At 58.4% G+C, this 115,343-nt stretch carries 93 protein-coding genes and 4 pseudogenes (1 of these 97 running past the window's edge); 60 read left to right on the top strand and 37 right to left on the bottom strand.

Annotation, left to right across the window (positions count from 1 at the left end; all coding sequences use genetic code 11):
* From BW33_RS04040 to BW33_RS04000, 9 genes are all read right to left on the bottom strand, one after another.
* Positions 1-616, bottom strand: partial view of a TolC family outer membrane protein gene (locus BW33_RS04040; RefSeq protein WP_047597221.1) — the beginning only. 749 nt of this gene lie to the left of the window's left edge; the window shows 616 of its 1,365 coding nt (coding positions 1-616); its start codon is at positions 614-616; its stop codon lies off the left edge, out of view.
* Positions 617-618: 2 nt separating this feature from the next.
* Positions 619-1,968, bottom strand: a complete 1,350-nt coding sequence (locus tag BW33_RS04035) for an HlyD family type I secretion periplasmic adaptor subunit (RefSeq protein WP_047597220.1) — start codon at positions 1,966-1,968, stop codon at positions 619-621.
* On the bottom strand, positions 1,965-3,740 hold the full coding sequence (locus BW33_RS04030; RefSeq protein ID WP_047597219.1) for a type I secretion system permease/ATPase: 1,776 nt from the start codon (positions 3,738-3,740) through the stop codon (positions 1,965-1,967). Before BW33_RS04030 ends, BW33_RS04035 begins: the two co-directional genes overlap by 4 nt.
* A gap of 205 nt (positions 3,741-3,945) precedes the next feature.
* The gene (locus BW33_RS04025) at positions 3,946-4,374 is read right to left on the bottom strand and encodes an AprI/Inh family metalloprotease inhibitor (protein ID WP_152546079.1); all 429 of its coding nucleotides are present in this window, start codon (positions 4,372-4,374) and stop codon (positions 3,946-3,948) included.
* A gap of 93 nt (positions 4,375-4,467) precedes the next feature.
* Entirely contained in the window at positions 4,468-5,931 is a 1,464-nt protein-coding gene (locus BW33_RS04020) for a serralysin family metalloprotease (protein WP_047597217.1), read from the bottom strand.
* A 456-nt stretch (positions 5,932-6,387) separates the two neighbouring features.
* A complete protein-coding gene (locus BW33_RS04015) occupies positions 6,388-7,473 on the bottom strand; it encodes a polyamine ABC transporter substrate-binding protein (protein WP_047597216.1) in 1,086 nt (361 codons plus the stop codon).
* Positions 7,474-7,528: 55 nt separating this feature from the next.
* Positions 7,529-7,873 carry a cupin domain-containing protein gene (locus BW33_RS04010; RefSeq protein ID WP_007963530.1) on the bottom strand — a complete coding sequence of 115 codons (345 nt, stop codon included), beginning with the start codon at positions 7,871-7,873 and terminating at the stop codon, positions 7,529-7,531.
* Positions 7,874-7,904: 31 nt separating this feature from the next.
* The gene (locus tag BW33_RS04005) at positions 7,905-9,311 is read right to left on the bottom strand and encodes an NAD(P)/FAD-dependent oxidoreductase (RefSeq protein WP_047597214.1); all 1,407 of its coding nucleotides are present in this window, start codon (positions 9,309-9,311) and stop codon (positions 7,905-7,907) included.
* 52 nt (positions 9,312-9,363) lie between these two features.
* The gene (locus BW33_RS04000) at positions 9,364-10,179 is read right to left on the bottom strand and encodes a helix-turn-helix domain-containing protein (RefSeq protein ID WP_047597213.1); all 816 of its coding nucleotides are present in this window, start codon (positions 10,177-10,179) and stop codon (positions 9,364-9,366) included.
* Positions 10,180-10,442: 263 nt separating this feature from the next.
* Between BW33_RS04000 and BW33_RS03995 the strand changes: the two genes are divergently transcribed.
* On the top strand, positions 10,443-10,715 hold the full coding sequence (locus tag BW33_RS03995) for a DUF1652 domain-containing protein (protein WP_047597212.1): 273 nt from the start codon (positions 10,443-10,445) through the stop codon (positions 10,713-10,715).
* Between the two features lie 57 nt (positions 10,716-10,772).
* Here the strand turns inward: BW33_RS03995 and BW33_RS03990 are convergent, their stop codons facing one another.
* Positions 10,773-13,247 (bottom strand): UvrD-helicase domain-containing protein, encoded by a 2,475-nt coding sequence (locus BW33_RS03990; protein WP_047597211.1) that lies wholly within the window; start codon positions 13,245-13,247, stop codon positions 10,773-10,775.
* 278 nt (positions 13,248-13,525) lie between these two features.
* Here BW33_RS03990 and BW33_RS03985 point away from each other — a divergent pair, with 278 nt between their 5' ends.
* Positions 13,526-14,221 carry a pirin family protein gene (locus tag BW33_RS03985; RefSeq protein WP_047597210.1) on the top strand — a complete coding sequence of 232 codons (696 nt, stop codon included), beginning with the start codon at positions 13,526-13,528 and terminating at the stop codon, positions 14,219-14,221.
* A 179-nt stretch (positions 14,222-14,400) separates the two neighbouring features.
* On the opposite strand, the gene pgm is transcribed toward BW33_RS03985, so the two are convergent.
* The 4 genes from pgm to BW33_RS03965 all read right to left on the bottom strand — a co-directional run bounded on the left by pgm (position 14,401) and on the right by BW33_RS03965 (position 20,635).
* A complete protein-coding gene (gene pgm, locus BW33_RS03980) occupies positions 14,401-16,047 on the bottom strand; it encodes a phosphoglucomutase (alpha-D-glucose-1,6-bisphosphate-dependent) (RefSeq protein ID WP_047597208.1) in 1,647 nt (548 codons plus the stop codon).
* A 96-nt stretch (positions 16,048-16,143) separates the two neighbouring features.
* Positions 16,144-17,544, bottom strand: a complete 1,401-nt coding sequence (locus BW33_RS03975) for an aminotransferase-like domain-containing protein (RefSeq protein WP_047597207.1) — start codon at positions 17,542-17,544, stop codon at positions 16,144-16,146.
* 48 nt (positions 17,545-17,592) lie between these two features.
* On the bottom strand, positions 17,593-19,065 hold the full coding sequence (locus tag BW33_RS03970; protein ID WP_047597205.1) for a hypothetical protein: 1,473 nt from the start codon (positions 19,063-19,065) through the stop codon (positions 17,593-17,595).
* Positions 19,066-19,612: 547 nt separating this feature from the next.
* The gene (locus BW33_RS03965; protein ID WP_047597204.1) at positions 19,613-20,635 is read right to left on the bottom strand and encodes a zinc-dependent alcohol dehydrogenase family protein; all 1,023 of its coding nucleotides are present in this window, start codon (positions 20,633-20,635) and stop codon (positions 19,613-19,615) included.
* A 269-nt stretch (positions 20,636-20,904) separates the two neighbouring features.
* Here BW33_RS03965 and BW33_RS03960 point away from each other — a divergent pair, with 269 nt between their 5' ends.
* Entirely contained in the window at positions 20,905-21,819 is a 915-nt protein-coding gene (locus BW33_RS03960) for a LysR family transcriptional regulator (protein ID WP_027612769.1), read from the top strand.
* Positions 21,820-22,016: 197 nt separating this feature from the next.
* Here BW33_RS03960 and BW33_RS03955 read toward each other — a convergent pair whose 3' ends face one another.
* On the bottom strand, positions 22,017-22,274 hold the full coding sequence (locus BW33_RS03955; protein ID WP_047597201.1) for a hypothetical protein: 258 nt from the start codon (positions 22,272-22,274) through the stop codon (positions 22,017-22,019).
* A 117-nt stretch (positions 22,275-22,391) separates the two neighbouring features.
* Between BW33_RS03955 and BW33_RS03950 the strand changes: the two genes are divergently transcribed.
* The 4 genes from BW33_RS03950 (at position 22,392) to BW33_RS03935 (ending at position 28,824) form a co-directional block, all read left to right on the top strand.
* Positions 22,392-23,264 (top strand): helix-turn-helix transcriptional regulator, encoded by an 873-nt coding sequence (locus BW33_RS03950; protein WP_027605750.1) that lies wholly within the window; start codon positions 22,392-22,394, stop codon positions 23,262-23,264.
* Positions 23,265-23,883: 619 nt separating this feature from the next.
* The gene (locus tag BW33_RS03945; RefSeq protein ID WP_047597200.1) at positions 23,884-25,560 is read left to right on the top strand and encodes a hypothetical protein; all 1,677 of its coding nucleotides are present in this window, start codon (positions 23,884-23,886) and stop codon (positions 25,558-25,560) included.
* Positions 25,557-27,047 carry a hypothetical protein gene (locus BW33_RS03940; protein ID WP_047597198.1) on the top strand — a complete coding sequence of 497 codons (1,491 nt, stop codon included), beginning with the start codon at positions 25,557-25,559 and terminating at the stop codon, positions 27,045-27,047. The genes BW33_RS03945 and BW33_RS03940 overlap by 4 nt, the downstream gene beginning before the upstream one ends.
* 235 nt (positions 27,048-27,282) lie before the next feature.
* Positions 27,283-28,824 carry a hypothetical protein gene (locus BW33_RS03935; protein ID WP_047597197.1) on the top strand — a complete coding sequence of 514 codons (1,542 nt, stop codon included), beginning with the start codon at positions 27,283-27,285 and terminating at the stop codon, positions 28,822-28,824.
* A 1,359-nt stretch (positions 28,825-30,183) separates the two neighbouring features.
* Here the strand turns inward: BW33_RS03935 and BW33_RS03930 are convergent.
* From BW33_RS03930 to BW33_RS03905, 6 genes and pseudogenes are all read right to left on the bottom strand, one after another.
* Entirely contained in the window at positions 30,184-30,615 is a 432-nt protein-coding gene (locus BW33_RS03930) for a hypothetical protein (protein WP_047597195.1), read from the bottom strand.
* Between the two features lie 382 nt (positions 30,616-30,997).
* Positions 30,998-31,599 (bottom strand): annotated as a pseudogene (locus BW33_RS03925) (RHS repeat-associated core domain-containing protein); the annotation flags it as partial.
* 1,182 nt (positions 31,600-32,781) lie between these two features.
* The gene (locus BW33_RS03920; protein ID WP_047597193.1) at positions 32,782-33,156 is read right to left on the bottom strand and encodes a hypothetical protein; all 375 of its coding nucleotides are present in this window, start codon (positions 33,154-33,156) and stop codon (positions 32,782-32,784) included.
* A 70-nt stretch (positions 33,157-33,226) separates the two neighbouring features.
* Positions 33,227-35,443 (bottom strand): TonB-dependent receptor, encoded by a 2,217-nt coding sequence (locus BW33_RS03915; RefSeq protein ID WP_047597192.1) that lies wholly within the window; start codon positions 35,441-35,443, stop codon positions 33,227-33,229.
* Between the two features lie 109 nt (positions 35,444-35,552).
* Positions 35,553-35,954 carry a ParB N-terminal domain-containing protein gene (locus BW33_RS03910; protein WP_047597191.1) on the bottom strand — a complete coding sequence of 134 codons (402 nt, stop codon included), beginning with the start codon at positions 35,952-35,954 and terminating at the stop codon, positions 35,553-35,555.
* 25 nt (positions 35,955-35,979) lie between these two features.
* Positions 35,980-36,870: an HpcH/HpaI aldolase/citrate lyase family protein gene (locus BW33_RS03905; protein WP_052032679.1), complete on the bottom strand. Its 891-nt coding sequence runs from the start codon at positions 36,868-36,870 to the stop codon at positions 35,980-35,982.
* Positions 36,871-37,484: 614 nt separating this feature from the next.
* Here BW33_RS03905 and BW33_RS03900 point away from each other — a divergent pair.
* The 13 genes and pseudogenes from BW33_RS03900 to BW33_RS30390 form a co-directional block, all read left to right on the top strand.
* Positions 37,485-38,879 (top strand): Y4yA family PLP-dependent enzyme, encoded by a 1,395-nt coding sequence (locus BW33_RS03900; protein WP_047597190.1) that lies wholly within the window; start codon positions 37,485-37,487, stop codon positions 38,877-38,879.
* Between the two features lie 14 nt (positions 38,880-38,893).
* A complete protein-coding gene (locus BW33_RS03895) occupies positions 38,894-39,937 on the top strand; it encodes a PLP-dependent cysteine synthase family protein (protein WP_047597189.1) in 1,044 nt (347 codons plus the stop codon).
* Between the two features lie 28 nt (positions 39,938-39,965).
* Positions 39,966-41,126, top strand: coding sequence for an NAD/NADP-dependent octopine/nopaline dehydrogenase family protein (locus BW33_RS03890; protein WP_047597188.1), 1,161 nt, complete (start codon positions 39,966-39,968; stop codon positions 41,124-41,126).
* Positions 41,127-41,162: 36 nt separating this feature from the next.
* On the top strand, positions 41,163-43,013 hold the full coding sequence (locus BW33_RS03885; RefSeq protein ID WP_047597187.1) for an IucA/IucC family protein: 1,851 nt from the start codon (positions 41,163-41,165) through the stop codon (positions 43,011-43,013).
* Between the two features lie 13 nt (positions 43,014-43,026).
* Positions 43,027-44,268: an MFS transporter gene (locus BW33_RS03880; RefSeq protein WP_047597186.1), complete on the top strand. Its 1,242-nt coding sequence runs from the start codon at positions 43,027-43,029 to the stop codon at positions 44,266-44,268.
* 13 nt (positions 44,269-44,281) lie between these two features.
* Complete coding sequence (locus BW33_RS03875; RefSeq protein ID WP_047597185.1) at positions 44,282-45,466, top strand: aminotransferase class V-fold PLP-dependent enzyme; 1,185 nt, start codon at positions 44,282-44,284, stop codon at positions 45,464-45,466.
* An 85-nt stretch (positions 45,467-45,551) separates the two neighbouring features.
* The gene (locus tag BW33_RS03870; RefSeq protein WP_047597183.1) at positions 45,552-46,067 is read left to right on the top strand and encodes a sigma-70 family RNA polymerase sigma factor; all 516 of its coding nucleotides are present in this window, start codon (positions 45,552-45,554) and stop codon (positions 46,065-46,067) included.
* The gene (locus tag BW33_RS03865) at positions 46,068-47,045 is read left to right on the top strand and encodes a FecR domain-containing protein (protein ID WP_047597182.1); all 978 of its coding nucleotides are present in this window, start codon (positions 46,068-46,070) and stop codon (positions 47,043-47,045) included.
* Positions 47,046-47,142: 97 nt separating this feature from the next.
* Positions 47,143-49,557 carry a TonB-dependent receptor gene (locus tag BW33_RS03860; protein WP_047597181.1) on the top strand — a complete coding sequence of 805 codons (2,415 nt, stop codon included), beginning with the start codon at positions 47,143-47,145 and terminating at the stop codon, positions 49,555-49,557.
* 62 nt (positions 49,558-49,619) lie between these two features.
* Positions 49,620-50,801: an ABC transporter substrate-binding protein gene (locus BW33_RS03855; protein ID WP_047597352.1), complete on the top strand. Its 1,182-nt coding sequence runs from the start codon at positions 49,620-49,622 to the stop codon at positions 50,799-50,801.
* Positions 50,798-51,859 (top strand): FecCD family ABC transporter permease, encoded by a 1,062-nt coding sequence (locus BW33_RS03850; RefSeq protein WP_047597180.1) that lies wholly within the window; start codon positions 50,798-50,800, stop codon positions 51,857-51,859. The genes BW33_RS03855 and BW33_RS03850 overlap by 4 nt, the downstream gene beginning before the upstream one ends.
* The gene (locus tag BW33_RS03845) at positions 51,853-52,608 is read left to right on the top strand and encodes an ABC transporter ATP-binding protein (protein ID WP_047597178.1); all 756 of its coding nucleotides are present in this window, start codon (positions 51,853-51,855) and stop codon (positions 52,606-52,608) included. The genes BW33_RS03850 and BW33_RS03845 overlap by 7 nt, the downstream gene beginning before the upstream one ends.
* Positions 52,569-52,793, top strand: a pseudogene (locus tag BW33_RS30390) (site-specific integrase); the annotation flags it as partial. The gene BW33_RS03845 and the pseudogene BW33_RS30390, both read left to right, overlap by 40 nt.
* A 257-nt stretch (positions 52,794-53,050) precedes the next feature.
* Here the strand turns inward: BW33_RS30390 and BW33_RS03840 are convergent.
* Entirely contained in the window at positions 53,051-54,229 is a 1,179-nt protein-coding gene (locus BW33_RS03840; RefSeq protein WP_047597176.1) for a sugar transporter, read from the bottom strand.
* 302 nt (positions 54,230-54,531) lie between these two features.
* On the opposite strand from BW33_RS03840, the gene BW33_RS03835 reads away from it, so the two are divergent.
* The 9 genes from BW33_RS03835 (at position 54,532) to BW33_RS03795 (ending at position 66,763) form a co-directional block, all read left to right on the top strand.
* Entirely contained in the window at positions 54,532-54,975 is a 444-nt protein-coding gene (locus BW33_RS03835) for a hypothetical protein (RefSeq protein WP_236645193.1), read from the top strand.
* 186 nt (positions 54,976-55,161) lie between these two features.
* Positions 55,162-55,509, top strand: a complete 348-nt coding sequence (locus BW33_RS03830) for a hypothetical protein (RefSeq protein ID WP_047597174.1) — start codon at positions 55,162-55,164, stop codon at positions 55,507-55,509.
* A 15-nt stretch (positions 55,510-55,524) separates the two neighbouring features.
* The gene (locus BW33_RS03825; RefSeq protein ID WP_047597173.1) at positions 55,525-55,977 is read left to right on the top strand and encodes a DUF805 domain-containing protein; all 453 of its coding nucleotides are present in this window, start codon (positions 55,525-55,527) and stop codon (positions 55,975-55,977) included.
* Between the two features lie 272 nt (positions 55,978-56,249).
* Positions 56,250-57,503, top strand: coding sequence for a multidrug efflux RND transporter periplasmic adaptor subunit MexE (gene mexE / locus BW33_RS03820; protein ID WP_047597172.1), 1,254 nt, complete (start codon positions 56,250-56,252; stop codon positions 57,501-57,503).
* A gap of 15 nt (positions 57,504-57,518) precedes the next feature.
* The gene (locus tag BW33_RS03815; RefSeq protein WP_047597171.1) at positions 57,519-60,707 is read left to right on the top strand and encodes an efflux RND transporter permease subunit; all 3,189 of its coding nucleotides are present in this window, start codon (positions 57,519-57,521) and stop codon (positions 60,705-60,707) included.
* Complete coding sequence (locus tag BW33_RS03810) at positions 60,707-62,128, top strand: efflux transporter outer membrane subunit (RefSeq protein WP_047597170.1); 1,422 nt, start codon at positions 60,707-60,709, stop codon at positions 62,126-62,128. Before BW33_RS03815 ends, BW33_RS03810 begins: the two co-directional genes overlap by 1 nt.
* 269 nt (positions 62,129-62,397) lie before the next feature.
* Positions 62,398-63,453: a tetratricopeptide repeat protein gene (locus tag BW33_RS03805; protein ID WP_047597167.1), complete on the top strand. Its 1,056-nt coding sequence runs from the start codon at positions 62,398-62,400 to the stop codon at positions 63,451-63,453.
* A 140-nt stretch (positions 63,454-63,593) separates the two neighbouring features.
* Positions 63,594-65,096: an ATPase domain-containing protein gene (locus BW33_RS03800; RefSeq protein WP_047597165.1), complete on the top strand. Its 1,503-nt coding sequence runs from the start codon at positions 63,594-63,596 to the stop codon at positions 65,094-65,096.
* A complete protein-coding gene (locus BW33_RS03795; protein ID WP_047597164.1) occupies positions 65,093-66,763 on the top strand; it encodes an ATP-binding protein in 1,671 nt (556 codons plus the stop codon). The genes BW33_RS03800 and BW33_RS03795 overlap by 4 nt, the downstream gene beginning before the upstream one ends.
* 115 nt (positions 66,764-66,878) lie before the next feature.
* Here the strand turns inward: BW33_RS03795 and BW33_RS03790 are convergent, their stop codons facing one another.
* From BW33_RS03790 to BW33_RS03770, 5 genes are read right to left on the bottom strand one after another with little or no spacing between them, the layout of a single operon-like run.
* Positions 66,879-67,256, bottom strand: coding sequence for a response regulator (locus BW33_RS03790; RefSeq protein ID WP_003225116.1), 378 nt, complete (start codon positions 67,254-67,256; stop codon positions 66,879-66,881).
* A 44-nt stretch (positions 67,257-67,300) separates the two neighbouring features.
* Positions 67,301-68,515, bottom strand: coding sequence for a hybrid sensor histidine kinase/response regulator (locus BW33_RS03785; RefSeq protein ID WP_047597161.1), 1,215 nt, complete (start codon positions 68,513-68,515; stop codon positions 67,301-67,303).
* The gene (locus BW33_RS03780) at positions 68,509-69,102 is read right to left on the bottom strand and encodes a chemotaxis protein CheB (protein WP_047597160.1); all 594 of its coding nucleotides are present in this window, start codon (positions 69,100-69,102) and stop codon (positions 68,509-68,511) included. The genes BW33_RS03785 and BW33_RS03780 overlap by 7 nt, the downstream gene beginning before the upstream one ends.
* A complete protein-coding gene (locus BW33_RS03775) occupies positions 69,099-69,932 on the bottom strand; it encodes a CheR family methyltransferase (protein WP_047597159.1) in 834 nt (277 codons plus the stop codon). Before BW33_RS03775 ends, BW33_RS03780 begins: the two co-directional genes overlap by 4 nt.
* Positions 69,932-73,432, bottom strand: a complete 3,501-nt coding sequence (locus tag BW33_RS03770; protein ID WP_047597157.1) for a response regulator — start codon at positions 73,430-73,432, stop codon at positions 69,932-69,934. Before BW33_RS03770 ends, BW33_RS03775 begins: the two co-directional genes overlap by 1 nt.
* 261 nt (positions 73,433-73,693) lie before the next feature.
* Between BW33_RS03770 and BW33_RS03765 the strand changes: the two genes are divergently transcribed.
* The 12 genes from BW33_RS03765 to BW33_RS03710 all read left to right on the top strand — a co-directional run bounded on the left by BW33_RS03765 (position 73,694) and on the right by BW33_RS03710 (position 86,884).
* A complete protein-coding gene (locus BW33_RS03765; protein ID WP_047597156.1) occupies positions 73,694-74,056 on the top strand; it encodes a response regulator in 363 nt (120 codons plus the stop codon).
* Positions 74,057-74,138: 82 nt separating this feature from the next.
* Positions 74,139-75,431, top strand: coding sequence for a glycosyltransferase (locus BW33_RS03760; RefSeq protein ID WP_047597154.1), 1,293 nt, complete (start codon positions 74,139-74,141; stop codon positions 75,429-75,431).
* Positions 75,432-75,576: 145 nt separating this feature from the next.
* Entirely contained in the window at positions 75,577-76,446 is an 870-nt protein-coding gene (locus tag BW33_RS03755) for a phospholipase (RefSeq protein ID WP_047597153.1), read from the top strand.
* Positions 76,447-76,514: 68 nt separating this feature from the next.
* Entirely contained in the window at positions 76,515-77,420 is a 906-nt protein-coding gene (locus tag BW33_RS03750) for an AraC family transcriptional regulator (protein WP_047597152.1), read from the top strand.
* 227 nt (positions 77,421-77,647) lie between these two features.
* The gene (locus tag BW33_RS03745; protein WP_047597151.1) at positions 77,648-78,958 is read left to right on the top strand and encodes an ABC transporter substrate-binding protein; all 1,311 of its coding nucleotides are present in this window, start codon (positions 77,648-77,650) and stop codon (positions 78,956-78,958) included.
* Positions 78,959-79,111: 153 nt separating this feature from the next.
* On the top strand, positions 79,112-80,038 hold the full coding sequence (locus BW33_RS03740; RefSeq protein ID WP_047597348.1) for a carbohydrate ABC transporter permease: 927 nt from the start codon (positions 79,112-79,114) through the stop codon (positions 80,036-80,038).
* A gap of 8 nt (positions 80,039-80,046) precedes the next feature.
* On the top strand, positions 80,047-80,877 hold the full coding sequence (locus tag BW33_RS03735; RefSeq protein ID WP_047597149.1) for a carbohydrate ABC transporter permease: 831 nt from the start codon (positions 80,047-80,049) through the stop codon (positions 80,875-80,877).
* Between the two features lie 165 nt (positions 80,878-81,042).
* Positions 81,043-82,146 carry an ABC transporter ATP-binding protein gene (locus BW33_RS03730; protein WP_047597148.1) on the top strand — a complete coding sequence of 368 codons (1,104 nt, stop codon included), beginning with the start codon at positions 81,043-81,045 and terminating at the stop codon, positions 82,144-82,146.
* A gap of 17 nt (positions 82,147-82,163) precedes the next feature.
* Positions 82,164-83,636: a mannitol dehydrogenase family protein gene (locus BW33_RS03725; protein WP_047597146.1), complete on the top strand. Its 1,473-nt coding sequence runs from the start codon at positions 82,164-82,166 to the stop codon at positions 83,634-83,636.
* A 135-nt stretch (positions 83,637-83,771) separates the two neighbouring features.
* The gene (xylB, locus tag BW33_RS03720; RefSeq protein ID WP_047597143.1) at positions 83,772-85,268 is read left to right on the top strand and encodes a xylulokinase; all 1,497 of its coding nucleotides are present in this window, start codon (positions 83,772-83,774) and stop codon (positions 85,266-85,268) included.
* 13 nt (positions 85,269-85,281) lie between these two features.
* Positions 85,282-86,220: a carbohydrate kinase family protein gene (locus BW33_RS03715; protein WP_047597141.1), complete on the top strand. Its 939-nt coding sequence runs from the start codon at positions 85,282-85,284 to the stop codon at positions 86,218-86,220.
* A gap of 43 nt (positions 86,221-86,263) precedes the next feature.
* The gene (locus BW33_RS03710; protein WP_047597140.1) at positions 86,264-86,884 is read left to right on the top strand and encodes a transglycosylase SLT domain-containing protein; all 621 of its coding nucleotides are present in this window, start codon (positions 86,264-86,266) and stop codon (positions 86,882-86,884) included.
* Between the two features lie 112 nt (positions 86,885-86,996).
* Here the strand turns inward: BW33_RS03710 and BW33_RS03705 are convergent, their stop codons facing one another.
* A complete protein-coding gene (locus tag BW33_RS03705) occupies positions 86,997-88,298 on the bottom strand; it encodes an OprD family porin (protein ID WP_047597139.1) in 1,302 nt (433 codons plus the stop codon).
* A gap of 375 nt (positions 88,299-88,673) precedes the next feature.
* Between BW33_RS03705 and BW33_RS03700 the strand changes: the two genes are divergently transcribed.
* The 12 genes and pseudogenes from BW33_RS03700 (at position 88,674) to BW33_RS30385 (ending at position 102,158) form a co-directional block, all read left to right on the top strand.
* The gene (locus BW33_RS03700; protein WP_047597138.1) at positions 88,674-90,746 is read left to right on the top strand and encodes a type VI secretion system Vgr family protein; all 2,073 of its coding nucleotides are present in this window, start codon (positions 88,674-88,676) and stop codon (positions 90,744-90,746) included.
* Positions 90,743-91,591, top strand: a complete 849-nt coding sequence (locus BW33_RS03695; protein WP_047597137.1) for a DUF4123 domain-containing protein — start codon at positions 90,743-90,745, stop codon at positions 91,589-91,591. Before BW33_RS03700 ends, BW33_RS03695 begins: the two co-directional genes overlap by 4 nt.
* A complete protein-coding gene (locus BW33_RS28250; RefSeq protein ID WP_081794171.1) occupies positions 91,588-92,433 on the top strand; it encodes a hypothetical protein in 846 nt (281 codons plus the stop codon). The genes BW33_RS03695 and BW33_RS28250 overlap by 4 nt, the downstream gene beginning before the upstream one ends.
* Positions 92,426-93,292, top strand: coding sequence for a hypothetical protein (locus BW33_RS28245; RefSeq protein ID WP_081794170.1), 867 nt, complete (start codon positions 92,426-92,428; stop codon positions 93,290-93,292). The genes BW33_RS28250 and BW33_RS28245 overlap by 8 nt, the downstream gene beginning before the upstream one ends.
* 8 nt (positions 93,293-93,300) lie before the next feature.
* Positions 93,301-95,526 (top strand): lipase family protein, encoded by a 2,226-nt coding sequence (locus BW33_RS03690; RefSeq protein ID WP_047597135.1) that lies wholly within the window; start codon positions 93,301-93,303, stop codon positions 95,524-95,526.
* A 96-nt stretch (positions 95,527-95,622) separates the two neighbouring features.
* Positions 95,623-97,362, top strand: a pseudogene (gene tssI, locus BW33_RS03685) (type VI secretion system tip protein TssI/VgrG); the annotation flags it as partial.
* The gene (locus tag BW33_RS03680) at positions 97,362-98,201 is read left to right on the top strand and encodes a DUF4123 domain-containing protein (RefSeq protein ID WP_052032678.1); all 840 of its coding nucleotides are present in this window, start codon (positions 97,362-97,364) and stop codon (positions 98,199-98,201) included. The pseudogene tssI and the gene BW33_RS03680, both read left to right, overlap by 1 nt.
* A 90-nt stretch (positions 98,202-98,291) precedes the next feature.
* Positions 98,292-98,783: a DUF3304 domain-containing protein gene (locus tag BW33_RS03675; protein WP_236645192.1), complete on the top strand. Its 492-nt coding sequence runs from the start codon at positions 98,292-98,294 to the stop codon at positions 98,781-98,783.
* Entirely contained in the window at positions 98,780-100,606 is a 1,827-nt protein-coding gene (locus BW33_RS03670) for a phospholipase effector Tle1 domain-containing protein (protein WP_047597133.1), read from the top strand. The genes BW33_RS03675 and BW33_RS03670 overlap by 4 nt, the downstream gene beginning before the upstream one ends.
* A 65-nt stretch (positions 100,607-100,671) precedes the next feature.
* Positions 100,672-101,145 (top strand): DUF3304 domain-containing protein, encoded by a 474-nt coding sequence (locus BW33_RS28240; RefSeq protein WP_236645191.1) that lies wholly within the window; start codon positions 100,672-100,674, stop codon positions 101,143-101,145.
* 210 nt (positions 101,146-101,355) lie between these two features.
* Complete coding sequence (locus BW33_RS28235; RefSeq protein WP_236645190.1) at positions 101,356-101,712, top strand: DUF3304 domain-containing protein; 357 nt, start codon at positions 101,356-101,358, stop codon at positions 101,710-101,712.
* Positions 101,709-102,158 (top strand): DUF3304 domain-containing protein, encoded by a 450-nt coding sequence (locus BW33_RS30385; protein WP_081794167.1) that lies wholly within the window; start codon positions 101,709-101,711, stop codon positions 102,156-102,158. Before BW33_RS28235 ends, BW33_RS30385 begins: the two co-directional genes overlap by 4 nt.
* A gap of 54 nt (positions 102,159-102,212) precedes the next feature.
* On the opposite strand, the gene BW33_RS03660 is transcribed toward BW33_RS30385, so the two are convergent.
* Positions 102,213-102,509 (bottom strand): hypothetical protein, encoded by a 297-nt coding sequence (locus BW33_RS03660; RefSeq protein ID WP_047597132.1) that lies wholly within the window; start codon positions 102,507-102,509, stop codon positions 102,213-102,215.
* Positions 102,510-102,999: 490 nt separating this feature from the next.
* On the opposite strand from BW33_RS03660, the gene BW33_RS03655 reads away from it, so the two are divergent.
* Entirely contained in the window at positions 103,000-103,269 is a 270-nt protein-coding gene (locus BW33_RS03655; RefSeq protein WP_047597130.1) for a DUF2790 domain-containing protein, read from the top strand.
* A 90-nt stretch (positions 103,270-103,359) separates the two neighbouring features.
* Positions 103,360-103,758 (top strand): hypothetical protein, encoded by a 399-nt coding sequence (locus BW33_RS03650; protein ID WP_047597128.1) that lies wholly within the window; start codon positions 103,360-103,362, stop codon positions 103,756-103,758.
* On the opposite strand, the gene BW33_RS03645 is transcribed toward BW33_RS03650, so the two are convergent.
* Positions 103,755-104,024: a DUF1652 domain-containing protein gene (locus tag BW33_RS03645; protein WP_047597127.1), complete on the bottom strand. Its 270-nt coding sequence runs from the start codon at positions 104,022-104,024 to the stop codon at positions 103,755-103,757. The two genes, BW33_RS03650 and BW33_RS03645, sit on opposite strands and share 4 nt — an antisense overlap.
* A 370-nt stretch (positions 104,025-104,394) precedes the next feature.
* Here BW33_RS03645 and eco point away from each other — a divergent pair, with 370 nt between their 5' ends.
* Both eco and BW33_RS03635 read left to right on the top strand, forming a co-directional pair.
* Entirely contained in the window at positions 104,395-104,880 is a 486-nt protein-coding gene (gene eco, locus BW33_RS03640; protein WP_047597126.1) for a serine protease inhibitor ecotin, read from the top strand.
* A 21-nt stretch (positions 104,881-104,901) separates the two neighbouring features.
* A complete protein-coding gene (locus tag BW33_RS03635) occupies positions 104,902-105,207 on the top strand; it encodes an NIPSNAP family protein (protein WP_003225174.1) in 306 nt (101 codons plus the stop codon).
* Positions 105,208-105,237: 30 nt separating this feature from the next.
* Here the strand turns inward: BW33_RS03635 and ilvA are convergent.
* Positions 105,238-106,233: pseudogene (ilvA, locus tag BW33_RS03630) on the bottom strand (threonine ammonia-lyase, biosynthetic); the annotation flags it as partial.
* A 351-nt stretch (positions 106,234-106,584) separates the two neighbouring features.
* Here ilvA and BW33_RS03625 point away from each other — a divergent pair.
* Entirely contained in the window at positions 106,585-106,920 is a 336-nt protein-coding gene (locus BW33_RS03625; protein ID WP_047597124.1) for a DUF2834 domain-containing protein, read from the top strand.
* 112 nt (positions 106,921-107,032) lie between these two features.
* Here the strand turns inward: BW33_RS03625 and BW33_RS03620 are convergent, their stop codons facing one another.
* Positions 107,033-107,956, bottom strand: coding sequence for a magnesium transporter CorA family protein (locus BW33_RS03620; protein WP_047597123.1), 924 nt, complete (start codon positions 107,954-107,956; stop codon positions 107,033-107,035).
* Between the two features lie 7 nt (positions 107,957-107,963).
* Positions 107,964-109,538 (bottom strand): RimK family protein, encoded by a 1,575-nt coding sequence (locus tag BW33_RS03615; RefSeq protein ID WP_047597122.1) that lies wholly within the window; start codon positions 109,536-109,538, stop codon positions 107,964-107,966.
* Between the two features lie 92 nt (positions 109,539-109,630).
* Between BW33_RS03615 and rimI the strand changes: the two genes are divergently transcribed.
* The gene (rimI, locus tag BW33_RS03610; RefSeq protein ID WP_047597121.1) at positions 109,631-110,749 is read left to right on the top strand and encodes a ribosomal protein S18-alanine N-acetyltransferase; all 1,119 of its coding nucleotides are present in this window, start codon (positions 109,631-109,633) and stop codon (positions 110,747-110,749) included.
* A 131-nt stretch (positions 110,750-110,880) separates the two neighbouring features.
* Here the strand turns inward: rimI and BW33_RS03605 are convergent, their stop codons facing one another.
* Together BW33_RS03605 and BW33_RS03600 are read right to left on the bottom strand one after the other, a co-directional pair.
* Entirely contained in the window at positions 110,881-112,026 is a 1,146-nt protein-coding gene (locus BW33_RS03605; protein ID WP_047597119.1) for a PQQ-dependent sugar dehydrogenase, read from the bottom strand.
* Positions 112,027-112,078: 52 nt separating this feature from the next.
* A complete protein-coding gene (locus tag BW33_RS03600; RefSeq protein ID WP_047597118.1) occupies positions 112,079-112,420 on the bottom strand; it encodes a hypothetical protein in 342 nt (113 codons plus the stop codon).
* A gap of 189 nt (positions 112,421-112,609) precedes the next feature.
* On the opposite strand from BW33_RS03600, the gene ku reads away from it, so the two are divergent.
* Entirely contained in the window at positions 112,610-113,482 is an 873-nt protein-coding gene (gene ku / locus BW33_RS03595; RefSeq protein WP_047597117.1) for a non-homologous end joining protein Ku, read from the top strand.
* Positions 113,483-113,639: 157 nt separating this feature from the next.
* Here the strand turns inward: ku and lpxO are convergent, their stop codons facing one another.
* A complete protein-coding gene (lpxO, locus tag BW33_RS03590; RefSeq protein WP_047597340.1) occupies positions 113,640-114,539 on the bottom strand; it encodes a lipid A hydroxylase LpxO in 900 nt (299 codons plus the stop codon).
* Positions 114,540-115,011: 472 nt separating this feature from the next.
* A partial coding sequence (locus BW33_RS29835; RefSeq protein ID WP_047597115.1) for a hypothetical protein occupies positions 115,012-115,343 on the bottom strand: 332 nt, incomplete at its 5' end.

The raw sequence follows: 115,343 nt of genomic DNA, 5'->3' as shown, positions 1-115,343 counted from the left end.
GCGCCTCGATCTCTTCGGCGGTCGCCAGCTCATAGCGCGACTCGGCTTCCAGAATGTCGGTGCGGGTGCCCTCGCCCTGCTTGAACATGTGTTCGTTCTGCTGGAACTGCTGTTCATAGGCCTTCTTCTTGGCCTGGGCGATGTCGATCTGATCCTGGGCGAACAAGGCTTTGGTGTAGTTGTCCAGCACCCGTACCAGCAATTCCTGACTCTTGCCGCGAAACGCCTCGTCGGCGAACAGCGACTGCGCCACGCCTTTGCGATACGCCGCGTAAGCTTCGTAGTCGAGCAACGGTTGCTGCAAAGTCAGGGTCGAGCCATAGCTGTTGTAGTTGCGGTCTTCGGTCAGGTTGCCACGAGCGGTCAGTTGCGTGGCTTTCGAGGTGTTGTGACCGCGGTTGTAGTTGTAACCCAGTCTCGGCAACAGCCCGGCACGGCCGATGATGCGGTTTTCCAGGCCCGCGTCGCGCTCCTTGATCGCGCCGAGGAACACCGGATCGTTGCGCAATGCCTGTTCGTAGACCTCGAATGGCCCCATGGCCGCCAGCGCGCTGTTTCCTGCGAGCAGCGCGAACGCTGCTCCCAACATCGAAAGCTTATTCATACAGCCGAACATCCTTATTCTTCAGTCAACGCAGAGCCAGCGCGATCGAGCAATGGTTTGAACAGGTAATTGAGCAGTGAACGTTCGCCGGTGCGCACGAACATTTCCGCCGGCATACCGGGCTTGATCACCAGGCCATGGAGTTTTTCCATCGCCTGATCACTGACGCTGCTGCGCAACACGTAGTACGGCACGCCGGTTTTCTCGTCGACCATCTGGTCGGCGGAAATCAGGCTGACCTCACCCGGTACACGCGGGGTCTTGCTCTGGTTGAACGCGGTGAACAGGATATCGACCGGCAGATGCGTGCCGACCTTGTCGATCAGGTTGATCGGCAAGTGCCCTTCGACTTCCAAGGTGGTGCCTTGCGGGACGATCTCCAGCAGGGTTTCGCCCTGACGCACCACGGCGCCTTCGGTGTGCACGCCAAGGTTGACCGCCACGCCATCGGCGGTGGCGAGGATCTCGCTGTGTTGCAGGTCGAAACCGGCCGAAGTCAGTTGCTCGGACAGGGTCACGCTTTTGAGCTGCGCGTCGGCCAGTTGCGTGCGCACTTCCTTCTGGTATTCCTCGCCATGCTGTTGCAGTTTCAGGCGCGATTCGAGGATGCCCTGCTCCACCCGGCCGCTTTCACCGGTGTTCTCGGCCAGTTGCTGCTGCACTTGCGACAGCTGCCGCTGGTACTCCATCAAGCGGTTGCGCGGGATGTAGCCATTGTCCGCCAGCGGTTGCAGGTTGCTCAGCTGCTGTTGCAGTGAATCGGCCTGGGCATTGAGGTCGGTACGGGCGCGACGCATGCCCGCCAGTTGCGCGGTGGCGCCTTCGATGCTGGCGCGAAGACCGGCCTGCTCGCGGTAGAACGCTTCGCGACGGCTGCTGAACAGTTGACGCTGGCCTTCAAGGACCAGCGCCAGACGCGGATCCGGGTCGTTGCTCAGTTCAGCAGGAAAGGTGATCTCTTTGAGGTTGTCGCGCTCCGCCTGCCAGCGTGCGAGGCTGGCCCAGGCCATGCGGTATTGCGCCTGCAACGACTGCACGTCAGCGGCGACCTGGGTCTGATCGAGGCGGAACAGCGGCTGGCCCTGTTTGACGATCTCGCCTTCGCGCACCAGGATCCGGCTGACCACGCCGCTGCTCATCGACTGCACAGCTTTGCGCTTGCCCGAGACCACCACCGTGCCCTGCACCGGGATGCCTTGATCCAGCGGCGCCAGTGCGGCCCAGGTGAAGAAACTGCCGGCGCCAACGATGGCCAGAATCCAGCCCATGCGCGCGAAGAATTTCGCATCGCGCTCGGGACGCTCGGTGATGTACGCGTGTTCCATGGAGGCTTCGTTTTCAGTGTTCATGCTGGCGCTGCTCATACACCCGAATTCCTTGTCGTGGGCTGGTACTGCCGGCTCATGCTGAGCCCGCCCGGTGCCTGCGCAGATTTTTCCCGTTGTTGTTCCTGGGCGCCGGACAGCGCCTTGAGTACATCCTGACTGTTGCCGAATGCCTGCAAACGACCGTCGTTGAGCACCAGCAACTTGTCGGCCTGGGCCAGTACCGAAGAGCGGTGCGTGACCAGCACCACGGTGGTGCCCTTGGCCTTGAGCTGGGCGATGGCACTGGCCAGCGCGGCTTCACCGACGGTATCGAGGTTGGAGTTCGGCTCATCGAGCACCACCAGGCTCGGATCGCCATACATGGCGCGAGCCAGTGCCACCCGCTGCTTCTGGCCGCCGGACAGGCCACTGCCGTCCTCGCCCAGTTGCGTGTCGTAGCCTTGTGGCATACGCAGAATCATCTCGTGCACGCCAGCCTGTTGCGCAGCCGCCACGACCTTTTGCGGATTGGCCTCGCTGAAACGGGCGATGTTCTCGGCGATGCTGCCGCTGAACAGCTCGATGTCCTGAGGCAGGTAACCGATGTACGGGCCGAGCTCGTCGCGGTTCCAGCGATGGATGTCCGCACCGTCCAGGCGCACGGTGCCGCCGAGGGTCGGCCACACGCCGACCAACACTCGGGCCAGAGTCGACTTGCCGGACCCGGAAGCACCGAGCACGCCCAGCACTTCGCCCGCGCCAATCGCGAAGTTGACCATGTGCAGGGTCGCCGCGCGTTGCCCCGGAGGGCCGGCGCTGACTTGCTCAAAGGCAATCTGGCCTTTTGGCGCTGGCAGCGCCATGGCGTCGTCACTCGGCGGGAACGCCTGCAGCAAAGAGTCCAGACGACGATAGGCCAGCTTCGCCCCGCTCCACTGTTTCCACACGGCGATCAACTGGTCGATCGGGCTCAGCACGCGGCCCATCAGGATCGAACCGGCGATCATCATCCCGGCAGTCATGTCACCCTTGATCACCAGCAACGCACCGAGGCCCAGCACCAGCGATTGCAGGCACAGGCGCAGGGTCTTACTGATCGAACTGATCACCGCACCGGTGTCGCTGGCCTGATTCTGCAGGCCGAGGAACCGCGAGTGCACACCGAACCAGCGCTTGCGCAACGCGCCGAGCATGCCCATGGCCTGAATGGTTTCCGCATTGTGCAGGTGGCTGGTCGCCAGTTGGCTGGACTTCTGCGAGTAACCGGCCGCTTCGCCCAGCGGTTTCTTGGTCATGTATTCGTTGAGGCATGCCAAAGCGATCAGCAGCAGCGCACCGGCCGTGGCGAGCACGCCCAGCCACACGTTGAACAGGTAGATGACAAACAGATAGACCGGGAACCATGGCGCGTCGAAAAACGCGAACAGGGCCGGCCCGGTGACAAATTGCCGAATGTGGGTCAGGTCGCCCAGCGATTGCCCGGCGTTGCCCTCGCCCTTGAACAGGTTGCGCTCGAATGCCGCCTGATACACCCGCAGGTTGAAGCGGCGCTCCAGTTGGCTGCCGATGCGGATCACGATGAAACTGCGCACCACTTCCAGCATCCCGATGAATGCGAAGAACCCGACGACCATCAAGGACAGCATCGCCAGGGTGGTTTCGTTCTGCGAAGACAGCACGCGGTCATAGACCTGCAGCATATAAATGGAGGGCACCAGCATCAGCACGTTAATCAGTGCGGTAAAGCATCCGACGCTGATCAGAATGCTTTTATAGTCACCCAAAGCCTTGAATAAGGGAGCGGTGGCTGGGGCCTTCGCCATCTTCATTGATTATTCCTGCAATAATTTCCCCGCCATTCTTTGGCGAGTCGCTTCCAATAATTATCCGTGCGCACACCGGACGGGTTCTTGCAACTTGCATTTACACTTCAATAACAACTTCCGTTATTCATACGGTCACTCGCTGTATTGATATTTTGCTTATAACTGCAACATCGAACCTTATATTCAACTGCTCAGTCGATCCCGCTGTTCATGACTGCGGCGTATGGCGCGTTAGCGTAATCACCAACCCCGACTTCAAAGTGCTCAGATAAAGCTCATCACTTTGTCGGCTGAAGAACTGGATTCTTGAACCTTCCTTGCCGGTAATCGACAGGCCGTCAGGATCCGGAAACCAGCCGATCGGCGCTTGTTCAAGCCATGCCCCCAGGCATTCGGCGCCCTTGCCCAGCGTCTGGTTAGCTTCAAGATCGATCAGGCAGGTGTTCGACGGTTTGTCCTGCAATGCCTGCGCCTCTGCGGTGTCTTTGGCCGCAGCCAGAGTGGCCTGCCATTGCCCGACAAACACCGATGGATCTTCAAGTCTGAGGCTGCTTGCCATGGTTGTTTCTCCAGAAATCATGATGAACGCCGCCGAAAGCCACGCCATTGCCTTGTAGGTAAAAACTTTACAGATCATCAGAAAATTCGCTCCGGCACGTAGCCTTGCCTAGCAATCAACACGATGCAAGTAAAGAAAGCGGCGCATCAAGCGCCGCTTTCTCGTTTCACATCACGCTACGATGTCGCTGGTCGCCGCCTGGCCGACGGTGCTGACCTGGAAGTCCGCCACGCCGTGCCCGGAGAAGTCCACCGACAACAGGCTGTTGCCGCCCGACGAAGTCAGGATCGCGTCGCCGGCCGAACCGGTGAAGCTGCTGACAAAGTGCAGGCCGGCACCATTGGTGATGGCGCTCAGGTCGATTTTGTCCAGACCGCTGACGAAATCGAGGATCTGATCGATTGCACCCGGCTTGGAGTCGGAGCTGGACGCGAACACGAAAGTGTCCGAACCCGAACCGCCCCACAGTTTGTCCGCACCACCGGCGCCGTAGATGATGTCGTTGCCGGCACCGCCCTTCAGCTCGTTGGACCCACTGTTACCGATCAGCAGGTCGTTGCCCGAACCGCCGATGGCGTTCTCGATGGTCACGCCCTTGGCGATGGACACGTTACCGATCATGCCACCTACGTCGGAGAACGAGGCTTCATTGAGGTTGATCTTCTGGTTCTGGGTGAAACCCGAGAAGTCGAAGGTGTCCTTGCCGCCCGCATCCCACACCGAGAACACCAGCTTGTCGCTCGACGACGAGGCGCTGAGGAAATCGCGACCGGCGTTGGAGTTGAAGCCGTAGGTGGTGTCACCGGTACGGGTGTTCAGGTTGGCGCCGTACAGCTTCTGGATGGCGGCGATGTCATCCATCAGCGGGCCGGAGGCATAAGCTTCCACACCGCCCTTGCTGAAGTTCTGTGCGGTGTTGCTTTCACTCCAGTAACTCATAAGGCTGTAACCGCGGGTGTCTTGCCCGTAGGAAGCATCCTTGTAAGTCGGGTTGCCTTCGCCGGCGTTGTAGTCGCCGGGGTGAGACAGGCCCAGGGTGTGACCGATTTCGTGGGTCAGGGTCTGACGCCCGTAATTGTTCAGGCCCGGGGTTTTGTTGACGTCATAGCCACTGCCGGTCAGGTACCAGGACTGACCGTCATAGCCTGGCTCGGTGCCTGGCAGGAACGCAAATGCCGCCGCGCCTTCCTGGCCACCGCTGTAGTTACCGAAGGTCATATGACCGTCGCCACCACGGGAAGCTTCAGTGAATGTAACGTTGGCGACATCCGCCCAGGATTGCATGGCGAGCACGGCCTGGGCTTTTTGCAGGGCACTGAACTGACTGAAACCAGTGACGCCCAGGCCGCTGAAGTTAGCGGTTTTAGCGGTCAGAAAGGTGTAGGTCAGTTCGATCTTGCCGCTGTTGTCGAGGTCGTGCCAGGAGGCACCGTCGCGCAACAGTTGAGTGGCGGCTTGATCCACCGAGAAGGAGGGTTTGCCATTGACCGTGAGGTTGCCGCCACGGTCGTATTGATGGCTGAAGCTATTGATCTGGTTCCAGGCGGAGCTGGTTGCAGCCAGAGATTGCACTGCGCCGACAGGCACGAATGTGTCTGCGCTGGTATCAATAGCGTTAGCTTTTACTTTCGACATAAACACACTTCCTTGTTAGCAATGGAACAGTTTTTGTCAGATAGCGACAATCCCTGGCGAGATCGTCCTATCACTCGCCCAATGAAGGCATCAGAAACCTGACACAATTTGAAATCTGTCGTCTAGCGTTTTTTTTAGATCAAATTGCACTGTTCCGCAAAACTGCCGTAAACAAAGCTCGCGGAGTCGAAAGATTGTTTTAACGGGTTACGCATCGCCCAATTGTCTGACGATTTTCTATTTAAATATTAAATATTGGTAAGTTGTTTTTTGATGGCCACGTCTCACTTTCCTGCACTCCACTAGTGCGATGCCAGTGTATTGATATCAACTATTTAATAACGCCTGATACCCCTGTCGCTGTAGGAGCTGACGAGTGGAACGAGGCTGCGATCTTTTGATTTCAAGATCAAAAGATCGCAGCCTGCGGCAGCTCCTACAGGGTTTGGGGTTGGCTCAGCTACCGGTGCGAATCTTGTTCCACACCCGCGTGCGAATCCGGTCAATGTTCAGCGGCATTGCCTCCAGCGCAAACAGCTTGCCCATCATCTCCGGGCTCGGGTAGACCTTGGTATCACCCTTGATTGCCGGTTCGATCAGGCCATCGGCCTGTTGGTTGCCATTGGCGTAGTGCACGTAATTGCTGATGCCGGCCATCACGTCCGGGCGCAGCAGGTAGTTCATGAACGCGTAACCGGCCTTCTCGTCCGGTGCATCGGCGGGCATGGCAACCATGTCGAACCAGATGGCGGCGCCTTCCTTGGGAATCGCGTAGCCGATGTCGATACCGTTCTTCGCTTCTTTGGCGCGGTTTTCCGCTTGCAGAATGTCACCGGAGAAACCGACCGCCACGCAGATATCGCCATTGGCCAGGTCGCTGGTGTACTTCGAGGAATGGAAGTAGCTGACATACGGCCGCACTTTCATCAGCAATGCTTCGGCTTTCTTGTAGTCCTCGGGGTTCTTGCTATGGGGCGGCAAGCCCAGGTAATTGAGCGCTGCAGGCAGCAGTTCCGGGCCGTTATCGAGGATTGCCACGCCGCACTTCTGCAGTTTTTCCATGTACTCGGGCTTGAAGATCAGATCCCAGGAATCCACTGGCGCGTTGTCACCCAGCACCGCTTTGACCTTGGCGACGTTGTAGCCGATGCCGGTGCTGCCCCACAGATACGGAAAGCCGTGCTCGTTGTTCGGGTCGTTGACCTGCAAGGCCTTGAGCAATACCGGGTTGAGGTTCTTCCAGTTCGGTAACTGGCTCTTGTCGAGTTTCTTCAGCGCCCCACCCTGGATCTGCCGCGCCATGAAGTGGTTGGACGGGAACACCACGTCATAACCGGATTTGCCAGTCATCAACTTGCCGTCCAGGGTTTCGTTGCTGTCGTAGACGTCATAGGTAACGCCGATGCCGGTGTCTTTCTGGAAGTTTTTCGTGGTGTCCGGCGCGATGTAGTCGGACCAGTTGTAAATCTTCACCGTTTCGGCGGCATGGCTAATGGAGGCGGCCAGCAGCAGCGGCGCCAGAGCGAGGGTTTTCTGGATCATGAGGTGATTCCTGTAGTGGCTATTTTTGTTGGCAGGCAATCAAAAGATCAAACAATCAGAAAATAAGGACGTAGGTCTTGCGCACGGTCTCCTGGATATCCCAGATGCCGAGCGTGTTGGCCGGCAACATCAGTGCGTCGCCACCTTGTATGTGCAGGGTTTCGCTGCCGTCGTCCGGGGTGAACGTGCAACGCCCGGAAATGAAATGGCAGAACTCCTGCGCGGTGATCTGCCGGCGCCAACGCCCCGGGGTGCATTCCCAGACACCCGTTTCGACGCCGTCGTCGCGCTCGACGCTGGTGGTCGAGGCAATCGCGACCGGCTCGCCGATTGGCACGGCGACCGGGTTGGATTCGTCCAGTTGCAGACTGGCGGTGTTCTTGAACTGCGTAATGCTCATGGTCGGACCTGTCTTGTGAAGAAAACGGCGGTTAGTGCATGAAACCTTCCATGAAGCCCGCGACCTGACTGGCCAGCTTGCGCCGCCACGGTGCGCTGGCCGGATTGGCCAGGGTCTGGTCTTCGTGGACAAAACTTTTGATGATCGCGTTGTAACCGAGCCAGCGGCACGGCTCCGGCTCCCAGGCGCGCAGCGCATGGATCCCGCCGTCCGGCAGCACCCACGGCTGATGCACCAGTTCGGTATCACGCTCAAGAATCAGATCGGCCAGGGTGCGGCCGCCGAGGTTGCTGGCACCCACACCCTCCCCGCCATAACCGCCGGACAGCGCGATGCCATTGGCGCGATCGCAGAGCATGTGCGGTTTGAAGTGCCGCGACATACCGAGGTTGCCGCCCCAGGCGTGGGTGATCTGCACGTTTTTCAGCTGCGGGAACAGCTCGCCGAACAGATAACGCCGCAGCTCGACTTCATCACGGGTCAGATCGAAGTCATGGCGCAACTTGCCGGCGAACTGATAACCGCCGCGGGCGCCGAAGATCAGGCGATTGTCGGCACTGCGCTGGCCATAGGTGACCTGACGGCTGAACTCGCTGAACGCCTGGCCACGGTTGAGGCCGATTTCATCCCAAGTCGCTGCCGACAACGGTTCGGTGGCGACAATCAGGCTTTGCACCGGCAACTGATAGCGACCCAGCGGCGGCAGCGTCACCGCATAACCTTCGACCGCCGGCACAATCCAGCGACTGCGCACACTGGCCTTGGCTGTGCGCAAACTGCCGGACTGCCAATGCGTTACGGGGCTGTTTTCGTAGATCTTCACACCCATGTTCTGCACGGTACGCGCCAGACCGCGCACCAGTTTCGCCGGGTGAATGGTCGCCACGTGCGGCGCATAAATGCCGCCGTAGGGTTTCGCTACGCGAATCTGTTGTGCCAGTTGCTCGGGGTTCAGCCAGCGGTAATCGTTGTCGGTCAGGCCTTGGGCGTGCAGTTTGTCGAGGTATTCGCGCAGGCTGACTTCCTGCTCCGGGTAGCGGGCAGCGCAGTACAGGACCCCGCCTTTGCGGTAATCGCAGTGGATGCCCTCGCTTTCGAGGACAACTTCCACTTCATCCGGAATGCTGTGCAGCAGATCAAACGATGCGCGACGTTGTTGTGGCGAGAGTCCGGCGAGCAGTCGATCCTCGCCCAGCAGATTGCCCATCAGCCAGCCGCCATTGCGCCCGGACGCACCGAAACCGGCGGTTTGCGCCTCGACGATGGCGATATCCAGAGCCGGCGCGCGCTTTTTCAGGTAGTACGCGGTCCACAGCCCGGTGTAACCGGCGCCGATGATGGCCACGTCAACATCCAGATCCTGCTCCAGCGCCGGTCGCGCGGTGAGCGGCTCGTCGAGTTGATCCATCCACAAACTGATAGTGCGCCACGCCGGCATGCAAGACTCCGCCACTGAAAACCTTCGATGACGTCGATCCTAGTGCGTGACTTCAATGGCTGTCTTGCGCGCGTGCCCGCAAAGAAATTTGTTTGGCGTAGGCCTTCGGCGACTGACCGGTGTGTTGGCGAAAACAACTGTAGAACGCTGACAGCGAATTGAAACCGGCGGCAAACGCCAGTTCGTCGATACGCAGCGGTGGCGTGGCCTGATCCAGCAACTTGAGCAAGTGCTGCAAGCGTGCCTGATTGACGTAGCGATAGAAACTTTGGCCCAACACCTGATTGAGCAGGTAGGAAATCTGATTGCGGCTGTAGCCGCACTCCTTCGCCACCCGTTGCAGGTCCAGTTCCGGATCGAGATACGGTTGCTGGCGTTCGAAGTACTGCTGCAGATCCTCGGCCATGAAACTGATCTGGCGCGGTGACAACCCCAGGCGACTCACCGCCGGGCGCTCACTGGGTGCGGCGGCGCCATTGGTTTGTGCGCGAACCAGCGAAGCGTATTCGTTGACCCGCCAGATCAACCCGTCCTTGACCGTGATCGCTTCGCTGGAACGGAACGACACCAACCCGTCACCGCCACGCAGGGTCACTTCGTACTGAATGAACGCGGTGTTGCCATCCACGCGGATGCGGTCGCAATGCTCGAGCGCTTCGTCGGATTCTCGCGGCATGCTCACGCGCACGTACTCGCGCAATTCGTCGAGGCCAAGGACCCGGTTCTGGAAGAAATCGTTGTACTGGACGTCCGGGTGATACAGCGCCATGACGCTGTCCAGGTCGCGGTGTTTCCAGCTCAGGTGATAGCGCATGACCGTGGCAGCCGTGGCCGGGGTCTGTTCTGGCCCATCATCGTCGGCGTGCATAAAGGTCTCGGCGCAAAAGCACCGAGCTTGCCCAAGTTCGACGAAACGATCAACGAGCAAACCGTAGTGGCCTTTTGACGATGACTGACCGAGGCGTGACTTACATCAAAAAATGCGCAGCAATCGCAAAATGAACTGAAAAATCTCACGGAAAATTCACATGCGGATGCTACTTTTAACCTCACTGACCGGTTGAGCCATTGAAGGCTCTTCCCACCTAACGTGAGCAAAAGGAAGCGCTCGATGAAGAAGGCGGGCAACACATGAACAAAGGCTCCAGTAAAGTCACGTTTCCCAACGCGTGCCAGCTGATGCGCTGGCACTTTCATCCCATGGGTTTCGAAGCGACGATGGATGCACCGGGCAGCATGATTGCCCGTCTGTTTGATCGTGCCAGCGGCGAAACCATGATCGCCATCGCCGGCATTCCGTGTGCCACGGTGATGAACGCAGCAGACGTCGAGCGCATTATCGAAGCTGTGGAAGACGAACTGGAGGCTTTCATTCCTCCGGAATCTCTCAAGAATTACGCATAAGCTTTTGCTTTATATAAAAAAGCCCGCCAATTCAGGCGGGCTTTTTTGTGCGTCGTGCTACGCGTTTTGCGGCTGTTTCCGCTGATCGAGGAAGAACGCCTTGCCTTGGGCTACGCGGTCTGACGCTCTGGGCATGTTGACTGCCTGGCTGTCCTGCGGCTCGACGTACCAGTAGCAATGGCTGACCGCCCGGGTGATACCAACGTAGGCCAGCCGCAGAATCTCGTCCTTCTGCGCCGAGTCATAAGGCTCGCTGTCGCCAGCCTTGCCCAGACCAGCCATGCGATACACCTGGTTCTTGTATGGAGAACTGGTCAGGTGCTGGCAGTCACCCAGCAGGAACACCGCATCGGCTTGCAGACCTTTGGCACTGTGGTAAGTCAGTTGCTTCAGGCGTCGAGCCTCGTACGGCAAGCTAGAATCAACATTAACTACAGACTGAATATGCTGCTCTATCAATGACTTATCACTACTTTTTCGATAGAGCATCAAGATTGAATCGCCGCGATTGTAATGTTCGGCCAGGCGCTGGCCCAAAGCCTGATCATCACGCTCCAGCACGTTCACCGGCTGCAATACCTTGGACGCCCCGCTAGCCTTGGCCTTCTTGCCGGGGATTGCCGGTGCAGCGCGGACGATATGTTCGGCAGCATCGATGATGTGCTGATGGCTACGATAATTGTCACTGAGCATCACCCGCGTGCTGCCTGGTGACGGGAATTCCTTGTTGAACTCCATGAAGTAACTCGGCGAACTGCCGCGCCAGCCGTAGATCGACTGCCAGTCGTCACCCACACAGAGCAACGACGAACGCTGCGCACCTCGCCCGACGTGCATGGCCGGGCCGCGACTGCGGATTTCCGCCAGGCTGGCGCGGATCCATGAAACGATTTGCGGCGATACGTCCTGAAACTCGTCGATCATCAGGTGCGACATCGGTCGCAGCAGCTCATCACTGAGCAGCTTCAGGTTCTCTGGCGAATGCTCGCTGAACAGCACAAACATTCGGTTGTAGGTCATCACCGGAGGCTTCTGATCGAGCAGATGATCTTCCAGGGCGCGCCAGAACAGGCTCAGCGCCTCGAAGAAGAATCGGTCCGGATCGTCCTTGGCAAAGCTCATGCGGCCGACGGCATCCGGCACATCCAGCCCAAGGTTTTCGATGAAGCCGGCCGCCGCGACAAAACAGTCCAGCAGCGGCGCCGAAACCAGCTCACCTTTGACCTTGTAATCGAAGCCTGGACCGGCGCTCGCGTCGCCGGCCAATGTCGACAAAACCCGCTTTGATGCCTCGTAGCTTTCCAGCCAAATCAATGGTTTACGACAGAAAGCTTGAAACAGGGTGCGCTTCACAGCCCATTCAGCACGCACGCTGAGTTTAGCGTTGGGGCGGCAGAACTGCGGGTTTTCCCGGGGATCGAAGCCGAGTACCACCCAGGCATCGAGGCTGGGGATGTAGCCATGACAATGGAAAGTCGATCCATTGATCTCGAACGTCTGCCGACTGGGCTCGATGCCCTTGATCGGCCAGGCACCGGCGCGAAACCACAGGTCCTCGATGGCATCACACAATTCTTCGTCGCGCTTGGCCGCCAGCTCGGTCACCGCCATGCGCTTCTGCACGTCCGGGTGATCGCGCTCAAGCTCCTTGAGCTGCAGCGCAGCTTTGGCCAGCGGTTGAATCAACTGGCGGAAACGTTCGTCTTGATTGAATAACCGGTGGTAGCAGGCATTGAGCTGCTGGCGCTGGGCATCATTGATCCGCAGATCGAACGGGTTGCTGTCGACCTCCTCGTCAGCGCCTTGCGCGCGATTGCTGAGATTTTCAAAAGCCTGTAAGCGCTCGAACCCCGGCAAGCTGCGAACCATTGGCAGAATGCGTGAGTGAAAGGTGCGCACCAGCTCCCGTGCCTGTTTCAGGCTTAACGACTGGCCCCAGAGCGCGAATATCTCGATCAGCTTATTGATGAAATCCTTGCGCGACTCACGGGTGAAGGTCACCACGGTCATCGAATCCAGCTCAAAGCCCAGATAATGCGTAAGCAACAGGATCCGCAGCACCAGCGTAGTCGACTTGCCTGCCCCGGCCCCGGCGATCACCGAGGTCGAGGGGGTATCGCTGAAGATCATCTTCCATTGTGCGAGGCTTGGCTGGGCGTGATCAGGCAACAGGCGCGCTACATCGGCTTTCATGCGTTTCTTCAGCTCGGCGCTGAGTGGTAGACGCCAGTCGTCGAACAAATGGTTATCGACGCTCGGCGGGCGATGCTCGGTGCTGCGGCTGTCGCGAATCAGTAAAACCTGTCGGCCTTCCTCCAGCCCTTCAAGTTTTCCCTCTCTGAAGCCGTATTCCACACCCGCAGTGTGGCCGCTACGAAAGCCGTCAGCCTGGCCGTGTAGCCACGAGGCACGGTGCTGGGCGCGCAAACGCGTCAGGCCGTGGCCGAAGAAACGCGCGGCCAGTCGCTTGAACCATGGCATCTCGGCCAATGGACGAAGTTCGGGAGGAAGATCGGAAGTGTGTTGCGCCACGCTGACGGGCTCCAGTGTGTGAGGCTGTTGCGGCTATGGTCGCCGTATTTGCCCATGAGTTCTAGCGAAATGCTTACAGGTCATTGGTTTAGGCGATGAACTGAAAGCTGGGTGAGATCGTTTCGAGCCGGTTTCCCATCAACGGATTCGATGAGAATGCCGCACTTTTTACGCTTTTTCTCGATGTTTGACTGATGGATGATGCCCGTCATTAACCGACGGTCTCGCTTCGTGGCTCTGGCGTTACGCCCCATGACGAACCTTTTGAGGAGACGATCATGCTTGAACTCAGACCTTTCAACACGCTGGGCGGCGCTCATCACGGCTGGCTGGATGCCCATCACCACTTTTCGTTCGCGGAATACTACGACCCGCAACGCATGAACTGGGGCAATCTGCGGGTGTGGAATGACGACGTGATCGCCGCCGGCACCGGGTTCCCGCTGCACCCGCACCGCGACATGGAAATCATCACCTACGTGCGTGAAGGTGCGATTACCCACCAGGACAACCTTGGCAACAAGGGACGCACTGAAGCCGGCGACGTGCAGGTCATGAGCGCCGGTACCGGCATCGCACACAGCGAGTACAACCTTGAAGACAAGGAGACCCGAATCTTCCAGATCTGGATTCTGCCGACGGAAACTGGCGCGCCGCCATCGTGGGGTGCCAAACCGTTCCCCAAAGGCCAGCGCGAAGGCTTCGTGACCCTGGCCAGCGGCAAGGATGGCGACGACCAGAGCCTGCGAATTCGCGCCGATGCGCGTTTGGTCGCGGCCAACCTCAAGGCCGGCGAAACCGCTGAGTATCAGCTGGATGCGGGACGTCGAGCCTATCTGGTGCCCGCCACTGGCTTGATTGAAGTCAATGGCTTGCGCGCGAAAGCTCGGGACGGTGTTGCCGTCGAGCATGAGTCGGTGCTCACGGTAACGGCGCTGGAAGACAGCGAAATCGTGTTGGTGGATCTGGCTTAGATTGCGGGCATGAAAAAGGGTGACCAATTGGGTCACCCTTTTTACACAGGATTTAACGGCTGCCAACCTTGTGGCGAGGGAGCTTGCTCCCGCCGGGGCGCGAAGCGGCCCTGTTTTGCGACTGCTTTGCAGCCGAGCGGGAGCAAGCTCCCTCGCCACAGTTTTTTTGCTGTTTACTACTATTTCGTAGAAATAGCACCATCCACCAGGGTTTGCGCTTCGGCCACCAGTTGCTTGAGGTGGTCGTCGCCAATGAAGCTTTCGGCGTAGATCTTGTAGATGTCTTCGGTGCCCGAAGGACGCGCGGCGAACCACCCGTTCTCGGTCATCACCTTCAAACCGCCGATGGCCTGATCATTGCCCGGCGCATGGCTGAGAATGCTCTGAATCTTCTCGCCTGCCAGCTCGGTCGACGTTACTTGCTCCGGCGATAGCTTGCTCAGCAGGGCTTTCTGCTCAGGGTTGGCCTTGGCATCGACGCGTACCGAGAACGGTTCGCCGAGTTCATCGGTCAGGGCGCGATAGGCCTGGCTCGGGTCACGGCCGGTACGAGCGGTCATTTCGGCTGCCAACAACGCCGGAATCAGACCGTCCTTGTCGGTGCTCCAGACGCCGCCATCCTTGCGCAGGAACGAAGCGCCAGCACTCTCCTCGCCACCAAAACCCAGCGAGCCATCGAACAGGCCATCGGCAAACCATTTGAAACCAACCGGCACTTCGTACAGACGACGTCCCAGGCGCTTGGCCACGCGATCGATCAGGCCACTGCTGACCACGGTTTTACCCACGGCCGCGTCGGCGCGCCATTGCGGGCGGTTCTGGAACAGGTAGTCGATAGACACCGCCAGATAGTTGTTCGGTGCCAGCAGCCCACCCGACGGGGTGACGATGCCATGACGATCGTGATCCGGGTCGCAGGCGAAGGCCACGTCGTAACGTTCCTTGAGGCCGATCAAACCTTGCATGGCACGGCTGGACGACGGGTCCATGCGGATCTGACCGTCCCAATCGACCGTCATGAAACGGAAAGTCGAATCAACCTGCTTGTTCACCACATCCAGATCAAGACGGTAATGCTCGGCAATCGCCGACCAGTAGCGCACCCCTGCTCCGCCCAATGGGTCTACACCCAGACGCAGCTTGGCGTCACGGATGGCATCGAAGTCGATCACATTGATCAGGTCAGCGACGTAAGTGTTCAGAAAGTCATGACGGTGGGTGGTGCTGGCCTTGAGCGCCTGCTCGTAGCTGAGGCGTTTGACGCCTGCCAGCTTGTTGGCCAGCAGTTCGTTGGCTTTGGCTTCGATCCACTTGGTGATGTGGGTATCGGCCGGGCCGCCGTTGGTAGGGTTGTATTTGTAACCCCCGCTTTGTGGCGGGTTGTGCGACGGCGTAATCACGATGCCATCGGCCAGGCCCGAGGTGCGGCCACGGTTGTAGCAGAGAATTGCATGCGAAACCGCAGGTGTCGGCGTGTATTCGTCACCTTCGGCGATCATCACGGTCACGCCGTTGGCCGCCAACACTTCCAGCGCACTGGCCCCGGCCGGGGTCGACAGCGCATGGGTGTCGATACCGACGAACAACGGGCCATCAATGCCCTGGGCTTCGCGGTACAGGCAGATCGCCTGGCTGATTGCCAGGACATGCCATTCATTGAAACTCAGATCGAAAGAGCTGCCGCGGTGACCCGAAGTACCAAACGCCACACGCTGGGTGGAAATCGAAGCGTCCGGTTGGCCGGTGTAATAAGCCGTTACCAGTCGCGGGATATCGACCAACAATTCTGCCGGTGCCGGTTTGCCCGCAAAAGGACTGATAGTCATGCAAAACCTCTGAAATAGAGTGGTTCAGGAAATACAGCGCAGTTTACTGGCAGTTTGACCGCAGCGCGACGGGATCTATCCGACAGATTTCAACGTTCATTCAAGCGATGCCAGCCGCAGTGCATCACCCAGCATGGTGATCGCTCCGGCCAACCCGGTTTCGCCATGATCCAGCAGGTTCAGGCGCAGATGACGACGGTGCAATCCCTGCAAGCTGAACAGTTCGCCCGGCGCGATCAACACCTGTTGCCTGAGCAGGCGCTGAAACACATCGCGCATGTCCACCGGACGCAGCGCCCGTACCCAGATCGTCGCACCGCCCTGCGGCTCGACGACCTGCAGCGCATCGCCCAAACGTTCGCGCAGCAAGTGGATCATCGGGGTCCGACGCTCCTTGAGGAGCCGGCGCAGCACGCTTAGATGCTGATCAATCCGACCGTTTGCGTACAGCCGGGCAATCGCCTTCTGGCGGATGGGTGACAGTCGGAACGAGCGCATCAGAAAATGCCGCAGCATTTCGCTTTTCCATTGGCGCGACAGTACGAACCCGTAAGGTGCCTCGATGCCGACGGTTTTCTCAAACGTAGAGAAGATCAACAGTCGGTCAGGATCCAGCCGATCACGCAAACGCTCGCCGTCCAAGGCCTCAACAAGATCGCCGTAGCAATCGTTTTCCAGCACCCAGGTGCCATGTTCGGCAAGCATGCTGGCGATGGTGTTGCGGTTTTCCGCAGGAACCTGCGTACCGCGCGGCATGGACAAACCCGAAGACAGCAGAATCAGCCGCACGTTTTCAGTGTTGAGCAGTGCTTCCAGGCGTTGCGGTTCCAGCCCTCCACAGGCCTGCAACGGCAGTTCGATCACCCGCACCTCTGCCGCCTGCAGCAATCGCAATATCACCCAGTCACAGGGCGATTCGACCAGAATGGTGGCGTGTCTGAGCTGCAGAACGGCAACCAGGACCTCCAGTACTCCGCGCAAATCCGCGCCGATGTAGACATCCTCGGCGTGCCAGCACTGTCTCGGCGAAGTGGTGTAGCGAGCCGCGAGAACGGCGCGCAACTCCAGCTCGCCGCAGGGCTGATCGAGCAACGGCGGCTTGCGGGGGTACTGACGCAGCAGTTCGCGTTCCAGCAACAGCAATGGACTGTCCAGCGATTGCACTGAAACCGGATCTTCTGCGCTCAACAAGCGCATCCCCGGGCGTCGCGCATTGACGTAGAGCGCCTCAAGCAGATCGTTGCCAACGGCCTGAGGTGTCAGCCCCGCAATCGCCCGGGCGTAGTACCCGGACTTGGCGACGGAATAGACTAGTCCTTCTTTCTCCAGCAGCGAATACGCGTATTGAATGGTCGAGATCGATACGTTCAGGCGATCTGCCAACTGGCGCAGTGACGGCAGCCTGACGTTGCCTGCTTCAGCCGAATCCGCGATCAGTCGTATCAAGTAGCGATAGACGGCCTGATAAGCGAAACCCGACTCCCGCCCAGCTTTCATGAGCCCAATACCCTTGACACAGATGCGCCGAAGAATTGATCACTCACCTCAACGTTCCGCTGACCGGTCACTCATGCTGGCGTCGATGCCATCAAGTCCTGCAGTTTGCAGTGCGGTATTCGTTGCGTGCAGACCAGCCCCGCGCACCGACAATGACTCCATGGCGTAGAGACGACTGATCAGCCTGACCGGCAATCCACTGACATCCGTCATCCATTGCAGCACTTGCTCCGGGCCGTGCAGCCCCTGCATGGCCCGATGCAAATCGGGCATCGCCACCAACATGCCGGGATGACAGCTGCGCAGGAACCGTTCGAGGCGGGCTCCACGGTTAATAAACGGCGAGAACAACAGGCAGACCCATTGGGTCTCATTCAAGCCGTACGTCGCTTGAATGCAGTTCGCCGCCGACTCGCGCAGCTCATCAAGCGCTGACTGCGGCCCCAATCGTGCCATCATCTGCTCGCATACCGGTTCCGGAACCCGTTGCTGCTGCATGGTCACCAGCATGTGCTGAACATGTTGCGAAAACCCGGCTTCATAGCTGCGGCCATCGACGATCTCGGCCTCCAGCCCGCGCAAATGGGCCTCGATCAACGGGTCGGCGTATTCGCCCTCGCCCTGGTGGAACACCCATTCCTCGGCCTGGAACCCGAGAAACTCGCTGAGCAGCGGCCAGCGCTCTTCCAGGTTGCCCACCGCCATGTCGTGAATGTCGACAAACGTGGTGCGGCGGCAGGACTCGAAACTGCCCTCGGGACGCCAGCACAACCGTTCGGCTTCGGCGTAAAAACCACGGTACAAGTCCCCTCCCAACCCGTCGAGCAAGGCGAACAACTCATCGAATGTCCCGGCATTGGGCGGTAGCGCACCGATGCCTGCCTTTTGCACCGCACGATCGAGGTTGTCGATGAATTGTTTCTGGCGTCGCAACGACTCACTGGCCACCCAGGCATCAACACCATTGCCCCAACGAGCGATCTGCCCGCAAAACTCCGCCCAGGCCAGGCAGGCGTCGTCCCACAACTCGAGCTTCTCGTCCTTGGCCCGTCGATGCCCCATCATCAGCAGGTTGGTGCGATTGGCTTGCGTACTGTCCTTGTCAGGTGGCGCCAGGTGATCGAATGGCAACACGTGACGATGATCCACCATCAGCAACTCGACACGGGGGTCGTCATACAGGAACAGGGCAGCGAAACTGCGGTGCATATTGCTGGACGCCGCCCCCGATTCGCTCCTGCGCAACGTAGCCACACGCAATTGAAAAGTGGCCGGGGCGCGGCCGGCGATACTCAGCTGCGCGGCGCGCAGCAGGGCCAAGGTGTAGCAACTGTCACGGGTACCAGACGGTGTCACCATGACCTTGTAGTCACCCATGCGTTCCATTCCTCCGGCTGCGGCCACCAACCGTTGAATCAGCAATTGCAGCGCTGTCCGTTCGGCTCTGGAAAAGAAACTCAACAGACGCTGCAATACTTGCTGGTAGACATAGTTCATTGCCTGATCATGGATCGTGCTCATCGGTACTTTACCCGGCGTAAAAAATTCATATCGCGCATCAGCAGCGATGCTGGCGCAATAAATTCATCAATAAGTAATAGACGATCAAATACTAACACTTATGGTTTTGTAGTTATTTGAAACACTTGACACAAAGAAGTCGGCGAAGCCACCACCTCAGGTGACGCAAACCCCCGCCGCCATTGAGTTTTTTCGTACATAAAAATATCTGATGAAACTTCTTACAGCGTCCCACGAATATTGAGTACAAGAAAAGCAGAACAACAATAGGAAATAACCTACAGCCATTAAACAGAAATCGCTATATCGCCCACGAAAGAAAACATTAAACGCGCAACGGGAAACAGAATGCACAGACATGGCTCATTCCTTGAGATGAAAGTAATCATTCAATTATCAGGGCTTATATGACGATTAGAAGATACAGATGGCAGACAAAAACCGGTTCAGATGTACAACCGGCCACGCACCATGCCCGGTATGTCTGATTATTTGCGAGGGGTAAAACGCAAGAGTCCGTGGGTTCACGGACTCTGTTCGGAGGGAGTTACGCGGGTTCGACCTGCAGGGCGACCCGTTCACGGCATGGGCATTCGTCCATGTAGCGATGTGCTTCGACGAAATCGTTGAACGGGAAGACCCGAGTCTTGAGTGGCAGCAGCACGCGGTCGGCCGTCAACTGATTGATATCACGCAGGGCACGTTGCAAGGCGACGTGATCCTGAACAATGCCCAACTCGGGTTTACCGGTGAAATTACCGATGCAGTGCACAAAGAACTGGATGTTCTTCTGGAACGCCGCGCAGGCCGGAAATGGTGTCTGGTTACCACCCTGCAGGCCATACAGGACCAGGCTGCCACGCGGTGCGAGGACATCGCCGAGCAACGACATCTGCGGGCCACCAAGACCGTCGAACACCACATCGACGCCACGGTTATCAGTGATCTTGTTGATTCGCATCAACAGGTCTTCTTCCTCGGTAACAATGACTTTCTCGGCGCCCAGGGACAGCAGGTATTCACGCTCATCAGCAGCTTTCGTCGCGGCAATCACCCGCACACCCAGCGCCTTTCCAAGCTGGACAAAGGAAGGACCGGCGCAATGGCTGGCATCAGTGACCAGGGCAAACTGCCCGGGCTTGACCCGCGCCAGATCGGCATAGGCGAAATAGGCGATCAACAGCGGTGTGTAATGCACGCTGGCTTCGACCGGGCTGAGCACATCCGGATAGCGGGTCAGCGCGGTACGTGGCAGCACGATCTGCTCGCCATACACCGGGTAGTCGTTGGGGCTTTCGGCCGGAAAACTGGCCACCTTGTCGCCCACCGACAGATCGTCGATACCCTCGCCGACGGCGGTCACCACGCCGGCCATTTCATGGCCGAGACCGGACGGCAGGCGTGCCTGGGACGAGGCCAGGTTCTGACGCCAGAGAATGTCGTACCAGCTGATGCCGATCGCCTCGACACGCACCTGCACTTCGCCAGGACCTGGCTGAGCGGCCGCATGCTCTTCGCATTTGAGCACCTCGGCCGGACCAAACTTGTGAAAACGGATCGTGCGGGACATCGCAAACCTCGTCAAAGTAACCTCTAATGCCCTGAACTCTATCTGGGCTTTTGACCCAAGACTATCAGTGGCTATTAATAGTCGACATGCCTGTCATTGATTCCGCAGTATGAACGGCATTGGCAAAATCGATGAAAAAATGCCGCAACCGGCCCGGTAGAGCTGAATTTAGCGGTGCAGAGTACCAGCCTTTCCCCGTAATATTCATGCCGGCCATTGTTCTCATATGGTCGCTCTCGTCAAGCTTGATGACTCTGCCAGGACTCCAGATGAATCGTAATGACCTGCGTCGTGTCGACCTGAACCTGTTGATCGTATTCGAAACATTGATGCACGAACGCAGTGTGACCCGTGCCGCGGAGAAGCTGTTTCTCGGCCAGCCGGCGATCAGTGCGGCGCTCTCGCGCCTGCGCAGCCTGTTCGATGACCCGTTGTTCGTGCGCACCGGACGCAGCATGGAACCGTCCGCCCGCGCGGTGGAAATCTTCGCCCTGCTCTCCCCGGCGCTCGACTCGATTTCAACGGCTGTCAGCCGCGCGGCGGAATTCGACCCTGCCACCAGCACCTCGGTGTTTCGCATCGGCCTGTCCGACGACGTCGAATTCGCCCTGCTGCCGATGCTGCTGAAGCGCCTGCGCGCCGAAGCACCGGGCATCGTCCTCGTCGTGCGCCGAGTCAACTACATATTGATGCCGGGCCTGCTGGCCTCCGGCGAAATCTCCATCGGCGTCAGCTACACCACCGACCTGCCGGCCAACGCCAAGCGCAAGGTGCTGCGGCGCAGCCAGCCGAAACTGCTACGCGCCGACACCGTGCCGGGGCCGCTGAGCCTGGATGACTATTGCGCACGTCCGCATGCGCTCGTGTCGTTCGCCGGCGACCTCAGTGGCTTCATCGATGAAGAGCTGGAGAAACTCGGGCGCAAGCGCCACGTGGTACTGGCCGTGCCGCAGTTCAATGGTTTGAGCACGTTGCTCGCGGGCACTGACATTGTTGCGACCGTGCCGGACTACACCGCTGATGCGCTGACCGCTGCCGGCGGCGTGCGCGCGGAAGATCCGCCGCTGCCGACGCGTACGTTTGAGCTGCATATGGCTTGGCGCGGGTCGCAGGACAACGATCCGGGGGAGCGTTGGTTGCGGTCGCGGATTCAGATGTTTTTTGGCGATCCTGAGAGTCTTTAGGCGTCGTCGGGCAGGCTATTTATCTGATCATTTTTGCCTTTCGACAAACCATGGAGCTCCATTCACTACCGTTGGATGGCTACATTGGGGGCACATCTGAGGGCATACTTTGGATGGTTTGAAAAGGATGCCCCCAGCCTGAGGTCCAACAGTTCCCTTCTAGAAATGTCACCCTTTGTTGTTCCCACACACCGCGGTCATTTGCCCTCCGGCTCTACCGCATTCTGTAGAGCCACCTTCCTCAGCAACTGATCTACGTGCTCCCTCTCCGCTCGAAGCGCCGAACGTAGCTCCTTGTTCTCTGTCTCATGAATCCGCGCCCAACGCAGGCTCGCACGGCAATTGACGACCACCGTCCACACCTTCTGCAGTTTCAAGTAGTGGGCCAACAGCAGCACAGCAATCGCCACCATCATCACCAGCGCCGCTGTCGAAATCACATCCGTCTTAGTCATGCTCAATCCTTTCGCTAGGTCATTTGTTCCAAAGACAGCCAAAGGATATGTAATGTTTTTTTACACGTATAGATTGTAGACTTGTACAGGTAAACAAATCACGCACATGGACGGCCCATGAAACGCACTCAGCAGATCAATCAGGTTCGCTGGGACCTGGCACTTCGCTATCGCTTGATCGAGACCGTGGCCTGGTGGGAGGGCCGCCTGACCACGGGCCATCTGATGCAGAGCTTCGGCATCAGTCGCCAGCAAGCATCCAAGGATATCAACACCTACATCACCGAGCATGCGCCTAAGAATCTTACATATGACAAACAACTGAAGGGCTATGTGCCGAGCAAGCACTTCAAGCCGCTGTTCATCGACGACAGTGCCAATGCCTATCTGCAACTGTTGAACCAGACCCACTCGCGGGCACCGCATGTGGAGGGGCTGGCACTCGCCTATGCACACACCAAGGTGCTGGAGGTGCCGAACCGCACAATACGCCCAGAGGTACTGAGGCCACTGCTCAAGGCATGCCGCAATGGCGAGGTGATTGCCATTGAATACGTGTCGTTAGCCAACCCAGTACCGGAGACGCGACTGATCTCGCCGCATACCTTGATCTACACAGGCATGCGCTGGCATGTACGGGCCTACTGCGAGAAGAACCGCAAGTATCGGGATTTCGTGTTGAGCAGATTCCGTGGGGAGCCGGAGTTCGAGCGAACGAGCGAGAACCTGATCGGCGATGACGAGGAATGGAACACCCTCATCGATGTGATAATCGAGCCGGATTCGCGGCTGAAACCTGACCAGAAGGCGATCATCGAAGTCGACTTCGGTATGGACGATGGCGAACTGGTCATCCCGACGCGGTGTGCGCTCGTGGGTTACGTACTGCAGCGCTACCAGATCGATCCGAAAAAGCTTGAGCCCAAGGCCCCGGCACAACAGATCGTGGTGAAGAACCTGGAGGCGTTGACCCCTTGGCTCTATGTATAAGCCCTGTTACAGGAGAGATGGCGTTGAATCGTGGCCAGTGTGCAGACATATGTAAAGTTTGTGACACACCCAAGGTGCTTGGGATGTGCGTGCACTTCAACGCCCATTGATTCACTTGCAAAAGCTTCACTTGCAGTGGCCCAGGGCCCAAGCGCCCATCCATCCGAGCCCCGGATTCGAACGTCCTCCTCTCGAACTGCAAGCCCCTTTCCAACTATGCCAGGTGTTCATCCATGACTTCGCCCCCCGAACCTGCATGGATTGTTTACCTGTGCATGTAAACACTCTAGATACACCCTGAAATCCTACATATCTTGCCCCTATCTGACACGGTTGACCTCATCGACTCAGGTCGCTGCGCCAGACCCAAAAAGTCAAATTACCCGAAAGGAACGCACCATGAAAAATCTCCTGGCAACCATTGGGCTCGTGGTGGTGATCAAGAAGGGCTACGAGTTGCACCGCGAATATTCGGAGTTAAAACGCGCCCTTTCGGCACGCGAAAAGGCTCAGTCATGAACTGCTTGTGTGTAGCCGCTATCGCCTAAAGTCAAAATGGCATTGCGCCACCATCCGAGTTAGCATGTCGCGACTCGCTTAACCTAGAAAAGGACCTTCCATGAGTGTTAGCGCCTATCTTCGCGAAAACCTCCGCTCTATCTCTTCCAAGAATGTTTCCGTTGCTCCGGGGATCGATGAAAAAAAGCTGAACAACGCACTTAAGGCCTTCGCATACAACGGGCTGCCAGGAAACGTCGTGGCATTGTTCGACAACACCCTGTTCGGTACTGGCAAGGACGGTCTGCTGTTCACTGGCGAGCAAGTGATCTACCGCTCCGGATTCGCCGACCCGATCCACTTCCCCTACGAAGATATCCGCAGCGCCAAGTACACCCAGGTGCACACCGGAAGCATGGACAAGCTCGAGCACATCCTGATCTTCGAGCGTAAGGATAATAGCCAACTGGTCATCAAGGACCTGAGTGATTGCGACTACGCAGCACTCGCATCCGTGCTGCAGGGCGTTATCGAAAACTTCACCGAGTTCCAGGACGAAAAACAGCTCATCCCTCTCGAGGAGATGGAAGAAGCAGTCAAAGTGGCTTACCTCAAAGTCATCGTGAACATGGCCTACGACAACGACTCGGTCATCGATGAAAAAGAGTTCGCGGAGATCTTGCTGTTGATGACGCGGCTGGACCTGGAACCCGAGTCGCGCTTCACTGTGCGCGCCTACATGACCGGTTTCAACCAGGCGGCAGCGCTCGATGCACTGCTTGCGGAGCTAGACAGCCATTGCCCACGGGGGCAGATTAGGCCGCTGCACATTTCTCTGACCAAAGACTTGATCAACCTGCACTTCTCCACCGGCGGCGGCTCGCTGGAGACCTTTGGCTTCCTACAAAGAAACCGTGCGCTCTTGCAGGTCGACGATGACGAGATCGACCTCGCCGTCGCGGCCATCCGTAACGACCACAGCATGCTGAAGGACGATGTCACCGATGACCAAATTGTCAGCGCGCTGAAGCTGCTTTCGGCGAAGGCCGCGGCTGTCGGCACCCCACTGGCCGCAGTGTATCTCTCGGGTTCGGTGGTAGGCATGTCTGCGGCCGGGCTGACGTCCGGCCTCGCCACGCTGGGCATGGGCGGCATACTCGGCCTGTCGGGCATGACCACGGGGATCGGTGTCGCCGTGCTGCTCGGTGTGGGCGCCTACGCAGGCGTGCGCAAACTGACGGGCGCGGACGAGCTCACGCGCTCGAAGCGACGCGAGCTGATGCTGGTCGAGGTCATCAAGCAGACCCAGGCGACCATTTCGCTGCTGATGCAGGACCTCAACCACATTACCGATCGGCTGAGCCAGGCCCTGGCCGAGCATGGCGAGCAAGGCCAGATGATCCAGCGCCTTACCTCCATGATGGGGCAGATGACCGGCGCCGGTACCGTGCTGACCAACAAGTGCGAAGCGACCCAGAGCAGCGCGACCAAACTGCGCTGCGCTCGTTTCCTCGACGACGCCAAGCTCAAGACGCTCACCAAGGAGCCTACTAAGGCAGAGCTGTTCGACTTCATCAGGTCGTTCTACGAAGAACGTTCATTCTCCCAGGAGAAGGACGGCCAGCAGTTCGAGACGCTCAAGCTCGCAATCAAACCAGGCGTTTCGCCGAAGGCGCTGGAGAACCTTGCCCGAGCCTTTGAAGCGGTCGGTTATTTCAACGTCAGCGATGTACTTGTCGGCGGCGCCGCCGACATGGCAGACAAGGCTAAGGGCAAGCTGCTCGGTCTGTTCTCATGAGCATTAAGAATGCGTCGACTGAACAGGCCCAGGCGATGCTGGTGCAAAAGCACCAGTTGAACACCGCGCTAAACCACGTAGGACTGGTCAATGGTGCACTGCAAAGCCTGCAGGTCACGCAGGCACAGAGCCGCCAGCATCTCGAACTGTTGATGCTCGAAGCTGAAACACTGGTCGAAGGGAACCAAGTGATTTTCGAGGTGGATGACGACGATGCGCTGCTTGTCGAGAGTAGTTATGCCGTACAAGAAAACATCGTGAGCGTCGGCACGCCGCTGCCAAACCTCGACTTCATCGACATGAAAGGCAAGAGCGACTGGAGTGGCTATCTCGACCAGGTCGCTTCCTATGCCCAGCGACGGCGGATCGAGTTTGGCCACGATCCGTTCCGCGACCTGATGAGCGCAAGCCAACGTATTGCGCTGGAAAGACGCATCCGCGATGAGTTCTCGTACAAGGGCGCCCAGTGCGACAAATACGACTACATGATCGCCGGCACCTGCGGCCTGATCGGCGGCCTGGTGGACGTTCTGTTCGTCGGCCTCCCAGGTCAGGGAGCACTCACCCACTTTACTGACGAGATGACCGATAACGCGGTGCGGAGGTTCGCTGCCTGGAACGGCTGGCAAGGCCCTAACAAAGGCAGTGACCCGGTAACCAGCGCCATTGGTTTCCTGGAAAGGAAGTACAAGGTCAACTACGACCATCGTCACGGCGGCGATGTCGGCGGCCTATTCAAGATGAGCACGCGCAACCACCACATCAAGAGCCTGGCGCATTCGCCGGACCTAGTCGGGTTGTTCTTTTCGATACTGGATCAGTTCACCAGTAGCGCACATTTCGTCGATGGCGGCCGAATCATCAGTGTCGATACCGAAACGTTCGAGCTCAAGGGCTCGAACCTGGTGGCTAAGCTGTTCTGCGGCTGCATGAATTGGCTGGGGCACCTGTTCTCGGATGTGGCCGGCTCCTCTGGCGCAAAAACGCGAGGGTCGGGTATTCCGATTCCTTTTTACTCGCTACTGCAGTTCATCAACCTCGGCGAGTTTGGACAGCATCGGCAAACCTTCGCCACGATCGCCGTCCAGGTGTTCGAAAAGGGCTACGACCTGCGTCACGGCCTGGCAATGGCTATTCCGGTGATGCTTAGCGAAATGTTGACCCGAGTGATGTGGGTCGTGAAGCAGCGCTTCTATCACGAGAAGGAATGGGCTGAGTGCATTCCATCGGCCACTAATCCCGAACTTCAGCGGATGCTGCTAATGGCACACGGCACCCTCTGCGTGGTAGATGGCGCCGATGCGGCGATTCGCTCGGGCGGCGACATGATCCAGTTCATGTTGCGCTCAAACCTCATTGCCTGGGCGCGCTTCGGCACACTGGCACTCAAGGAACTCAACTCCTGGTACCAGGACGGAAGGCTCGACATCAAGGCCGTCGATACCTACCTGGACGCTGAGTACGAGCGGCTAGTGGCGAGTGCGTGACAGATTCAAAGATTTAAAGCTTGGCAGATATGAAGGAGAGACCGCCGGACTACCGCCCGTACGGCCGCCTTATCGCAGGCCACCCAATGCGCCGCTAGCAGACGGAAGCAAAGCCATACAGCCACAACTCAGAACTCTGATAGTTATCAAATTCGCGCCCGCGGCCCTGCCCTCTGGCGCGTAGTGAAATCCGTGCGCAACGAATGCGAACGCAGTTGATCCAGTGAGAGCAGTCATGGAAAAAAAAGTACTTGGTGTTTTGCAGAATTTCCATTCCGAAGGTCTTTACGTTGCCCCAGACATTCCACGCAAGAAGGCCGATAACGCCGCCGCGTCGTATGGCATGCCCTCTTCCGCGAAAGTGTTCGCCATCGTTGATTCGACGGTTTTCGGTTCGGCCAAGAACGGCCTGGCGTTTACCTCACATGGCCTGTTCTGGAAAAACGACTGGACTACCACCTCGGCTAAAACTCATATGCCGTGGGAAGAGTTCAAAGCCACGACTCAGGGTCGGGCCACAAAAGGCTCTGAACTGTTCTTGGGTAATGGCTGCGCGTTCGGCATGGCCGGTTCGAGCATGAAGCCCGAGGCTCTGCTGCAACTGCTGGAGAAGTTAGCGGAGCAGTTGCAGGAACCTGCCGAGCCGGTGGGGCATGCAGTCGAGGCGCCCATTGGGCAGCCTGCTGCCGGCCAGGCGCCAGTTGTACGCGAAGAGCCTATCAGCGCCCCGCCTGCAGCTGTTATTCCTCCTCGGCCACCGCAACCTGAGCCTGAGCCTATCCGCAAGCCCGCGTTCGAAGGCAGCTATCAGCAAGATCAGCTGCAGATCCTCAATGCAGTGGCCAAGCGACACAGGTTGTCCCACCAGATCCAGGTGGCACCCTCGATCAAGGTGTACAAGGTCGAGAAGGTCATCGAGATATCGGCTGGGCAGATCAAGCCATACGACATCCTGATGATCGTCGATAAAACCTTCCTGCAGACTGCCAAGGACTTCTTGGTGGTGACCGCTCAGGCAGTGTGGGCCAAGGGGACACTTCGCAAACTCGAGCAATTCCCGATCAGCGAGATTCGCAGCATTCGCTGCGAGGCGAAGAATCTCTACATCAACGACTACGATTTCCAGTACTTCGATCAGCTTTCAGAGAACGAAGTGCTGGTGATGACCAACATGCTCAAAGAGCTGGTTGTGGCGTTGGGCAACCTGCAGCAGCGCTCGGTTGGCGGGGGCGAACCACAGCTACCTCACCTGCTAGACAACGTTCTGTCTGCGATATACGACGATGTCATCAACGATGCCGTCAGCCGTATGCGCCTGGACAATCCACAAGGTCGAGAGCTCATTACGGCACTGACTGACTGCTGCTTCGCCACATTCTTGCTGGTGAGCGCTCGCCTACAAGAGCATCAGAGCTCAGACCGTGCAGAGATGCTGGGGCAATACCTGCTGGCACAAACCCTGGCGACTGTGTTCGCGCTCCGAAGCAGTGACGAGTTGTGGAGCAGCCTGGAACTACAAGTAGCGTACATGATGATTCAGGGACGGTTGATTTACCGCGTGTTCGGGCAGACCGAGCGGGCCGGTATCGATATGTATCCTGGGCAAGAGTGCTATGTGCAAGCGCTTAGAAGTGTGATGGAGGCAGGTAGTCTTGATGACGGCCTGGATGCGCTACGCGACGTGCTGGGGGAGATTACGCGGGCGAATCAAAAAGCAATTGAGGCTGCGTTTGAATGTGCCGATCAAGTTCAAGAGATGTTTATTGAAGGGTTGTAAGTAGCGGTCTTCCAGGGTTGAAGCGGGCAGACGGGGGGGGCAAGCCCGCCGTCTGCTAGGTGCGAATACAGAGATGCTGCCAACTGAGCCATGTTTATCGCAGTGCCAAGCTACACAGGCAGGTAGAAAATCGCACCGGCCGCTTTGCGTTAGGCGGGCCGGACAAGAACTGGGCTGCACATAACCTGCTTTGATTCCAGATCACCGAGGGAGAACGTCTGGGCGTTCCAGTACCCTACCCTACCCAGTTTGGACGTACACCGAAAGCCATCCAGAGCCATCCAGAGCCATTCTGGATTTCGTCAGGAATCGCCATTCGTGATCGCTCATGTAAGGCTTCTGAGTGGGGGCAAAATTGGGGGCATATTAGGATTTTTTTAAACTGAAACTACCGAGCTAGAGCCAAGTCAAAATGTTTTTTGGCGACCCTGAGAGTCTTTAGGCGTTGTCTGGCAGGCTGTTCGGCTGATCATTTCTGCCTTTCCACAAACCATGGAGCTCCATTCACTTCCAGTGGATTGCTACGTTGGGGGCACATCTGAGGGCATGCTTTGGATGGTTTGAAAAGGATGCCCCCAGCCTGAGGCCAAGCAGGCTATTGATGAGGATGGGTGGACTGAGGGAGATATGAACCCTCGACCCTACCCCGTAAAAACAACCGAAACGCATCTAGTCGTCGAGAGCTACTCCGCTTCGCTACATTTACCCGGCGAACCGTCGCATTCATTAGAATCAAGCATTTTACTTTCCTTATATTTATCTATGAATTTCTTACTTTCCACCCCCCAGTCATTTTTATGCAGGAACCAATCATCCGAGAGCGCACTATGAGTGAGATTCCGCATAGCCCTATCGAAATCAGAGAACAGATCATCGACGACATCCAATGGAAGTTCAACTCTAACCAGATGAGAGCTGGTCATAGTTTGCGGTGCCACATGGAGCTCTGGCACAGTGCACCCAACGCCCAGTGATCCAAGTGATGAGCAAGCACTTAGCAGTGGTAAGGCCAGCAATGAACCAGTTTGTATTTCAGCGACCTTTGCATCTAACGCCCCTTAAAAGGGCGCGCAGCTTAAAGCGCAATGGCGCATCACACTAGCTTGCCTTTTAAAGAAGGTGTGTCCAATCATGGCTGAAATCCGGCAGCGCCCATGCGTTGCAAGCTGCCAGGAGCATCCGTGGTCTCGTATCTTCCCTGAGAGGCGTACGAAAGATCTCGAAACGTTCCAGACAGCCTTTGAAGCGAAGTCTCAATTATGGCCAACTGGCACCACTGCCCTTCTCTCTCCTCTCGCTTCAGCAATGAACTCCGCTTCCCAGCTTCATTGCATGCTCGGTTCTTGGCGATCTTAAATTTTATTTAAAATCAAAATACTCAATCATCATTTTCATTGGCGTCATCATATCCACTTTCAAGAATCCCAGCACCTCAAGAAACCATGAAAGATTATCTCCCATTACAGAAACTTCATCTTCATCATTTGACAGCAGGCAGATAGCTAGCCGCGCCAGTAATACGTCCTTATCTTGAAAGTCACGTATTGCGCCTTTCTCATCGATTTTCGCCCACCAAACCGAAGCCTCGGCCTTACAGACTTCAATTGGGATCTTGCCATTTACATAGTCTTTTGCAAGACGCAAAGGATCATCCTCACAATCAGAGAATTTTATACCCAATGCATCCACAACCTTGACCAAAAATCCGATCTGTTGCTTAAGCGCTTCGCGATTGTCAGATGGCCGAATAATCGCGCCAACGTTATATTTCTTAAAATCAATTTGATTCATACGACGTTAACCTTGAAATGTTGTAAAAGGTCGGCACACGAGGAGCAAGGAGCCTTGTTTGTGCCATGACCATTTCCGGAGCCACCAATATTAACGGTCCGAATGGTTCCTCCAGCAGGATCAATGCCTGCATTCATAGCTTTATCCAAGCAAACCACCTCTGCGCATCCGCCGTGCCATTGGGCGCGTTTATCTGCTGGCGTACCCATCAGCCCCGCCGTTACCTGGGAATATGCGGCACTTCTTCACCGCTTACACCCGTAATAACGTGGTCTCCTTGGCGAAACTCAGATGCCGCCCCAGATGTTTTCCCTCCTGCTACCGCTGCGTCTGCTGCACCTTCGGCAGTGTTGGTTTTTTTGGAGCCAGATGTAGTGCCTTTTCGAGACAGTCCCAAAGCATCGGTCCAACCTGTGGGATTCGGTGCGCACTGATAAAGGTTCAACCCGGCATCGTAACTGAGCGGATCCTTACTGATGAACCGCCCTACCGTGGGGTCATAGTACCGATGTCGGTTGTAATGCAGTCCCGTCTCATGATCATGATATTGGCCCTGGAAGCGTATAGGGTTCATCACCCCATTCTGCCGCGCCCATCCTGAGTGCTGTTCCGTCGCCTGCCCCATGCCTTGTATTGCGCAGCCCAAGCCACGCTGCCTTGATAGTCAGTCAGTTCTTGGGGCGTACCTAAGTGATCGCACTGATACCAAGCCAACGCATCAAACGGTAACGCGCTAGCCTTGTGATTCCACAGCGGATCTTCATCAAGGCTGTATTCACCACTGTAGTCCGGCTGGCCCATGAGGTTGATCGGTGCGTGGCGCACAGCTTGAGCGACCGGGACGAAGGTGCCTGGTTCGAATATGTAGTGAACCGTGCGACCCGGCTCACCATCGGCCTGCGCTGAGCTACTTTCCCAGGCGAGGTTGTCGCCGTCCCACCCATACAAGGTGAAACCGCAACCCAGTTCTCGCTGTTTGCGAGCATGAGCCCTGCCCCCTCCCGCCAGATCCGATGAGGAGTTACACTGAAAGCCATCGACGACCACCCTGCTCCGCCTCAGAGATCGCCAATCTCGATCATCCGCATATCCCACGCTACGGGGGGGCAAAACTGGTGGCATATTTTAGTTTTTCCGACCTAAAAATACTGCGCTAGAGCCCAGTCAAAATGTTCTTTGGCGATCCCGACAGCCTTTAGGCGACGCCGGATAGACTGTTTATCTGATCATTTCTGCCTTTCCACAAACCATGGAGCTGAATTCACTTCCAGTCGATTACTACATTGGGGGCACATCTGAGGGCATGCTTTGGATGGTTTGAAAAGGATGCCCCCAGCCTAAAGTCCAACAGCCCTTTTTCGGAAAAGTCATACGCTACTGCTCGCAAACCAGCATCGCACCAACTGTTTTGATCATTAGCAATAGAATGTAGGCCCTACTCCACTACGCTGAAAACGCCTTTTTTACGCGCAACTACGCGAAATCCGAGCCCTGAGCCTTTTGTTCAACGCAAAGATTTCAATCTCAAGCGCGTATTTTTTGACGTGGAAACCAGGTCGGCGATCGACTCGGTGCCGTACTGTCCTCGACCTACGAGCACCCATCGACCGAGTCGATGACGTCTTTTCCTGCGTATGCGGCAACGGAGACGCGCCCATCACATGAAAGTCGGAGTACTTTCAGCCAACGACGACAGGCAGGAACCGGCCGAGGCTGTGCAAACACGATTTGGATTGGCGCATCTGCCTGAATCGTGTGGAAAATCACGTTCCTACGTAAAACTCAGCTCTACTGAGTAGCGGATCTTCACCAGATTTCACTTACTGGATCGTTTTCGCATCTCTTGGTTCATTTCCGCCCCCCTGTGGGAACTGGTACCGACGACTGACTGGGCACTCTGTCGCATGGCGAGCTCAGGGTCGGCGAGAGATCGCCATTCGCAGGTGCAGCCCACAGGCTCACCCGTTGGTCTTCGATCCGATTTATCGCAGCCAGAAAACCACCAGTGAGGCTCGTTCCGGGCCAGGTTTGTCCATCGCCGATGGCAATTGCCAATCGTATCGGGTCCCGGATCGTTTTGAGCTTTTCGGATGACATGAACCAGAGCGGACTGTGCGTTTCATTCTGGTTGAAACGGCGACTGACGGCCCGAGCTTGCGGTGCTGCTTATCCAAGATGTGGTTTTAGCATGTCCCACGCATCGGTGGTAAATCGGTAACTTCTGTCCGACTGAAAAGCGATCACACCCACCTCGGCTAGACGCTTGAGTACTTCCCGCACACTGACAATCGTCAGTTCGGAAGAAGACGCTTTTATATAAGCATGCACGCCCTGCACACCGATCAAACGTTCCTCCTGCGTAGCCAGGACTAATGCATTGATCACCTTCAAACGAAAGAGACTGGTACGCAGTCCGTAAACACACAGCATCTCGCGGATATGGCGGTTCGTACTGTAATCAAATTCGAGTGCGAGTTGATTGGTCGTGGCCTGAAACGGACGACACCTGTCAGTGGAGGTAAATCCCTGCTTGTCCAGCATGCGAATATTCTCTTTCCGAAATGTTCAAATGGGGTTGCTACGTCTGCCGTAGCAACCCTTCCCGTATTCGTCAGAAGTCGACGGTGGCCGACAGCTGCAAGGTTCGCGGATAACCCGGGGAGAATGCGCCGTACGAAGCAACGCCCGACCAGTACTCACGATCAAACACGTTCTGAACGGTGGCCCGAAACGTCGTCGGCCGGCCTTCAATTTTGGTGGCATAACGCGCGCCGGCATCGAAGCGGGTCCAGGAGCCCAGTTCCTGCGTATTGGCCTGGTTGACGTACTGGCTGTCGGTGTAGATTGCGCCGCCAGTGAGGGTGAAGCCCTCCAGCCATGGCGTATCCCATTCGGCCCAAACGTTGGCTTGCACATCCGGCACGCCGACCGGTTTGTTGCCACGGTTGGCCTGGGTCGCCGAATCGGTCAGTTTGCCGTCGAGCACGGTCACGCCGCCCATCAGGCGAGTGCCCGGTAGCACTTCGCCGAACATGCTCAACTCGACACCACGGTTGCGCTGCTCGGCCTGCACCGAGAACACGTTGTCGGCACCGACTTCGCCACTGGGTTTCTCGATCTGGAACAACGCCAGCGTGGTCATGAACGTGCCGTGTTCGTATTTGACGCCGACCTCATGCTGCTTCGACTCGTACGGCGCGAAGGTCTCGCCAGCGTTGGCCGCCGTGCCCGGGGCGATGTCACCCTTGCTCAAGCCTTCTACATAATTGTAGTAGAGCGAAACGTCTTCCCAGGGCTTGACCACCACGCCGACCAGCGGGGTAGTGGCGTTGTCCTTATATTTCGAGCTGACCGCACCGGCGGCGTTGTAGTTACGCGATTCGATGTCCTGGCGCCGTACCCCAAGGGTCAACTGGAAGCGGTCATCGAGCATCGACATCGTGTCGGTCAACGCCACGCCGGACAGCTTCGATTCGGACACGCGCAACACTTTTGGCGAATTGATGTACTGCTGCGGCCTGTCGATCGGGTGGTAGATATTCGACAGGATGGCCGTGCCGTTGTTGATGCCGCGTGACAGTTCATCCTGATACCGGGTCGCCATCACCGTAGTGGTGTGAGTGATCGGGCCAGTGGCAAACACACCACGCATACCGACGTCTGCCGTCGAGCGATCAACGTTGAATTTGTAGTAGCCGGGAATGTTGCTGGTATCACCGGCGTCGTTGAGGATTCTCGGCACCTGGTCGGACAGGCGCTTGACGTCGGACTTGCCGCCACCGGCATGGGCGAACACGGTGACGTTGTCGGTCAGGTCATATTCACCACCGAGCAACGCCGACTGCTCTTTGGTGTCCGACCAGCCCCAGTCTTGCGAGTGATTGGTGCGGCCGTTCGGCGCAGACGGCACATCAACGCCCGGCGCAATGGTGAAGGGCCGCGAAGCGCCCTCCCAGCTTTCTTTCTGGCTGATGTAGTCGAGGTTCAGGCGCAGGCGCTCGCCGCGATAATCCAGAGCGATTGCACCGATACCGAGGTCGCGGTGCTGATCATCAATCGCCGTGTCGCCGCCTTGCAAGTTGCCGTTGAAACGTACGCCGAACTGGTTTTCCGAGCCGAAGCGCCGGCTCAGGTCCAGATGCCCACCGACCTGAGAATCCGAGGCATAGGTGCCGGTGAACCGGGTCAGGTCTTCATCCAGCGGCCGCTTGGGCACGATGTTGATCACACCGCCGACACCGCTGTTCGGCGAGATGCCGTACATCAGCGCGCCCGGCCCCTTGAGCACTTCAACGCGCTCGGCGTAGTCGGTGAACACCCGATAATTCGGCGCGACACCGTAGACGCCGTCGAACGCCAGCTCACCAAGGTTGCCTTCGCCAATCGGGAAGCCACGGATGAAAAACGAATCGACGATTCCGCCGGTCTGGCCAGTCGAGCGCACCGAAGGGTCGCGTTCCAAGGCGTCGGCGACAGTCACGGTTTGCAGATCGGCGAGGGTTTTTGCGGTGTAACTGGTGACGCTGAACGGCGTGTCCGTCACGTCTTTGTTGCCCATCATGCCCAGCCGTGCGCCGCGAGCCACCTGACCACCGGCGAGGGCTTCCGGTAACGCAGTCGCGCCGTTGTAACGGGCGTTGACGTTGGTGGTGTCGAGGGTCAGCGCGTCCGGCGCGGCGTTCGCAGTGGGGTCGGCGGCAACGCCTGGTTGCTCGGGGCTGGCGGCCCAAGCGTTGGCGCTTCCTGCGACCAAAACGAAATTCAGCATGGCGGTACGCACGGCGAGTTTTAACACCCGCTCACCGCAAGGACGACTGACAACAGGCATGACGTGAGGATCCTTTTCATCGAGGGAAAATGGTAATCACTCCTATTGCCAGTCGATCTGCGAAAAAGTATCACCCGCAGTAAAGTTTTTTTCCGTCGCCCGATCAGGGTCAGGCGTAGAGGCTCTCCAGCGGAATCGCGACCAGCGGCAGCGCGGGGTCAAACGCGTGCCGGGTGGTCTTGTACGGAAAAATCTCGCCGCGAGCGATGGTGGTGAAAATCCGCGCCACCTCGAACGCCTGCCCGGTCTGCCAATGCCGCACACAGACGCGCGGATCGGAGTAGTCGAGCTGGATGCACGGCACCCGTCTCAAGCCCAACTGCAACGCAGCGGTGAAACGGTGATTGCCGTCCATCACGATGCCGCGCGAACGCTCGACGATGATCGGTTCCAGCCAATGCCCGGCGCGGACAATCGACTCGCGCAGCAGCCTCACGTTGGCCGGATCGACCTGCTCCGACTGCAACACTTCGCACAGTGGCCGCAGCGCAATCTGATAACCGTGATCCATGGTGATCTCCTGATTCGCCGGGGATTCAGCAGGCATCGGCGCGGGCAACCGGCGCATGCTGACTGGCCACATCGAGCAGGCGCTGGGCGTGTTCGATCAGCGGCAAGTCGACCATCTCGCCGTCCACTTGCACCGCGTGACTGCCCGTGGCCACCGCCCGCATCACACGATCGGCCCACGCCAATTGACGCGAGTCCGGCAGGAAGGCGGACTGCACCGTCGCCAGTTGCCCGGGATGAATGCACAGCTTGGCGCCGAAGCCCAGCGAACGGGCGTATTGCGAGTCCTGGGCAACCACCGCCAAGTCGCTGATTGCCGGCGTCACGCCATCGATCGGCGACGGCAGATCCGCCGTGCGCGACGCCAGCACGATGCGGTTGCGGGCAAACAGAAACGCCTCGGGCACCTGGCTGCAGTTGATATCGAGCGAGAAATCCAGCGAGCCAAACGCCAGCCGCGCCACGCCCGCAATTGCAGCGATCGACTCGACCTGCTGCAGGCCTTTGGCGGTCTCGATGATCGCGACGATCGCCAGCGTCGGTTGCCACTCCAGCAAGCGCTCGACCGCCCGCGCCAGCGTCTCGGGACATTCGGCCTTGGGCAGGAAAATCCCGCTGCAACGCTCGGGGTAACGCATGTCGCTGAGCCAGCTCAGGTCCTGGCGAAACAGCGAACTGCTGACGCTGTTGAGGCGAATGTAACGCTCACAAGCAACGCTCGGCGTTTTCTCCTGCCACGCCTGGATGGCGTCACGGGCGGCGGCTTTGCTGTCCGGATGAACGGCATCCTCAAGGTCGAGAATGATCGCGTCCGGCCCTGCTTCGCAGGCTTTGGAAAAACGCTCGGAACGGTTGCCCGGCACGAACAGATAGCTGATCGCGAGTGGCGCTTTGCGGCTGAGTCGATCGGATTGCATGGCGTTGCTCCTTTGACGTGAACCAGTCGTGGTTTGTGAAAATTTTCAGGCCCCTTCAACGGCGTGTTTGGCTGCTGTTACGGGGCTTATCGCAAAAGCCCTTAAGGCCTTATTGCTCAAGGAATTAACGGACTTTTTTATCTCGGGGCGAACGAGTCCTTGAGCGTGTAAATACACGTTCATGGATTCGCCCTGAGCAGGTCGTTATTGAAAAATATTTGAAAACCTTACTTGATAATCGTTCGCGTTCGCAATATTGTTCACGCCACCAAGAGGAACTATTCTCGTTTCAAAGCAAGTCATCGGTATCTGGAAAAGTACCTGTCAGTGATGTCACTTAAACATCAGCTACAGGCTGCTACAGGGCAATGGTCCGCAACTAATGGCCATTCAATACGTCCGCACAAACCTTATGGAATGGGGTTCTCATGCAATTGTTTTGTGAACCATTTATTACGATCAGAGCGACAGATCCAATAGCGGACTTCACTTGGCATCCGCCTCCCAGTTGTTTAAAGCCTCGACGCTGACGAGCAAAAAAAACGACCTGCATCGATAACGATCGGTGATCGAACTATCAATGGCGACGTAACTTTCGACGCCAGGGGTTAACTATGCCTACAACAAATAAATCTGCTGTTGAGCAGCCATATAAAGTTCATCACCCGGCGATGTTAACGCCGCTGATCGACCCAGTTATTTCCACGCTTATCAACAAGTTCCCGAACAAACTGACGGAATTAGTGGAGCAACAGGGCTCGCCGTTAAATCTGGTCTGGCCCCATGCGTTTGAATTAAACACGCAAGCGCTGCTGAACGTGTTGAAGCAATACCAAGTGCCCCACGCCATTTTCTACGGGGCCAAGGCCAACAAGTCGCAAAGCATGCTCGGCGCTGCAGCGAATTCGGGGATCGGCGTCGATGTGTCGAGCATTCACGAGTTGAATGCTGCCCTGCGCGCAGGTGTGTCGGGCACAAAAATCTGCGCCACAGGACCAGCCAAGACAGCCGTTTTCCATCAAGCGTTGATCAGCGCCGGTTCATTGATTTGCGTGGATTCGCTGGAGGAATTCGATCACCTGCATAGCGTGTTCCCAACACAGCCAGGTCCGACAAAAACCAGAGTTTTACTGCGTTACAGACCGCAAAGCAGTCCGAAGAGCCGATTCGGAATGGGCTCTCAAGACCTGCTGCAATGCCTGCAACGGTTGACAGAACAACCTGAGCGTTTTCACTTTGAAGGTTTCCATTTTCACCTCGGCGGCTATGGATTCGAATCCCGCGCGCAGGCCTTTCGCGAGGTCAGCGGTTTTATCGAGGCTGCCAGGGAAATGGGCTTGAATCCGCAGATGATCGACATCGGTGGCGGCTTGCCGATTCGTTATGTCGAACCGCAGGCCTACGCTCAATTCCTGCAGAACGACAATAACGCCAGCCACTATTACAATCAGAAAGTTCCCGCCACTTATTATCCTTACGGCAGTGAACTGACCGCTACACAATGGCTGACGTTATTGCTCGAAACCGAGCATTCGCACGGTTTTTCCATTGCCAATTACTTGAAGACTCAGAATATAACCCTCGCACTCGAGCCGGGCCGAAGCCTGGTCGATCAAGCTGCCATTTCAATATTTCGCGTCACGCGCAGCAAACAATTGGCTGACAATAAAACCGTGATCTTCGTTGAGGGCAGCAGTTTCAGCGCTTGCGAAACCTGGTTTGCCTCGGAATATCTGATGGATCCGATACTTGTCGGTACCAAACAACAGCCGAACATCCCGATTCAAGCTTATATTGCCGGCCATAGTTGCCTGGACGATGACGTCATTACCCACCGTCTGATCAACTTTGCGACGGCACCGCAAACCGGTGACTTATTGATTTATATCAACACCGCCGGTTACCAGATGGATTTGCTGGAAAACGAGTTTCATCGCCATCCCCTTCCCCGGCGGTTGACGGCGACCTGTTGTACGGAAGGTAACTATGCGTTTTCACCTGACTACTAAAGGGAACAATTGCAATGATCTTGAATAAAGTCTCTGACCTTATTGGTAATACACCGATGTTGGGCATCGATGTTCCGGATACCAACGCGCGATTGTTATTGAAGATTGAAAAGAACAATCCCGGCGGCAGTATCAAAGACCGCATGGCGCGCAACATGGTGCTGGCGGCGCTCAAGTCCGGTCGCCTGAAACCCGGCGGTGTCGTTGTCGAATCGTCGTCGGGCAATACCGGGATTGGCCTGGCCATGGCCGCCGTCGAGTTCGGCCTGCATTTCATCGCCGTGGTCGATCACCACGCCGCACAAGACAAGATCGCCGTGATGAAGGCCCTCGGCGCCGACATTCGTTTCGTCAAAGGCACTTATCGCGAAGATGAAGTCGCGGTGGTCGAGCGGCAACAGATGGCCGCCGAGCTGGCCAGCGAAATTCCCGGCGCGGTGTTCATGAACCAGTCCGACAATGCGGCGAATGCCGGCGGTTACAGCGATTTCGTCCGCGAAACCATTGTCCAGGCTGAAGGTGTTGTCGGCGCTTACGTAGGTTGCGTCGGCACCGGCGGTTCGATGACCGGCATCGCACGCGGCTTGAAAGTGCACAACCCGGACACCGTCACCGTCGCGGTGGAACCGGCCGGTTCGATTGTCTTCGGTCACCCCGGCTACCCGTACTACCAATCCGGCACCGGTACGCCGGCCGGCGACACCGTGGGGCTGGTGCTCGACTACAGCTGCATCGATCTGGGTGTGCAAGTCACCGACTCGCAGGCGTTCGAAACCGCGCGCTACATCGCGCGCAACTTCGCCCTGCTGGTAGGCGGCTCGACCGGTGGTGCGATCTTCAAGGCACTGGAGCTGATCCACAAAGGCGTGCTGACCGGCAACGTCGTGGTGCCGATTGCCGACGGCGGCGAGAAATACCTGCACACGGTGTTCGACGACCAATGGCTGCAGGAGCGCGATCTGATCGATCCGAGCATCGCCCCGCAACTGGACGCCTGGCTGGGCAAGACCCACTGGCTGGACTCTGTTTCCGCGCCGCTGCAACTGAGCGTCGCATGACCCACTCTTCACACAGGAACGCCTCTCGATGAATCTATTGAAAGTCGCCATCTGTGGTGGCGGCAGGACCGGCCATCTCAACGCCATCCTGTTCAAGCAGCTGCCGAATGTTCAGGTTTCGATGCACACCCATAATCAGGAGGTTATCGAACACCACGTCCGTCATACGCCGATGCAGGCCTTGTTGCCGGATGGCTCGACGCTGAGCGCCCGACTGGATCGGGTGACCAGCGACACGAAAGCCGCGGTGGAAGATGCCGACATCGTCATCATCACCGTGCCGGCCCACGCCCGTCCGCAAACGTTGAAAGACATTGCGCCGCATCTGACCACCAGCAAACCGGTGTTCATCGGCGCCATCCCCGGTTTTTGCGGTTTCGACTGGCTGGCCGAAGCGACCCTGCCCGACCGGCCGAATGTGGTGATCTGGGGCATGAAGGATGTTCCGCACACGGCGTTCGAATTGACCCCGGGACGTTCGATCAAAATGGGCGGCGGCAAAAGCCAGTTGTACGTGGCAACCCACGCCCGGGAGCCACAAACCGCGCGCCGCCAATTGGAAAAAATACTCACGCGGCTGTACGGCCCGTGCGTGACGATGCTTGACCACTTTCTGGAAATCACCCTGACGCCGGGCAACCCGATCATGCACAGCTCGGTGATCTACGGCCTGATCGGCCCCTACGGCCAGTGGCATCGCAAGATTTTCCCGCAGCGCATGTGCTGGTGGACCGAATGCCCGGAACTCGGCGCCTATTTCCTTGAACGCATGGATCAGGAAAGCCAGGAACTGTGTGCGGTAATCAGCCAGCGTCTGGGCATCGACCTGTCCTCGGTGAAATCGCTGAAACAGGAAATCGTTGAGGCATACGGCGAGCAGATCCGCGACCCGAGCAGCATGCTCTCGATCCTGCGCACCAATCAGGCTTACAACGACATCCTCGCACCGATGGTACCGGCCGCGGACAACCGCGCCGGTTACGTGATCGAGCGCGAGAGTCGCGCCTTCAACGAAGACGTCGCCTACGGCCTGGTGCTGCTGGTGGAAATGGCCAAACGCTTCGACCTCAAGGTGCCTTATATCGAAGAAGTCTTGCAGTGGAGCGTGGCCTACATGGAAGGCCTGCGCGACTCGGCACTCGACTATTTCCCGCGCCAATGGCCGCACACGACAAGCGCCGCCGCTTGATCTTCTTTCTCAATTTTCGACGAGCAGACCGCTGATATGGATGACTTCAAGACACTGATCGCCTACTCCCGCAAAAATGCCATGCGCCGTCTGGTGCGTTGCCTGTTTGCGGAAAACATCCTCGACCGAGCGGCCCTGAGCTTTTCCGTCGAGGGCAACCAGGCCACGTATCCGCTCAAGGGCGGCCGCGCCCACCTGGCTTTTTCCGACATTGCCAAAGGCCCGGCCGATACCGTGGTCAACGACGGTGACGTGGTGTTGGTCACCGATGAAGGCGTGCGCCAGGTCATCACCAGCCACCAGGACATGCTTGATGTGCTGCGCGACAGCTTCGACTTCGCGCCGACCGACGAAGGTGTAGCCGGGCTCAAGTCCGACATGGAAAACAGCCTGACCAACGACGCCCACGCCCGTCAGCATCGCCAGCACTGGAACGCCCGATTGGCACAAGCCGCCAAGGACCAGGGGCTGAACAGCTTCACTGATTACTTGCGCCAGCACGCCAAAACCAAGGACGCCGCGATCCTGCTAGACCAGTGGGGTTCGCTGGAGGGCCACCCGTATTACCCGACCTGGAAAGCCCGCCCGGGCCTGACCGATGAAGAGGTCGAGCAGCTGTCGCCCGAGTTCAACGCACAGGTGCCGCTGCGCATCGCCGCACTGCGCGCCGACAACGCGAAAAGCGAAAGCATGCCGCACGTGATCGATTACCGCGCCTGGTTCGCCGAGCATTTCCCGACGCAATGGGCGCAATGGAAAGCCTCGCTCAACAGCAAGGGGCTCGACGAAAACCAATGGCTGCCCTTGCCGATCCACAGCTGGCATTTGCAGGCCTACGTGCTGGAAACCTTCGCACAAGAAATCGCCGACGGCATTCTGATCACCGACGGTCCGGACCTGCCAACCCTGCCGACCATGTCCTATCGCACGATGATGCCGGTGCTGGACGAATCCGCGCCGCTGATCAAACTGCCTATCGCGGTGTGGATGACCAGCGAACTGCGCAGCCTGCAAGCCAAGTCGATTCACATGGGCCCGCGCATCAGCACGGTGATCAGCAAGATTCTCGCGACGGAAAACGGCTTCGATCAGCGCCTGGAAATCTTCCCGGAAGAAATCGGTGTGCGTTACAAAAACGCGGTGACGCAGGACGATCACCCGGGCCGTCATCTGTCCGTGGTTTATCGCGCCAGCGCACCTGCATTCGAACGCAACGATGAGTGCCTGCCGATAACCGTGGCTTCACTGTTCACCCGTTTGCCCGCCACCGGTCGTCCGCTGTTCACTGATCTGATTGAACGCGACGGCGTGCGCGCCGATGCTGCCCAGGTCGAGAACTGGTTCCGCGAGTACGCGAAAGTGGTGACTCACCCGGTGGTGGCGATCTACTTGATGTACGGCATCGGCCTTGAGGCGCACCAGCAAAACACCATGGTGCTGTTCTCCCCGGACGGCAAAGCACGTAGTCTGCTGATCCGCGATTTCGGTGATGGCCGCACTTACGCGCCGTTGCTCGAGGGCCGTGGTTACAGCCTGCAACCGCATGTGCAGCCGGGTATTCTGCCGACGGTGTTCTCCGGTGATATCGAGCCGGTGCGCATGTTTGTGCTCGACGCGGCGTTCCTCACGCACCTGCATGAAATGGCCCTGTGGCTGACCAAAGAATACGCTTTCAACAACACGCGGCTCTGGCAGGTGTTGCGCGAGGAAACCGACCTCGCCTTCGAAGCGGTGCGCGACCGCGTCGCGGCAGACGTGTGGGAAACCGAGCACAAGGCGTTCGTCGAAGAGCCATGGCCAACCCGTTCGCTGTTGCGCATGCACTTGATGCAATACAGCAACTATCGTTTGCAACACACCCTGACCAACCCGCTCGCTAGCGTTTAACCGAGGCTGACTCATGTCCCAAGCAGGTGCCATCCAGGGTTCGAGAGTAAGAATCCTGATTTATCTTCTATTTGCGATCCAGCTGGTATCGATGGGCGCGATGGAAATGAGCGGGCCGTTCTGGCCTGTCCACCTGCGTGGGCTGACGACGTCAGAGTCGCTTTTCAGCTTCGCCAGCATCGCCGTGTACGTCGGGCCGATGCTTGGCATTATTCTCACCAGTGCATTCTGGGGCCGGATCGGTGATCGCTACGGCCACAAGTTGATGATGATCCGCGCCCTCGCCGGTTTGTCGTTGACCCAGCTTGGGCTGGCGCTCTTCAGTGATATCTGGGTCATTCTGATCCTGCGCTTTCTGCAGGGCGCGTTTGCCGGCTATATCGCGCCGGCACAGGCCTACGGTGTCAGCATTGAAGCGCCGTCGCGGCGCGCACGGTTGTTCGCCATTCTGCAGATTTCGACCAATGTCGGCTCGCTGCTGGGTGCGGTGGTCGGCGGCTTGATCCTCGATTACGCGACGTTCTTCTGGATCAACATCATCGCTTCGGCGCTGTGTGCGGTGTGTACCGTGATCGCCGCCGTGACCTTGCCGGACGTGCCGCCGGTGAAGAAAGCCGTGATCGTCGACAAAACTGCGCCGGCTCGTTCCGGCAGCCTCTGGCAAGGCTCGCCATTGCTGTCGCTACTCGGTGTGATGGGCATTCTGTTGCTGGCGCGGATGCTGCCGCAGACCTCGTTTTCGCTGTATGTCAGCTCGGTGTTCGAGGTCAGTAATTCGGTGGTCGGTCTGTGCTACGGCTTGCTGGCGCTGGGCTTCATTCTGTCGGCCACGGCGTGGTCGCGTTATTTCGAACACCGTGGTCAGCAGGACACCTTGCAGCGCATGGCTTACGTGATCATCGGCTGCATCGTCCTCACTGCGGTGGCAGGCGTCACCCACAACCCGGTGGTGTTCGTCATTGCCTACTTCATTTGGGGCGTGCTGCTGGGTGCAACCACACCGGTGCTGATGGCGCTGATCTCGAAGACCGCCGACAGCTCGCGACAGGGTCATGTACTGGGCATCGCTCAGGGCACTGCGCAATTCGCTTCGATTGCGGGGATTTCTGCCGGTGGTCTGCTCAGTCAGGCCTACGGTTTGCAGTACACCTATCTGTTTGTTTGCCTCGCTTACGTCGTCGCACTGATCCCGATCGTCGCGTTGCGCTACTGGCCGGCGGCGATGCAGCCAAGCCCTGCCCCGGACGGGGAATGAAAGGAGTCTGCTTTTGAACATTGAACAACTGCGCGCCGACACGCCTGCCGTCGCGCAACTGATCCACTTCAACAATGCCGGCGCGGCGCTGATGCCCGCGCCGGTGATCGAAACGATGACCCGTCATATTCAGCTTGAAGCGAGTCTGGGCGGCTACGAAGCCGCCGGGCAGCAGTCGGCCGAAGTGGACAACGTTTACGCCGCCATCGGCCGTTTGCTCAACGCTCGACCCGATGAAATCGCGATCATCGAAAACGCGACCCGTGCCTGGGACATGGCGTTCTATTCATTACCGCTGCAACCCGGCGATGTAGTGCTGACATCGACCACCGAATACGCCGGCAACTACATTCCTTATCTGCAAATGAAGCAGCGGCGTGGTATCGAGATTCGTGTCATCCCCAATGATGAACATGGCCAGGTTTCCCTGTCGGCACTAACGGCCATGCTCGACGATGATCGGGTCGCGCTGATCTCGCTGCCGGTGATCGCCACCAATGGCGGCCCGGTGCAACCCATCGAGCAGATCGGCGCCCTCGCCCGTTCGGCTGGCGTGCTGTTTCTGCTCGATGCTTGTCAGGGTGTCGGGCAGATGCCGATCGACGTGCAGAAAATCGGCTGCCACATGCTCGCGGCAACCAGTCGCAAATACCTGCGCGGGCCGCGCGGAATGGGCTTCTTGTATGTCAAGAAGTCCCTGTGTCAGAACCTGGAACCGGTGTTTCTCGACTTACATGCCGCCTCATTGCAGGACGCCGAGACGTTCGAAATCCGCGCCGATGCCCGACGTTTCGAGAATTGGGAATGCAACGTCGCCGCCAAACTGGGCCTCGGTGCGGCGGTGGAGTACGCGCTGGCGCAAGGCATCGAACCGATGTGGCTGCGGATTCAGCAATTGGCTGAATACCTGCGTCGGCAACTGACAGATATCCACGGGATCACGCCGCGAGACCTCGGGGTGCAGAAGTCCGGCATCGTCACGTTTACTCATCGCGACAGCAGCGCCGCACACGTTCAGCAGTGGCTGGCCGGCCAGGAAAAGCGCATCAACGTCAGCACCTCGACCGTGCGCTCGACTTTGCTCGACATGCAGCGCAGGGACTTGCTGGAGGTCAGCCGTGCGTCGGTGCATGCGTACAACACCGAGGCGGAAATCGACTCGATGATTGCTGCGTTGAGCCGTCTGCCGCGAGTCTGAAGCGGAAAACAATCGGCGCTTGCGTCGCAGCGGCTTTGTAAACTAGCATTGGGAATACTTCTCAATTGCATGAAAATCTGCAGCCATGAGCGAAACCCTTTCCGCGAATAATGCCAATCACCTGCGCGCGATCGAAGCCCTGTACAGCGGCCATCACGGCTGGCTGTACGCGACGCTGAGAAAAAAACTGGGAAACGCCATGGATGCGGCGGATCTGGCGCAGGACACCTTCACGCGCATCCTCGCCTCGCAAGTCACCGTCATTGAGCAGCCGCGCGCGTATCTGAGCTGCGTAGCCAAAGGCATTCTGGTCAACTGGTATCAACGCAAGGCGCTGGAACGTGCCTACCTGGACGCCCTCGCCCATGTGCCGGCGCTGGAAGTGCCTTCGCCGGAATTGCGTTTCATGGTGCTGGAAACCCTGCACGAAATCGACGCGATGCTCGATGCCCTGCCGCCGCTGGTCAAACGCGCCTTTCTGTTGTCGCAGATCAGCGGGCTGAAATACGACGACATTGCCGAGCAGCTGGGCGTGTCGCTGATCACCGTCAAACGCTACATGAAGCAAGCCTTCGTGCAGTGCCTGTTGCTGGTGGAGTGAATGCTCAGCCGCCGCCATGAGCCGCACCTCGATCACCAGGCCCTGGAAGAAGCCGCCGACTGGTTGATCCGCATGAGTGAAGGCGAACTCAGCGACAGCGAGCGCGGCGAATGGGAATACTGGAAAGCCAGCACCCCCGAGCGCGGTCGCGCCTGGGCGCGGGCGCAGTTGTTGCAGAGCAAACTCGGCGGCCTGCCACCGTCCTTGGCGATGTCCGCTCTCGACCGCCCGAGCAGCCCGGAGCGCCGTGCGGCGTTGGGCAAACTGGCGATGATTCTGGCCATCCTGCCGGCCGGCTGGGGCAGCTGGAAGCTGGCCGAAACCCAACAATGGTCAGCCGACTATCGCACTGCGATTGGCCAGCAACGCGAGCTGACCCTGGCCGACGGTTCGAAAATCACCCTGAACACCGACACCGCCATCGACGTGCTGTTCGACGCCAATCAACGCCTCATCCACCTGCGCGAAGGCGAAATACTGGTGCAGACCGCGACGGACATTTCACCGCTGGCGCGGCCCTTTCTGGTCAGCACCCGTCAAGGTCGCATGCAGGCACTGGGCACGCGTTTCACCGTGCGCGAACTGCAACCGCGCACGCACCTCGCCGTGCTGGAAGGCGCGGTCAAAGTCGAGCTCGCGGACAATCGCCAGACCACGCCGCTGATCGTCAACGCCGGTCAACGCACCGACTTCTCGTCCCACACCTTTGGCCAGCTCAGCGTTGCCGATCGCTATGTCGGCGCCTGGAGTCAAGGCATGCTGATGGCCGACAAGATGCGCCTGGCCGATTTCGTCAACGAGCTGACGCGCTATCGCCGCGGTTTCGTGCGCCTCGATCCGGCAATTGCCGATCTGCGCATTTCCGGCGCCTACCCGATCAGCGACAGTCAACGCACCTTGAACATGCTGGCGCAAACCTACCCGATCCTCGTCAGCGGCCATTTGAATGGCTACTGGATCATGCTCTCCCCGGCCTGAGTGAAAAAATAACTGCCGCTGCGGTGATACTTTTTTCGATCTCGACTGGCTATTGGAGAGAAGCACCTTTTCGTCCTGTTTATAGGCTCATTCATCCATGCTTGCCGCACGCCACCTGCGCCCGGATCGTCACTTCAAACCAGTTGTTCGCAGTGCGTTGCTAAGCCTTGTCATGATCGGTGTGGTTTGCCCGTTTGCCTTGGCTGGCGAGCCTGTGCAGCTGGACTCTGTTGCTGTGCGTGCCTACAACATTCCTGCCGGGCCGCTGGGTGCGACCCTGTCGAGTTTTGCCGTGGAAGCCGGTATCGCGCTGTCATTCGAGCCCGCGCAGGCCGAGGGCCTGAACAGCCCTGCGCTGAACGGCAAATACTCGACTCGAGAAGCGGTCAATCGCTTGCTGGCCGGCAGTGGCCTGGACATGGTGTTGCGCAGCGACGGCAGCTACACATTGGTGCAGCGCCGGGTGACGCTGGATGAAACATCGATCATCGGCACCGAAAAGCGTGCCGACTCCCTGCCAGAAGTGTATGCAGGTGGACAAGTGGCCAACGGCGGGCGCCTGGGCATTCTTGGCAATACGGATGTCATGGACGCCCCCTTCAGCGTCAGCACCTACACCTCGGCGCTGATCAAGGATCAACAGGCCGTCACCGTGGGTGATGTGCTGGAACGTGATTCTTCGGTGCGCTCCACTGGCCAGACCGGCGGGATTGTCGACTCGTTCTTCATCCGAGGCTTTCCCGTCGGCGAAGGCAACCTCGGTGAACTGGCTTTCGATGGCGTGTACGGCGTGGCACCCAATTACCGGGTGTTCACCGAATATGCCGAGCGCATCGAACTGGTCAAAGGCCCCGGCGCCCTGCTCTACGGCATGTCACCCAACAACGCGGTGGGCGGCGTGATCAACGTGGTGCCGAAACGCTCCCTCGATGAAGACCTGACCCGTTTCACCGCCAGTTACGCCATGGATTCTCAGGCCGGTGGCCATCTCGATGTCAGTCGCCGCTTCGGTGAAGAGCGCCGTTTTGGCGTGCGCTTCAACGGCAGGACGCAACTGGGCAACACGGCGATCGACGATCAATCGCGCCACGTCGACATCGGCGCGATCTCCCTCGACTATCAGGGCGAACGCCTGCGCACGACCTTCGACTGGCTCAACCAGAAAGAACGCTTCGACGCGGCTTCGCGGCCGTTCCTGATTGCGCCGGGCGTGGACATTCCTTCCGCCGCCAACGGCCGCAGCAACGTCAGTCAGGATTGGGGCTGGTCGAAAACCCGTGACAAATCGGCGCTGCTCAGCGGCGAATATGACCTCAGCGACGCATTGACGGTGTTCGCCCATGCCGGCGGCGGCAAATCGGATGTGGCGCGGATGTCCGACCAGACGCCGACCATTATCAATGCCGCTGGCGACACCTCGTCGATCCCCGGCTATTACAAGTTCGAAGTAGAGCGTTACACCGTTGATACCGGTGCGCGGCTGCGCTTCGATACCGGGCCGATCAGTCACCGCACCACCGTGCAAATCAGTCGCTATCGCGATGTGTTGTCGCGCGGGATCATTTCCGATGCACCGATCCTGTCGAACATTTACCACCCGGTGGATCGCCCGCAACCTTACATCCCCAAGCCGGATACGCCGAAGGTCTCGGAGAGCGAACTGAATGGCGTGGCGCTTGCCGACACGCTGTCGATTCTCGATGACCGCGCGCAGGTAACCCTGGGTTTGCGCAAACAGAACATCAAATCCGACAACTACAACGCCGCCGGCGTGGTGACCACGTCCTATGACGACGGCCGGACGACCCCGTTGTTCGGCGCTGTGATCAAGCCTTGGGATCACGTTTCGTTCTACTACAACTACCTCGAAGGGCTGAGCAAGGGCGACATCGCGCCTTCCACCGCGTCCAACGCTGGCGAGATCTTTGCCCCTTATGCTTCCCGCCAGCACGAACTCGGGGTCAAAGCCGACTACGGCACGTTCACCTCCACCATCAGCCTGTTTCAGATCACCAAGCCCAGTGGCGAACTGGCCTCCGGGGTGTTCTCGGTGCAGGGCGAACAACGCAATCGCGGGCTGGAGCTGAACGTGTTCGGCGAAGTCACACCGGGCACTCGCCTGCTCGGCGGCGTGACCCTGCTCAATGCCGAACTGACGAAAACCGGCGTGGCCGCCAACCGAGGCAACAAACCGGTCGGCGTGCCCGAGGTTCAAGCCAACTTCTGGGCCGAATGGGACACCTCATGGGTCGAGGGTCTGACGCTGACCGCAGGCGCGATCCACACCGGCAGCCAGTACGTGAACCAGGCCAACACACAAAAACTCGATGACTGGACCCGCTTCGATGTCGGCGCCCGCTACAGCACGCGCATCGATGATCGACCGACCACGTTTCGCGCCACCGTGCAGAACGTGTTCGACCACGAGTATTGGTCGGGCGTCGCTTCCTACGGCGCGTTCTCCCAAGGCTCACCGCGCACCTTATTACTGTCGGCGACTGTCGATTTCTGAAACGTTCAGCCGGACAGCGGTGTGAGCCGTTGGCCGAACTGACCTTTGCAAAGGCTTTGACCATGGTGATTTTCGATCGACGCAGCCTCGCGTTGGCTGCGCTGTTACTGGCAGGACTGCTGAGCCTGTCTGCGCTGGCGCCGCGCAATGCAAATGCCACCGAAGCGGATACGGTGCGCACCGAAGTGACCGATCTGCTCGGGCGCAAGGTCAAGGTGCATCTGCCGGTCAGACGGGTCATCCTCGGTGAAGGCCGACAGTTGTATCTGGTCGCCGCGCTGGACACACAGAACCCGATCGAACGCATCGTCGGCTGGCGCAAGGACCTGATCCAGTCGGACCCGGACACGTACAACGCCTACCTGCGCAAATTCCCCGGCATTGCCAAGATCCCCACCTTCGGCGGATTTGAAGACGGCACCTTTGATATCGAACAAGCGATCTCGCAGCGCCCGGACGTGATCATCCTCAATATCGAAGCGCAGCACGCCACCGAAGATGCGCGCTACATCGAGAAGCTCGACGCCTTGGGCATCCCGGTGGTGTACGTCGACTTTCGCAACAACCCGATGCAGAACACCGAACCGACCATGCGTCTGTTCGGCAAACTGTTCGGTAAAGAGCAACGCGCCGCGACCTTCATTGATTTTCGCAACCAGCAGATTCACCGCGTCACCGACGTCATCGAGAAACAGCACCCACCGCGTCCAAGCGTGTTCATTGAGCGCATTGGCGGCTACACCGACGATTGCTGCCTGAGTTTCGGTAATGAAAACTTTGGCCTGTTTGTTGATATGGCCGGCGGCAACAACATCGCCCGGCAGATCATTCCAACCACGTTCGGCCAGTTGAACCCCGAGCAGGTCATCGTCGCCAATCCGGCACACGTGGTGGTCACCACGGCCAACTGGGAAGCCTTTGCACCCGGTGGCCATTGGGTCGGTGTCGGGCCCGGCGCCGACATGAACCAGGCACGGAAAAAACTCGCGTGGTACACCCGGCGTCCGGCCTACGCCGGGATCAAGGCTCAGGAGACACAAGCCTTCCACGCCATCTGGCATCAGTTCTACAACAGCCCCTACCAGTTCGTGGCCATTCAGCAATTGGCCAAATGGTTTCACCCGGAGCTGTTTGCCGATCTCGACCCGGACGCCTCATTCCGAGAACTGCACGAGCGTTTTCTGCCCGTGCCGTATGAGTCGGGCTACTTCGTCAGCCTGCGTAATCCTGAGGTCAAACCATGAGTTCGTTGACCGACACCGTCGAGGTGCAGCGCGAAACCTACCGTCGACTGGTGCTGCGTAAACGCCTGATCCTCGCCGGGCTGGTGGTTCTGTTGCTGTGCAGTGTGCTGCTAGACCTGGCACTGGGCCCGGCGAGTTACAGTTTCAGCGAAGTGCTCGGCGCCCTGTTTTCGCCGGACAGTGCTTCGCCACAAGTGCGCGTGGTGATGTGGGACATTCGTCTGCCAGTGGCGTTGATGGCAGTGGCCGTGGGCGCGGCGCTGTCGCTGGCCGGCGCGCAGATGCAGACCATCCTCAACAACCCGCTGGCCAGTCCGTTCACCTTGGGTATTTCCGCCGCCGCCAGTTTCGGCGCGGCACTGGGCCTGGCGTTCGGTGTAGCGTTGTTCCCGCTGGCCTCGCAATTCATGGTACCGCTCAACGCCTTCATCATGGCCATGCTCTCGGCGCTGTTGATTCACTTCCTGAGCATGCGCCGTGGCGTCACTGCCGAAACCATCGTGCTGCTCGGCATCGCATTGGTATTCACTTTCAATGCGCTGCTGGCGCTGGTGCAGTTCTTCGCCACCGAGCAAGCCGTCGCCGCCGTGGTGTTCTGGACCATGGGCAGCCTGACCAAAGCCACCTGGCCGAAACTCGGGGTGATCTGCCTGGTGATCCTGATCACCCTGCCGATTTTCGCCAAACGCGCCTGGGCCTTGACCGCCCTGCGCTTGGGCGACGACAAGGCTGCCAGTTTCGGCATCAACGTGCGCAGCCTGCGCTTTCAGACGCTGATCATGGTCAGCCTGCTCGCCTCGTTTCCTGTAGCGTTTGTCGGCACCATCGGCTTTATCGGACTGGTCGGGCCGCACATCGCGCGCATGCTGATCGGTGAAGATCAGCGCTTCTTTTTGCCAGCCTCCTTGCTCACCGGTTCGTTGATTCTCTCGGCCAGTTCGGTGGTCAGCAAAACCCTGATCCCCGGTGCGATTTTCCCTATCGGCGTGGTCACCTCGCTGATCGGCGTACCGTTCTTCATTTCACTGATTCTCGGCGGGAAGAAAAACTCATGGTGACGCTGCAACTGGAAAATCTCGGCGCGCGCTATGGTCAGCGCGAAATCATTCGTGGTGTCTCGACGGCAACGTTTTCTGGCGGTCAGGTGGTTGCCGTGGTCGGGCCCAATGCGGCCGGCAAATCGACGTTGTTCAAACGTATGGCCGGACTGATCGAAGGGCCGGGTCAGGTCATCCTGAAAAAATCGAAAAAAGGCCCGACGGGCATCAGCTACATGCCGCAAGGCCTGAATGCCAGTGCGCGTTTGACGGTGTACGAATCCGTGCTGCTGGCGCGCAAGCAACTGACCCCGGGCTGGGTGGTCCACGATGATGAGCTGAAACTGGTCGACGAGATTCTCGCCGCGCTGGGAATCACCGGGCTGTCTTTCCGTAACCTTGGCGAACTCAGCGGCGGTCAGCAGCAGTTGGTCTCCATCGCCCAGACGCTGGTGCGCGAGCCGGAAATCCTGCTGATGGACGAACCGACCAGCGCCCTCGACATGCATCGGCAGGTGCAAGTGCTGAACTTCATGCGCAGCCTCGCGCGCAAACGCGAAGTGATTGTGTTCATTGCCATCCATGATCTTAATCAGGCGTTGCGATTCGCCGATCAGGTGCTGGTGATTGCTGATGGCACCAGTCAGGGCAGCGGCCCGAGCAATGAGGTGATCACCGAGCAGATGTTGCGCAATGTCTACAAGGTCGAAGCACGAATCGAGCAATGCAGTCGCGGGCTGTCCCACATACTCATAGACGATATCGTTTAACGTCCGCCTTGGAACGGCTCAAGGGCCGCGAACACGGGACACTCTCAATGGTGATGTCCGGCGGTGCGAATGGGAGATGGACACCCCATGACTTGAGACGAACAGGAGCAACCATGATGCAAGCCTCGGGCATAAGCCTTGACGTGATAGATCAGTGCCAGAACCACGTGCTGGCAGGCTCTCAAGGACATCAGATAGTGAATATTCAATAGACACTGGCGACACTGTCCGCGGAGCGCTGCAAACGATCGGGGTGACCGCCGGACACATCAAAAAGGCTTAGTCAAACTGCGCCATTCGCGATCGCTCGAACACTCGGCGTAACTGGGGGCATAATTCGATTTTTTCAGGCTGTAAATACCGCCCTGGAGCCCTGTCAAAATGTTCTTCGGCACCCCGGACAGCCTCGAGCTGCCCGCGCATTAAGCAGGCAGCCAGGCATTCAAATCCCGGCCCGCCTGTTGCGACATATCGACAGGCAGTAAAACGCCAGCGCCGACGCTGCCAGCATGCCGCCTACCACCCCGATGTAAGCAAAACCAAACCGACTCCCCACCCAACTGCCCACCAGTGCCCCGCCGCCGATACCGATGTTGTAGATGCCTGAAAACAGCGCCATCGCCACGTCGGTAGCGTCGGGAGCCAGTACCAGGACTTTGGACTGCAACGCCAGCCCGAAGCCCATGATCGCCATGCCCCAGAACACACTCAGCACGCCGAGGTTTGAGAGGTTGCCGCTCAACGGCAACAGCAAAGCCAGGCACAAGGCGAGCAACGATACGCAGATGATCAGAAAGCGCTGTGGGTTATAGCTGTGCAGGTAGCTGAACAGCAGCGAGCCGAAAATGCCGGCGCCGCCGAATAACAACAGCAGCAGCGTCACCACATCACCGCTCATGTTGGCCACGGTCAGAACGAACGGTTCGATGTAGCTGTAGGCGGTGAACTGCGCCGTCACGACCAGCGCCGTCAGCACATAGACGGCCACCAGCGCAGGTCGCTTCAGCAATATGGGCAGGCTCTTGAGCGAACCCGAGTTCTGGCTGGGCAGCAGCGGCAGTACCTTCGCCAGACAGAACACCAGCGCCGCCGCAAAGCCGGCAATCACGATGAACGTGGTGCGCCAGCCCATGGCCTCGCCCAACAAGCGGCCAAGGGGAATGCCCAGCACCATCGCCAGCGAAGTACCGGTTGCCAGCAAGCCCAAGGCCTGAACCTGCTTGCCCGGTGGCGCCAGGCGCACGGCCAGAGACGCGGTGATCGACCAGAACAGCGCGTGCGACAACGCCACACCGACCCGGCTCACCAGCAGCATCCCGAAACTGGTCGCCAGACTCGACAGAATGTGACTGGCGATAAACATCCAGAACAGGACGATCAACAAGCGTCGTCGCTCGACGTTGCGCGTCAGCAGCATGATCGGCAGCGACGTCAGAGACACCACCCACGCATAGATGGTCAACATCAGGCCGACCTGTGCGGTCGACATATCGAAACTGCTGCCGATCGAACTCAACAGACCGACCGGGACAAATTCGGTGGTGTTGAACACAAACGCAGCCAGTGCCAAGGCAATTACCGCGTACCAGTTGCCGTTGTTTGTCGCCGTAGAATCACTCATTTAAACGTCGTATTACTCTTCGATGATCGCGCGTGAATGTACGCAAGCGATCTGTGCCCATCTGTCGGTGTCTTGATACCGGTTGCCGAATGTGTCGACGTTCAGGGGACGCATCATCAGAGGGTCAAGCCACACTGATCTGGTCCAATGCGGTAGAAGAATACGAAATATTGATCGATCATCTGCCTTGTTCACTGGCCCGAGTAACCTTTGACGCGCATGCAGTCATTGGTCAGGTCATTGGCTGCATCGGCACGCGTTCACAGCCTATGCGGGGATGTTGTGCAGAGTTGCCGGGGTCGATGCGCTATCAGTTGGTCGCATCGCCCGCGTTTCAGCAGCGCTGGTTTGCCAAGGGCCTGACCCGCGCGGCGGCACGCAAGGCGCCGGTATTCGCCTATTCGCGCAAGGACACCTTGCAGTCGGATTTCATGCAGTCGCGCTTCGGTCTCACCGCAGACGCCCACCCCACGCACTACCTATCACTTCCGCAGGCACGCCTGAAAGCCATGCGCCGTGGCCTGGGTTATGGAATGGTGCCGCACATGCTGGTCAGCGACTTGCTGAAAAGTCGGGAACAGGTGGATGTCGCGCCGAATCATTTCACCGATGTCAAACTCTATTGGCACGCCTGGGAGTTGCAATCGCCGCGCATGGAAATGCTCTCCGAGCGCGCGGTACATGCCGCACGACGTATCTTGAGCAGCAAGGAGCCGGTGAAGCGTTCGACCATGCCGAAGCAGTAAATGGCCTCGCTGGCAGGCATGGCTCCAGATGTTTCCGGCATCCCGATTGCCTTCAGTCATCTCGTACCCGCACACCCATGGCAGCAATGATGGCAAAGTGATAATGACAAATCCGGTAATAAAGTTTAACTTAGCGCCGCTTCGACCGATGGAGGGTCGGGCATTTGCACTCAGTTAAGGAAAACGATGGCAATGGTCTATTGTCGTGCTTGCGCCAGGGAGCTACACGAAACGGCGCTCACCTGCCCCCAATGCGGGGCGCCCCAACAGGCCTTCGTGCCGCAAACGCAAGCCGAAATACCCTGGCTGGCCATCGTTTCATTGATCCTCGGGATCATCAGCGCACTCACCCTGTTTGATGATTCCGAATGGGACAGGGATGCGATTGTCGGTGCGGGCATCCTCAGCCTTGCGGGGCTCACTTGCGGCATCGTCTGTATCAACCAAAAACACCCAGGAAGAAACCTCGCGATTGCCGGCATCATTTTGTCTGGACTTGCCGCGTTCGTTTTGTCCTGTCTATCGATTGAATAATTTTAGGGAAAAAATATGAGTTTGGTTTTCTGCCGTGGTTGCGCCAAGGAAATTAGTAGCCTGGCCGTGGCATGCCCACAGTGCGGTGCACCTCAGGCCGCTCAACCGTCCTTTGCCAGTGGCCCCGCCATCACCACGGGCAATCCTTACGTGGAAGCGCTGAAGAATTACGCCGAATTCAAAGGCCGCGCGACCCGCCGCGAGTACTGGATGTTCGTGCTGATCAACCTGGGTATCTGCATTGTGATGGGCGTTCTCGACGCCATGCTCGACACCAAGGGCGTGCTCTACAACCTGTACAACCTGGCGATGTTGCTCCCGAGCATCGCAGTAGGCGCGCGCCGCATGCACGACACCGACCGCAGTGGCTGGTGGTTGCTGCTGCCGATCGTCAATCTGGTGTTCCTGGTGCAAGACAGCCAGCCAGGCCCAAACCGTTTCGGGCCGAACCGCAAAGGCAACAACTGAGTCACCCCGCAACACGTTGAACGAGACGGCCTTCATGGCCGTCTCTTTGTTTGTGAGATCTGACCCTGAAGCTGCCGCTGGATTTTTACTGACGGCGCAACATATATTTTCATCAAACAGATTGATAGCACCCTAACGAAAGGTGCATGCTAGAGGGCTCGAATCGGTCTTATATCATTCCGAATGATAGTTACCTTTGCTTCATTCGATTCGTGCCATCACAGCCCGCCGAGCATCATCCGCCCATCTTCAATACATTGGCGGATGATTCCATGGAACAGTCACTCAAACATTTGCGCTTCCCCTTGGCCATGTTGGCCGTGCTGGTGATGAGCGCTTGCGGCAAGACTCCGGAGACTGCCGCCACCCTGCCCGCTGCCAAAGTCAGCGTGGCCAAGGTACTGGAACAACCGGTCAACGAGTGGGACGAATTCACCGGGCGCCTCGAAGCGCCGGAAACCGTTGAAATCCGTCCGCGAGTCTCCGGCCAGATCGACGACGTCGCCTTCACCGAAGGCGCACTGGTGAAGAAAGGCGACCTGCTGTTCCAGATCGATCCGCGCCCTTTCCAGGCTGAGGTGCGCCGCCTCGAAGCCCTGGTCGCCCAAGCGCGCGCCAATGCCACCCGCAGTGAAAACGAAGCCGGTCGTGGCGAACGTCTGCGTGCCAGCAACGCGATCTCCGCTGAACTGGCCGACTCGCGCACCAGCGCCGCCCAGGAAGCCCGCGCCGCCGTCGGCGCCCTGCAAGCGCAACTGGACCTGGCCAAACTGAACCTGAGCTTCACCCGCGTCACCGCCCCCATCAGCGGTCGCGTCAGCCGCGCGGAAATCACCGCCGGTAACCTGGTGACCGCCGACACCACCCCGCTGACCAGCGTGGTCTCCACCGACAAGGTCTACGCCTACTTCGATGCCGACGAGCGTGTATTCCTCAAATACACCCAACTCGCCCGCAATGGCCAACGTGGCGCCACCACCCCGGTGTACATGGGCCTGTCCAACGAAGACGGCAACCCGCACCTCGGTCAGATGAACTTCGTCGACAACCAGGTCAATCCGAAAACCGGCACCATCCGTGGTCGCGCGGTGTTCGACAACAGCGACGGCACTTACACCCCGGGCCTGTATGCACGGCTGAAACTGGTCGGCAGCGGCACCTACAACGCCATGCTGATCAACGACGAAGCGGTCGGTACCGACCTCGGCAAGAAGTTCGTGCTGGTGATGGATGCGGACAACAAGACCGCTTATCGCGCCGTCGAACTGGGGCCGAAGATCGAAGGTCTGCGCATCGTGCGCACCGGTCTGAACAAGGACGACACGATCATCGTCAAGGGTTTGCAGCGGGTACGTCCGGGTTCGCCGGTAACGCCTGAAGTGATCCCGATGGCCAGCGAGCAAACCCTTGCCGCTCTGGCTCAACAACGTCAAGCGCTGGAAGCCAGCAACCTGCCCAAAGTCGCGCCCGCCAAAGGTGCACAGGGTACGGCTGTGAAGCTGGCCGCTACGACCCCACGTGGTTAAGGGACGACAACTCCGATGAATTTTTCCCAATTCTTCATTTCACGGCCGATCTTCGCAGCGGTGCTCTCGCTGTTGATCCTGATCGCCGGCGCGATCTCGCTGTTCCAGTTGCCGATCAGCGAATACCCGGAAGTCGTGCCACCGACCGTGGTGGTGCGTGCCAACTTCCCGGGCGCCAACCCCAAAGTCATCGGTGAAACCGTGGCGGCTCCGCTGGAGCAAGCCATCACCGGCGTCGAGAACATGCTGTACATGTCCTCGCAGTCCACCGCTGACGGCAAGATCACCCTGACCATCACCTTCGCCCTGGGCACCGACCTGGACAACGCGCAGGTGCAGGTGCAAAACCGGGTGACCCGAACCGAGCCGAAACTTCCCGAAGAAGTGACGCGCATCGGTATCACCGTCGACAAGGCCTCGCCCGACCTGACCATGGTTGTGCACTTGACCTCGCCGGACAAACGCTACGACATGCTCTACCTGTCCAACTACGCGATCCTCAACATCAAGGATGAGCTGGCGCGTCTGGGTGGTGTCGGTGACGTGCAGCTGTTCGGTATGGGCGACTACTCGTTGCGGGTCTGGCTCGATCCGAACAAGACCGCCTCGCGCAATCTGACCGCGACCGACGTGGTGACCGCGATTCGTGAGCAGAACCGTCAGGTGGCGGCCGGTCAACTCGGTGCGCCCCCTGCCCCGAATGCCCAGAGCTTCCAGCTCTCGGTCAACACCCAGGGCCGTCTGGTCACTGAAGATGAGTTCGAGAACATCATCATTCGCGCAGGCGACAACGGTGAGATCACTCGTCTCAAGGACATCGCGCGCGTCGAGCTGGGTTCCAGCCAGTACGCCCTGCGTTCGTTGCTGAACAACCAGCCCGCTGTAGCGATCCCGATCTTCCAGCGCCCAGGCTCCAATGCCATCGATATCTCGAACGAAGTTCGCGGCAAGATGGAAGAGCTGAAGAAAAGCTTCCCGCAAGGCATGGACTACAGCATCGTCTATGACCCGACGATCTTCGTGCGCGGCTCGATCGAGGCGGTGGTTCACACCCTCTTCGAAGCGCTGATCCTCGTGGTGCTGGTGGTGATCCTGTTCCTGCAGACCTGGCGCGCCTCGATCATTCCGTTGGTGGCGGTGCCGGTATCGTTGATCGGTACGTTTGCGGTGATGCACCTGTTCGGCTTCTCGCTCAACGCCCTGTCACTGTTCGGCCTGGTACTGGCGATCGGGATCGTGGTGGACGACGCGATCGTGGTGGTGGAGAACGTCGAGCGCAACATTGAACTGGGGCTCAACCCGTTCGATGCGACCAAAAAAGCCATGGGTGAAGTGACCGGCCCGATCATCGCCACGGCGCTGGTGCTGTGTGCGGTGTTTGTGCCGGCGGCGTTCATCTCCGGCCTAACCGGGCAGTTCTACAAGCAGTTTGCGTTGACCATTGCGATCTCGACCGTGATCTCCGCGTTCAACTCGCTGACCCTGTCGCCAGCGCTGGCCGCTGTGTTGCTGAAAAGTCATGACGCGCCGAAAGACCGCTTCTCCAAAGTGCTCGACAAGATCTTTGGTGGCTGGTTGTTCCGTCCGTTCAACCGCTTCTTTGAAAAGGCCAGCCACGGTTACGTCGGTACTGTGCGCCGGGTCATCCGTGGCAGCGGCATCGCCCTGCTGTTGTATGCAGGCCTGATGGTGCTGACGTTCTTCGGCTTCTCCAGCACGCCGACCGGTTTCGTACCCGGTCAGGACAAGCAATACCTGGTGGCCTTCGCGCAACTGCCGGACGCCGCGAGCCTGGATCGCACCGAAGACGTGATCAAGCGCATGTCCGACCTGGCGCTGAAACAACCGGGCGTGGAAAGCGCCGTAGCGTTCCCGGGCCTGTCGATCAACGGCTTCACCAACAGCCCGAACGCCGGCATCGTGTTCGTGACCCTGAAACCGTTCGACGAACGTAAAGACCCGAGCATGTCCGCCGGTGCAATCGCCGGGGCCTTGAACGGTCAGTACGCGAACATTCAGGAAGCGTACATGGCGATCTTCCCGCCACCGCCGGTACAAGGTCTGGGCACCATTGGTGGTTTCCGCCTGCAAATCGAAGACCGGGGCAACCTGGGCTACGACGAGTTGTACAAAGAAACGATGAACATCATCACCAAGAGCCACAGCGTGCCGGAACTGGCCGGGCTGTTCACCAGCTACACGGTAAACGTGCCGCAAGTCGATGCCGCCATCGACCGCGAAAAAGCCAAGACTCATGGCGTGGCTGTCAGCGACATCTTCGACACCCTGCAGATCTACCTGGGTTCGCTGTATGCCAACGACTTCAACCGCTTCGGGCGCACCTATCAGGTCAACGTTCAGGCTGAGCAACAGTTCCGCCTCGAATCCGACCAGATCGGTCAGCTGAAAGTACGCAACAACAAGGGCGAAATGATCCCGCTGGCGACCTTCATCAAGGTCAGCGACACCTCGGGCCCGGATCGCGTGATGCACTACAACGGCTTCATCACCGCGGAAATCAACGGTGCGGCAGCCCCCGGCTACAGCTCCGGCCAGGCCGAAAAAGCCATCGAGAAACTGCTCAAGGATGAACTCCCGAACGGCATGACCTACGAGTGGACCGACCTGACCTACCAGCAGATTCTGTCCGGCAACACCGCGCTGTTCGTGTTCCCGCTCTGCGTATTGCTGGCGTTCCTGGTGCTCGCGGCGCAATACGAAAGCTGGAGCCTGCCACTGGCGGTGATCCTGATCGTACCGATGACCTTGCTGTCGGCTATCACCGGGGTGATTGTCTCCGGCGGCGACAACAACATCTTCACCCAGATCGGCCTGATCGTACTGGTGGGCCTGGCGTGTAAGAACGCGATTCTGATTGTCGAGTTCGCCAAGGATAAACAGCTGGAAGGTCTCGATCCGCTGGCTGCGGTTCTGGAAGCCTGCCGCCTGCGTCTGCGGCCGATCCTGATGACCTCTTTCGCGTTCATCATGGGTGTAGTGCCACTGGTGTTCTCCAGCGGTGCCGGTGCCGAGATGCGTCACGCGATGGGTGTGGCGGTGTTCTCCGGGATGCTCGGGGTGACCTTCTTCGGTCTGTTGCTGACGCCAGTGTTCTACGTGCTGATTCGTAATTTCGTCGAGCGCGGCGAAGCCCGCAAAGCGGCCAAGGCGCACGCTCTTCAAAAGCCACTGGAGGCGCAATAATGAGTCTGAAAGTCTTCCTGCCGAGTCTGCTGGTGTTGGCGTTGAGTGCCTGCGCCGTCGGCCCTGACTACAAGACCCCGGCGACGGAGGCGGCCAACATCACGACCGCCACCGACGGCGCTGCCGGTCAGAAGAACTTTGACCGTTCGAAATTCGAAGGCATCTGGTGGCAGCAATTCGACGACCCAACCCTCAACCAGTTGGTGACTCAATCGCTGCAAGGCAACCGTCAGCTGCGCGTGGCGTTCGCCCGCTGGAAAGCCGCCCGGGCGATCCGCGACGACGTCAGCAACGATGCGATGCCGACCATCACCAGCCGCGCGAGCAGTGATCTGGCCAAGGGGCAAATCCCCGGCCAGACCACCAACCGGGTCAACAGCGAACGCTACGATCTGGGTCTGGACATGGCCTGGGAACTCGACCTGTTCGGGCGCATCCAGCGCAATCTGGAAGCCAGCGACGCCGACCAGCAGGCGGCCGAAGCCGATCTGTACCAACTGCAAGTCACCATGATTGCCGAACTGGTCGACGCCTACGGTCAACTGCGCGGTGCGCAATTGCGCGAGAAGATCGCCGTGGCCAACCTGGAAAATCAGCAGGAGTCGCGCAAGATCACCATCAGCCTGCGTGACGCCGGCGTTGGCGATCAGCTCGATGTCGAACGTGCCGATGCGCGTCTGGCCTCGGTCGAAGCCAGCGTGCCGCAATTGCAGGCGGAACAGGTACGGCAGAAAAACCGCATCGCGACCCTGCTGGGTGAGCGCCCGGACAAACTGACCGTGGATCTGAGCCCGAAAGACCTGCCGGCGATTGCCAAGGCCTTGCCGATCGGCGATCCGGGTGAGCTGCTGCAACGCCGGCCGGACATCCTCAGCGCCGAACGCAAACTGGCCTCGGCCACGGCGCGGATCGGCGTGGCGAAAGCTGACCTGTTCCCACGGGTCAGCCTCAGCGGGTTCCTCGGCTGGACGGCCGGGCGCGGTTCGCAGATCGGTTCCTCGGCGGCCAACGCCTGGGCACTCGGCCCGAGTATTACCTGGGCGGCGTTCGATCTGGGTAGCGTGCGCGCTCGTCTGCGCGGCGCCGACGCCGATGCCGAAGGCGCCCTGGCGACCTACGAGCAACAAGTGTTGCTGGCCCTGGAAGAGTCGGAAAACGCCTTCAGCGATTACGGCAAGCGTCAGCAACGGCTGATCTCGCTGATTCGCCAGAGTGAATCGAGCCGCAAGGCTGCCGACCTGGCAGAGATCCGCTACCGCGAAGGCACCACCGACTTCCTCGTGCTGCTCGACGCCCAGCGTGAGCGCCTGAATGCCGAAGACAGCCAGGCCCAGGCCGAAGTTGATCTGTATCGCGGCATCGTCGCGATCTACAAGGCCCTGGGTGGTGGCTGGCAGCCGGAAACCGTCGCCAGCAAGTAACGCTTTTCAAAGAGCTCCTTTGGTTGGCCGCAACCAACCAAATTTTTTGCCCCGCGTATCATTCGGTCGCGGGGCTTTTTTTTACCCGCCCCTTCTGTAGGAGCTACCGCAGGCTGCGATCTTTTAATCTTGTTTTTCAGAAGCGACATCAAAAGATCGCAGCCTGCGGCACCTCCTACAGGTCAATTCGCAAGCACGGGTTTGACTCATGGCCTTCTCTGACCGAAGCTTGCCCCTCTGCTAAAGAACGCCAGTTCACGGAAATCTGCATGCCTCAGTCCCGCCGCTACCTGCTCATCAGCCTTGGCCTTGTGCTGCTCGTCGTCATTGCCTGGTTATCCCTGCGCTCCACCGCCCCAGTGGTGCCAGAAGCGATCAAGCGCGGCTACAGCGAAGCCCTGACGGCGGCCCGTTCCGGTCAGCCGGGAGCCGCGCGGCAGTTATATCAGCAGCTGGGGCGCCCGGACCTGTCAGTCAAGCGCAGTGTCTGGCTGCTGGCCGAGCTGCCCAACTATCCGAGCCCGCAAGCGCTGAAACTGGCCGACGCCCATCTGCAGAACGAAGCCCCCGAAGTACGGCTGGCGGCGATTCAAAGTGTGGTCGGGCTGGTGCCCGGCGGGCAACGCAGTCTGCTGCTCGGGCCGATGCTCGACGATGAAGACCAAAGCGTACGGTTCGCCGCCATCAACGCCCTGCTCGGCCTGACGCCAGATGAACTCGGTCTGTATTTCGCCCCGCTGCAGCAAGCGATCGATGGCTGGGAACACGTGCTCAAGGGTCAACCGGAAAGCGCCGCCACCTACGCGCAACTGGCGCGCCTGTATCTGCATAACGCCGAACTCAAACAGGCCCAGCAAGCGCTGGACAACACCCTGCGCCTGGAACCGGGCAATCTGCCGGCGCTGGTGATGCAGATCGATGTTCTTGACCGTCAGGGCCAGAGCGACGCCGCCCGCCAGTTGCTCGCCAAACAGTTGCAGGCGCAACCGGATTCCGCCTACCTGCAACACGCGCTCGGGCTGTGGTTGTTGCACCACGACCAGCGTGAGTTTGCCCTGCTCGGCTTGTCCAAAGCGGTAGAACTGGAGCCGGACAACAAGGATTACCGCTACGACCTCGCCACCACCCTGCACACCGCGCAAGAGCTGGAAGCGGCGCAAAAGCAGTTGCAGGAAGTCGTCCAGCGCCACCCCGCCGACCGCAAGGCGCGGGTGTTGCTGATCAATTACTGGAAGGAAAGCGGCCAGTTGCAGAACGTGCAGATCCTGCTCGCGCAACTGGAGCAGATGAACCCTGATGACCCGGCGTTGCAGCAGGGACTTTGAGTCTTAAGCGGTTAATTCAATGACATTTTGATATCGAAACCTCGGAACCGTCATGATTGGCAGCGGTCAAGTAATCAGGTAGTGCACAACGGCTGATACAGCCTGCTGCCTCGATTCCCCTAGTCATGAGAGGGCATTCTTTGTCTACGTCCAACGAGTTGATCAGTGCAAAAGCCGCCACCGGCATCGTCGGCCTGGATGACATCCTCGCCGGCGGTCTGTCCCGAGGGCATGTGTTTTTGCTCGAGGGTGAACCCGGCACAGGCAAAACCACCGTCGCGTTGCATTTCCTGATGGCGGGCGCCCGTGCCGGCGAACGCTGTCTGTACATCACGCTGTCGGAAACCGAACGTGAACTGCGCCAGGGCGCGCTGTCCCACGGTTGGGAGCTGAACGAAAACATCGAAATCTTCGAGCTGACGCCGCCCGAAAGCCTGCTCAACGCCGAGCATCAGCAAAGCCTGCTGTACTCCTCCGACCTCGAACTGGGCGAAGCCACCAAGCAGATTTTCGAAGTGGTCGAGCGCTTCAAGCCGACCCGTGTGGTGCTCGACAGCTTGTCGGAGATTCGCCTGCTGGCGCAGAGTTCGCTGCGCTACCGCCGGCAGATTCTGGCGATCAAACACTACTTCGTGCGTTACGACGCCACTGTCCTGCTGCTTGACGACCTGACCACCGAGTCGCTCGACAAGACCGTGCACAGCGTCGCCCACGGGGTGATCCGCCTCGAAGAACTGACACCCAATTACGGCGCCGAGCGCCGCCGCGTGCGCATCGTCAAGTATCGCGGCCAGAAGTACCGTGGCGGTTACCACGACTTCACCATCATGGGCGACGGCGTCCATGTGTTCCCGCGCCTGGTGGCTGCCGAACACCGCAGCGACTACCCGCGCCTGCAACTGAGCAGCGGGATTCAGGAAATGGATGCCTTGCTCGGCGGCGGGGTCGAAACCGGCTCCAGCACGCTGATTCTTGGCCCGGCCGGTACCGGCAAATCGCTGATTTCGATGATCTTCGCCGCTGCGGCAGTGGCCCGGGGCGAAAAAGCTGCGCTGTTTATCTTTGATGAAGAGCTGGGCTTGCTGTTCGAGCGCATGAAAAATATCGGCATCGACCTCAAGGCCCTGCAAGCCACCGGCAACCTGCTGATCGATCAGGTAGACGCCGCCGAACTGTCCCCCGGCGAGTTCTCGCATCGGGTGCGTCGCTGCGTTGATGAGGGCAACATCAAGACCGTGGTGATCGACAGCATCAACGGCTATCAGGCCGCAATGCCGGAAGAAAACGCACTGGTGCTGCACATGCACGAGCTGCTGTTGTATCTGAACCGCAAAGGTGCGGCGACCTTCATGACCGTTGCCCAGCACGGTCTGGTCGGCGACATGCAGGCGCCGGTCGACATCACTTACCTGGCCGACACGGTGATCCTGCTGCGCTACTTCGAAGCCATCGGCAAGGTCCGTCGGGCCATTTCCATTATCAAGAAACGCACCGGCAGCCACGAATCGACCATTCGTGAATACCGCATTTCGGGCCAGGGCATGACCATCGGCGAACCGCTGGAAGCGTTCCAGGGAGTGTTGCGTGGCGTGCCGACTTACCTCGGCGCGAGCAATCCGCTGTTGCGGGAAGAAACCTTGTGACAGCTTCCGTACCACTGCCGGAACGGGCGCTGATTCTGGCGCCCATGGGCCGGGACAGCCAAGTGGCGCTGATGATTCTCAATGAAGCGGGTTACGGCGGGGTCATCACTCCGGATCTGGGCACACTGTGCACAGAACTGGAGCCTGGCGCCGGACTCTTGTTGATAGCCACCGAAGCCCTGCGCGGCCCCGAGCTGGAAACGCTGCTGCATTTTCTGGAGCAGCAGCCGGCCTGGTCGGATCTGCCGATCGTCTTGCTGACCCACCACGGCGGCCCGGAACCGGGCCCCTCCTCGCGCCTGAGCAAACTGCTGGGCAACGTCACGTTCCTTGAGCGCCCGTTTCATCCGGCGACTCTGGTCAGCCTGGTCTCCACCGCCCTGCGCGGGCGACGACGACAGTACGAAGCCCGCGATCGCCTGATTGATCTGAGTGAAAGCGAGCGCCGACTGCAATCGACCCTGGAAACCCTTGAGCAACAGGTCGAGGAACGCACCGCGCAACTGCGCCACAACGAAGAAGCCCTGCGCCAGTCACAGAAAATGGAAGCGGTCGGTCAGTTGACCGGCGGCATCGCTCACGACTTCAACAACATGCTCACCGGGATTATCGGCAGTCTGGAACTGCTGCGTCGGCGGCTGGCGCGCGGGCGCACCGAAGACCTCGACAGCCTGATCGATCTCGGTGTCACTTCAGCCAACCGCGCGGCCGGCCTGACTCACCGTTTGCTGGCGTTCTCCCGCCGGCAATCGCTGGACTCCAAAGCTGTGCAGATGAACACACTGGTGCTGTCGATGGGCGAGCTGCTGCAGCGCAGCCTCAACGAAAGTATCCAGTTGGACATGCGCCTTGACGACGACTTGTGGGTGGCCGAAGCCGACCCCAATCAACTGGAAAGCGCCCTGCTCAACCTGGTGCTCAACGCTCGCGATGCCATGCCCGAGGGCGGCAAACTGGTGGTCGAGACCAGCAACCAGGTGCTTAAGCCGGAGTTCACCGAGGCCTACCCGAATCTCGAGCCTGGCGACTACGTGATGCTCAGCGTCACCGATAACGGCAGTGGCATGGCGCAGAGCGTGGTCAGCCGCGCATTCGATCCGTTTTTCACCACCAAGCCGATCGGTCAGGGCACCGGTTTAGGCTTGTCGATGATCTACGGCTTCAGCAAACAGTCCCGTGGTCATGTTTCGATCGACAGCGAAATCGATCAGGGCACCACGGTCAAACTGTACCTGCCGCGCTTTCGCGGCGAAGAGCTGGAGCATCCGGTGTCCGATATTCAGCAGGCCCCGGAGGCGCTGGATGGCGAAACCGTGTTGATCGTCGAGGACGACCCCGCCGTACGCGTACTGGTCAGCGCGGTGCTCAGTGAGTTGGGTTATGCGTTTGTCGAAGCCGGCGATGCCGACGGCGCCGTACCGATCCTCAACTCGACGCAGCGCATCGACCTGCTGATCAGTGACGTCGGCCTGCCGGGCATGAACGGCCGGCAACTGGCCGAAATCGGCCGGCAGTATCGGCCGGGATTGAAGGTGTTGTTCATCACCGGCTATGCCGAGCACGCGGCAGTGCGCGGTGGTTTCCTCGACCCGGGCATGCAGATGATCACCAAACCGTTCACTTTCGATCTGTTGACCGCCAAGGTCCGCGAGATGATCAAGAACTGATCCCCCCAAAACAACTGTAGGAGCTGCCGCAGGCTGCGATCTTTTGATCTTGTTTTCAAGATCAAAAGATCGCAGCCTGCGGCAGCTCCTACACGGGCATTTCAGTGTTTTTTGATCAGGCCAGCAGTTCCTGAATCTTTTCCTGCAATACGTCCAGATCGAACGGTTTTTCCAGGATCGGCGCCTTGCGCGTGATGGGGCTGCCGGTCTCGCGGATTTCCTGCGGGTAGCCGCTGATGAAGATCACCTTCAGATCCGGGCGCAGTTTTACTGCCGGTTCGGCGATCTGCACGCCGGAAATCCCGCCCGGCAGGCGGAAGTCAGTGATCAGCATGTCCAGATGCGGCTTGCTCGCCAGGATCTCGAACGCCTGCTCGCCGTTTTCGGCCTGCAACACACGGTACCCCTGCCCCGACAGGTAATCTGTCAGCACCATCAAGATAACCGGTTCGTCCTCGACGACGAGTACTACATCTTGTGCATCTACGCTCATGGGAAGCCTTTGTTCGGTCAATAGCTGCTGATACGACCGTGCGGTCACTCAGAGGTTGCGTCGGATATGCCGTTTTCCTGGATTGGCAGACAAACGCGAAACAGGGCGCCTTCGTTGATTTGACTCTCGACGACGATGGAGCCGCCATGGGCGGCGACGATCTGCTCGGAAATGAACAGACCCAGCCCGAGACCAGCCACTACCGTCTTGGCGGAAACCCGTTCGAACTGTTGGAAAATACGCTTCTGGTTCTCTTCGCTGATGCCGATGCCACGGTCCTGAACCTCGACCCGCGCCTCGTCGCCTGCACGGTACACGCGCACCTGAATCGGGCTGCGACCACCGTAGCGCAAGGCATTGGTCAGCAGGTTGGACACCACCTGCTCGATGCGAAATTCGTCCCAATGGCCTTCCACCGGCTCCGGCGCGGTGAACGACACTTCGGTCTCGGCGGCCTCGATCTGCTGGGCGAAATTCTGCAGCAGGTTGGCCACCAGTTGTGACAGATCGAAACGATTCGGCCGGATCGACAGCTTGCCGGTGCGGATGCGCGAAACGTCGAGCATGTCTTCGATCAGCCGGATCAGGCTTTTGATCTGGCGTTCGTCGCGATCAACCATCGCGTGCATCTTGTCGAGGGTGAACGCCGCGGCGTTGTCCCGCGCCAGGTGCATCTTGCGCAACTGGGTTTCGAGTATCAGGCCGTTGAGCGGCGTGCGCACTTCGTGGGCGACGATCGACATGAAGTCATCGCGCATGCGCACCGCCTGCTCCAGCTCCAGCTGCGTGCTTTGCAGTTGTTGCAGCAGCGCTTCCTGCTCGCGGCGCGCCTGCTCGAGCGCTTCGACCTGTTGCTTCATGGCCTTGCTCTGGCGGTACAGGTCGACAAACACGTTGACCTTGCTCTTCACCGCGTGGATATCCAGCGGCTTGTGCAGGAAGTCCACCGCCCCGCTCTCGTAGCCCTTGAACGCGTAGTTCAGTTCACGGCCGGCGGCGCTGACAAAGATGATCGGGATGTTTTTGGTTTTTTCGGTGCCGCGCATCAACTCGGCGAGTTCGAAGCCGTTCATGCCCGGCATCTGCACGTCGAGGATGGCCATGGCGAACTCGTGTTGCAGCAGCAGCGAAAGTGCCTCGTCCGCCGACAGCGCCTTGTACACCGTGCGGTCCTCGCGCTTGATCAGCGCTTCGAGGGCCAGCAGGTTCTCCGGCAGATCGTCGACGATCAGCAATTTGGCCTGGATATTACTCAGCATGCGATTCGTTCCAGCTCGACAAGCAGACGGCCGATGCCGTGAATGGGTAGGACATGGTCAGGCTGCTGAAGCTTCAGTGCAGCCTGAGGCATGGTGGCGACCTGTGCATCTTGCGGGTCTTGCACGATGGTCAGTCCGCCGCGCTGTTTGACTTGCGCCAGGCCGCGAGCGCCATCGTGATTGGCGCCGGTCAGCAACACGGCAGCCAAGGTTTCGCCGTAAACATCAGCGGCGGATTCAAACAAGTAATCAATGGCCGGACGGGAATGGTGCACGCGGTCTTCAAGACTCAGCGACAGACTGCGATCCTGCTCCACCGACAGGTGGTAACCGGGTGTAGCGAAGTAAACCGTGCCGGGGGCGATGTCCTGTTTGTCGGTCGCCTCCTCCACCGGCAACATCAGTCGCCGGGCGAATACCTCGGCCAATTGGCTGCGGCGCTCCTCCGGCAGGTGCAACACAACAATGATCGGCAACACGTAACCCTGGCGCAGCGGCGCGAGCAGCGTCAGCAGGGCCTCGACCCCACCGGCCGAAGCACCGACCACGATGGCCTCGACGCGAGGCAAATCCACGGCATCGTTCATAATTTGCGGTAGATCCGTTCTTGTTTGACCAGCGGTTCGAACTGATTCGCGTAACCGGAAAAATCCAGCGTTTCCTTGCTGCCCAACACCAGAAAACCACGATGGCACAGCGATTCATGAAACAGACCGAAGGCACGGTCCTGAAGTTTCTTGTTGAAGTAAATCAGCACGTTGCGGCAAGAAATCAGCTGCGTTTCGGAGAACACGCTGTCCGTTGCCAGACTGTGGTCGGCGAAGGTCACGTTCTCGCACAGGCTCTTGTCGAAGATCGCGTAGCCGTACGCAGCCGTGTAGTAATCGGCAAAGGAGCGCTGGCCGCCGGCCTGCTGGTAATTGGCGGTGTAGGCGCGCACGTTCTCCATCGAGAAAATCCCCTGCTTGGCCTTGTCCAGCGAGCGCGGGTTGATGTCGGTGGCGTAGATGATCGTACGGTCGAGCAAGCCTTCTTCGCGCAGCAGAATCGCCATCGAATAGACCTCCTCGCCGGTGCTGCAGCCGGCGATCCAGATCTTCAGCGACGGATAGGTGCGCAGCAGCGGCACCACTTCCTTGCGGATTGCCAGGAAGTGCGACGGATCGCGGAACATCTCGCTGACCGGGATCGTCAGCAACTGCAGCAACTGCATGAACGCCGTGGGATCGTGCAGGACTTTCTCCTGCAACGCCGAGATCGTCGCGCATTCGAACTGGCTCAAGGCGTGCTGCACCCGGCGCTTGATCGAAGCGCCCGAGTAATCGCGAAAATCGTAGCTGTACTTGAGGTAGATGGCCTCAATCAACAGGCGTAATTCGATTTCGCTGTTGCGCTCCGCGGAGTGACGGCTATCCACTAAATGCGTTCCATCTTCGGTAACCACACGCGAATCAACGAGAACAGGCGATCCAGATCGATCGGCTTGGCCAGATAATCGTTCGCGCCCGCCTGCAGGCAGCGCTCCTGATCGTCCTTCATGGCCTTGGCCGTCACCGCGATGATCGGCAGCTTGCGCCAGCGCGGATCCTTGCGGATTTCAATGGTGGCTTCGAAACCATCCATCTCCGGCATCATCACGTCCATCAGCACCAGATCGATGTCCTCGACTTCATTCAACTTATCAATCGCTTCGCGACCATTACGGCCGATCACCACGACTGCGCCCTTGTGCTCCAGTGCACTGGTCAGGGCGAAGATGTTGCGCACATCGTCGTCCACCAGCAGCACCTTGCGACCTTCGAAGACCTTGTCGCGACTGCGCGCAGTCTTGAGCATCTTCTGCCGTTCATGGGACAACTGCGATTCGACTTTGTGCAGAAAGAGTGTCACTTCATCCAGCAGGCGTTCCGGCGAGCGCGCGCCCTTGATGATGATCGAGCGCGAATACTTGCGCAGCTCGGCCTCTTCATCGCGGGTCAGGTTGCGCCCGGTGTAGACAATGACCGGCGGGAACGAGCAGATATCCTCGGTCGACATGCGCTTGAGCAGATCGTTGCCGAGCATGTCCGGCAATTTCAGGTCGATCACCATGCAGTCGTAAATCGTCGTGCGCAGCTTTTCAAGTGCCTCTTGAGCCAGACCGACGGCGGTGATTTCGATGTCGTCGTCGCCAATCAGGCGGGCGATGCTTTCGCGTTGCAGATCGTCATCTTCGACCAGCAGCACGCGTTTGACCTTCTGGGTCAACTTGGCTTCGAGACGGGCAAACACGTCCTTGAGCTCTTCACGGGTGGTCGGCTTGACCGCATAACCGATCGCGCCCATGTGCATCGCCGCTTCGACTCGGTCTTCAACCGAGATCACATGCACCGGAATGTGCCGGGTTTCGGCGTGTTCTTTCAAACGTTGCAGCACGGTCAGCCCGGAATGGTCCGGCAGACGCATGTCCAGCAGGATCGCGTCCGGCACGAACTCGCGGGCCAGGTCATAACCTTCGTCGGCACCGTGGGCCACCAGGCACTGATAACCCAGTTCGTGGGCCAGGTCGTAAAGAATGTGGGCGAAATTCGGCTCGTCTTCCACCACCAGAATGCAGCGCGTGGCGAACGGCGCCTTGCCACGGTCATCGGCAAAACGCGGGATGTGCACCGGGGCCATTGGTGACACCGCAATCGATGGCGGCTGAACCACCGGAGCCGGGGCCGATACCGGCGGCGTGAAGGTCAGCGGGATCGCAGGGCTGTCACCCGGCTCGCTGTATTGCTGCGGCAACACCAGGGTAAACACACTGCCCTGCCCCGGCGCGCTGCTGACGCTGATCGAGCCGCCGAGCAAGGCCGCCAGATCACGCGAGATCGACAAGCCCAGACCGGTGCCACCGTACTTGCGGTTGGTGGTGCCGTCTGCCTGACGGAACGCTTCGAAGATGCTTTCCTGCTGATCCGCGGCAATACCGATCCCCGAATCGCGAACGATAAACGCAATGCGTTCGTTCGGCTGGCCGGCGATGGTCAGGCTGACCGCGCCGTGTTCGGTGAACTTCACGGCGTTGGACAGCAGGTTCTTGATCACCTGTTCCAGACGCTGGCGGTCGGTGTACAGCATGATCGGCGCATCCGGCTGCAACTCGACGCTGAACGTCAGTTGCTTGTCCGCCGCCAGCGGTTCGAACACGCTGCGCAGGCCATCGGCCAGACGCGCGACACTGGTGTTTTCCGGGATCACTTCCAGCTTGCCGGCCTCGACCTTGGAAATGTCGAGAATGTCGTTGATCAGGTTCAGCAGATCGTTGCCCGCCGAATAGATCGACTCGGCGAACTTGACCTGCTCGGCCGTCAGATTGTCCTGCGGGTTCTCCGCCAGCAACTTGGCGAGGATCAGCGAACTGTTCAGCGGCGTGCGCAGTTCGTGGGACATGTTGGCGAGGAATTCGGACTTGTACTTGCTCGAACGCTGCAGCTCTTCGGCGCGCTCTTCAAGCTGCACCTGTGCCTGATTGAGTTCAGTGTTCTTCTGGTCCATGGCGTCGCGCTGCTCGGCCAGGGTTTGCGCCTGTTCGGCCAACTGCTCGTTGGTCTGCTCCAGCTCGACTTGCTGGGTTTCCAGATGCGCCTGGGATTCCTTGAGAATCCGCGACTGTTCTTCCAGCTCTTCGTTGGCGGTTTTCAGCTCTTCCTGCTGTACCTGCAACTCTTCGTTGAGCTGCTGGGTTTCGGCCAGCACTTCCTGCAGACGCTGGCGATAACGCGCCGCTTCGATCGAGGTGCCGATGTTGCCGGCAATCAGTTCCAGCAAATCGATATCGCGGTCGGTGAGCGGGCGCAGGAAGCCCAGTTCGATCACCCCGTTGACCCGGTCATCATCACTGGTCGGCACCACCAGCACACTGTGCGGCAGGCCCGCGCCCAGGCCGGAGCTGACTTTGAAGTAGTCGGCCGGAACCGAATCCAGGCGAATCAGTTGCCCCTGTTCGGCAACCTGGCCGACGATGCCTTCGCCGCTGTAGATCTGCTGATCTTTTTCTTCCTGTTCGCGGGAGAACCCATAGGACGCCACGCGCTTGAGGCCGCCGTGCTCTTCGCGTACGTACAGCGCGGCCACCGCAGTGCCGAGGTATTGCGCGCAGAACTGCAGAATATTGCGCCCCAGCAGGTTGAGCGTCAGTTGCCCCAGCACCTGCTCCGCCAGCTCGGTCTGGCCGCTGCGCATCCACGCCTGGCGCTCCAGACGCTCGGCGCTGGCCTGCTGCGCGGCGAGGTTGGCACTGTAGCTGTCCGACAGACTGACCAGATCGCGGCGACCGACATAGGCCAGCAAGCCGCTGATCCCGGCGATGAACAGCAGGTACAGAGTGATGCTCCAGATCGTGGTACGGCGCACCTCTTCATTGCGCGTGGCGCGCAACTGCTGCTCCATATCAATCACGTCTTCGAACTGCTTGCGAATTTCGTCGGTCAGGCGCTTGCCACGCCCGGCCTTGACCGCGCCCCGGTAGTCACCGCTGGAGCGTTGCAGATCGATCATCGATTGCGCGTAGTTGCTCCACTCGGTCTGCAAAGCCTGCAGACGCCGCAACCGGTCGGTCTGAATCGGGTTGTCGGCGGTCAATTCGAGCAAGGTATTGAGCGCCACGTTGATCCGCGGCTTGGCGGTTTCATACGGGTCGAGGAAGTGCTCGTCGCCGCTGAGCAGGAAACCGCGCATGCCGGTTTCCAGATCAACGGTGAGTTTCACCGCTTCGTTGGCGTTGTTGATCACCCGATCGGTGTGCTCCACCCACTGGATCACCGACAACAGATAGGTAATCAGAGACACAAAGAACACGGCGCTGATCGCACCAACGCCCAGCGGCAAACCGATGTTGCGCGTCAGGAGTTTGCGGAACCGTGTTTCATCAACCGTAGACCGAGTGGACATGGGGTAGCCTTGTCGAACTGTCGAAACCCGGCAGTTTGCCCCAAAACGGTACTATGGATCCATTTTTCTCACTGCCATGGTGGCAATTTCCTACATTTGCTGCACCTCTCCATCAGGCAACGGGTATCCTTGCCGCCCCGATTTGCAGCTAATCTTTTTGTACCCGCTCGGGAACTTGTGGCCATGCGCCACTTACTCATGCAAGAGCCCGGCATTTTCGACCGGTCGCCGTTCCGATTTCATTTCTTGAGAGCTATCCCTATGTCCACCCCAGCGCCCACCATCCTTGTAGTAGAAGACGACGACATCGTGCGCATGCTCATCGTCGATGTTCTGGAGGAGCTGGAATTCAGTGTGCTGGAGGCTGACGACGGCGAGTCTGCGTTGAAGATTCTCGGGGATCGGAGCAAGGATATCGACTTGATGATGACCGACCACGGCCTACCGGGCATGACGGGGAGTGAACTGGCCGGCAAGGCACGTGAACTGCGCTCCACCCTGCCCGTCCTGTTCGCCAGTGGTTACGCCGAGAACATCGAAGTACCCGCCGGCATGCACGTGATCGGCAAACCGTTCTCGATCGATCAGTTGCGTGACAAGGTCAAGGGCATTCTGAACCAGTGATTGGCCTTGATCCGGCAGCGGCTGCAGATGTGGTCTAATTGCGCGCCATTTTCAGCCGCCTGTCTGCAAGGAACACCCGTCAATGACTGCATCCCCCGCCACCAAAGTTCTGGTCATCGGTTACGTCTGGCCCGAACCGCGCTCTTCGGCAGCCAGCGGGCACGTGATGCAGATCCTCGATACGTTCCTGCAGCAAGGCTGGGACATCACCTTCAGCAGCCCGGCCGGCCCGGGCGAGCACAAGGCCGATCTGACGGCACTGGGCATTCGCGAGGTGCCGATCGAACTCAACAACAGCAGCTTCGATATTTTCATCAGTGAACTGGCCCCGGATATCGTGCTGTTCGACCAGTTCATGATGGAAGAGCAGTTCGGCTGGCGCGTCGAGAAACATTGCCCGAATGCCTTGCGCGTACTGGAGACATCCGACCTGCAGAGCCTGCGCCACGCCCGCCACCAACGGTTCAAGGAGCGTTTGAAAGACGACCCGGACAATCAGGATTTCAGTGCCCTGTTCGCACCGGCGCTGCGCGAAGAATTCGCGTTGATGGCCGATACTGACCTGGCCAAACGGGAGATCGCCGCGTTGTATCGCTGCGATCTGAATCTGATGATTTCCGAAGTGGAAATCCAGTTGCTGGTCGAACAGTTTCAAGTCCCTGGCGACCTGCTGCACTGGTGCCCGCTGATGCTCGAACCACCGCGCGATTCGTTCGTCCCCTTTGAGGAGCGGGCGCACTTTCTCAGTATTGGCAACTTCCGTCACGCGCCCAACTGGGACGCCGTGCTGTGGATGAAGACCGCCGTCTGGCCGCTGATCCGCCAGCAATTGCCCGGCGCCCAACTGCATGTCTACGGTGCCTATACGCCGCCCAAGGCGACAGCCCTGCACAACGCAGCGCAGGGGTTTCATGTGATGAACTGGGCAGAAGATGCGCTGCAAGTGATGTCGCAAGCCCGGGTTTGCCTGGCGCCTTTGCGTTTCGGCGCGGGGATCAAGGGCAAGATCGTCGATGCGATGCTCTGCGGCACGCCCAATGTCACGACGCCCATCGGCGCCGAAGGCATGGGCGGCGCATTGCCCTGGCCCGGTGCGGTGGCTCAGTCGGCCCAGACCTTGGCCGATGCCGCTGTGGCACTGCACCAAGACAGACTGCGCTGGACTGATGCACAACAGGCCGGCGTTGCGTTGTTGAACGCGCGTTATCGGCAGACTGATCACGGCCCGGCGCTGATCGATCGCCTGCAACATTGCCGCGCCAACTTGTCAGCGTTACGTCGCGCCAACTTTACTGGCAGCATGTTGCGTCACCACTTGCATAAAAGCACCCAATACATGGCGCAGTGGATCGAAGCAAAAAACCAGAAAAGTTGATAACCAAAGTGCAAAAGCACATTGCCAATACTTTGCAAAGAGTGCTGGCTTGTAGTTTTTCCGCTCGCACCAAAGAATAACTTCCGAGCTGACCGAATAACTCGACCGGTCGGAAAATTAAACTTTATCTGCAACGGAATGCACCATGAACAATTACCCTTTCAAAAACTGGATGGCCGCGACGCCGGATATTGACCGACTGACTCTTGGTGAAGTGGTCTGGCCTGGCGCCCATAACTCCGGGCTGGACTACGATTTTTCGTACCCGGCGTATCTGCACCCCGCGAAAAACTGGTTTGTCTGCCAGGATGGCCCGTTCATTCAGCAACTTGACGAAGGCGTGCGCGCCTTCGACTTGCGCCTGCATGCAGATGAACACTGGCTGGGCATCAAGAAGTTCCATACGTTTCATGGCGTGAAACTGTTCCAGGGACGCGCCTTGAGCGAGCTGGTAAAAAGTCTCGACTTTTTCCTCAATGAAAATCCCAACGAGTTCATCGTATTGGACATACATGAACTCAAGGGCATCAACGATCAACCATTCGATTACAAAGGCTTCCATGAAGTCATCACCACGGAACTGGCTTCGCGGCTTATTCCCAGGAGCAACAGCCACCTGACAATTGAGCAACTTAAAAGGACCAGTTCGGTACAACGCGTGGTATTGGCAAGCGACTCGCACCCGGACTTCAATTCGCCCCTGTACTGGCCGAAAATCCGCCATGAATGGAGCGGTTCGGATATCACCTCTCCCGAGCAACTCAAGCAACACATCACCCGAACGCTGGACAACCCGCCGGCACCCGGCAGCCTCTGGTCATTGTCGGCCACCAGCTACGGTGAACTGGCCGGCGTCAAACGGATCACCAACGAGCTCAATCAATGGTTTGGCCCGGACTCGGGATGGGCACCGAAGTGCAGCATCATCAATGCCGACTTCATCGGTGGCACTCCACTGATCGGCCATTGCCAGCAGATCAATCAGGCCAAAGGCCTGAGGAAGACCCGGGGCTGAGGCGCTGGAACTGTCCTTGGCGCACGTGCATGATGGGCATCTGAACACCACAACAAGACGCATCGGACATGACCCGGGCCACCAGAATCACTGATCCCTCCTACGAACTGATGGACGACCATAACGGGTTGTCCATCATCTACCGTCAGCATGGTTTTCCGTGCCCGCTGGTGCGTTGGCATTTCCACAAGGAATACGAACTGCACCTGATCGTCGCCAGTTCCGGCAAGGTGTTCATCGGCGACTACATCGGCAATTTTTATCCGCAAACACTGTTCCTCACCGGGCCCAATCTGCCGCACAACTGGATCAGCCAGGTGGCCGAAGATGAAGTGGTGGAAAAGCGCGACATGCTGGTGAACTTCACCGATGAATTGTTCGAAAGCGGCCATCAGGTATTTGCCGAACTCAAGACGCTGACACCGCTGCTGGAACGCGCGCAATACGGCATCGAATTTCGCGACAAGGACACGATCCGCGAAGCGATGAAACTGATGCAGCTGATTGCCGACAGCCGCGGCATCACGCGTCTCGGGCACTTTTTCATTCTGATGGAGCTGCTGGCGGCGACTGATGATTATCAATTGTTGTCCGGCGCCACCAACACGCAACTGGCCGACGAGCACAACATCGACCGCACCAACCGCGCGGTCGATTACATCTTCAGCCACTACGCCCGCGAATTGACCCTGGAAGAAGTCGCCGAGCATCTGGGGATGAAGCCGACCTATTTCAGTCGTGTGTTCAAACAGGCCACCGGGCGCAACTTCATCGAGTTCGTCAATCGCCTGCGCATCAGCAAATCCTGCGAACTGCTGGCCGATGGCGACAAACCGGTGACGGAGGTGTGTTTCGAGTCGGGGTTCAACAACATTTCCAACTTCAATCGCCGCTTCCAGCAACTCAAGGGCATGACACCGTCGCATTATCGACGCCTCGCCGTGCAGCGCCTGACCGAACAGAATCACGCTTAAAAGATCGCAGCCTGCGGCAGCTCCTGCACAGATCCCTGTAGGAGCTGACGCAGGCTGCGATCTTTTGATTTTTAGCCAGTGCAAAAAAGTATCGGTTCAAGTGCGACGGATGATTTGTCAGTCCGTCGATTGAGGGCTGTAATCAGCACACATTCTTCCTGCACCGGAAGACACAAAAACAATAACTGTCCTTCTGCCTCCCAACGGACGCAGAAAAGGAGTGCACGATGCAACCCACTGCAAAAGCTCTGCTTGCCCTCACCTGCATGACCCTCAGCAGCGTCAGCCTTGGCGCCCAGACCCTGACCATCGCCACCGTCAACAACAGCGACATGATCCGCATGCAAAAGCTCTCGAAAACCTTCGAGTCCGAGCATCCGCAGATCAAGCTCAATTGGGTGGTACTGGAAGAAAACGTCCTGCGCCAGCGCCTCACTACCGACATCGCCACCCAGGGCGGACAGTTCGATGTGTTGACCATCGGCATGTACGAAGCGGCACTCTGGGGGGCCAAGGGCTGGCTGGAACCGATGAAGGACCTGCCGGCCAGCTACGCCCTCGACGACGTGTTCCCGTCGGTGCGTGAAGGCCTGTCGGTCAAGGGTTCGCTGTACGCCCTGCCGTTCTACGCGGAAAGCTCGATCACCTATTACCGTACCGACCTGTTCAAGGACGCCGGCCTGAGCATGCCGGAGCGCCCGACCTGGGAACAGATCGCCGGCTTCGCCGAAAAACTCACTGACAAAGGCAAGGAGCAGTACGGCATCTGTCTGCGCGGCAAGGCCGGCTGGGGCGAGAACATGGCGCTGATCACCACTGTCGCCAACGCCTATGGCGCGCGCTGGTTCGATGAGAAATGGCAGCCGGAATTCAATGGCCCCGAGTGGAAAAACGCGCTGAATTTCTACGTCGACACCATGAAGAAATCCGGCCCGCCGGGCGCCTCCAGTAACGGCTTCAACGAAAACCTTGCGCTGTTCAACAGCGGCAAGTGCGCGATCTGGGTTGACGCCAGCGTCGCCGGCTCGTTCGTCACCGACAAGACCCAGAGCAAGGTCGCCGATCACGTCGGCTTCACCTTCGCCCCGCATCAGGTCACCGATAAAGGCTCGGCGTGGCTGTATTCATGGGCACTGGCGATTCCGACCAGTTCCAAGGCCAAGGACGCCGCCAAAGCGTTCAGCGCCTGGGCCACCTCCAAGGAATATGGGGAGCTGGTGGCCAAGACCGACGGCATCGCCAACGTGCCACCGGGCACCCGCGCCTCGACCTACAGCGATGCTTACATGAGCGCGGCGCCGTTCGCCAAGGTCACGCTCGAATCGCTCAAGGTCGCTGACCCGAGCAAACCGACGCTGAAACCGGTGCCCTACATCGGCATTCAACTGGTGACCATTCCTGAATTCCAGGGCGTGGGCACCCAGGTCGGCAAGCTGTTCTCGGCAGCGCTGATCGGCCAGACCACGGTGGATCAGGCCCTGGCCGCCGCGCAGCAAACCACCGAGCGCGAGATGAAGCGCGCCGGTTATCCCAAGTAACCACACTGCTCGCTCCTGCCTTTTGTAGGAGTGAGCCTGCTCGCGATGGCGATTTTCCATCCAACACCATCGGTGGCTGATACACCGCTATCGCGAGCAGGCTCACTCCTACATTAGATCTCCATAGGTCTGTATGACTCGGTTGTGATCACCATGAATACTTCAACTGCCAAAGCCCACCTCGACCTGACACAGCCCCAACGTAAAAGCCGCGTGGCCAATCCCGGCTGGTTTCTGGTCAGCCCTTCGGTCGCCCTGTTGCTGCTGTGGATGATCGTGCCGCTGGGCATGACCATTTACTTCTCGATGATTCGCTACAACCTGCTCGATCCGGGAGTGAACGAATTCGTCGGGCTGGAGAACTTCAGCTATTTCCTCACCGACTCCGGGTTCCTGCCCGGCGCCACCAACACCCTGTTGCTGGTGGGCAGCGTGCTGCTGATCAGCGTGGTGTTCGGTGTGCTGATCAGCGCGTTGCTCGAAGCCAGCGAGTTTCTCGGTCGCGGCATCGTGCGGGTGATGCTGATTTCGCCGTTCTTCATCATGCCCACGGTCGGCGCGCTGATCTGGAAAAACCTGATTTTCCATCCGGTCTCCGGAATCCTCGCCTACATCTGGAAGCTCTTTGGCGCGCAACCGGTGGACTGGCTGGCGCACTACCCGCTGCTGTCGATCATCATCATTGTTTCGTGGCAATGGCTGCCCTTCGCGATCCTGATCCTGATGACCGCCATGCAGTCCCTCGATCAGGAGCAGAAAGAAGCCGCGCGTCTCGATGGCGCCGGTCCGGTGGCGATCTTCTGGCACCTGACCCTGCCGCACCTGGCGCGGCCGATTGCCGTGGTGGTGATGATTGAAACGATCTTCCTGCTGTCGGTGTTCGCCGAGATTTTCACCACCACCAACGGCGGCCCCGGCTACGCCTCGACCAACCTCGCCTACCTGATCTACAACCAGGCGCTGGTGCAGTTCGACGTCGGCATGGCCTCGGCGGGCGGCTTGATTGCCGTGGTCATCGCCAACATCGCCGCGATCATTCTGGTGCGGATGATCGGCAAAAACCTGACTGACAAAGCCTGAGGCCTGCCATGACTCTTCAACAATCCCGCCGGCTGCAAAGCGTGCTGCTCGGCACCCTGGCCTGGGCCATCGCGATCGTGATTTTCTTCCCGATCTTCTGGATGGTGATGACCAGTTTCAAGACCGAAATCGACGCTTTCGCCACGCCGCCGCAGTTCATCTTCACGCCAACGCCGGAGAACTACCTGCACATCAACGAGCGCAGCGACTACTTCAGTTTTGCTTGGAACTCGGTGGTGATCTCCTTTAGTGCCACGACGCTGTGCCTGCTGATCGCGGTGCCCGCCGCCTACTCGATGGCGTTCTACGAAACCCAGCGCACCAAGGGCACATTGCTGTGGATGCTCTCGACAAAGATGCTGCCGCCGGTGGGCGTGCTGATGCCGATCTACCTGCTGGCCAAGAGTTTCGGTCTGCTCGATACGCGCATCGCGTTGATTGTGATCTACACCCTGATCAACCTGCCGATCGTGGTCTGGATGATTTACACCTACTTCAAGGACATCCCCAAAGACATCCTCGAAGCCGCGCGTCTGGACGGCGCCACTCTGTGGCAGGAAATGGTCCGCGTGCTACTGCCGATCGCCAAGGGCGGCCTCGCGTCCACCGTGCTGCTGTCGCTGATCCTGTGCTGGAACGAGGCCTTCTGGTCGCTGAACCTGACCTCGTCGAAAGCCGCGCCACTGACGGCGCTGATCGCCTCGTACTCAAGTCCTGAAGGCTTGTTCTGGGCCAAGTTGTCGGCAGTTTCGACCCTGGCCTGTGCGCCGATCCTGATCTTCGGCTGGATCAGCCAGAAACAACTGGTGCGCGGCCTCTCGTTCGGCGCCGTGAAATGAAGTGCTCCAACCGTACCCAATCCCCTGTGGGAGCGAGCCTGCTCGCGAAGGGGGCGTGTCAGTCGGCATTAATGGTGAATGACACACCGCTTTCGCGAGCAGGCTCGCTCCCACATAAAAGCATGCCCGGCGCAATTGAATTAACTTAAGCGGAGGCCCACCATCATGGCCAACCTGAAAATCAAGAATCTGCAAAAAGGCTTCGAAGGTTTCTCCATCATCAAGGGCATCGACCTTGAGGTGAACGACAAAGAATTCGTGGTCTTCGTCGGCCCGTCCGGTTGCGGCAAATCCACCTTGCTGCGGCTGATCGCCGGGCTGGAAGAAGTCAGCGGCGGCACCCTCGAACTCGATGGCCGCGACATCACCGAAGTCAGCCCGGCCAAGCGCGATCTGGCGATGGTGTTCCAGACCTACGCGCTGTACCCGCACATGACCGTGAAGAAGAACATGTCGTTCGCCCTCGATCTGGCGGGCGTGCCGAAAGCCGAAGTCGAGAAAAAGGTCGGCGAAGCGGCGCGCATTCTGGAACTCGGGCCGATGCTCGAACGCAAGCCGAAACAGCTGTCCGGCGGCCAACGGCAACGGGTCGCCATCGGCCGGGCGATCGTGCGCAATCCGAAGATCTTCCTGTTCGACGAACCGCTGTCCAACCTCGACGCCGCGCTGCGGGTGCAGATGCGTCTGGAGCTGCTGCGCCTGCACAAGGACCTGCAAGCCACGATGATCTACGTGACCCACGATCAGGTCGAAGCCATGACTATGGCCGACAAAGTCGTGGTGCTCAACGGCGGCAAGATCGAGCAGGTCGGCTCGCCACTGGACCTCTATCACAACCCGGCCAACCTGTTCGTCGCCGGTTTTCTCGGCACGCCGAAAATGGGTTTCCTCAAGGGCAAAATCGCCCGCGTCGACGGCCAGACCTGCGAGGTCTCGCTGGATGCCGGCACGCGCATCACCCTGCCGTTCAACGCCGCCAATCTGAGCGTCGGCAGCGCGGTGACCCTGGGCATTCGCCCGGAACATCTGGAACTGGCGAAACCGGGCGACTGCACCCTGCAAGTCACCGCCGACGTCAGTGAACGCCTGGGCAGCGACACGTTCTGCCATGTCACCACCAGCGCCGGCGAAGCCCTGACCATGCGCGTGCGCGGTGACCTGGCGAGCCGCTACGGCGAGCAACTGAACCTGCACCTGGACGCCAGCCATTGCCACCTGTTCGACGCCGATGGCGTGGCGCTGACCCGCCCGCTGCGCGCGGCGGCCTGAACTTCGAGACCTGCCCGATGAAACTGAATAAAGCAAACCTGCATCGCCTGGCACCTGAGGTGCAACTGCCGGCCTACAGCCTCAGCGACACCCGTCAGGGCATCGCGCACATTGGCGTCGGCGGTTTCCACCGCGCGCATCAGGCTTACTACACCGATGCGCTGATGAACAGCGGTCAGGCACTGGACTGGGCAATCTGCGGCGTCGGCCTGCGTGCGGAAGACCGCCGCGCCCGTGACGACCTCAAAGAGCAGGACTACCTGTTCACCCTGTTTGAACTCGGCGACAGCAATGACACCGAAGTGCGGGTGATCGGTGCGATCCGCGACATGCTCCTGGCCGAGGATGGCGCACAGGCGCTGATCGACAAACTCGCCGATCCGCAGATCCGCATTGTCTCGCTGACCATCACCGAAGGCGGCTACTGCATCGACGACAGCAACGGCGAATTCATGGCGCACCTGCCGCAGATCCAACACGATCTGGCACATCCGCAAACCCCGAAAACGGTGTTCGGTTTCCTCTGCGCCGCGCTGGAAAAGCGCCGTGGCGCAGGCACACCGGCGTTCACCCTCATGTCCTGCGATAACCTGCCGCACAACGGCGCGGTGACCCGCAAGGCACTGCTCGCGTTCGCCACCCTGCGCGACCCAGGACTGCACGACTGGATCGAGCAGAACGTCAGTTTCCCCAACGCCATGGTCGATCGCATCACGCCGATGACCAGCACCGCGCATCGTCTGCAACTGGCCGACAAACACGCCGTGGACGACGCCTGGCCAGTGGTCTGCGAGCCTTTTGTGCAGTGGGTGCTGGAAGACAAATTCGTCAACGGTCGCCCGGCCTGGGAACAAGTCGGCGTGCAGTTCACCGATGACGTTTCGCCCTACGAAGAAATGAAGATCAAACTGCTCAACGGCAGCCACCTGGCGCTGACGTATCTGGGCTTTTTGAAGGGCTATCGCTTCGTTCACGAAACCATGAACGACCCGCTGTTCGTGCGCTACATGCGCGCCTACATGGACCTCGACGTCACCCCGCAACTGGCGCCGGTGCCGGGCATCGATCTGACCGAATACAAGAACACCCTGGTGGCGCGTTTTTCCAATCAGGCGATTGCCGATCAGCTGGAGCGGGTGTGTTCGGATGGCTCGTCGAAGTTTCCCAAGTTCACTGTTCCGACGATCAATCGCTTGATCGCCGATGGTCAGGAAACCAGGCGTGCGGCGTTGGTGGTGGCGGCCTGGGCGCTGTATTTGAAGGGCGTGGATGAGAATGGCGACACCTATGCGATTCCCGATCCACGGGCAGAGTTTTGTCAGGGGCTGGTGGCGGATGATGCGTTGATCACCCAGCGGTTGTTGGCGGTTGAGGAGATCTTCGGCACGGCGATTCCACGCTCGGCGGCGTTTGTGGCGGCATTTGAATGGTGCTGCAACAGCTTGCGTGAGGTGGGTGTGACGCGCACTTTGGAGCGGGTGCTGGCCTGACTCCAGCAGTGACACTACCGACGCCTTCGCGAGCAGGCTCGCTCCCATAGGGGAACGCGTTTCAAAATGTGGGAGCGAGCCTGCTCGCGAATGGCAGCCCCACCCTGGCAAACCTGACACCCTGAGGGCCTCACTGTGACCACCCGACAACTCTTCCTCGGCATCGACTGCGGCACCCAGGGCACCAAGGCGCTCATCCTCGATGCCGCCAGCGGTCAGGTGCTCGGCGAAGGCGCCGCCACGCACACGATGATCAGCGGCACCAATGGCCGCCGCGAGCAGGACACCCGGCAGTGGCTGGACGCCTTCGCCCTCGCCACCCGCCGCGCCTTGCTCGCGGCCGATGTCGACGGTCAGTCGATCCTCGGCATTGGCGTCTCTGGCCAGCAACACGGCCTGGTGCTGCTCGACGATCAGGGCCAGGTGCTGCGCCCGGCCAAGCTGTGGTGCGACACCGAAACCACGGATGAAAACGACCGTCTGCTCCAACACCTCGGCGGTGAAAAAGGCTCGCTGGAGCGCCTCGGTGTGGTCATCGCGCCGGGCTACACCGTGTCCAAACTGCTGTGGACCAAGGAACAGTACCCGGAGGTGTTCTCGCGCATCGCACGCATCCTGCTGCCCCACGATTATCTGAATTACTGGCTCACCGGGCGCGCCTGCAGCGAATACGGCGACGCCTCCGGCACCGGCTATTTCAACGTGCGCAGCCGCCAGTGGGACTTGCAATTGCTGCGCGACATCGACGCCTCGGGTCGCCTGCAAGCCGCGTTACCGGAGCTGATCGACGCGCATCAAGCGATCGGCACCCTGCAGCCGACGATTGCCGAACAGCTCGGCCTCAACCCGAATGCGCTGGTCGCCAGCGGCGGTGGCGACAACATGATGGGCGCCATCGGCACCGGCAACATTCAGCCGGGAGCGATCACCATGAGCCTCGGCTCCTCCGGCACGGTGTACGCCTACGCCGAGGCGCCGCAGGTCAGCACGGAGGCTTCGGTCGCCACATTCTGTTCCTCCAGTGGCGGCTGGCTGCCGCTGATCTGCACCATGAACCTGACCAACGCCACCGGTGCAATTCGCGAACTGTTCGACCTCGATCTGCAGCAGTTCAATCAGCTCGTGGCCGAGGCGCCGATCGGGGCCGAAGGCGTGAGCATGCTGCCATTCCTCAACGGCGAGCGCGTCCCCGCCCTGCCCCATGCCACCGGCAGCCTGCACGGCCTGACCCTGAGCAACCTGACCCAGGCCAACCTGTGTCGCGCCGTGGTCGAAGGCACCACCTTCGGTTTGCGTTATGGACTGGATCTGTTGCGCCACAATGGTTTACAAAGCCGCAGCATTTGCCTGATCGGCGGCGGCTCGAAAAGTACGGTATGGCGGCAGATCGTCGCCGACATCATGAACACCCCGGTGATCTGCACCGAACACAGCGAAGCCGCAGCCCTCGGCGCGGCGATTCAGGCGGCGTGGTGCAAGTCATGGTCGAACGGCCACGAGGACACTTTGGCCGATCTGTGCCAGCGCTGCGTAAAGCTCGATCTGCACAGTGAAACCCTGCCGGTTGCCGCCAATGTCGCGGCGTTCCAGCAGGCCTATGAACGCTATCAACAGCTTGTCGCAACCCTATAAAGAGCAAACAATTATGTATTTGGTGTGTGGCGAAGCCCTGTTCGATTTCTTCAGCGAAGACGATGCCAGCGGTCTGGCCTCGAAGGTCAATTTCAAGGCGATTGCCGGCGGCTCGCCGTTCAACGTCGCGGTCGGCTTGCGTCGTTTGGGGGTGGATTCGGCGCTGTTTGCCGGACTGTCCACCGACTATCTCGGCCGGCGTTTGCAGCAAGTGCTGCAGGATGAAGGCGTGCGTGCGGATTACCTGATCGACTTCGCCGCGCCAACCACGCTGGCGATGGTTGCGGTCGGCGCCAACGGTTCGCCGCATTACAGCTTTCGCGGCGAGGGCTGCGCTGATCGCCAATTAAGCCTCGCCCATCTGCCGCAGCTCGGCGCTGACGTGCGCGGCCTGCACATAGGCTCGTTCTCGCTGGTGGTGCAACCGATTGCTGACACCCTGCTGACCCTGGTGCAGCGCGAAAGCGGCAAGCGCCTGATCACCCTCGACCCCAACGTGCGCCTCAACCCCGAGCCGAACATCGATCTGTGGCGCGAGCGCGTGGCGACCCTGGTGCAACTGGCCGACATGATCAAGGTCAGCGACGAAGACCTGAGCCTGCTGTATCCCGAGCAGGACCCAAAACGCGTGATCGAAGGCTGGTTGCAGCATCGCTGCCAGTTGGTGTTCCTGACCCGTGGCGGCGAAGGCGCCACCGTATTCAGCCGCGCCCACGGTTCGTGGTCAGTACCGGCGTGCTCGGTGAAGATCGCCGATACCGTCGGCGCCGGCGATACCTTTCAAGCAGCGTTGATCACCTGGCTGACCGAGCAAGAACTGGACTCGGTCGAAGGGGTTCAAGCACTCAGCCGCGAGCAGATCGACGCGATGCTCAGGTTTGCCGTACGGGCGGCCGCCCTTACGTGCAGCAAGACCGGTCCGGATTTACCCTATCGTCACCAGTTGACCTGAGCGCGTAGACTGTCGGCCTTTTTGCGCGCATGGGGATGACGGTTTGATTTCGGGGCGGACGGCGGGACTTTTGATACTGGCGGGACTACTCAGCGGCTGCGGCACCTCGCCGCCGCGTTCGCCGGAAGACATCTGCGAAATCTTCCGCGAGAAGAGCGACTGGTACGACGCGGCGCAAGTCACGCAAAAGCGCTGGGGCGTACCGATCCAGGTGCCCTTCGCGATCATGTATCAGGAGTCCGGCTACCGCTACGACGCCAAGACGCCGCGCAAATACCTGTTGTGGGTGATTCCGTGGGGCCGGGTGACGACTGCCTCGGGCTACGCCCAGGCCAAGGACGAAGTCTGGTCCGACTATCAGAAAAGCACCGGCAGACACGGCGCCGATCGCGAAGACTTCGACGACGCCATCGACTTCGTCGGCTGGTACATGGACAAGACCACCTCGATCAACGGCGTGTACAAGTACGACGCCTATAACCAGTACCTCAACTACCACGAAGGCTGGGGCGGTTTCCGCAACAGGACCTACGCCAGCAAGGCCTGGCTGATGCCCACTGCACGCAAGGTGCAGGCGCGCTCCGACGTGTATGCGCGGCAGTATGCCGGGTGCAAGGAAGATCTGAATCGCGGCTTCTGGAGCCGGTTCTGGCACTGGTTGTAGGCTGTCGAAGATCCCCTGCAGGAGCTGCCGGAGGCTGCGATCTTTTGATCTTGATTGGAAAAAACAAGATCAAAAGATCGCAGCCTCCGGCAGCTCCTACAGGGGGTGAAGTTTACAGGACGGAAAAGTTGTAACTCACAATCAACCGGGTCTCATCCACATCCCGCGCAAACTTCTCGTAATTGGTGCGGTAAGTCGCATTGCGCAGGCGCAGGCTGACATCCTTGAACGTGCCCGTCTGGATCACGTACTTCAACTCGCTGTCGCGTTCCCACTCTTTGCCCTCCTGATCGCTGCCCGGCACCTTGATGTGATCACCGTTGACATAGCGGGTCAGGAAGCTCAGGCCGTTGATGCCGATGGCCCTGAAGTCATAGTCATAGCGCAACTGCCAGGAGCGCTCCTGCGCCGCGGCGAAGTCGTTGACCTGCACGTAGTTGACCAGATACGGATTGCTGCCATCGAGGTACGGCATCGAGTTGTCGCCGTTCATGCGCTGCCAGCCGGCGCTGAAAGTGTGGCCGCTGATGCCGTACGAGAGCATGCCGCTCAAGGCGCGGTTGTCGATGGAACCGGCACGCTCAGCGCCGCTGTCGGCACTCTTGATCATCCGCAGATCGGCCTTCAGCACACCGTCGCCCAGCGGCTGATTGCCGAGCAAACCAATGAAGTGCTGGCGATAGATGTCTTCCAGCTCGGCGTAGTGATACTGCGCGGTCAGGCGATCATTGATCTTGTAGTCGATGCCGTACATGTCGAAATGGTCGGCGGTGGTGTTGCAGGCGTAGCGCTTGTTCTTGCAGTGCACGCGGATGTCTTGCGAGTCGGTGGAATCGCGCGCGGTATACTTGTCCAGACGCGCGGCCATGAAGGTCAGATCCTTCACTTCCCTGGAGGTCAGCATCCCACCGTTGAACAGGGTCGGCAGCAAGCGGCCATCGTTGTACTTGAGCAGCGGCAGATCCGGCAGCAGCGCGCCATATTTCAACACCGTGTCCGAGACCTTGACCTTGGCGGTCAGGCCCATTTTCGCGTACTGGCCCTTCGAGCCGCGCGGGTTGTCGCCGCTGGACGGCAGCAAGCCGCTGTTGCTGCGATCAGGGCTGGAGTCGAGCTGAAAACCGAGCATGCCCAGCGCATCGATACCGAAGCCGACCGTGCCCTCGGTGTAACCCGATTGCAGATTGAGAATAAAGCCTTGCGCCGACTCTTCACGCTTGGAAGCGCCCTGGTCGCTGGAGGTGTGCCCATCACGGAAATCGCGGTTGAAGTACACCGTGCGCGATTCGATTTTCGCCGTGGTGTCTTCGAGAAAACCGCTGGCCTGAACCTGCGCGGCAAAACCGGCGCACAGCACAACGGCTCCGAAGCCAAACGACTGGCGCGGGGTGATGAGGGGAAATGGGGGACGCATGAAAAACTCCAACAGTGCAGCGTTTGCGCCGGGGCGCAGTCAGCCAGAAAAATAGCTCCCGTCCCGGGTCAAAAAATAGCCGGGAAGAAGTGGACACGCAGGGGTGAGCTGCAATGATGGCAGATGGCTTTGACGGTCTGAAGGCGACTTTAGTCTGAAACTGACAGGCGATTCTTCGGCCTGCGATGGGTTCAAACCGCGCGCTGACCAGTGGCTCAGGGCTACGAAGCTCCCGATTTCATTGGGTGCAAACGCCGTCATAGGGGTTTTCCCTATACCCTGCGGGTCCCGTCCCTACGGCATTTGCGCCTTGAACGAGGCGGTCTAATCCTCCATCATCCGTCACCTGCTTATTCAATGGACGGAATTCAAGGCATGCTGGACGCCAACGCTACCCACATTACCCTTACCCTCGAAGGCGCCTCCGCCGACCTGCAAGTGCTGAGCTTCACCGGTCGCGAAGCCCTCAACGAGCCTTTCCGTTTCGACCTCGAACTGGTCAGCGCCCGCCCCGACCTCAAACTCGAAGAGCTGCTGCACAAGCCCGGCGTACTGACCTTCGGCGCCACTGGCGAAGGCAAGATTCATGGCCTGGTGTATCGCATCGAACAAGGCGATTCCGGCAAGACCCTGACCCGCTACAGCATCAGCCTGGTGCCGCAACTGGCCTATCTGCGGCACAACCATGACCAGCAGATTTTCCAGAACCTCACGGTGCCGAAGATCATCGCCCAGGTCCTCGAAGATCGCGGCATTCTGGCCGACGCTTACAGCTTCCAGCTCAACGCCGAGTACCCGCAGCGCGATTACTGCGTGCAGTACGACGAGTCCGACCTGCACTTCATCCAGCGGCTGTGCGAAGAGGAAGGCATTCACTTCCACTTCCAGCACAGCAGCAGCGGCCACAAACTGGTGTTCGGCGACGACCAGACAGTGTTCCGCAAACTCAAGGCCGTGAGCTACCAGCAAGACTCCGGCATGAGCGCCGACAAGCCGGTGATCAAGCGTTTCAACCTGCGCCTGGAAACCCGCACCACACGTGTCAGCCGCCGCGACTACGACTTCGAAAAACCGAAGATCCTGCCCGAAGGCGCGGTCAAATCCGAGTTCGCCCCGGATCTTGAGGACTACGATTACCCCGGTCGTTTCACCACTCGCGAGCGCGGCAAATTTCTCTCGACCCGCGCCTTGGAGCGCCATCGCAGCGACTACAAACTCGCCGAAGGCAAAGGTGACGAACCGACCCTGACCAGCGGCCACTTCCTGACCCTGGCCGAACACCCGCGCGCCGAATGGAACGACTTGTGGCTGCTGCTCGAAGTCTTCCACGAAGGCAAACAACCGCAAGTGCTCGGTGAAAACGTCACCAGCGACGTCACCGACAACAAAAGCGATTTCCACCAGGGCTACCGCAACAGCTTCCTCGCCACCCCGTGGGACACGCACTACCGCCCTGCCCTCGAACACCCGAAACCAAAAGTCCTTGGCAGCCAGACCGCGGTCGTCACCGGCCCGGCCGGTGAAGAGATCCACTGCGACCAGTACGGCCGCATCAAAGTCCAGTTCCATTGGGACCGCGACGGCCAGTCCGACGACAAAACCACCTGCTGGCTGCGCGTCGCCAGCGGCTGGGCCGGCGCGGCCTACGGCGGCATCGCCATCCCGCGCATCGGCATGGAAGTCCTCGTCACCTTCCTCGAAGGCGACCCCGACCAGCCACTCGTCACCGGCTGCCTGTACCACAAGGAAAACGTCGTCCCCTACGACCTGCCGGCGAACAAGACCCGCAGCACCTTCAAAACCCTCAGTTCCCCGGGCGGCAAGGGCTACAACGAGTTCCGCATCGAAGACAAAAAGGGTGTGGAGCAGATCTACATCCATGCCCAGCGCGATTGGGATGAAAACATCGAGCACGACCAGAAGATCCGCGTGGGGAATGAGCGGCATGACACGGTTGAAGCCAACACCCTGAGCGAGTTCAAGGTCGAGGAACACCGGATTACCCATCTGGATCGCATCAGTGAAATGCGCGCGGATGATCACCTGACGGTGGGCGTGACGCAGCATGTGAAAGTCGGTACGGCGCAGTTTGTCGAAGCTGGGACCGAGATTCACTATCACGCAGGTGAGAAAGTGGTAATCGAGGGTGGCATGGAGCTGACCGCCAAGGCGGGTGGGAGCTTTGTGAAGGTGGATGCGGGTGGGGTGACCATCAGCGGCGCCGAGGTGAAGGTGAATACCGGTGGTGCGCCGGGTGTGGGGACCGGGATCGGGATTCTTGAACCTGTCATCCCGTGGGCCGCAGCGAAAGACAAAGCAGGTGCCCTGCTCGTCCCGGCCGCCGCACAGATGGCCCTGGCCAAAGCCGCTCGCGCTGCCGGCGACATACGTTGCCCGATCTGCGAAGCCTGCCGCGAAGGAAAATGCGATCTGGGAGCTACAGCATGAGCGAAGCACTCAACAACTGGCTAGGCGAACAGGCCAGACTCAATCGCGTGCTGATTCTGGCACTGGACAGCCTCGCCGAACCCAATCCGGTCACCTCGCTATACAGCGCCGGCGTCATGCAACGCTCGGTACAACTCTATCGCCGTACCGAATACGCGCAGTTCGCCGCCATCAGTCCATGGCTGACTGAACTGCAGAACCCGGGCAATGATGCTTTCCGCAAACTACTCGATGAGCCACAGCGGAACTGGGGCTGGATCGGCAGCATGGACAAGGCTGATCTCGACAGTCTGACTCAGCACTGGGTTGCCCGTATGGTCATCGACGAAGACGGCGAGCGCTCGCTGTTCCGTTTTCAAGACAACCGGGTTCTGGCCCGCTGCCTGGGCAACATGAAGGAAACCGAATGGCCGCTGCTGCTCGGGCCAATCAGCAGCGTGCTGTATTGGGACCAGGATCAATGGAAAAGTGCAGATAACAGTAGGCCTGGGATGTATCCGGTGCCGAATCCGGCGCCATGGCTACGCACTCCGGAGTCGGGCGAGCAAGCCAGAAGCATCCTGCGAGACAACCTCAAGCGCTGGTTGCTGACCTACCACGTCGATGCGGCTGCCACACTGGCCGAAACCCGAGTTGTCAGTGAATGGCTTGAGGAGCAATTGGACCTGCTTGAGGCTTGGGACTGGCGAACCGAAGAACAACGTCAGTTGATGCTGAGCCTGCGCCTGTCGCCACAATGCGAAGCTGATATCGCGTGGGAACCCCTTTCGGGGGAGACACCCGAAGTACATTTTGCGCGTTGTCAGCGAGTGTTCAGTAATCCAAAAGCAGGCGTCCTGGCTTGAGAATCAGTCTTTGCCTTGCGATGGCAGTGCTACCGGCACTGGCCGGATGCAGCTTCGCGCAACAGATTGCCGAAAGCAGCGTGAGTTACTACTCAAGCGACCATTTCACCTTGGTCGCCACCGTACCGGCGAACGTCGGTTTCACCTCTAAAGCACACTACTACCCAAAACCGGGCCAGACCTGCGAGGTCTACAGCTCCGGACTCGGCGGCTACGTCACCCGTCAACAGCAGAAGTCCAATACGGTTGAAGCAAAAGCGGAAGCGCAGACTGCGTCTACGGATATACCGCTGGAATATCACATTGCGGGGTGTTCGATGGAGCTTGGCAGGGTTAGTTATGAGGTGAGTGCTTCTTATGGAACGGGCGCCCGGGATCGTGATTTGGAATTTGCAGGAGGGTTAACTGTAAAAGACTTCAAGAGCGCCCCAGAACAACCTTCTAAAAATGTAATAGCACAACGTGGAATCTGTAGATGGCTTTTTCAAATCAGCACAGCGAAGACGAAAAAAGACAATATTGAGAAAATTTTGTCATGCAGCGCCGCGGACGAAAAGTGGAAAGTCCAGGCTGATTATTCCCAACAAAAAAAAATTGGGGGCACGATAGCTCGAGACATACTGTCAAAAAATATAATCAGCGTTACATTTAATTTCTCTAAAATTGAAGAACCCTCCAAAGCTAATCGCTGGATTAAAACAGCTTACGGATGGAAACCTTGTCAAGAAACGAAATATACGGCCCGATGTGTAGATCCACCTATATTCCGATCCTTCATGGCAAATGAGCGCGAATGCACCGTATATCCAAACTGCGTTGAACAAGGAGCAATTAATGAGTGACCGTTATTTCCCGCACAGTGTCAGAATTGTGTTTTTCCTTGTTCTACCATTAATGGGCGCATGCAGCTTTGCCGGGCAAATTGCGAGCAACTCGTTAGAAGGGGCTACAAGCTATTACAGCAACGATCACTTCACTCTAGTTGCCACCATCCCTGCCAAATTCGGCTTCACATCAAAAGCCAAATACTCTCCTAAAGATGGAAAAAAATGCGATATCTATAGCCCCGGCCTTGGTGGAAAGGTGACACGCCAACAACAAAAATCTAATACGACTGAGGCAAAGCAAGTTGAGCAGACAGTATCTACGGATATTCCGCTTGAATATAATATCGCGGACTGTTCGATGGAGCTTACAAGCGTTAGCTATGAGCTAAGCGGTAGATACGGCCCAGGCTCCTTGGATCGCGACATGGAGTTAGCAGGTGGGCTTTCAGTTGCAGATAAGGCCTCCATCACAATAGAGTCGGCCTCTAGCGTTATAGAGCAACGCGGAATCTGCACTTGGTACTTCCAGATAAGCACATCAAAAATCAAAAAAGGCGAAATTGAAAAAATCCTTTCCTGTGAAGCAACAGGCCCTGAGTGGGAAATGACACACGATCGCTTTAAACGTCGCAAGCTTGGTGGCGTAATCGCAAGAGGCGACATATCGAACAAGTCAGTCCATGTAGAGTTCAAATTATCCCCATTAGAAGAACCATACTATCAAAATTACTGGATCAAGCTCCCAGGTGGCTGGAAGCCATGTACTGGACGCTGGAATTCTAGTCGAGAAGAACTATGTACTTCGCCCCCTCAATTTAGAACTTTCAAACTGAATGGACGCGATTGCTCCGTGTATCCCGGGTGTAATGAATAAGGATTTTTATGCAGAGCCAAGAAAAATCACTGCTTTCTGATCAAGGGCGCACATGTCCGTTGCGGGGGGGCTGGATAAGTTTCCGCTTAGTAGACGAGTTCGGAGAAGCCACGCCTTATGCAGGCCTCAGCTATGTATTGACTGACTCTGAAGGTACAAGATACGAAGGGGTCTTGGACGGAGAGGCTTATGCTCGATTAACAGGGACTTACAGCGGACCGCTGATATTGACACTATCCGCCCCATACAAGGGTGGAGAAAAGATCTATGCCGATCTGTCAAACCGGAAAGATTACCCATTGCCGATAACAGAGCTGCAAGCTGCCGCAGAGCAAACACTACGACGACCAATTGGTAGCACCAGCAAAACGGGTGCATACCGCGCCTCGGCAGAAAAAGGCGAGTTTCACAACGTTGAAGTTCGTGACTTTGTTGAATTCAGCAAACATTTGCCCCCTGCTGCAAAGCTTTCAAATCCTGTGCCAGCAGGTTGCGCCAAACTCGCCCGTGATTTCGCCGGGGACAAAGTTCCGAGTTTTGGTGTAGGCCTGCTACCAGAAAAACACTATGTCCTCGAAGTTCGCGCCTTGCGCGCGTTCAGGCCGCTTCTGTCGCTGGCGCCGGAATTCAGCGCGTTGAACCTTTATCAACTGTCTCTGCTCGCCACGCTCAGTTACGGCGCTTTCGGTCAGACACCTGAGAAAGCTGATGCGGCCCCGAAAAAAGATTTTGCGTTCACCTATCCCTCGCGCGGCACCATTGGTCATGTACTGAATACTTGCCTTGCGTGTTTCGAAGAGCCGTCGAGTTACGCGGACTCCAAGAAGCCATCGTTTCCACTCGTAGAAGATGTGCCCTACTCCAAGCGCCTGGAAATCGTCCCCTTCGATCCAGAACTTTACCCGCAGAATGACCCATCCTCTGGTGAAGAACTGGAAACCCCCTCAGACGTGCATTTTTTCAATGATTTGAGACAAGGTGCAACGGACTGGAAAAATACCGACACCCAGGCCTATGCCACCCACGATGACCGGATCATCCTTATCGGTGTACGGGGTACGGCCGAAGGCTGGGACGGCTGGCGAGATGCCGATGCCAAACAAGTACCGATTGAGGGCGGAACCGGAAAGACGCATCAAGGCTTTTATGAAGCGTTCATGGCGTTGCGGCCATTTATCGAACGCTACATTCTTCGCTTTCGCACCGACCAGAAAATCATCGTCTGCGGCCATAGTCTGGGCGGCGCCATTTCCTTGCTGCTTTCGGAATGGCTCCATCGTGAGATCACTAGCGACGTAATCCTCTACACCTTCGGCTCACCGCGTGCCGGCGACAAAGACTTCGTCGAATCCGCCAGCGGCCTGGTTCATCACCGGATCGTCAACCAAAACGACCCTGTGCCGAGCGTACCCGCCGGCTGGATGGATACCAAAAAGCCGATCTGGATCACCGGCCTTGCGGCAACTGTCTCGGGTGTTTTGACGCCAGCCGCCGGGGGACTGGTGTTTGCGGCCGGCTTGACGCGTTTTGGCGGCAAGCCTTATTGGCATCATGGCGAGCAGCGCTACTTCATGCCACTGCGCCTGCCCGGTCGAGAGGTCTCGTCTGTCCTTTGGACACCCGGTTGCGAAGGCTACGAAGAAGCAGCCATGGCCAAGTGCGTTGCGCAGCTGAAAAACAACGACACACCGGATCGCAAGCAATTCCTGGTTCAGGCGGCCAACGGTGCCGATCACAAGATGCTCGACGGTTATATTCCGGCATGTTGGGCAACGCTACGTCGCTGGCAAGATACGGAGAAAACTGGCGGCTATATCATCAGTGCGACCGAATCCGACCGGTTAAAACTTGAAGTTGAAACCTACCGTACTCAACTGGAACAGTGGCAGATTGCGGCGGACAATGAGTTCCCAGGGGGAATGATTGAAAGCCGGCCGCAAGATCGCGCGACTGCATTCCAACGCCGCGCAACAATGTCAGATCTTCAGGAACGTCAAACTGCAATCAGGCAAGCGATTAAGCACAATCAAAAGGAATTGGATGCGCTCAAAGAGACAATCACGACAATTACACGCTTGAGCACCACCACACTGACGTTGGCTAATATTTATGGTGATTGCACTGCACTTCCGGATTTGCAAACACATATCGATCGTTGGGCTGCGCACAGTGAAAATCAGAAATCTGAGCGTTTGGCACAAATTCCATCAGCGACTAACAGGGCCACGGCTTGATGTAAATAAGTGATGACGTCTGATTGCAGGAGGGAGTCTCGTCAGGCTCCCGTTCCATCCTGCCAATACAACTTCAGGCAAGCGTCAACATTTGCTGCCCAAGCCATGGAAGATCGCGGCATTCTGGCCGACGCCTACAGCTTCCAGCTCAACGCCGAGTACCCGCATCGCGATTACTGCCTGCAGTACGACGAGTCCGACCTGCACTTCATCCAGCGGCTGTGCGAAGAGGAAGGCATTCACTTCCACTTCCAGCACAGCAGCAGCGGCCACAAACTGGTGTTCGGCGACGACCAGACAGTGTTCCGCAAACTCAAGGCCGTGAGCTACCAGCAAGACTCCGGCATGAGCGCCGACAAACCGGTGATCAAGCGTTTCAACCTGCGCCTGGAAACCCGCACCACACGCGTCAGCCGCCGCGACTACGACTTCGAAAAACCGAAGATCCTGCCCGAAGGCGCGGTCAAATCCGAGTTCGCCCCGGATCTTGAGGACTACGATTACCCCGGTCGTTTCACCACTCGCGAGCGCGGCAAATTTCTCTCGACCCGCGCCTTGGAGCGCCATCGCAGCGACTACAAACTCGCCGAAGGCAAAGGTGACGAACCGACCCTGACCAGCGGCCACTTCCTGACCCTGGCCGAACACCCGCGCGCCGAATGGAACGACTTGTGGCTGCTGCTCGAAGTCTTCCACGAAGGCAAACAACCGCAAGTGCTCAGTGAAAACGTCACCAGCGACGTCACCGACAACAAAAGCGATTTCCACCAGGGCTACCGCAACAGCTTCCTCGCCACCCCGTGGGACACGCACTACCGCCCTGCCCTCGAACACCCGAAACCAAAAGTCCTTGGCAGCCAGACCGCGGTCGTCACCGGCCCCGCCGGCGAAGAGATCCACTGCGACCAGTACGGCCGCATCAAAGTCCAGTTCCACTGGGACCGCGACGGCCAGTCCGACGACAAAACCACCTGCTGGCTGCGCGTCGCCAGCGGCTGGGCCGGCGCGGCCTACGGCGGCATCGCCATCCCGCGCATCGGCATGGAAGTCCTCGTCACCTTCCTCGAAGGCGACCCCGACCAGCCACTCGTCACCGGCTGCCTGTACCACAAGGAAAACGTCGTCCCCTACGACCTGCCGGCGAACAAGACCCGCAGCACCTTCAAAACCCTCAGCTCCCCAGGCGGCAAGGGCTACAACGAGTTCCGCATCGAAGACAAAAAGGGTGCCGAGCAAATCTACATCCATGCCCAGCGCGATTGGGATGAAAACATCGAGCACGACCAAAAGATCCGCGTGGGGAATGAGCGGCATGACACGGTTGAAGCCAACACCCTGAGCGAGTTCAAGGTCGAGGAGCACCGGATTACCCATCTGGATCGCATCAGCGAGATGCGCGCGGATGATCACCTGACGGTGGGCGTGACGCAGCATGTGAAAGTCGGTACGGCGCAATTTGTCGAGGCTGGGACGGAGATTCACTATCACGCGGGTGAGAAAGTGGTGATCGAGGGTGGCATGGAGCTGACCGCCAAGGCGGGTGGGAGCTTTGTGAAGGTCGATGCTGGCGGCGTCACGATCAGTGGCGCGGAGGTGAAGGTGAATACCGGCGGTGCGCCTGGCACGGGTACCGGCATCCAGATCCTCGCACCGTTCATTCCTGGCCTCGCGGCCATCGATAACGCCGGACGTCTGATGCAAACCCGCATCAATCAAATGATGCAGGCTGAATCGTTGGCGACAACGCCTAAGCTCCAGGCACCTAAAGGCATCTGCATTGAATGCTTGAAGAAAGCCATGCGAGAAAAACTGGCGCTGCAGTCGGGGGCCAATTGATGACGAAGAGTGATGCCGCGAACGCCTGGAGCGAAGCGCAAAAGAACGCTCAGTCGCTATTCGCCATCGTCGAAATCGGTCTGCTGGCAGAACCCGCCCGGTTGCAGTTTCTCAATGCTGACCCGTCACGCCGCCCCTTGATGGTGCAACCGGAGTTCGCCGAACTGCGCAACTACGGCCCGTGGCTGGTCGACGTCAGCCATATGGAATTCGAGGCTTTTCTCGCTCACGAATACTTCACCGGCTGTACCGCCATGGCCAGCTGGATTCGCACCGAGTGTTCCGCCGACAAGCTCGCCGCTCATCTGAGCGATGCGTTATTGGCAAAAAATGAAGCGGGCGAAGTGCTGATGATCCGCAGTTGCGCACCGGAAGTCCTGCCGATGCTGTACGCCCGTGACGATCTTTCGTGGCATGCGTGGCTTTTTAGTCCACTGCAAGAATGGTGGGTGCCCGCAGAAGAGGATCAATGGGAGTGCCTGAAAGGACTCAACCTCGAACAACCCGGCAAATACGACCCGATCTTTCTGGATGGCAAGCTGTGGACGGACATGGAGATTGATCCCCTGCCCTACAGCCTCACCACCGAACTGGAAAAAGAAGCGCCGGAAGTGTTCAGCAGCATCTGCCACGGTGCACGGCTGAAACAGGTCAAAGAAGCGTTGGACGCGGGCCGCGAAGAAGGTTTGACCGACCCGGAGGACGTCAGCCTGTTTGCCAGCCTGCAACTGATGGATCGCGAATTCCCAAGAAACTGGCCGATGTGGGAAAAGGCCAAAGCGCGAGCGGTTGGAGAGAATCTGCCGCTTGGGGTGGTGATGAGAGAGTTGTCGGAGTGAGTTGGGTGATGAACCTGCAAATCAGTCATTCTGTTTGTCCCACACTTTTTGAATATTCAAGATGCATTGCTGGATGAAGGATTTTCGTAAATGACCATGGCCATGAATACCAAGCGGCAAAAAATCTGGCGACGCCGCAATCTTGCCATCGGGATATTCGTATTACTGATGCCTTTTATAGGTTCGCTTCTTTATAACCAGTTTCGTACACCGGGCGCGATGTTGACGTCTGAAAACTATATGGATAGGCCTATATTTAGCTTCTGGGTAGACGACTTTTGGGGGGGCAATCTATTTGCTATGGGTGGTGGAGGTGTAATGTGCTGTAAGAGAATCAAAGGACCTACAGTAAAAGTCACTTGGATCCTTAGCATTACAGGAGAACAATATCGCCAAGGAATGAGAAAAGAAGAGCATGTGCGGGTATTACCTTTGCCAGAACGGCAGCGAAATGATACCTATCTTCACGTACGGTTTCTTCCTGGGAATGTAGTCGAGTTAAAATGGAGCCCTAGCCTAATCAGTCCCTTTCCTGAGGTGCCCGACTCCACAAACGATATAGTGCAGGGAAGCAAAAAATGAACGAAACAAACAACCTTGATCGTGCTCAATCAGTAAGCACGAAAGCTAGTACTTGCGCAGGGGATCAGAAGAAGTCCGTTCTGCCCTGCGAATCCACTTTGTATTTAAGCTTTTTTTTTGATGGGTTCGGTCGAAATTTAATTGCCGACACACAAGAAAACAACCTAAGCAATGTGGCGCGTTTATTTTTCGCTCACCCCGACGACAACCAGAAACCTAATAACGACAGCACTACGGTCCGTCGAAGATTCTATATCTCTGGGTTGGCTACCGAATTCGATGCCACGCTTGGCGGCGGCGCCGAATTAACTGGCGCAGGATTGGATGGCGCAGTAAGCAAAGCAATGGATAGCGCTATTAAATCACCTGAAGACACAGCAAAAAACACTCCATTAGATGCCGTCAAAGATGTTCTGACGGGTAAAAAATGGTGGGAAGCGCTACTTAACAACCTCAAGGTCGGCAACATCATTACGAGTGCGCTCAAAGCTGCCGCACCAGCAGCGCTTGATATTTTCGCGACTACTCGAGATAACGAAATAATAGCTACTTTTTTAAAAACTGGTGTTGATACACGTCTTGAAGCGGCATTTAAAGTTTTCGAGGATACACTCGAGTCAGCAAAGGCCAAAACGGGTGTGCCAGTAAAGCGTGTCGCAGTTTCAATTTTTGGGTTTGACTTCGGCGCTAGTCTAGCCCGAGCTTTTATACATAAGCTTTTCGAAGAGTGTGATCCCGGCACGACCACTCTTAAAGGCGTAAAACTTGAAGTGATTTTTGCCGGGTTGTTCGACTCTGTAGATCGGAGCGGTGAAAGTTCTATTGTCATGGAGTACTTGATCCCATTTGTAAATACTGTCGACGATGGAGAGTGCTTGGCAGGTCCCGTTAAATCTGCCCTCCATCTTGTTGCCGCTCATGAGTGCCAAGACGCCCGCCGTTCAAGACTTATCGGTACCGGCACCTCAACGCCGAAATGGGAAGAGCGTTTAGTACCTGGTACAAGCTATGACGTAGGGGGAGGATTAAAGAAAAAAGACGTTGCTCACAGTTCTGAACTCCATCTAGCGAGCTTGCATGAAATGTATCAAGCCGCGTACCGCGCTGGCGTACCGCTCCTATCTCTGAATGAGTTGCATGAGGCCGACCGGACAACGGCTGAGTACTTTGTGCTCAATGATCACATCAATGGCACTAGCGCCATTGGTGCGAGCAAAGACTACATGAGCAAAGCTGGAAACCAAAAGGTTTCCGCCGAAAGCTTTTTAGCTCACCGACGTTTGTACATCCAGCGTTTACGCGTTTTATGGGAACTTTACCGCCAGCAACACAAAGCATACGACGACGAGGAAGAGCGCTTGCAACGTCCTATCCTGGGCAAACAAGGCTCAATCGCTCGTGCACTCGGGATGGGTAGTGAAAGCGACGCGCAAGCTGCAAAACGCGATCAATCCTTGAAACAAACTCAACAAGGCAAGGCTGCCCTTCGTGCGGAGCTGGCTTGGCTCGAGGACGTAGATCGTGAAGCATGGCGATTGAAAACCAGTTTCCCTTCAGCACCGATAAAAGCGCTGTTGGACGAGTGGTACAGCCCAGAACCAAAAGTGCTCAGCTTCGAAGTAGAGGATCTGCTTGAGTTCTACCTTAACGACCAATTTATGATCCAACAGATTCCTCACGGCACTGGTGCTCCAATTCCAAAGTATTTCAGAGTTCGGGAATTCGATATTCCAAGCCTGAACAAAACAAAAGGCATGGCACCCGACTATTTGGAACAAATTATGCGAAAACCCTCAACAGAATCTTCAACCCCATCAACCTGAAGCAACACAATACCGATTGAAGGGTCAGCGCCGAATTATCGGCACTAAGTTTGGATCGCATACGTGTGATAGATATTGTTGCGGGTGAACGCCAAAAACGAACATGGCGACGAAGACGAATAGCCTTAGTACTGCTGGCTTTACTGCTGTGCTACGCCGCCCCGAGAATTATCGGCCTGCTCCGTACCCCCGGCGCCATGCTGACCTCGGAAAACCTCACAGATCGGCCGATTTTTAGTTTCTGGATAAATGATTTTTGGGGTGGAAATATTTCTGCGATAGGTAGCGGTGGAGTGACGTGCTGCCAAAGAATTGAGGGGCAAACGGTTCGAGCTTCGTGGATCGTCAGTCTGACGGAGGAACAGTTTAACAACGGACTGAGGCAAGAAGAGCATGAGGCGATATTGCCTCTACCTCAACAAAAACGCACCGATCGGTATCTGCATGTGCGTTTTTTACCCGGCAATGTTGTTGAGTTGAAATGGAGTCCAAATCTGGACAACCCGTTTGATGCTGCTTTAGAGGAAACGGGCAATTGATTCATTAGTGTTCATAATTGATGGGGAATGCGTTCCAGACGCAGGAATATAATTTTAGCCTTTGGATTTTTGCAATTGATTGATATTGCTGCGGACATACGCCGAAAACGAACATACCGACGGAGACGAATAGCTCTAGCTGTGTTGGCCTTACTGCTTTGCTACGCCGTCCCGAAAATACTCGGCCTGCTTCGAACTCCAGGGGCAATGATGACTTCGGAAAACTATATGGAGCGCCCGATATTTAGCTTCTGGGTCAACGATTTTTGGGGTGGTAATTTAAACGCCATGAGTGGCGGAGGAGTCATGTGCTGCACTCGCTTCGGAGGTGAGACAGCCAAAGTCATCTGGATCTTGGACATGACTCGGCAACAGCAATTACAAGGCGCCATAGAAGAGCGTCATGAAATTGAGCTTCCGTTACCAAAACGTCAGTCAGAAGACCAGTATCTGCACGTTCGGTTCGATCCTGGCAATAAGGTGCGTCTGGGCTGGAGTCCGGATCTTTTTAGCCCATTTGAAACGCGACCATCCAACAAAAATGCTGGAAGCATAGGGGCGCAATGAGAGTTCGTGACTTAGCGAGCCCCAGACAGTGGCGTCGTACAAAAAAATTGGTCAGCGTGGGGATGCTTTTGGCGGCCTTTTCGATCCCCCTTATTCATGATCGAGTCCGTATGCCAGGTGCAGCCCTCACCTCTCACAACTACACGCAACGACCTATCGGGAGTTATTGGGTTAACGACCAATGGGGTGGTAACGGAGGTGTAACTTGCTGCTGGAGCATAAGCGGTGAATCTGCAAAAGTTGTCTGGATTCTGAGCATGTCTCAAGCTCAAGAAAATCAGGGAATGAAAATTGAAAGGCACGAAACTCAAGTGGCTTTGCCTGAACGAAGCCCGGGAGATGACACGTTGCATGGCTACTTCCTACCGAACAATCGGATTGAGTTGGTGTGGGCAGCCAAAACGCTGGATACGCTACCTCTCCCAACGGAAGCTTTGATGCGTTAACACACGGGCCGAGTCTCACTCCCTACCCGTGTCTATATCACTGCGATTACCTCATCAAACCGGCGCCTTCCAATCCAGCATCTGCTGCTGTGCCACCTGCAGCAAATCATTGCCGTCCTGCGCCAGCAGGTACAGTGCATGAGTAATGTGGGGAATGTCCTGAACATCACCATGCCGGAAGCACATGCAGTGCAGGGTTTCGAGCAGGTCGCTGCAGGCGCGGATGCGCTGGACGGCGGACTCGAGGATGTCTTGGGGGTTGGCTTGGGTGTCGATGACCATTGGCGCGCTGTCGGTGACGCCGCTGTTTAGCGGGTGATAGCGGTTTGGGAGCGGATTTAGTATTGGCATTTTGATTACTCGATATTTTAGAAAGTAACCGCCAGTACCGTGACCAAACAGTGGGAGGCGGCCGCATGCAGGATTGGTCAACTGAGACAACGCCAAACTCAGCTCGCCCGAAAGCGCCCTGCACACAGCCGCCATAACAGCGCACTGCGAGGACATAAATGTCCGCAGCGCAAATGATGGCACATCTGCAATGGTGTCGTGCTCAGGTGACCAAACCCGAATCGCTGATTTTGCAGCGACGCCAAACCATAACCGCCTCACTCCAAGCGCCGAAAGCAGACAAGGCATCTGCCCTTGTAGGAATCGGCACCGCATCCCCGAGAAATCCTCCCTCTGCCAGACAGCCGGCGTTCAGCCCGGTTAACCATCGCTTAACGCCGCAGTCCAAGACTTTACTGAACCGCACACCTCAGCCCCTGGCTGGCGCCGAGTGCGGCAGGTTCGGCCGTATGGCGCCGAACGCTTATTCCGTCGCACGGGAGTCCGATTCATGAACATTCGCACACTATTGCTTACCTCCGCCCTCGCCTGCAGCGGGTTCGCCGGGCTGGCTCAGGCCAATGACACCAACGCTGCTACCCAGCCCGTTCCTTACCAGTACGGCATGCCGTTGCAAGTAAACAAAGTGGTCTCTATGACCGAGCCCCAGACTCAGCAGTGCAAGGTCATTACCGCCGACATGAAGTACATCGACAATGCGGGCAAGCCCGAGGAAATCACCTATCGGAAAATGTCTGACGCCTGTAACTTCCAGAACTGACAGACGGCTCTGATTTGCGGCTTTGCGGTAGGCGGTGAGGGGTTCGCGGGTTATGCTCGAGATCCCTTCTCACTGCCGCAAGGACTCGCCATGCAGTTGTCGTTTCGCACGTTGTCGATCATCACCTCTTCGTTGTGTTTTGTGCTGGCGCTGGCCTGGGGCTTTTTTCCGGAGGTGTTGCTGGCGATCTGGAGCATTGAGTATTCGAACGCGGTAGGGTTTGTTGCAAGGCGCAGTGCGGTGCTGTTTGCAGCGCTGGGGGTGATGTTTTATCTGGTGCGCAGCGCGCCGCCGTCGCTGGGTCGCAATGCCCTGAGCAACGGGTTTATCGTCGGTTGTTTTGGTTTGGCGGTACTGGGTTTCGGCGAATGGCTGAACGGCCATGCCGGCCCCGGGATTCTGCTCGCGGTGCTGGTCGAGTTCGCGCTGGGCCTTGGCTTTGTGCAGGCCCGGCGCGTGACGGTCGAACTGGGTGAAACGGTGAGTTAAAGCGCTCTTGAGCGAGGACTGTAATGCTGTGGCGTGGTTTGTTGCGCCAGATCCGAGCGCAGGCCGGCAATCAGATCGTTGATCTCGCGACAGCCATTGAGATGGCTGGCGTCGATACCGCTGACGTGCAGATCAACCTGGTCAGTCTGGTGGTCGCCGAAGACCTTGACGGTCATCGACAAGTCGGGCGACAGCGTGCACTGGCAGCGTTTAGGCAGAAAACTGCTTTCAATGATATTGCGTAGTTCCAAGGCAGACAGAAACATGGTGAACCTCTCCTTATTGATGAAACTGCCAATCAACTCTTCACGTTGACCGCTTTTGCTGCCCCTGCACGGATGTGTCCCCGCTGATTCCCTGGTGCGGCAAACGGTTGTACTGCGAAATGCCCATTGGAGTGTAGGCGCCCGAAGCCGGTGCGCTGCACTAAAGCGACGCATAAAACGTGCCTTTCATCGGGTCATTTCGACCCTCATGAAATCAAGTACTTGGCGCGGTGGCCAGCAGTTGGCCAGTTGCAAAATGCAAGATCGGCCCTTTTGGGCACTGCAATTTGCAAGTCGACGCCGGTTTGCATTCATCGCTGATGACAGTGAGAATGCCCGACATCTACCCTACACCCGCCAGGAGGCTTTCATGGGTTCTTTACGCGCTCGCGCGACAATCGGTCTGCTCATTGCCGGCCTGTCCACCCTCGCCCACGCGGCCAAACTCGAAGACGTCGCGCCGTATCCCAAGGCGGAAAACGGCTTTACCCGCCAAGTGATCTACTTGCCCAAACAGGATCAGGAAGAGAACTTCCAGGTTGAAGTCCTCGCCGGCAAAACCCTGGAAGTCGACTGCAATCGCCAGCGCCTGGGCGGCGCTCTGGACGAGAAAAACCTCGAAGGCTGGGGCTACCCCTTCTACCGACTGGAAAAAGTCATTGGCCCAATGAGCACGCTGATGGCCTGCCCACCCGGCTCCGCGAAAAAACGCGCCTTTGTCCCGGTCGTCGGTGACGGCTTCATGCTGCGCTACAACAGCAAGCTGCCACTGGTGATCTATGCCCCGAAAGATGTCGAGGTGCGCTACCGCATCTGGTCGGCTTCGGACAAGGTCGGCACGGCCATCGTGGAATGACCTGAACAGGGAGTGCAGAACGTGATTACCTGCCATGTGCGATACGTGATCGATCCGTACCAACTGACCGAGTTCGAGGCCTATGCCAAGGCCTGGCTGGGCATCGTCGAGCGCTTGGGCGGCACTCATCACGGTTATTTCCTGCCCTCCGAAGGCGCGAGCAACATCGCTTATTGCCTGTTCAGCTTCCCTTCGCTGGCCGATTACGAAAGCTACCGGCACATCGCGCTGACCGACCCGGAAAGTACGGCGCTGGTGGAATCACTGGTGCAGAAGAAATTCATCGTCAGCTACGAGCGCAGTTTCCTGCGCCCACTGCTGCCCTGAGCGTTATCACGCCGGGACGCCGCACACCGCGGCGCGCTCGGCGACATGGCGCAGGCTGTCGAAGTTGATGTTGGCGCCGGAGTCGATTGCCACGAAGGTCTGCCCGCGAACACCGTTGCGGGCCGCGTATTGCTTGATCCCGGCCACCGCCAACGCCCCGGAAGGCTCGGTGATCGAGCGGGTATCGTCGTAGATATTCTTGATCGCCGCGCACAGCTCGTCATTGCTGACGGTAACCACCTCGTCCACACAAAACCGGCACACCTCAAAACCATAAGCGCCGATCTGCGCCACGGCTACGCCATCGGCGAACGTTCCGACACTGGGCAACACAACGCGCGCATCCGCTTGCAGCGCCGCCTTCAGACAGGCCGAGAGCTCCGATTCGACACCGATGATTCGCACCTCCGGTCGCAGGTATTTGACGTACGCCGCGATGCCGGCGATCAGGCCGCCACCGCCCACCGGCACGAAGATCGCATCCAGCGCCCCCTGATGCTGACGCAGGATTTCCATGGCCACCGTGCCTTGGCCGGCGATCACGTCCGGGTCATCGAAAGGCGAGACAAAGGTGCGCCCGGTTTGCTCGGCCAGTTGCAGCGCATGGGCCAGGGCAAACGGAAAACTCTCGCCGTGCAGCAGCGCCTCGGCGCCACGACTTCGCACCCCGAGCACCTTGAGTTCGGGCGTGGTCGAGGGCATGACGATGGTCGCCGCGATTCCCAGCTCCCGCGCTGCCAGCGCCACGCCCTGCGCATGATTGCCCGCCGAAGCAGTGATCACCCCGCGAGCTTTCTGCGCATCGCTCAATTGCACCAGCTTGTTGTAGGCGCCACGGATCTTGAAGGAGAACGTCGGTTGCAGGTCTTCGCGCTTGAGCAGGATCCGGTTGCCCAACGCCTCGGACAGCGCCGGCGCCGTTTGCAACGGGGTGCGCACGGCAATGTCGTAGACCGGCGCGGCGAGGATCTTTTTCACGTACTGCTCAAGCAGGGCTTGCTGGTCGGGGCTGTATTTCATCGTCATCTCCGGGCGCTCTGTGTAGGAGCTGCCGGAGGTTGCGATCTCTTGATCCTGCTTTTGATTTGAGCAAAACAAAGTCAAAAGATCGCAGCCTTCGGCAACTCCTACAGGGAGCCATCGTTGTTAAAACCCCTGAGACAGAAAATGAAAACCCGCCTCTAGGGCGGGTTGGGTGCTGCAGTCGTGAGCTAGCCCGCCAAATGAGGAATGGCGGTAATAATGCTTGGCTGGCAGCGCAATACAGTGGAAGTCATGGGCCTGAAATTAGCCCGGCGACGACCGGCGAGTCAATGGCTTATTTGAGGATGCCAAGATAGGCTGGCGATTCTGCTCATCCCCCCAAGGAAGGAATGCATGATGTCTGTCGCCCTGCCCCTCACTGCGTTGATTGCGTTTACCGGCTATACCGTGTCGGTGATGCTCCAGGCCGAACAGTCGTTGATCGACTTCGGTATCAGCCTGATGTCGCGCCCGGACACGGCGCAGGTGGTGATTGATCTGTATCTGCTGGCGACGCTGGCCGGGGTATGGATGGTCAAGGATGCCCGCTCGCGCGGGATGTCGGCCTGGTCGGTGGTGCCGTATCTGTTGCTGACGGCGGTGTTTGTGTCGATTGGGCCGCTGCTGTATCTGGTGGTGCGCGGGTTTCGGGAGCGCCGGAAGGTCGCGGCGGCGGATCCGGTGAGCTGATCCGGGTTTTCCGGTGTTGCTGAATACGCAATCGCGAGCAGGCTCACTCCTACAGAGAGTCAAATTGTAGGAGTGAGCCTGCTCGCGATTGCGTCGGCAAAGTCACCATTGATTATTTGGCCAGCCGCCGCAACCCAAACAACATCCCCCCCGCCCCCAACAACATCACCAGCAGAAACACCGGGTAGGAAATCCACCACGGCGTGCCCGCCGTCATCATGCTGAACTCCGACATCCCGCCAATGCTCGCGATCAGGTTCAACGGCAGAAACACCACGTTGATCAACGTCAGTTTGCGCAGCAGGTTGTTCATGCTGTTGTTCATCAGATTGCCGCGCGCATCGATCAGCCCGGAGAACACCGTGGAGTAGATCTCCGCCTGCTTATAGCACTGGTTGTTCTCGATGATCAGGTCGTCGATCAGACCGATCGCTTCACTGCCGAAATGCTGCTTTTCCGCGTGATTGCGCAGCCGCGTCAGCACCGCGCCGTTGCTGTGCAGGGCATTGATGTAATAGATCAGGCTTTCGCTGAGGTTGAACATCTGCACCAGATGCTGGTTCTGCATCGAGGCGTTGAATTTCTGTTGCAGCTCGCGCGCCACCAGTTTGATCACCTTGAGGTGGCCGAGGTAATGGTGGATGTTGTTGAACAGCAAATCGAGCAACACATCCAGCGGTGCGTTGAGCGGCTGGCGCGTGCCGATGCCGTGCAGCGGCGTGTCGTCGGTGGCGATCACCAGCAATTGGCCGGGCGCAAACAGCAGGCCGCAGGACGACACCTCAAACGCCAGGCTGCCACCGCCGGAATAGTTTTCCGGACGCTTCCAGATAAGGAACAAATGATCAGGGTGAAACTCGATTCGCGAGACTTCGTCCGGGTCCAGCGCCGAGGCCAACGCGTGTTCGTCGACCTTGTAGTGGCTGTGGAGCAAATCGCGCTCGGCCGCATCGGGATTGCTGAACAGCATCACCTCGGCGTCCAGCCGCTCGACCCGCTGCAACGCGCCATGACTCAATGCGAAACTGCTGATCATCGGCGCGTCACCAGGCCTGGCCGCGACGTTTGAGCTCCAGCCGTCGCACGAACTCCTCCAGTACCAGTGAATACAGATCGTCCTGCAAGTAGGCGTCTTCAATGCCGGCGTCGAGGTTCGGGTTGTCGTTGACCTCGATCACTACCACTTTGTCACCGGCCTGTTTCAGATCCACGCCGTAGAGGCCATCGCCGATCAGGTTGGCGGTCTTGACCGCCAGTTCCACCACCGCTCGCGGCGCCTCGTGAACGGCCAGGGTGCGACACTCGCCGTTGATGTCCTGGCCCTTGGCTTTGTGGTTGTAGATTTGCCAGTGGCCCTTGGACATGAAGTATTGGCAGGCAAAGATCGGTTTGCGGTTGAGCACACCGATGCGCCAGTCGTACTCGGTGTAGAAAAACTCCTGAGCCAGCAGCAACACCGAGTGTTCGAACAGTTCAGCGGTGGCCTCCAGCAACGCCTGTTGGCTTTCAACCTTGATCACCCCACGGGAAAAGCAGCCGTCGGGGATCTTCAGCACCAGCGGAAAACCGAGGCGTTCGCCGACCCGTTCGAAGTCTTCCGGTCGTTCCTTGTAGAGAATTTCCGTGGCGGGCATGCCCAGTTGATGGCTGTTGAGCAGGTCGGTCAGGTAGACCTTGTTGGTGCAGCGCAGGATCGACGTCGGGTCGTCCATGACCACCAGCCCTTCGCTTTCGGCTTTTTTCGCGAAACGATAGGTGTGGTTGTCGACGCTGGTGGTCTCGCGGATCAGCAAGCCGTCGTACTCGGCGATCCGCGCATAATCCTTGCGCTCGATCAGCTCGACGTCGATGCCCATGCGCTTGCCGACCCGGACGAAATTCTCCAGTGCCTTGGCGTTGGATGGCGGCAAGGCTTCCTGCGGATCATGCAGGATCGCCAGGTCGTAACGCGCCACTTGTGGCGAGCGTGGCGCCCGCCAGACTTTACGACTGAAGCCGTCCAGCGCATTGGCGAACTGGTCTTCCTGATCGTCGCGCAACTTATGCAGCGCGCCGGACTTTATGCCTTCGATGTGCCAACCGTTAGTTCGTCGAAACTCAACTAACAGAATCGGGCACGGGAACACTTCAAACAACTGCCGGGCCAGATCCTGCAGCGGCTCGATATGAGTCTTGCCGAAGTAAAGTGTCAGGGTAAACCCTTCGGTGTCGCTGTACAGATGATGGCTGAGGGCTTTTTCCAGAGTTTTATCGAGGTCATCCAGTGCCAGGCCGTAAAGTGATTTCTTGGTCAGCTCGCTGATGGTGCGCACCGATGGAATCACCTTGTGGCCGCGGGCTTCAGCCAGTAGCGAGCAGTAGTAACCGTGGCCCAGGTACTTGTAGCTGCGGCACAGGTTGATCACCTGCACCCGCTTGCCCGGCTCGCTGTCACGGGTTTGCTCAAGGTATTCCTGAGCCGTGACGATGTCCTCGCTGGGAAAGTACGAAGCCCAGTCTTCCTTGCGTTCGACGATAATCAACACTTGACTGGAAGTTCTGATGGCTGGATTTAAAAAAGTTGCCGCCGGCAAACTTTGCTCGGATACTTCGCGCCAATGACCCTGTACCGCTGACATAGAGATTGATCCGTTGGAGAACAAGACCATTTCTATTAAGCACGAAGTTTTTCGAAAGTCCCGTTTCGTTACGCAACTTTTACGGTGGTCATATGAGTGCTGTTTTTCGTTTGGCGGTAGTTGAAGATCTGCCAGCGCTGCTGGCCCTGGAAATGCAATGTTTCACCACCGACCGGCTCACCAGCCGCAGCTTTCAATGGATGATCACCCGCGCCCATGCGCAGCTAATGGTCGCCGAGATTGACGGTCGATTGGTCGGCTACGCACTGGTGCTGTTTCATCGCGGCACCTCGCTGGCGCGCCTGTATTCGATCGCCATTGCCGGTGAGGCTCGCGGCAGCGGTTTGGGCAAACAGTTGCTGCAACGTATCGAGGCCTGCGCCGTCGAGCATGACTGCGCGTACCTGCGACTTGAAGTGCGTCTCGACAACCCCACCGCCATTGCGCTTTACGAGCGCAACGGCTACCGACGCTTTGCGTTGATTCACGATTACTACGAAGACCACGCCGATGCGTTGCGTCTGGAAAAGCGCATTGTCCAGCACCGTGATTCGCGCAACATCAAGGTGCCCTATTACCCGCAAACCACTGAGTTCACCTGTGGCCCGGCCTGTCTGCTGATGGCCATGGGCGCGCTGCAACCTGAGCGTTTACTGGAGCGGCGCGAAGAATTGCAGATCTGGCGTGAAGCGACCACGGTGTTCATGACCTCCGGCCATGGTGGCTGCAGCCCTCAAGGCTTGGCACTCGCCGCTTGGCGGCGGGGTTTCCGAGTGCGCTTGCAACTGAGTATGGCCGGGCCATTGTTTCTCGATGGCGTGCGCGATGAGCATAAAAAAGACGTCATGCGCCTGGTGCACGAGGAGTTCAGCGCACAAATGCAAGAGACCGATATCGAGCGCAAGATTGGCACCCATCTGGATTTACCGCGCCTGCTGGAGGCTGGGGGTCAACCTCTGGTGCTGATCAGCAGCTATCGCCTGACCCGCTCCAAATCACCGCATTGGGTCATGGTGACCGACTGCGATGAAGACTTTGTGTATCTGCACGATCCGGATGTCGATCACAGCCAGCATCGTCAGCCGATGGACTGCCAGCATGTTCCGGTCAGCCATGGGGAGTTTGAGAAGATGAGTCGGTTTGGGCGCGGGAAATTGCGCGCGGCGGTGGTTTTGTATGCCCGCGCTACGCCAACTATCGTTAGGCTCTAAAGGCTTTTTTTATGGCGAGGGAGCTTGATCCCGCATGAGTGCGTAGCGCTCACAGGATTTGGGGGCTGCTGCGCAACCCAGCGGGAGCAAGCTCCCTCGCCACAGGACATCTGTGAAAACTTGAAGTGAAGTTACTTCAGGCCGATCTTGTAAAGTGCACCGTCCTGCTCATCCGTCAGCACGTACAGGTAGCCATCCGGCCCCTGCCGCACATCACGAATCCGCTGTTTAAGCTCACCCAGCAACCGCTCCTCGTGCACCACCTTGTCCCCGTCAAACTGCAGGCGGATCAGCTCCTGACTGACCAGCGCACCAATAAACAGGTTCTGCTGCCAAGGCTTGAAGCGGTCAGCGTCATAGAACGCCATCCCGCTGACACCGGGTGATTTCTCCCAGACATGGTGCGGATCAACGGCGCCCTCGACACTCTTGCCCTTGGCTTCCGGAATCGGTTGCAGCGAATAATTGATGCCGTGGGTCGCCAGCGGCCAACCGTAGTTCTTGCCGCGTTCGATGATGTTTACCTCATCGCCGCCACGGGGGCCGTGTTCGTTCTCCCAGATAGTGCCGTTCCATGGATTGAGCGCCGCGCCCTGCGGATTGCGCTGGCCGTAGGACCAGATTTCCGGACGCACGCCGGACTGGCCCACGAACGGGTTGTCATCTGGCACCTTGCCGTCGGGGAAGATCCGCACGACCTTGCCTTGCAGTTTGTCGAGATCCTGCGCGGTCGGCCGGTCGTTGTTTTCGCCCAGGGTGATAAACAGATAACCGTCGCGGTCGAACACCAGTCGTGAGCCGAAGTGGTTGCCGGTCGAGAGTTTCGGCTCCTGACGGAAGATCACCTTGAAATCACTGATCGTCTTCAGATCGTCCGACAGCCTGCCTCGGCCCACCGCCGTTCCAGCCTTGTCCCCGGCACCACCGCCCTCGGCGTAGGACAGGTACACCAGTCGATCCTGTTGGAAGTCCGGCGACAGCACCACATCGAGCAAACCACCCTGGCCCTTGGCCCAGACCTTGGGCACTCCGCTGATGGGCTCGGAACGCTTGCCGTCGGCTGTAATCACCCGCAGGTTGCCCGGGCGCTCGGTCACCAGCATTCCCTGACGATCCGGCAGAAATGCCAGCGCCCAGGGATGCTCAAGGCCTTGGGTGATCGTGGTGACTTCAAGGGTGCCCTGCTCGCTTTGCAGTTCTTGGGGGGCAGCGGCGAAAACTGGAGCGCTGATCAGCGCGCCGGCGCACAGCGTGGCTAGAAGGGTTTTACGCAACATGCACGATTCCTTTTGTTCGTTTCAAAGGCTGACAGGGACGCAGTCCCGCCGTTCAACGGTTGCTGTCTCCATCGCGTGGCGGTGGGTTGGGGATGAATCTGGGCGGCGTACTCGGTACCGAGCGTTGCTGCTGGCCATTGCCAATGCCGCCATTGCCAACGGTAGGCGTACTGGGCACCGGCACGGTATTCGGCCCGCGAATCGTCGGCGCGCTGGGCTGCGTGCCCTGCATGCTGTTGGGATTGGCCCGGCGGATCGGGCTGTTGTAAGGATTGTTGTTGGTACCGGTTGGGCTTTGCGCCAACACCCGCGGCGCGGACGGTGCCGTTACGTCGGCATGCGCCAGACCGGCCCCAAGGAGCAGAACAACAATGCCTGGCAGTATTCGGTTCATGGGGTGGCCTCTCGATGCACAGGTGATAGAGCCTTCGAGTCCACGCTACGCCCCGGGTTCGGATTTGTTAACCCGTCGCCCTTAAACAAGATGTAACACGGCTTGACCGGCAACGCCGCGAGCCACGCAAATGCCGGAAACTTTCGCACTGCGCCACAGGTCACCTGATCATCACTTGGAGAACTCACCATGGCTCGGGCAATCTGGAAAGGCGCGATCAGTTTCGGACTGGTGCACATCCCTGTCGCGCTGGTGTCGGCAACCTCTTCGCAAGGCGTGGACTTTGACTGGCTCGATAGCCGCAGCATGGATCCGGTGGGTTATAAACGGGTAAACAAGGTCACCGGCAAGGAAGTCACCAAGGAGCACATCGTCAAAGGTGTGGCTTATGAAAAAGGTCGCTACGTAGTGCTCAGCGAGGAAGAGATCCGCTCGGCGCACCCGGTGTCGACACAGACCATCGACATCTTTTCCTTTGTCGATGCCGAGCAGATCCCGCTGCAGAACATCGACACGCCTTATTACCTGGCCCCGGACAAACGCGGCGGCAAGGTCTACGCCTTGCTGCGTGAAACATTGAGCAAAACCAACAAGGTCGCCCTCGCCCGCGTCGTCCTGCACACTCGGCAATATCTGGCGGCACTGATGCCACTGGAATCAGCGTTGGTGCTGGTCAAACTGCGCTGGCCCCAGGAGGTGCGCGGCCTCGACGAACTGGAACTGGGCAGCGAAGTGACCAAGCCACAACTGGCCAAGGGCGAGTTGGACATGGCTAAACGTCTGGTGCAGGACATGAGCGGTGACTGGAGTCCGGAGGACTACAAGGACGAGTTTGAAGACAAGATCATGGCACTGGTCGAGAAAAAGGCCCATGAAGGCAAGATCGAGGATGTCGAGACTGTGGGTGGCGAGGAAGAGCGCAAGTCTGCCGACGTTATCGACTTGACCGAGTTGCTTAAGCGCAGTCTGGGCGGTAAAGCGCCGGCCAAAGCGAAGGCAAAAGAAAGGCCTGCCAGTAAGGCAGCCCCTGCGAGAAAGACCAAAAAGGCTTCGGGGGAGTAATCAGATCCGGTTTCTGTCAGGAAGCTGACAGGTTGGCTTTGAGAGACTCATCGCAAGCAGGCTGGCTCCCTCAGTTGGAATGCGTTCTTTCCTGAACTCGCATTCCCCTGTGGGAGCCAGCCTGCTGGCGATGACATAAACAGGTGCAATACAGCGGTCAGATCAGAATGAAGATCGTCAGCAGACCACCAAAGATCGCCCACTTTTCCATGTAGTAACGCGCGCGATTACGCTTTTTCAGCTCTTTACCACGCAGGCGGACTTTGTAGATTTTGGTAAACAGGCGGTTGATCCCACCGGTGCGGTCACCGGCATCGTTCGGCGCACCGGCCGCCGACATCACGGTACGGCTGAACCAGCTGTTGAACGCTGCCGCCCAGCGATATTTCATCGGGCGCTCGATGTCGCAGAACAGAATGATGCGGTTTTTGTCGGTGCTGTTTTCGGCGTAGTGGATGTAAGTCTCATCAAACATCACCGCTTCACCGTCGCGCCAGTGGTAGCTCTCGCCGTCGACATTGATGTAGCAACCGGCATCGTTCGGCGTGTCGAGACCCAGGTGGTAGCGGTACGAACCGGCATACGGGTCACGGTGACGAACCAGTTTCGAACCCGGTGGCAGCTCGGCGAACATCGCCGCCTTGATCGAACCGATGCTCTGCACCAGTTCGGTAGTGCGCGGACACAGCTTCATCGCCGACGGATGGCTCTCGCCGTACCATTTCAGATAGAAACGCTTCCAACCGCTTTTGAAGAACGAGTTGAAACCAACGTCATCGTATTGATTCGAGCGCTTGATCTCGCCGGCGCGTAGCAGATCCTGCCCTTCCTGGCGAATTTCTTCCCAATGCGCCTGCAACGGGCTCAGGTCCGGAAACTCCGAAGGATCGAGATACGGCTTGTTCGGTTTCTTCGAAAACAGGTACAGAAAGCAGTTGATCGGGGCCAGAAACGTCGAGTGATCGCTCAGTTGACGGCCCAGCTTGTGACGCACACGACCACGAAGGTGAACGTATGCAATCGAAATGACATAAATAGCGGCAATGATGAGTTTCACGGAAATCGTCACACGTCAAAAGTGAACAAACTGCGCGCCTGCCGGCCGGAGGCCCAGGGTCTGATGCAGTGGCATGAATACAAATACTATCCCGGTGGCACTTCCTTGAGCCCATGCCGTTAGCGGCTATTGGGTAATCGGATGGCATTTTAGCCATACTTTGTAACCAATAGTGAACCTGATCTGTGAAAAACTGTCCTCAGAATCTGCCAAACAGCAGGCGCGACAGTGTGCTCGTGCAGGCGCATGAGTGCTGACGCGGCAAAACAGAGGTTATCCGGGAGGCACTACAGCGTTTACGCTGAGCATTGACGCGCACGGCCCAACAGCTTCGTATCGAGCGAAGTGCAATCCGCGCCTGACCTGAAAATGGGCCGGCAGACACTGAGAAGTGAGTCTGGAAGGGATGAAGCGAAACCCGCCAGGCATGAAGCTCAACCGAGCATGAGACCTGACGGGTAGTGAGTAGCGCTTACTTGTCGGTGGAAAGGCTGGCCTTGCTCAAACCCTTGGTATTGTGGTCGCCTGGCGTTGTGGCCGAGATCGCCGTGGCTTTCGACAAGCCCTTGGTGGCCTTGGAATTGGCTACACTCGAGGTTGCAATCCCGTGCTCACTGTCGGTTTTATGGGCGCGCCCGGTATGTTGCCCACTGACGCCATGATCCCGCACGGCCCTGCCTTCATGATCCGCCTCCTGGCCTTCGGCGCGACCATTACTGGCGTTGCTGGCCGAGTGACCCGCACTGTCGCCGCCATGCCCGGCGCTGCCAGCACTGCCGCCGTGACTGCCCCCGCCGCCAGCAC

The sequence above is a fragment of the Pseudomonas sp. RIT288 genome (assembly GCF_000631985.1).
Lineage (GTDB): Bacteria > Pseudomonadota > Gammaproteobacteria > Pseudomonadales > Pseudomonadaceae > Aquipseudomonas.
Note: the sequence above shows the minus strand (reverse complement) of the source record. Positions and strands in the feature narration are given on the sequence as shown.

Bases quoted from the DNA above. Each gene is read 5' to 3' on its own strand.
- BW33_RS03890 (WP_047597188.1), top strand. From the start codon at position 39,966: ATGAATCTATTGAAAGTCGCCATCTGTGGTGGCGGCAGGACCGGCCAT.
- BW33_RS03995 (WP_047597212.1), top strand. From the start codon at position 10,443: ATGAACAAAGGCTCCAGTAAAGTCACGTTTCCCAACGCGTGCCAGCTG.
- ku (WP_047597117.1), top strand. From the start codon at position 112,610: ATGGCTCGGGCAATCTGGAAAGGCGCGATCAGTTTCGGACTGGTGCAC.
- BW33_RS03660 (WP_047597132.1), bottom strand. From the start codon at position 102,509: ATGCCAATACTAAATCCGCTCCCAAACCGCTATCACCCGCTAAACAGC.
- BW33_RS03945 (WP_047597200.1), top strand. From the start codon at position 23,884: ATGAGTGTTAGCGCCTATCTTCGCGAAAACCTCCGCTCTATCTCTTCC.
- eco (WP_047597126.1), top strand. From the start codon at position 104,395: ATGGGTTCTTTACGCGCTCGCGCGACAATCGGTCTGCTCATTGCCGGC.
- BW33_RS03880 (WP_047597186.1), top strand. From the start codon at position 43,027: ATGTCCCAAGCAGGTGCCATCCAGGGTTCGAGAGTAAGAATCCTGATT.
- BW33_RS28235 (WP_236645190.1), top strand. From the start codon at position 101,356: ATGACTTCGGAAAACTATATGGAGCGCCCGATATTTAGCTTCTGGGTC.
- BW33_RS03810 (WP_047597170.1), top strand. From the start codon at position 60,707: ATGAGTCTGAAAGTCTTCCTGCCGAGTCTGCTGGTGTTGGCGTTGAGT.
- BW33_RS03975 (WP_047597207.1), bottom strand. From the start codon at position 17,544: ATGAAAGCTGGGCGGGAGTCGGGTTTCGCTTATCAGGCCGTCTATCGC.
- BW33_RS03825 (WP_047597173.1), top strand. From the start codon at position 55,525: ATGAGTTTGGTTTTCTGCCGTGGTTGCGCCAAGGAAATTAGTAGCCTG.
- rimI (WP_047597121.1), top strand. From the start codon at position 109,631: ATGAGTGCTGTTTTTCGTTTGGCGGTAGTTGAAGATCTGCCAGCGCTG.
- BW33_RS03655 (WP_047597130.1), top strand. From the start codon at position 103,000: ATGAACATTCGCACACTATTGCTTACCTCCGCCCTCGCCTGCAGCGGG.
- BW33_RS04000 (WP_047597213.1), bottom strand. From the start codon at position 10,179: ATGCACGCCGACGATGATGGGCCAGAACAGACCCCGGCCACGGCTGCC.
- BW33_RS03675 (WP_236645192.1), top strand. From the start codon at position 98,292: ATGACCATGGCCATGAATACCAAGCGGCAAAAAATCTGGCGACGCCGC.
- BW33_RS03935 (WP_047597197.1), top strand. From the start codon at position 27,283: ATGGAAAAAAAAGTACTTGGTGTTTTGCAGAATTTCCATTCCGAAGGT.
- pgm (WP_047597208.1), bottom strand. From the start codon at position 16,047: ATGACTATCAGTCCTTTTGCGGGCAAACCGGCACCGGCAGAATTGTTG.
- BW33_RS03715 (WP_047597141.1), top strand. From the start codon at position 85,282: ATGTATTTGGTGTGTGGCGAAGCCCTGTTCGATTTCTTCAGCGAAGAC.
- BW33_RS03845 (WP_047597178.1), top strand. From the start codon at position 51,853: ATGGTGACGCTGCAACTGGAAAATCTCGGCGCGCGCTATGGTCAGCGC.
- BW33_RS03830 (WP_047597174.1), top strand. From the start codon at position 55,162: ATGGCAATGGTCTATTGTCGTGCTTGCGCCAGGGAGCTACACGAAACG.
- BW33_RS03950 (WP_027605750.1), top strand. From the start codon at position 22,392: ATGAAACGCACTCAGCAGATCAATCAGGTTCGCTGGGACCTGGCACTT.
- BW33_RS03680 (WP_052032678.1), top strand. From the start codon at position 97,362: ATGACGAAGAGTGATGCCGCGAACGCCTGGAGCGAAGCGCAAAAGAAC.
- BW33_RS03780 (WP_047597160.1), bottom strand. From the start codon at position 69,102: ATGAACGATGCCGTGGATTTGCCTCGCGTCGAGGCCATCGTGGTCGGT.
- BW33_RS03910 (WP_047597191.1), bottom strand. From the start codon at position 35,954: ATGGATCACGGTTATCAGATTGCGCTGCGGCCACTGTGCGAAGTGTTG.
- BW33_RS03740 (WP_047597348.1), top strand. From the start codon at position 79,112: ATGAATACTTCAACTGCCAAAGCCCACCTCGACCTGACACAGCCCCAA.
- BW33_RS03860 (WP_047597181.1), top strand. From the start codon at position 47,143: ATGCTTGCCGCACGCCACCTGCGCCCGGATCGTCACTTCAAACCAGTT.
- BW33_RS03955 (WP_047597201.1), bottom strand. From the start codon at position 22,274: ATGACTAAGACGGATGTGATTTCGACAGCGGCGCTGGTGATGATGGTG.
- BW33_RS03690 (WP_047597135.1), top strand. From the start codon at position 93,301: ATGCAGAGCCAAGAAAAATCACTGCTTTCTGATCAAGGGCGCACATGT.
- BW33_RS03600 (WP_047597118.1), bottom strand. From the start codon at position 112,420: ATGAACCGAATACTGCCAGGCATTGTTGTTCTGCTCCTTGGGGCCGGT.
- BW33_RS03650 (WP_047597128.1), top strand. From the start codon at position 103,360: ATGCAGTTGTCGTTTCGCACGTTGTCGATCATCACCTCTTCGTTGTGT.
- BW33_RS03900 (WP_047597190.1), top strand. From the start codon at position 37,485: ATGCCTACAACAAATAAATCTGCTGTTGAGCAGCCATATAAAGTTCAT.
- BW33_RS03785 (WP_047597161.1), bottom strand. From the start codon at position 68,515: ATGCTGAGTAATATCCAGGCCAAATTGCTGATCGTCGACGATCTGCCG.
- BW33_RS03940 (WP_047597198.1), top strand. From the start codon at position 25,557: ATGAGCATTAAGAATGCGTCGACTGAACAGGCCCAGGCGATGCTGGTG.
- BW33_RS03760 (WP_047597154.1), top strand. From the start codon at position 74,139: ATGACTGCATCCCCCGCCACCAAAGTTCTGGTCATCGGTTACGTCTGG.
- BW33_RS28245 (WP_081794170.1), top strand. From the start codon at position 92,426: ATGAGTGACCGTTATTTCCCGCACAGTGTCAGAATTGTGTTTTTCCTT.
- BW33_RS03725 (WP_047597146.1), top strand. From the start codon at position 82,164: ATGAAACTGAATAAAGCAAACCTGCATCGCCTGGCACCTGAGGTGCAA.
- BW33_RS03815 (WP_047597171.1), top strand. From the start codon at position 57,519: ATGAATTTTTCCCAATTCTTCATTTCACGGCCGATCTTCGCAGCGGTG.
- BW33_RS03840 (WP_047597176.1), bottom strand. From the start codon at position 54,229: ATGAGTGATTCTACGGCGACAAACAACGGCAACTGGTACGCGGTAATT.
- mexE (WP_047597172.1), top strand. From the start codon at position 56,250: ATGGAACAGTCACTCAAACATTTGCGCTTCCCCTTGGCCATGTTGGCC.
- BW33_RS03765 (WP_047597156.1), top strand. From the start codon at position 73,694: ATGTCCACCCCAGCGCCCACCATCCTTGTAGTAGAAGACGACGACATC.
- BW33_RS03870 (WP_047597183.1), top strand. From the start codon at position 45,552: ATGAGCGAAACCCTTTCCGCGAATAATGCCAATCACCTGCGCGCGATC.
- BW33_RS30385 (WP_081794167.1), top strand. From the start codon at position 101,709: ATGAGAGTTCGTGACTTAGCGAGCCCCAGACAGTGGCGTCGTACAAAA.
- BW33_RS03835 (WP_236645193.1), top strand. From the start codon at position 54,532: ATGCGCTATCAGTTGGTCGCATCGCCCGCGTTTCAGCAGCGCTGGTTT.
- BW33_RS03970 (WP_047597205.1), bottom strand. From the start codon at position 19,065: ATGAGCACGATCCATGATCAGGCAATGAACTATGTCTACCAGCAAGTA.
- BW33_RS04005 (WP_047597214.1), bottom strand. From the start codon at position 9,311: ATGCCGGCGTGGCGCACTATCAGTTTGTGGATGGATCAACTCGACGAG.
- BW33_RS04015 (WP_047597216.1), bottom strand. From the start codon at position 7,473: ATGATCCAGAAAACCCTCGCTCTGGCGCCGCTGCTGCTGGCCGCCTCC.
- BW33_RS03750 (WP_047597152.1), top strand. From the start codon at position 76,515: ATGACCCGGGCCACCAGAATCACTGATCCCTCCTACGAACTGATGGAC.
- BW33_RS03730 (WP_047597148.1), top strand. From the start codon at position 81,043: ATGGCCAACCTGAAAATCAAGAATCTGCAAAAAGGCTTCGAAGGTTTC.
- BW33_RS03960 (WP_027612769.1), top strand. From the start codon at position 20,905: ATGAATCGTAATGACCTGCGTCGTGTCGACCTGAACCTGTTGATCGTA.
- BW33_RS03620 (WP_047597123.1), bottom strand. From the start codon at position 107,956: ATGATCAGCAGTTTCGCATTGAGTCATGGCGCGTTGCAGCGGGTCGAG.
- BW33_RS03865 (WP_047597182.1), top strand. From the start codon at position 46,068: ATGCTCAGCCGCCGCCATGAGCCGCACCTCGATCACCAGGCCCTGGAA.
- BW33_RS03770 (WP_047597157.1), bottom strand. From the start codon at position 73,432: ATGTCCACTCGGTCTACGGTTGATGAAACACGGTTCCGCAAACTCCTG.
- BW33_RS03790 (WP_003225116.1), bottom strand. From the start codon at position 67,256: ATGAGCGTAGATGCACAAGATGTAGTACTCGTCGTCGAGGACGAACCG.
- BW33_RS03695 (WP_047597137.1), top strand. From the start codon at position 90,743: ATGAGCGAAGCACTCAACAACTGGCTAGGCGAACAGGCCAGACTCAAT.
- BW33_RS03850 (WP_047597180.1), top strand. From the start codon at position 50,798: ATGAGTTCGTTGACCGACACCGTCGAGGTGCAGCGCGAAACCTACCGT.
- BW33_RS03965 (WP_047597204.1), bottom strand. From the start codon at position 20,635: ATGTCCCGCACGATCCGTTTTCACAAGTTTGGTCCGGCCGAGGTGCTC.
- BW33_RS04020 (WP_047597217.1), bottom strand. From the start codon at position 5,931: ATGTCGAAAGTAAAAGCTAACGCTATTGATACCAGCGCAGACACATTC.
- BW33_RS03915 (WP_047597192.1), bottom strand. From the start codon at position 35,443: ATGCCTGTTGTCAGTCGTCCTTGCGGTGAGCGGGTGTTAAAACTCGCC.
- BW33_RS03645 (WP_047597127.1), bottom strand. From the start codon at position 104,024: ATGTTTCTGTCTGCCTTGGAACTACGCAATATCATTGAAAGCAGTTTT.
- BW33_RS03700 (WP_047597138.1), top strand. From the start codon at position 88,674: ATGCTGGACGCCAACGCTACCCACATTACCCTTACCCTCGAAGGCGCC.
- BW33_RS04030 (WP_047597219.1), bottom strand. From the start codon at position 3,740: ATGAAGATGGCGAAGGCCCCAGCCACCGCTCCCTTATTCAAGGCTTTG.
- BW33_RS03670 (WP_047597133.1), top strand. From the start codon at position 98,780: ATGAACGAAACAAACAACCTTGATCGTGCTCAATCAGTAAGCACGAAA.
- BW33_RS03625 (WP_047597124.1), top strand. From the start codon at position 106,585: ATGATGTCTGTCGCCCTGCCCCTCACTGCGTTGATTGCGTTTACCGGC.
- BW33_RS03985 (WP_047597210.1), top strand. From the start codon at position 13,526: ATGCTTGAACTCAGACCTTTCAACACGCTGGGCGGCGCTCATCACGGC.
- BW33_RS03855 (WP_047597352.1), top strand. From the start codon at position 49,620: ATGGTGATTTTCGATCGACGCAGCCTCGCGTTGGCTGCGCTGTTACTG.
- BW33_RS03905 (WP_052032679.1), bottom strand. From the start codon at position 36,870: ATGCAATCCGATCGACTCAGCCGCAAAGCGCCACTCGCGATCAGCTAT.
- BW33_RS04010 (WP_007963530.1), bottom strand. From the start codon at position 7,873: ATGAGCATTACGCAGTTCAAGAACACCGCCAGTCTGCAACTGGACGAA.
- BW33_RS03705 (WP_047597139.1), bottom strand. From the start codon at position 88,298: ATGCGTCCCCCATTTCCCCTCATCACCCCGCGCCAGTCGTTTGGCTTC.
- BW33_RS03735 (WP_047597149.1), top strand. From the start codon at position 80,047: ATGACTCTTCAACAATCCCGCCGGCTGCAAAGCGTGCTGCTCGGCACC.
- BW33_RS03805 (WP_047597167.1), top strand. From the start codon at position 62,398: ATGCCTCAGTCCCGCCGCTACCTGCTCATCAGCCTTGGCCTTGTGCTG.
- BW33_RS03745 (WP_047597151.1), top strand. From the start codon at position 77,648: ATGCAACCCACTGCAAAAGCTCTGCTTGCCCTCACCTGCATGACCCTC.
- BW33_RS03615 (WP_047597122.1), bottom strand. From the start codon at position 109,538: ATGTCAGCGGTACAGGGTCATTGGCGCGAAGTATCCGAGCAAAGTTTG.
- BW33_RS03930 (WP_047597195.1), bottom strand. From the start codon at position 30,615: ATGAATCAAATTGATTTTAAGAAATATAACGTTGGCGCGATTATTCGG.
- BW33_RS03605 (WP_047597119.1), bottom strand. From the start codon at position 112,026: ATGTTGCGTAAAACCCTTCTAGCCACGCTGTGCGCCGGCGCGCTGATC.
- BW33_RS03895 (WP_047597189.1), top strand. From the start codon at position 38,894: ATGATCTTGAATAAAGTCTCTGACCTTATTGGTAATACACCGATGTTG.
- BW33_RS03920 (WP_047597193.1), bottom strand. From the start codon at position 33,156: ATGCTGGACAAGCAGGGATTTACCTCCACTGACAGGTGTCGTCCGTTT.
- BW33_RS04035 (WP_047597220.1), bottom strand. From the start codon at position 1,968: ATGAGCAGCGCCAGCATGAACACTGAAAACGAAGCCTCCATGGAACAC.
- BW33_RS03755 (WP_047597153.1), top strand. From the start codon at position 75,577: ATGAACAATTACCCTTTCAAAAACTGGATGGCCGCGACGCCGGATATT.
- BW33_RS04025 (WP_152546079.1), bottom strand. From the start codon at position 4,374: ATGATCTGTAAAGTTTTTACCTACAAGGCAATGGCGTGGCTTTCGGCG.
- BW33_RS03885 (WP_047597187.1), top strand. From the start codon at position 41,163: ATGGATGACTTCAAGACACTGATCGCCTACTCCCGCAAAAATGCCATG.